Raw genomic sequence first — 115,343 nt, 5'->3', positions numbered from 1 at the left:
GCTACACCTTGCTCGCGCTGATCGTCGAGCACGTGTCGGGCACGGACTACCGGGAGTACATGGCCACACGCCTACTCTCGCGTCCGTCCGGGGAGGTCACCGGTGGGTTCTGGGACGGTGAGCCCGCGGCGCCCGGCCCACGCGCGGTCGGCTACCTCGACGGTGGGCGGACCGATCAGATGGGGGACTTCGACGGGCCGCACTGGGCGGTGGCCGGCAACGGAGATCTGGCGATGACCACCGAGCAGTTGGCGACATGGACGAACGCGCTGTTCACCGGCGGCGTTCTCTCCGCGGAGGCGACCGAGCTGATCGGCACCGCCGTCTTCGATCACGGCGATGGTACGTCTGAGATGCCCGGGTGGGTCGCCTTCGACGAGTCGGCCTTCGGCACTCCGTTCCTGGCCTCGGCGGGTGGCGGCGGAGACGTCGGGCACAACGTCGTCGTCGTATGGGTGCCGGAAACCGAACAGGTCATCACGATCGCGTCGAACACACCGGACATCACGGCCGAGCAGCTGGTTCAGAAGATCGGTCCGTCGCTCATCGCCGGTGAGCCGCTGCCGGAACCGGAAGGTTCCTCCCGTGACACCGGATCACCCGACAGTGACAGCTCAACCGACGGGGATGGCTCGTCCGACGGAGACGGATCAACCGACGAGGACGGCTCGCCCAGCCGAACCGACCCGGCGGACGTCGCCGGTACCTACCGGCTGGAGACCGGCGGATCCTTCTCGGCCCGGGAGCGCGACGACGGGCTGGAGATCTCGGCCATCGGTGCCGACGCTGTCGCCGCCCTGTTCCCGGTGTCCGGCCGTTTCACCGCCGACGACGTCGCGGCGCACGAGCAGGCCGTGCTGTCCCTGCTGGCGGGCGAGACTCAGGAGGGGCGAGAGGAGCTTGAGCTTCTCGAGTCCGATCTGGGCCCGGTCGACGACGTCGAACTCGCCGGGACGATCACCGCCGAGGGCGAACTGCGCACGTACGTCACCGTGGTCACCGGCTCGGAAACGTTCATGCTGTGGTACGCACTCGACGAGCACGGAGGCATCGGCGCGGTCGACGGCCCGGCAGAGCCACCGGCCGTCACGCTGCGTGCCGGCGACGACGGCCGTTTCCGGCCGGACGACCCGACCGGGACCGGGCCGGAGGTGACCGTGGCCTTCGACGGCGGCAGCATGACCATCACCGGCCCTCATGGCACGACGACCGTAGCGGACAACGCCTCCGAACCGACCGACTGACCCGTCGAACGCTGGGAGACTCATGTCATGCGCATCCTGCTGCTGGAGGACGACGCCGACCTCGCCGACGTCGTGGCGCTGGGGCTCCGCAACGAGTCCTATGCCGTCGACGTGGTGGACACCTATGCCGGCGCGGAGGAACTGTTGCGGACCACCTCGTACGACGTCGGCTGCATCGACCTCACCCTGCCCGACGGCGACGGTCTCGACCTGATCCGGCGGCTGGCCGGCGACCCGGACCTGAACCGGCCGCGGCGGACACTCGCGCTGACCGCCCGGGACGCGGTCGAGGACCGGGTGGCCGGCCTGGACGCCGGCGCGGACGACTACCTGGTCAAGCCGTTCAGTTTCGCGGAGCTGGTGGCCAGGATCCGTGCTCTGGGTCGCCGCGGCGACGACCACGGCTCCACGTTGGACGTCGGCGAGCTGACCCTCGACCTCGCCACGCACCGGGCTTGGCGGGCCGGCGTCGAGTTGAAGCTCACCGCGCGCGAGTATTCGCTGCTGCGCTACTTCATGCACCATCCGGGCGAGCTGCTCTCCGCCGAGGACCTGCTGGAACACGTGTGGGATGCGAACGCGGACCCGTTCACCGCATCCGTCCGGGTGATCCTCAGCCGGTTGCGGAAGAAGCTCGGCGAACCGCCCCTGATCACCACGGTCACCGGCGCGGGATACCAGCTGAAGGAGGAGCAGTCGTGAACACCCGGCATGAGGCCACGCCGCCCTCGCAAGCGCCACCGGATCGGTCCTCGTCACGCGGCCCCGCTCGCATCGGCAACGCGTGGGCCTCGCTGCGGGTGCGCCTCGCCGTGCTGGGATTCCTCGCGATCTATCTCCCGGCGCTGCTCCTGTTCGGCGTCATCCTGGCGACCGAGACGGACACGGACGTGCGGGTGGAGAACGGTGTCGAGACCCGGAGCACGTCAAGCGACCGGTCCGCCTCGGTGACCTGGACCGTCGTCGCGCTCGGACCGGTGGCTGCCGGGCTGGCCTGGTGGTGGGCGGGGCGGGCGGTGCGGCCGATCGAGCGGATCCGTGCCGTCGCGGAGGAGATCGAGGAGACCGACCTGAGCCGGCGCATCGGGCTCGAGCGCGGCCCGACGGAGGTCGTCGCGCTCGCCGCCGGCTTCGACGCCATGCTGGACCGCCTCGAACATGCGGCGGAGACTCAGCGACATCTCATCGAGGAGACCAGCCACGAGATCCGCGTCCCGCTCTCCGTGCTGACCACCAACGCCGAGGTGCTGCTCGCACACCCGGATCCCAGCGTCGACGTCTACCGGGAAGGGCTGGAGCGGTCGAGACGTACGGCCGAACGGTTGCGCGCCACCGTCGACGAACTGCTCGTCGACGCACGCGGCAGGGCTCGCACCCTCGACCGGCAACCGGCGGATCTGGTGACGATCGTGCGGGGCGTCGTGGACGATGCCGCCGTGCTGGCGACGGCCCGGGAGATCGACGTCCGGGTGGCCGGGCCGGCCCGGCTCGTCTGCCCCGTCGACGTGGCCACGGTGCGGCGTGCCGTGTCCAACCTCATCGACAACGCGATCCGGCACTCCCCCGGCGGATCCACCGTTCACGTCGACGTCGAGTCCACGGGTGACCAGGCCACCGTCGTCGTCACCGATCACGGCCCCGGCGTGCCCGCCGAGGAGCAGGAGCGGATCTTCCAACGACGGTGGCGGGGACACAACGCCGAACACGGCGCTGCCGCCGGGGACGGCATGGGGCTCGGGCTGCCGATCGCCCGCCAGATCGCGCTCGCCCACGGTGGGAACCTCACGGTCGCTTCGCCCGGGCCGGACGGCGACGGCAGCGTCTTCCGCCTGAGCCTACGCCGCTGAAGCGGGTCAGCAGGGCCGCGGGCGCTGGTCCTCGCGGCTGAAGCACTGCACCTCATCCGCCTCGGTCGCGACCAGCCGGTTCTGTTCGAGCCGCCAGGTCCACACCCGCACCTCGTCCGAGGGCGGGTCGGTGGCGTCGACCCAGCTGATCAGTTCCCCGTCAGCCAGGATCGAGCTGGCGACGCCCGGTGCGATGAACAGGTCGCCTTCGTTGACGAGTTCCGGCGGTGAGCCGTCGGCGGGTTCGGCCTGGACCACGGTGCCGTCGTCCCAGGTGAAGATCTTGAGCCAGCCGGAGTCGCCGCCGCTGAAGGCCAGCACCACGTCGGCGGTGCCGTTCCCGTCCAGGTCCGGGGTCCCGACGATGGTCGGGGCGAGTGTCCGGCCGAGGCGTACTTCGGCCGTGCCGCCCGCGGCGAACTCGACCTGGAGCCGCACGTCGTCGCTGGTCACGCTCACGTCCTCGGGAACGCGGACGCCGTCCTCGGGAACGCCGGCGAGGGCCAGGATGTGCGCGGGAACCAGGATCCGGGTCGCGTCCGCCGCGCCGTCACCGTCGACGTCGGCGTCGGCCCCGTCGTATTCGCCGAGGTCGGGCTCGTCGGGTGACGACGACGGCGACCTGCTGGGAGTCGGGGTGGGGATCGGGCTGGGCGACATCGTCGGGGTCTCGGCGTAGCCGGGTTCGCGGCTCAGCTGGGGCACGCCGACCACGGACGAGAGGCCGAAGCCGGCGGCCGCGACGGCGACGAGGCCACCGGCCACCAGGGCGTTGGCGCGACGGCGGTTGGCGCGGGCCTTGCGGACGATGCCCGGCATCGGGTCGCCGGCCGGCCTGGAGTCGGCGGCGCGGGCGAGGCGGTCGAGCGCCTCGAACATGGGGTCAGGTGTGTTCATCGGAGGTCACTTCTCCGTGTGCCGGATTCTGGAGTCTGGGCCAGGGCGGCGCGCAGGTGCGCCAGGCCCCGGGATGCGTTGCTCTTGACCGTGCCGACCGAGCAGCTCATCGCGTGCGCGGTCTCCGCCTCGGAGAGATCACACCAGTGCCGCAGCACCACCGCGGCCCGTTGTCGCTCCGGCAGCGCCCGCAACGCCGCCAGCAAGACCTGGGATTGGACGACCGCGTCGCTCTCGTCCGGCGTGCCCGCGCGCCAGGGTTCCTCGGGGATCTCGTCGGTGGACCACTCCCGGTTGCGCGAGCGGCGCCACCACGACGTCCTCAGGTTGACCATCACCCGGTACATGTACGCCTCGGGAGAGTCGTACGCGGAGACCTTCCGCCAGCGCGGCAGCACCTTGGCGTAGGCCGACTGCAGCAGGTCTTCGGCCTGGTCGAGGTCCCCGGTCAGCAGGTACGCGAGTCGTCTGAGGCGGGCGCTGCTGGCCCGCACCCAGCTCTCGAAGCTCTCTTCTGCTCCCGGGGCGGCGACGTTGTCCCGCGGGACGGCTGACCGTGCGTTCACGTCTCGAGACACGCAGACATGGTCTCCCGGGTTGCATGCGGCGCGCTTTCTTCTTCGCCCACGACGCACAGGCGCCGATGCGCCATGGCTCGGTATCCCGGACCTCTTGGCACAATCGGTGACGTGCAGATCGCAATGCTGGGCCCGCTCGAGGTCCGTGCCGACGGTGACGTCGCTGTCCAGGTGGGCGGTCTGCGGCTGCGCACGCTGCTGATCGCTCTTGCCCTGGAGCCCGGTCGGGTGATCTCCACGTCGCGACTCGTCGAGGCTATCTGGGCGGACGAGCCGCCGGAGCGGGCGGTGAACGCGGTCCAGGCGCTGGTGTCCAGACTGCGCCGGGTATTGCCGGACTCCGTGATCCAGGTCCACGCGTCCGGGTACCGGCTGGCGATAGAGCCGGATGCGGTGGACGTGGTGCGCTTCGAGCGGATGACCACCGCCGGACGGGCCGCCGCGCGCGCCGGCGAACCCGAGACGGCAGCCCACCTGCTGCGTGAGGCGCTGGATCTGTGGCGTGGCGCTGCGCTGTCGGACGTCGCGGAGAAGGACTACTTCCGGGGCCCAGCGGCACGTCTCGCCGAGATGCGGCTCGCGGCGATCGAGGACCGGGTGGAAGCGGATCTGCGGCTGGGACGCGGTGCAGAGCTCACCACGGAACTGACGACCGTGGTCGCTGAGCATCCGCTGCGGGAACGGTTGGTGGCGTCCCTGATGCGGTCCCTGTGTGCCGCCGGTCGGCCCGCGGAGGCGTTGCAGGCGTATGAAAGCGCACGTCAAGAACTCGCGGACACGCTGGGTACGGATCCTTCGGCGGAACTGTCCACGCTGCATACGGCGATACTCAGAGGCGAGTTGGGGTCCGGGCCGGCGCGGTCGGCGGCCGCCCCGGGGACTCCGTCGTCGGAGGCGGTACCGCCATCGGCATGGACGGTGGACCGGGCGCCGTCGTCGGAGGCGTCCGGGCCGCTGACGTCCGGGCCGCAGACCAACCTGCGAGCCGGCCTGACCAGTTTCATCGGCCGAGACGAGGACGTGGTGGAGGTCGGCAGGCTCGTGGACCGGCATCGGCTGGTTACCCTGACCGGGCCCGGCGGCGCCGGCAAGACCAGGCTGTCGATCGAGTCGGCGCGCACGCTGACCGACCGGATACCTGACGGCACGTGGCTGGTGGAGCTGGCCTCCGTCCGAGACGGCGCCGACGTTCCGCAGGCGATCCTGACCGCCCTAGGGTTGCGCGATCAGGCGATCGCCGGCTGGACGTCGGTCGACGAGCCGGTCGGCCGGCTTGCGTCGGCGCTGCGTCTCCGGCGCACTTTGCTGGTCCTGGACAACTGCGAGCATGTGATCGACGCGGTGGCGTCGCTGGTGGACAGACTGCTGGGCCAGTGCCCGCACCTGCGCATCCTCGCCACCAGCCGGGAGCCACTCAGCATCGCCGGCGAGTCCGTATGGCCGGTGCGGCCGTTCTCGCTGCCGCCCGAGCACGCGACCGCCACCGAGGCCCTGTCCTATCCCGCCGTCCGGCTGCTCGCCGATCGCGGTGCCGCGGCACGCCCCGGGTTCGAGGTGACGGAGCAGACCGCCGCGGCCGTCGTGCGCGTCTGCCGGGCATTGGACGGCATGCCTTTGGCCATCGAGCTCGCGGCGGCACGGCTGCGCACCATGACCGTGGAGCAGCTGGCGAACCGGCTCGATGACCGGTTCCGGCTGCTCACGTCCGGCAGCCGGGTGGCGTCGCGGCAGCACCGGACGCTGCGGGCGGTGGTCGACTGGAGCTGGGAGCTGCTGTCGGACGAAGAACGGGTGCTGTTGCGCAGGCTCGCTCTGTTCACCGGCGGAGCGACGATCGAGTCGGCTGAGCGAGTATGTGCCGGAGACGCCGTCGACGCAGATCGGGTGGTGGAGCTGCTCGTCACGTTGACCGACAAGTCACTGTTAGTCAGCGACGACACCGACGACGCACCGCGCTATCGGATGCTGGAGACGATCCGGACATACTGCCTGGAACGGCTCGACGGGGCCGGCGAGCGCGAGCGGATCCGCCGTGCGCACGCGGACTACTTCATCGAACTCGCCGAGACCGTCGATCCGCACCTACGCCGCGCCGAACAGCTGGCCTGGCGTGACCGCCTCGCAGCGGAACACGACAACCTCACCAGCGCGCTGCGCGAAGCGGTGGCTGTCGGCGACGCCCAGCGGGCCGTGCGGCTCGTCGCCGCGGCCGGCTGGTACTGGTGGGTCAGCGGGCGCAAGGTGGAGGGGCTCGAGATGGCCGAGGCGGCGCTGGAGCTGCCGGGCGAGGTCGCCGACACGGCGCGGGCGGGAGCCTGCGCGGTCGCCGCGGTCTTCTCCACCGCGGGAATCGGCGATGAACGCACCGCACAGAAATGGCTCGACCAGGTAGCGGATCTCGACCTGTCGGCGCAGGACGGCAGTCCGTTGCTGCGGTTCTTGCGGCCGCTGGGCGAGATGGCCCGTGCTGCGGCCGACGGAGCCCCCGCTGGGGAATACATCGTGGATGACCTGCTCACCGATACCGACCCATGGGTGCGGGCGATGGCCCGGCTCAACCGCGCCCGGCTGCAATACAACCTCGGACACGACATGGTCGGGGCGACCACCGACGCCGAGATGGCGTTAGCGGAGTTCCGCAGCATCGGGGAACGTTGGGGACTGTCGTTCGCCCTGACCACCCTGGCCGATCTGGTCGTCCTCAACGGTGATCTTGCCGCGGCCCTGGCCTATTACGAGGAGGCCATCGACGTCGTCATCGAGATGGGGATGGTCGAAGATGTGCTGTTCATGCGCGGAAAGCAAATCCTGCTGCGCTGGCTGATCGGGGACGTTCGGGGCAGTGCCGAGGCAGAGGCCGAGGCCGATCGGGAAGCGCGGCAGATCACCTGGCCGGACGGACTCGCCGGGCTGGCGCTCGCCAAGGCCGAGCTGGCTCGATGGAAAGGGGACGTAGCCACAGCGCGGAAACTGCTCGCCGAGACCGAGGCAGCGTTGCGTGACTTCGACGTCCATGCGGTGTTCCAGGCGATGATTCTCGATCTGACCGCCCACCTCGACGCCGCCGAAGGAGAACACGAGACTGCGCGCGCCCGCCGTAGCGAGGCACTCGCCCTCGCGGTGCAGTCCACGCACGCACCGACCGTGGGCCAGGTGCTGGTCGGCATCGCGGACCAGGCGTTGCGGATGGAGTCCCCGTCAGAGGCCGCCGCGATGCTGGCGGCAGCCGACGCGATCCGTGGTGCGCCTGATCGGTTCGCCCCCGACGCCGCACGGATCGAGGGACGGGCCCGCGCCGCCCTCGGGGACGAGGGATATGCCGAGGCGGCGCGGCGGGGCCATGAGGTCACTCTTGCGACCGTCCGCGACCTGGCCGCGCCCATCCTCGACGCGTGAGGGCTTGCGTCCGCGAGGAAGAGAGACAACCCCGGCCCCGCCCGCGGCCAGATCGTCGCGGAGCTCCTCACAGGCCGACGCCCGTGCCTACCCTGGCCGGGGTTGTCTCTCTTCCTCGCTCTTCTGTAACTTCGCTCCCCTCACGCTCGGGGCGGATGCCCTATCCCGTTCGGGTGCGTCTTGCGGTTGCGTCAACGGGAGGGGTCGCGGTTGTAGAGCTTCTTGGCCCAGAGGTAACCGAGCAGGGCGATGCCGGCGCACCAGGCGGCGGAGATGGCGGCGTCGTTGCCGATATGCGTCCCCGTCAAGAGTCCGCGCAGCGTCTCGATGATCGGGGTGAACGGCTGGTACTCGGCAAACCAGCGCAGGCCGGCCGGCATCGACTCGGTGGGCACGAACCCGCTGCCGAGGAAGGGCAGGAAGATCAGCGGCAAGGGCATGTTGCTCGCGGCCTCCACCGTGTCGCTCACCAGGCCGAGGGCCACGGTCAGCCAGGTCAGCGCGAAGGCGACCATCGCGACGACGCCGGCCACCGCCAGCCATTCGACCACGCTCGCGCTCGGCCGGAAGCCGAGGAGCACGGCGACGCCGACGACGACGGCCACGCTCAGCAGGGTTTGGATCATCGCGGCGAGCACATGCCCGGTCAGGACCGACGCCCGGGAGATCGCCATGGTGCGGAACCGGGCGATGATGCCCTCGGTCATGTCCATCGCCGCGGAGATCGCGGTGCCCTGTGCGGTCGCGGCCACACTCATCAGGATGATCCCGGGCGTGACGTAGTCGAGGTACGCGTCCCTGCCACCGGAGACGCCGGTGAGCCCCTCACCGAGGGTGCCGCCGAACACGTAGACGAACAGCAGCAGGAAGATGATGGGCATCCCGACCAGCTGCACCGACATCGATGGGTAGCGGATGAAATGCCGCAGCCGGCGGCGCAGCATGGTGGCCGAGTCGGTGAGAGCGAGGCTGACAGCGCTCATGATCAGTTCTCCGTTTCGGTACGAGGACGGCCGGTCAGGTTGAGGAAGACGTCGTCGAGGTCGGGCGTGTGAATGGACAGCTCCGCGGTCTCGATCGATTCGCGTTCGAGGCGGTCGAGCATGGCCTTCAGCGATGCGACGTCACCGTCGCTGGGGATCTGCAGGGCCAGCGCCTCGTCGTCGCGGGCGCTTTCGGCGAAGATCTTCGCGGCGATATCGAGCTGTTCCGGATCGGTGAACTGCACGCGGATATGGCCGCCCGGGACGAGCCGCTTGAGTTCGGCCGGCGTGCCCTCCGCGACGATCCCGCCGTTGTCGAGCACCGCGATCCGGTCGGCGAGTTCGTCGGCCTCCTCCAGGTACTGGGTGGTGAGAAAGACGGTGACGCCGCCGGCAACGAGCTGACGGATGATCTCCCACATGGCGCGACGGCTGCGCGGGTCGAGTCCGGTGGTGGGCTCGTCGAGGAAGATGATGCGCGGATCACCGACGAGCGTCATCGCCAGGTCGAGCCGACGTCGCATGCCGCCCGAGTAGGTGCCGGCGATCTTCGTGCCCGCGTCGGCCAGGTCGAACTGCTCGAGCAGCTCGGCGGCGCGCCGGCGCCCCTCGCGACGCCCCAGATGGCGCAGGTCCGCCATCAGGATCAGGTTCTCCTCGCCGGTGAGCAAGCGGTCCACGGCGGAGAACTGACCCGTGACGCCGATCGCTCGGCGCACCGCCTCGGGGTCGCGCACCCGGTCGTGCCCTTCTACTCGGATGTCTCCGCCGTCGGCGGTGATCAATGTGGAGAGGATCTGTACCGCGGTGGTCTTCCCGGCACCGTTCGGTCCGAGCAACGAGAAGATCGTCCCCTCGGCCACCGTCAGGTCGATCCCGTCGAGCACGACCTTGTCGCCGAAGGACTTGCGCAATCCGCGCACGGCGATCGCTTCAGTCATGGGTGTGACTCCCTTCGTATTCGGTAGCCACCACCGTCTCCGGCCGCGTTGACAGCTGATTGATAACGCGCTGACAAGCCCGCTGACACCGGCATTGCCGGCGATCATCGGAGCGATCTTCATGGATGAGACCAGGACCTGACTCAAGTCGCGGGGATCGTGACCGCGATAGCCGGCGCGTGCGTCGCACTCGAGATGCGAGGGCGACATTGACATGACATCGCCACCGGAGAGATTTCGCGTCGACTCACCGACGGCGCGCGACGGTCAACGCCGTCGCCATACTGCATCACCGGTTAGCGTGTCACACAAGTTTATGTGTCTATGTCGCACCTGTGGCACCATTGAACGCGTGAGTCAACAGGGCAGCTTCACACTCGCACCGTCGTCCCTCACCGATGCGTTGTACGAGTCGTTGCGCAAGCGGATCATCAACGGGGAGATTCCGGCCGGCGAGAAGCTCACCGAGCAGCGGATCGCCAACGAGTACAACGTCGCCAGGCCTACCGCCAAGGCGTGCCTGGAGCGGCTCACGGCACTCGGTTTGCTCCGCCGCTCCGCACATAAGACGGCGGTGGTGCCGGAGCTGGACCAGGATGAGATCAGAGACCTGTTCTTCAGTCGGCGCACCGTAGAGAGCGCGGCCGTCTCCGTGCTGGCCGAGAACAAGTCCATTCCGGCCGACGCCGCACAGGCTCAGGCCGCGGTGGAGACCGCCGCCCGGGACAAGGTGTTCGAGAACCAGGTCGAGGCGGACATCGCGTTCCACTCGGCGCTGGTGGCCGGCATCGGCAGCCGCAGGCTGAGCCGCATGCACGAGCTCATCATGGGCGAAGTGCACCTGACGATGGGCCAGTTCCAGGCGCACCGCACGACGAGCCCGAATACCGTGGCCGAGGAGCACGCGGCGATCCTGGAGAGCATCGAGGCCGGAGACCCGGAACAGGCGCGCGAACGTATCGGCCACCATCTCGAGCAAGCCCAGAACCGTCTCCTGGCCCGCCTCGAAGCCAAGTCCTCCGAAACTCCTAAATGATCATGTGAAGTAGGTTTTCTCGCGCTCTACCATGGCTGCAGACCTGTTGGGGCACGAAGAAACCTACTTCACATGATCATTTAGGGCCGGGCTACTTGAGGCCGGTGGTGGCGATGCCGCGGATGAGGTAGCGCTGGGCGAAGACGAAGAAGAGCATCACCGGGATCAGCGACAGCAGGGACATCGCGAACAGCATCCCGATCCCGCTCTGCGTCTCCGAGTCCACCATCGAGCTCAGCGCGACCGGGACCGTGTACATGTCCACCGACGTCAGGTAGATCAGCGGCGTGAAGAAGTCGTTCCAGGTCCAGATGAACGTGAAGATCGTCGTGGTGACCAGCGCCGGCCGCATGAGCGGCAGGATCACGTGCCAGAAGGTGAGAAACGGCCCGGCGCCGTCGATCCACGCGGCCCGGTCCAGGTCACGGGGGATCGTCCGGATGAACTGCACCATCAGGAAGACGAAGAACGCATCCGTGGCCAGGAACTTCGGGATGAGCAGCGGGAAGTACGTGTTCACCCAGCCCAGCTCGGAGAAGAAGATGTACTGCGGGATGACCAACACGTGCATCGGCAGCATCACCGACGCCAGGGTGATCGCGAAGTAGACCTTCCGCGCCTTGAATTGCAGCCGGGCCAGCGCATAGGCGGCGAGGGAGCAGGAGAAGAGATTTCCGACGATGGAGCCGACCGTCACGATCAGCGAGTTGACGAAGAAGACCGAGAACGGCCGGTTCAGCACGTTCCAGCCCTCGGTGAAGTTCTCGAGCGTGACCTCGCTGGGAATCAGGCCGGGCTCGGACAGCACCAGGTTCCCCGGCTTGAACGAGCTCACGCCCATCCAGATCAGCGGATAGATCATCGCGATCATGAACACCCACAAGCCGGCATGTTTGAACACGGCGTTCCGCCGACGGCGCACCACGTGCGACGACGACGGTGGGCGGCTTGCGCGGCGTGCACGGCTTTCGGCGAGCATGGTGGCCATCAGTCGTCTCCGTAGAAGACCCAGTACTTGGACAGGAAGAAGTGGATAGCGGTGACGACGGCGATCGCCAGCATCAGCACCCACGCCAGAGCGGACGCGTAGCCCATGTTGAACGAGTTGAAACCCTGTTGGTACAGGTACAGCGTGTAGAACAGCGTCGAGTCGACCGGACCGCCGGTTCCGCCGCTGATGATGTGCGCCTGGGTGAATGCCTGGAACGATCCGATCGTCTGCAGGATGAGGTTGAAGAAGATGATCGGCGTCAGCAGCGGGATCGTGACGTGAGTGAACTGACGGATCTTCGACGCGCCGTCCACCCGTGCCGCCTCGTACAGGTCCTCCGGGATCTGCCGCAGCCCGGCCAGGAAGATGACCATAGGTGATCCGAACGTCCAGACGTTCAGCACCATCAGGGTGGACAGTGCGGTGGACGGATTCTGCAGCCAGCTCTGCCCCTCGATGCCGAACCAGGCCAGGGCATCGTTGACCAGCCCGTCGTGGCCGAAGATCTCCCGCCACAGGATCGCCACCGCGACACTGCTACCCAGCAGCGACGGCAGATAGAACGCGCCCCGGTAGAACGCCAGCCCGCGCAGCCCACGGTCCAGGATGAGCGCCAGCAGCAGTGCGAATCCAAGCTGCAGGGGCACCGAGATGAAGACGTACCGCGCCGTCACCGAGACCGCCGCCCAGAAGCGGTCGTCGGAGAGCATCCGCTCGAAGTTCGACAGCCCGGTGAACCGCGGGCTGCTCAGCACGTTGTAGTCGGTGAACGCGAGATAGAGCGAGGCGAACAGCGGCACCGACGTCACGAGGCCGAATCCGAGCAGCCACGGGAGCAGGAAGACGTGCGCGGCCCGCCCCTGCCGGCGGAGGTGGAATTTCCGGCCCGAACCCGACGCCGCGGCCCGAGTGCCCGACGACTCCGCCGTCGGATTGCCCGACGACGCCGCGTCGTCCGGGTCCGATGCGGCGCTGGCCGGCGCGGAGGCGTCGCGCACCCCCGCGCCGTGACGTATCCGGCGTGCCATCTTCCCCGGCCTCATTTCTCCTGGTCGATGCCGGCCTGGATCTCCGCGATCATCGCCTCGGACGCCTCCGCGATCCCGCTGCGCTCCAGCGCGATCTCCTCAGCTGCCCTGGACATCACGGTGCGCCAGGTGCTCGTGCCGGCCGGTGCCTCGTACCGCGGGCTCCGCTCGGCGTCGGTCTCCGATTCCACGACGGCGAGCATCTCCTGCTCGTCGTCACTGGCGAACTCGTAGGCTTCCTGGAGCAGCCGTGGGTTCGGCGGCGCGCCCATGGTGAGGCCGACCGTCTTGAGGAAGTCGACGCTGTTGATGTTGAAGCTGACGACGCTGGCCGCCGCCTGCGCTTGCGCGTCGTCGATCCCCTGATAGACGGCCAGCCGCGGGTAGTAGATGAACTTGTGCCCGGCCGCTGCGTCCGGGATGGCCGGCGCGGGCCGCAGCTTGAACGTGGAGTCGGGAAAGACCTGAGCCTCGTCGATGATGTGGTTGGAGCTGCCGAACTTCACCAGAACCCGCTCGCCGACCTCCGCCCAGTCCGGGCCGATCCCGTCCTGTTCGCTAATGGACAGCGCGGCACCCGCCGTACGCAGCCGCTCCCACCACTCGAACCAGCCGGCCAGTGCCTCCGCGTCGAAACCCATCTCGCCGTCCTCGGTCCACAGCTGCTGCCCGTGCTGGCGCAACCAGGCCTCGAAGCTGATGTCGTGATCGGCGTCGTACGGGAGGCCTCGACGTCCATTCGGGTTGTTGTCGTTGTAATCGATCAGGAAGTCCGCCAGATTCTCCCAGGTCCAATCCGCGTCGCCGGGCAGCTCGTACCCGTCCTCCTCCAGGTAGGTCTGGTTGTACCGGACGACCGGAACGAACGAGCCGTGCGGCATCGTGTTGAGTTCGCCGTTGAGCTTGAAGAACTCGATGTCCTGGTCACTGAAGTCGGACAGGTCGAGGGCGTCGAGCCCTTCCAGCGAGCGGTAGAGCCCGTTCTTCTCGTAGGTCATCACCTGGGCGGACGCGATCCAGAAGATGTCCGGCACGTCCCGTGCGGCCATCTGCGTGGTCATACGCTCCTGGAAAGCGGTGTACTCGGCGAACTCGGTCTCAATGGTGATGTCGGGATGCTCTTCCTGAAACAGCTCCAGCGCCGTGGTGTAGTTCTGCTGCCGGATGTTGTTGCCCCACCACGCGTAACGGACGGACGTCGGCCCACCCGGCGCCGAGCCGTCGTCGCTTCCACATGCTGACAGCAACGCCGTGGCACCCAAGGCGCCTGCGCCCGTGGTCTTGAGGAACGTGCGTCGATCCATGGTGCTCATCACAACTCCCTCGTTGGTGGTTGTTTGAGTTCGCCGCCGTTATCGGCGTGGGCCGCGACCACGTATGACGTGCTCGCCAGTGTTTCACTGCGCTAACTTGTAAGTCAATAGTTCGTGAATACTTGTTTGACAAGTTGACCTTCGGTGGCACCCTATGCCCGCCGCCACGAGAGCCGCGCAACCTCCAGCAGCTCGACGCTCGGCATCGTTACCGTGGCAACCAGGCCGCCACCGTCCGCGCCCTCCTGTCCGCCCTCGGCGGCCGCGATCTCGACCTCGGCCCCTGTGTCGGCGACGAGCAATCGCGCGTCGGCACCGCTCACGCCGACGGGCAATCGCACCGCCACCTGGATCGGGCCGACCGAGACGATCTCCCGAATCGGCCCCTTCATCGCCATCGGGTTGGTCAGGTTCACCGCGACGACCGCCAGCTCTCCCGCCCCTTCCCAGACGGCGACGTCGATCAGGCCGGGACCGTCGACCCTGACCCGGTCCGGCGCGGCCGACGCCCAGCGCACGGCGTTCGCGATCAGCCGGCCGTGATCCGGCTGCAGTTCCTCCCAGAACAGCGATCCGACGTTGAACGGCAGATAGACCGACCGACCGCCACCGCCGGGCGGCTCGTGCGCGACGACGGCCGGCAGCGACGGTTCCGCCCGCGCGTACACTTCCTCCATCGGCAGATCCGGGAAGTCCGGCACGAACCTGAACGGGACGACAGTGCCGGGCCGCTCCTCGACGTGGATCAGCTCGGTGCCACCGATGATCCGTGACGCCCCGCCATACCCGTCGCTGATCGGATGGTCGGCCGTGATCGCGATGTAGTTGTTCTTCACCGGGCCACGCGCCGGGCGTTCCAGGTCGACACCGAAGACGTCGGCGAGCCCGAAGTTGGAGCGACGGGCCCCGAGATCATCGCCGAGCGACGAGTGGTGGGCCGCCACCAGGCCTCCCCCGGCGCGGACGAACTCCCTGATGGTCGAGCATTGCTCATCCGTGAGACGCTCCGCGTTGGCCAGCACGAGCACGCGGAACCGCGCGAGCTCCTCATCCGTCAGGTTCTGATCGGACACCAACTCGAACGGGATCCTCGCCTCGACCAACGCATGGTAGAAGCCGTTCTCGTGCGCATACGGCCCGCTTGAACCACTCGACGGCCCGGTCGACGTCGTGGGCTCGAACAGTGCGACGTCGGCCGTGATCCGCATCGACGACAGGTGTGGCTCCAGTTGGGCGTGCAGCCGGAACGCGTCCGCGACGGGCTGCACCCAGCGCGGATCCGACACGGTGCCGTTGAACTTGGTGAACCAGGGAAAGGCGCCATGCGCGAAGCCGTCGACGATCCATGTCGAGACCTCCGCACCCGACGTCACCGAGTCCTTCCACCGATGCTGGTGATGCTCCGGCCCCACGGAGGTGATCAGACCGACCGGCCGGTCGCGGAACATCGCCCGGCTGCGCTTCCCGTTCCGCCCCGCCGACCAGGGCACCTCCACGCCGGACCGGCCCTGCTTGTCGATGAAGAAGATCGGGTAGTGCTTCTCCACCAGTTCCCGGTCGAGGTCCCGGGCGGTGACACCACCGAGGTTCGGGATGAACCGGGCGTGCGGCCGGATGTCCTTGACGGCGTTGTCCCAGATGCCCACCAGCTCGCTCAGCTTGCGGCGGCGCCAGTCGGCATAGGCACGCCAGGCCGGGTCTCGGCCGTCGTGCTCACCCTCGGGAAGACTGAAACCGGTCTCGTCCCGGAAGCTCCGGCGTGCCGCCTCACTGTACGAGATCCCGTGCCCTTGCCATCGGTTGGCGAAGATGGCGTCGACGTCGTAGGTACTGACGATCTCGCGAGCCACTTCGGTGATGAACTCCCGGTTGTACGGCCCGAACGGACACGTCAGCCAGATGTCCGGATAACCCCAGTGTTCGATCGGCGTCCCGTCGGCGGTGAGCGCCAGCCACTCGGGGTGCGCGGCGGCCGCGTCGGCATGGACGGCATGCGGATCGACACGCGCCATGACATGCATGCCGAGCCGGCGAGCCCCTTCGACCAGCGCGCCGAACGGGTCGGTATCACCGAGATAGGCGCTGCGGTAGTGATACGGGATCTTCGTCGGATAGAAGGCGATATAGCCGCCCGCGCTGATACACGCCGCATTCGACCGCGTCCTACGCATCACCTCGATCCAGAACTCGGGATCGAAGTTGACGGGGTCGTTCTCCACCAGCGTGAGCTGGGTCCAACGGGTGGCCGTGAGGTGCCAGTCCGGCGTCCTCAACACCGCACCGCTCGCCGAGATCTCGCCCGCCGTCACATCCAGCGCCATCTGCTCTCCCTTGTTCGGGGCCACCGGCACAGTCCCAAGCCGGGGCGTCGGGTCGCGGAGCGGCCGCTCACACTGTGCGGAGAGTATAGACATATTGTCTGACAAGATTTCAAGACTTACAGGAGATCACCAGAGCATGGCGCCCAGATTGGGGAGTTGACAGCGATCGCCACGTGACCACGAGAGGAGTCTTCACACACCGACGACAAGAGCCGCACGGACGAGAGGAGTCGCCATACGGCGACGACGGACGAGCCCACGGTGGCGGCGAGAGCAGCCACCGTGACGACGGCTCCGCTGCGAGTGACCGCACCTGGCCGGAGACCCTGATCCGCAGGTCGCGGCCGCGCACGTGCGCACGAGGCACAGGTACCCGACGAGGGCATATGTGGTCACGTCCTGCCGATTTCGTCACCGCAGCGCCGGCCGTACCGCGGCGAGAGACGAACGGACCGAGCGATCGGCCTGCGATCGGCCCCGGGGACCGGTCTTCCGGCGACCGGCCCAGGGCGACCGGTCGCCGGACGTTCATTCAGTATGAGCGGCGGGACACCCCGCCGCTCAGCCACACTCGTGGACGTCAGGTGTCGTCCGCGCCCGCCCGCCCGGACAGCTGCTCCACCTGCAGCAGCAAGGCCGAGTGGTCGAGCGAACCGTGCCCCTGCGCACGCAGCGACGCCATCAACCCGGCCACGTGTGCACCGAGCGGGATCGCGACGCCGGCCTCCCGAGCCGCGGCGGTGACGATACCCAGGTCCTTGTGGTGCAGGTCTACCCGGAACCCGGGGTCGAAGCGGCGTTCGAGCATGCCCGCGGCCTTCCGGTCCAGGATGGCGTTCCCGGCCAGTCCACCCGCCAGGACCTCTACCGCGCGCTGGCGGTCCACGCCGTGCGCGTCCAGAAACACGAGCGCCTCCGACACCAGCTCGAGCACACCCGCGACGATCAGCTGATTCGATGCTTTCACCGTCTGTCCCGCACCGGCCGGCCCGACGTGCACCACGGTGGAGCCCATCGCGTCGAGTACCGGCTTGGCCGCACGGAACGCGTCGTCGGCGCCGCCGACCATGATGGACAGCGTCGCGTCGATCGCGCCTTGCTCGCCGCCGCTAACCGGGGCGTCGAGCACGCGGATCCCACGCGCGGACCCTGCGGCGGCGACGTCGCGGGCCACGTCAGGCCGGATGGTGCTCATATCGATCAGCACCGCGCCCGTGGCCAGATGCGCCAGGACTCCGTCCTCGCCGAGCACCACCTGCTCGACGTCCGGCGAGTCCGGAAGAATCGTGATGACCACCTCGGCACCGTCCACCGCCTCGGCCACCGACGCGGCACCGCGGCCGCCGGCCGCCCGGAACGCCTCCACCTTGGCCGGACTCCGGTTGTAGCCGGTGACCTCGTAACCGGCTTTCACCAGATTGGCCGCCATCGGCGCGCCCATCACGCCCAGTCCGATGAATCCGATCGTGGTCATCGCAGGTTCCTTCCGTCGTCGTTTCCGTGTGCGAGCCAGCCCAGCGGGTCAGCGTCGTCGCTGGAGTACTCCAGCGCGATCCAGCCGCCGTACCCACCGGCGGTGATGTCATCGATCCAGGTGCGCAGAGGCAGGTCGCCACTCCCGGGGAAGCCTCGGCCCGGCGCGTCGGCGATCTGCACATGGGCGATGCGGGAGCGGTGCCGTTCGATGGCCGCCGGCACGTCGTCGCCGTTGACGGAAAGGTGGTAGACATCCAGCAGCAGACCCAGGTTCGACGGCCCCGCGCCCGCACCGCCGACCCGTTCGATGACCGCGACGGCGTCGTCCGCGCTCTTCAGCGGATAAGCGTCGGCCCCGCTGACCGGCTCGACCAGTACCGTGCCGCCGATCTCGGCCAGCACGTCGGCGACCTCGCGCAGGTTGCGCTCGGCCAGCGCGTCCTGCTCGTCGGTCCGAACCCCGTCGAGCCGGTTCCCGTAGAGGGTGTTGAACGCCGGGCAACCGAGCTCGTCGCCGATACGAGCCGCGATCCGTGCGCTGGCCAGCAACTCCTTCTCACGCCCGGGCCAGGACGCTATGCCACGGTCACCGGCGGGCATGTCCCCGGCGAACAGGTTCAGCCCGACGAGCCGCAGGCCCGACGCCCGTACGGCCGCGATGAACGAATCCACCTCGGCATCGTCCGGCATGGCCGTGGCGAACGGCCACCAGAACTCGACGGCCTCGATACCGGCCCTCTTGACGGCGGCGAGACGATCCGGAATGGGGCGATCCGCCAGCAGGATCGAGCAGTTGACGGCGTAGCGCGACGTATCCATGAGACTCCTGGAGCGAAATTGGTCCAACCGCTTGGCCAACAGCGAGGCTAGAGGCCTGGATCGGCCCACGTCAACCTTTCCCCACTCACCCCCACCTCCCCATGATCATGAACAGTAACCGTGCTATGTGAACGGTTACTGTTCATGATCATGGGAGGGGTCGGCTGCCTCGACCTCGGCGATCAGGGCGGTCTCGATGGCGCTCATGTGCATCGCCATCATCTGGTGAGCGCGGCGCGCATCGCCCTGCCGGATCGCCCGCAGCACCAGTCGATGATGGTCCAGGTACTGCTCCGCGGCGTGTTCCCGGCTGCGTGAGCGGTGCTTGAGTTCGCTCCACATCTGCTCTTGCGTCAGGTCGAGGAGCATCCGCTGCTGCGCGAGCAGCACGCTGTTGTGCGACGCTTCGGCTACGGCAAGATGAAACGCCCGGTCCGGCTCGGCGGCGTCCTCCCTGGCGGCGGTCAGCCGAGCCTGCTCTTCGACGGTCTCCTCGATCGCCTCCAGGTCGCTCGGGTGGCGCGAGGTCGCCGCGTGTTCCGCGCAGACCGGCTCGATCGCCGCCCGCGCCACGATCAGATCGAGCGGGCTGTGCTCCCCGATGACGGCGGCCTGGGCACGCAACATGGTGGCGCTGGATCCGCTGTGCTCGGTGACGTAGGTGCCGCTGCCAGTCCGGACGTCCAGCACCCCCGCATGCTCGAGAACGCGGATGGCCTCCCGCAGCGACCCACGGCTGACGTGCAGCTGACCTGCGAGGACACGCTCCGCAGGCAAGGAACTACCCGGCGGGAACCGCCCCGACCTGATGCTCGCCAGGATCTGGTCGACGACGGAGGTGTAGACCTTGGACCGCTCGACGGCGCGGAATGCGGCAGCATCTGGTTGAACCACCTGATGCGATCCTCCCTCGCTCTCCTGGCCCGTACGGCATTGGCGCGCGGCTCCACCATACCCTGACCATTCGCCCTGTTTGCGACCAGGACACCAGGCGCTACGCCGTTCAACGCGATCGCCCCGCCGCACCGCGCCTGTGCGCGTCGCCGACATTGACACGGCTCGACGCCCGGCTCTATGCTCGCAAATTGGCAAGGTGGTTTGACCAATATGAAGGCTCGACCTGGTCCCCCAACCCGCCGATCGTCCCGACCCGTCGCTCCAACCCACCGAGGTGCGGACAGACCGTGCGAATCACGTCGCCCCAGACCCCGCAACCGGCCGCTCCCGCTCAACGCCCCTGGTGGCACCGGCCGTTCCGCATGTTCCAGACCAACCTCCGCGAGATCGACGCCGGGCTCGACGTCGAAACCGTCCTCGACACGGTCGAGGCGCACGGCGCCGACACGTGGCTGCTGAACGCCGGAGGGATCCTCTCCTTCTACCCGACCGACCTGGGTTTCCAGACCCGCAACCCCTACCTGGCCCAGCGGCCCAGCGGCGACCTGGTCGGCGATGCCGTCGCAGCCGCGCACGCACGCGGCGTACGGCTGCTGGCCCGGATGGATTTCTCCAAGGTCACCCAGCGCATCGCCGCCGAGCATCCGGAATGGTGCTTCACCTCGGCGACCGGGCACCTGCAGCACTACAACGGCCTGGTGAGCGTCTGCCCCAGCGGGGAGTACTACCAGAGCCGCACCTTCGAGATCCTGGACGAGGTCATCGATCGCTACCCCGTGGACGGCTTCTTCTTCAACTGGTTCGGCTTCAACGAAGTGGACTACAGCCGCACCTACCACGGGCCCTGCCACTGCTCGTCCTGCGCACGCGCGTTCGCCCAGTTCGGTGCAGGTGCCGCCCTGCCCACCGGGCCGGACGCAGCGTCGTACGACCTGTGGCGGCGGTTCGTCGCCGAGACCATCGACACCCTCACCGGCCGCATCCGCGAACACATAGCCGGCCGCCGGCCCGACGCGGGCCTCATCCTCGGGCAATCCGCGGACATCATGTTCCACGAAGCGAACAACGCGATCGGCCGGCAGCTCTGGCCGCATGCGACCGCCGAGGCGGTCAGCGCGTTCCGTTCGCACCGGCCCGAGGTCCCGGTGCTGGTCAACGCCGTCGCCTTCATCGACATGCCGTACCGGATGGCCGGCGAAGAACCCGATCATTTCGCCCAGTACCTGGTCCAGGCGATCTCCCGGGGCGCGAACCCCTCCACCTACATCATGGGCGTGCCTGGCGACATTCCGTACCCGTGCCTGGACATCGCGGGCGAGATCACTCGCTTCCACCGCCGCTGGGACGAGATCTACGCCGACCTGACGCCCGCCGCTCGCACCGCCCTGGTGCAGCCGGATCGACAGCACCAGGACCCCGACCGGTATGCCGAGGCCACGGCCGAGTACCACGGGCTGTATTCGGCCCTGCAGGAACGTCACCTACCGTTCGATGTGATCGCTCGACGGCACATCGACGATATCGCCGGAAGCGGTGGCCTAGACCGATACGCGCTACTGATCCTCCCTGACCTCGGGTCGCTGCCGGTGGACACGGTCGCCACTCTGGACGCGTTCGTCGAACGCGGCGGCGCCGTGCTGTGTACCGGATCGTCCGCCATCACCGACGACGCCGTCCAGCTCGGCTGCCTGCCCGCCACCCGCCGCGAAGCCGTCCACGCCGGGCCCGAACGGCTCTTCGGCGTGTACGTCGCCCCCGAGCCGGCGCAGGCCGGCCCCGAGCCGACGCAGGCCGGCCCCGACGAGAGCCTTCCGACGCCGGCCGGGCATCGGGCCCCCGACGACGGCATACCCGCCGCGTATGCGGCTCCCGTTCTGCCCGTCCACGGGGCATACCACTATCTGGCGTGGGACGACGACGCACGGACCCGGCTCACGTTGCTCGGCCAGGCACCATACGGACCTCCTGAGAAGTGTCACGGTCACCCGTCCCTCCCCCACCCGGGGTACGCGCTCGCGAACCACGGCCGCGGCCGGGCCGCCGTGGTGCCGTGGACGATCGGCCGCACGTACCGTGACCTCGGGCTGACCACGGTGCGGGACACCGTCGTCGATCTCGCGGGCGAGCTGCTCGACGGCTCCGACGATGCGCAGGCGGACCTTCCCGAGCACGTCGAGATGGTGGTGCACCGCTCAGCAGGGCGCCTCGTCGTCCACCTGATCAACCTCAGCGGTGTCCGGAGGAACACCGTCGGGCCGCCGATCCCCGTCGACGGTGGTCGGCTCCGCGTCAAGGCAACCGAGCCCGGCGCCACCGCTCACGCCCTCGTCGCCGATCGCCCCTGCACCGTGAACCCCGTCGACCTCGCCGATGGCGGCAGCGGTGCGGGCGACGAGCTCGTCGTCGATATCCCTGCCTTCGGGCTATTCGAGGTCATCGTTCTCTCCGGGCCAGATCAAGAACGGTGAGCGGAGGCCGGAAGCCGATGACCGCCGCGGGCTCGTCCTGGTGGCCGGCCGGCACGGTGAGGCGGAACGGGAGCGGATCCGCGGCGCCGCAGGCGATGCGCCTGTCGAGTTCGTGCAGTCGGCGCGCGACCGGCCAGATCTGGTGGAGCGAGCGACCGTCGTCGCCGGTGACCTCGATGACGAGTTGCTGGCCCGGGCACGGAACCTGATCTGGCGGCACAGCTGGGCGGCCGGTGTCGATCACGAACTGACCGACGCCCTGTCGGCCACCTCCGTCACGCTGACCTCGTCCGCGGGCAACGGTGCGATACCCCTGGCTGAGCATGCCATGCTGCTCATGCTGATGCTCAACCGAGACGCGCCGCGGTGGCTGCGCGCCCAAGCCGAACACCGGTGGGACCGGTTCGAGCACGGCGAGCTGAACGGCTTGACGTGCGGCATCATCGGCCTCGGTCACTCCGGCAGCGATCTGGCCGCCAAAGCCGCGGCGTTCCACATGCGCGTGCTCGGCGTCAGGCGCCGCGCGCATCTGCCGGTGCCTGGCGTCGACCGCATCTATCCCCCGGATCGCCTGCACGACGTTCTGAACGAATCCGATTTCGTGGTGGTCACGGCACCGTACACCCCTGACACGGCAGGTATGTTCGGCGAGGCCGAGTTCGCCGCGATGTCGGAGACGTCGTGCTTCGTCTGCTTCTCACGCGGCGGCATCGTCGACGACGACGCCCTGCTGACGGCGCTGCGCGAGGGGTGGATCGCCGGGGCCGGCCTGGACGCACACGGGAACGAACCGTTGCCCCCGGACAGCCCGTTCTGGGACCTGCCTCACGTGATCATCACTCCGCACAACGGCGCGACGACGGCGGCGACACGCCAGAGAGGCCTCGATATCTTCGTCGACAACCTGGCACGTTTCACCGACGGCCGCCCCCTGCGCAACGTCGTCGACACACAGGTCGGCTACTGAACGGCACGTTCGGCCACTGACGTCACCGACGGCCGCTGACGTCACGGACGGCACGTGACCGTGACGTCGCCGGTAGCCGCAGAGATCAGCGGTAACCGGTGACGTCGGCGGGCTTGCCGGCGTCCTGCACCACCACCAGATAGCGCCACGCGTCCGGACGGCTGCCATCCACATCGGTGAAGCCGTACGCCTGGGCAAGTTGTCCGCTGGAGAGGGAGTCACCGTTCCACCGGTGCACCTCAGGGTCGGCCGCGAGCGCGGCCACCGCTCGTCCCACGTATGCCGGCGTCTCGGAGATGGCGAAATGTGGGACCTTCTCCACCGCGTCGCGCCAGTTCGCCTCGGTGACGCCGAAATGCTCGAGCATGAGCTCCGATCGCAACCAGCCCGGCGTCAGGGACACCGCCGTGCACCCGTACCCCGCCAGCTCCTTGGACTGCGCGAACGCCATCCGATTGACCGAGACCTTGGCCAGGTCGTAGAAGAAGGAGACGCGGTAGTTGGCCGAGTTGTACTCGAGAGTGCCGTCGGTGATCTCCACCACCAGCCCGCCCGGCCGCTTGACCAGCAACGGCAACGCATAGTGACTGGTGATGATGTGCGTGTCCACTGCCAGCCGTAGGATCCGCAGGCCGTCGTCGAGCGAGTGCTCCCAGAGTTTGTCCTCCCAGCTGAACAGCAGCTCCCCGCCCCAGATGTCGTTGACCAGCACGTCAAGCCGGTTCTGCTCGGACTCGATACGCTCCACCAAGGACCGGACCTGGTCCCGCTCGAGATGGTCGACCTGTACGGCGATGCCCCGCCCGCCCGCCGCCGTGACCAGCTCAGCGGTCTCCTCGATGGTCTCTGGACGGTCCATCTCCGAACGCTGTGCACGTGTGCTCCGCCCGGTGACGTACACGGTCGCGCCGGCGGCCCCCAGCTCGACCGCGATTCCACGGCCGGCACCGCGGGTCCCGCCCGCGACGAGCGCGACCCGGCCGGACAGTTGTTTCGATGTGGCAGTCATGCGTCAACAGTGCCAGCAAACCCTGACAGCCCACGTCAGCATTCCACCGGTGATCACCGACCGCTGCACCGGCTATCGGCGGCCCTGCCAGCGGTCGATGATCACCGGACGGATCAGGCTGCGGCAGCGCGGTTGACGGCGCTGACGACCGCCTTGAGTGAGGCCGTGACGATGTTCGCATCGACACCGACGCCCCAGTACACATCCCCGGCCACCGAACACTCGAGATACGCCGCGGCCCGCGCATCGGCGCCGGCCGTCATGGCGTGTTCGGCGTAGTCCAGCACGCGAACGTCATATCCGACGGTCGACAGTGCGTTCACGAAGGCGTCGATCGGACCGTCGCCGGTACCGGTCAGGGTGCGGCGTTCGCCATCGACGTAGACACCGACCTCGAGCGTGTCGCGCTCGCCGGCCGCCGACGAGGTGTGCACGGAGTTCAGCTTCAGCGGCGCGGTGCGATCCAGGTACTCGGCCGCGAAGATCTCCCCCATCTTCCCGGGATCGACCTCCCCGCCCTCGCCGTCGGTGAACGCCTGTACCACGCCAGAGAACTCGATCTGCAGCCTGCGAGGCAGGTCGAACTGGTGCTCCGTCTTCATCACGTAGGCCACGCCACCCTTGCCGGACTGCGAGTTGACCCGGATCACGGCCTCGTAGTTGCGCCCGACGTCCTTCGGATCGACCGGTAGGTACGGCACCTCCCAGCCGAAGTCGTCCACAGCCGTGCCCGCGTCCTTGGCGGCGCGCTCCAACGCGTCCAGGCCCTTGTTGATCGCATCCTGATGGCTGCCGGAGAACGCGGTGTAGACCAGGTCGCCGCCCCACGGGTGCCGCTCCGGCACCGCCAGCTGGTTGCAGTACTCGACGGTCCGCCGGATCTCGTCGATGTCGCTGAAGTCGATCTGCGGATCGATGCCCTGCGTGAACAGGTTCATGCCCAGCGTGACCAGGCAGACGTTGCCGGTGCGCTCGCCGTTGCCGAACAGGCAGCCCTCGACCCGGTCGGCCCCGGCCATCAGGCCGAGCTCCGCCGCGGCCACGGCGGTGCCGCGGTCGTTATGCGGATGCAGCGACAGGATCATGGATTCGCGGTGCGGAAGGTTCCGGTGCATCCACTCGATCGAGTCCGCGTACACGTTCGGCGTCGCCATCTCCACGGTGGCCGGAAGGTTGACGATCATCTTCCGGTCCGGGGTGGGCTGCAAGACGTCGGCCACGGCGCCACAGATCTCCGCGGCGTATTCCAGTTCGGTGCCGGTGTAAGACTCCGGCGAGTACTCCCAGTAGATCTCGGTGTCCGGGGTGATCGACTCGGCGTACTTCTGCGCGACCCGCGCTCCGTTGGTGGCGATGTCCGTGATGCCGTCGCGGTCCAGACCGAAGACGACCCGGCGCTGCAGGATGGACGTGGAATTGTACAGATGTACGATAGCTTGCTTGGCGCCGCGCAGCGAGTGAAACGTCCGCTCGATCAACGCGTCCCGGCACTGGGTCAGCACCTGGATGGCGACGTCGTCCGGGATGTGCTCGCCCTCGATCAGCTCCCGTACGAAGTCGAAGTCGGTCTGGCTGGCGGCCGGAAACCCGACCTCGATCTGCTTGTAGCCCATCTTGACCAGCAGCTTGAACATGCGCATCTTGCGCTCGGCGTTCATCGGATCGATCAGCGCCTGGTTGCCGTCCCGAAGATCGACGGCGCACCAGGCGGGCGCGGTGTCGATTCGCCGGGTGGGCCAGGTTCGATCCGGCAGCTCGACGGCGATCTGCTGGTGGAACGGCGTGTACCGGTGCACCGGCATGCGGGACGGCTGCTGTACGGGCGGCCAGACTGTGGCGGGGTCAGCGGAATTCATGGTGAAAGGCTCCTGATATGCGGTCGAGACATGCACGACCGGCAGCGCAAACTCACCGCGGCGAGGGAGCCGGTCTAGCGAACCTCACCGCGGCAGCTAAGCAGGAGGCCGAAGCGCCGCACGAGAACGAACCTTACCAGCCTGCCGCGCGGCACGCGACCGGCCAGGCCGGTACACACTCAGCGCCACGTTGATCAACAGCAGTGTGCAGGAGACAGACGGGCCGATCATCAACCCTCCCTGCTCATCGACGGGCAGCGTGGCGCCGGCCTCAGCCGCGACCCGCAGCTCGGGAGTCAGCACGAGCAGCACGAGCGTCGCCATCGCCGCGGTGGTGACGAGCTTCACCGCCACCCACGCGTGCCGGAACAGACCCCAATGCGTTCCCACGGCCAGGCACAGGCCGCTGCCGAGGGATAACAGGCTGAGCGGGACCACCAGCACGGCACCGACGCGCTCCGCGGCCGGGTACGCCGACTCAGGGCGCAGGTCGCCGGTCACCACACCGCTGAGAAGGATGAGCAGTACGGCGGCGCCACCGAACCAACCAACAGATGCCGCGGTGTGCACGAACAACATCAACTTTCGGACGTTACGGGAAAGCCTCATGGTTCGAGGGTGCCGTCGAACAGCGGTACGGTCGTCCGTCAGGCGGCGCAGTCGGCCGTACTCCCGGCGACGTATCCCGGCGCGGTCCTGCCGCTCGGAAGCGGACCGCTCAGAAGCCGACCGCTCAGAAGCCGAGCCGGCCGAGCTTCTTCGGGTCGCGCTGCCAGTCCTTGGCGACCTTGACGTGCAGATCCAGGTAGACCGGCGTGCCGAGCAGCCGTTCGATGTGCTGCCGCGCCTGGGTACCGACCTCACGCAGCCGGGCGCCTTTGCGGCCGATGACGATCGACTTCTGGCTGTCGCGCTCCACATAGATGTTGACGTGCACGTCGAGCAGCGGCCGGTCCTCGGGCCGGTCCTCGCGCGGGATCATCTCCTCGACGACCACGGCGATGGAATGCGGCAGCTCCTCCCGGACCCCTTCCAGCGCCGCCTCCCGGATCAGCTCAGCGACGAGTTTCTCCTCCGGCTCGTCGGTCAGCTCACCCTCCGGGTAGAGCGGCGGACCCGGCGGCATCTGATCCAGTAGCAGACCGGCCAACAGATCCAGTTGGGCGCCGGTCTGCGCCGACACCGGCACCACCTCGGCCCAGTCGATCTCGGCGTCCGCGCCGAGCGCCGCCACCGCGCTGAGCTGCTCCGCGAGCTGCGCCTCAGTGATGGTGTCGATCTTGGTCACCACCGCCACCTTCGGGGTCCGAGCGATCTCCGCGATCGCACCGGCGATGAACCGGTCGCCCGGACCGACGCGCTCGTCCGCGGGGATGCACATCCCGATGACGTCCACCTCGGCCCAGGTGGTGCGGACCAGGTCATTCAACCGCTGACCGAGAAGCGTCCGCGGGCGATGCAGGCCGGGCGTATCGACCAGAACCAGCTGGCCGTCGTCCCGGTGGACGATCCCACGGATCGCGTGCCGCGTCGTCTGCGGACGGCTTGACGTGATCGCCACCTTCTCGCCGACCAGGGCATTCATCAGCGTGGATTTGCCCGCGTTCGGCCGTCCGACGAAGCAGGCGAACCCGGAGCGGTAACCGTCCGGGCCGCCCGCCTCGTCGCTGAAGGCCGTCACCGTCTACCCGGCGTCGTCACTGCTGCCGACGTCGCAGTGCGTGATCGACGGCCGGGTCGCCCAGCTGTGCCAGCCACTCCAGCAGGCCCGGGTACGCCGACGGGTTCAGCGCGACGAGCGGCCGGAGAGCCGGCTCCTTCTGAGCGATGTCGGCCAGCGTCTGCAGCGGCGTGTTCGGATCGGACGCCATCTCCGCGGTGAAGCCGGACGCGGTCCCCTCCGGCTGCGGGGCCTCCGGCACCTGTGCCGGCGTGCCCGTGCCGAGCACCTCGGTGGCCTGGTCGCCGGTGGTGGAAGGCGACTGCGCGGTAGACGGCAGGACCTGCGTCTCCGACTCACCGTCTGTCTGTTCCGGCCCAGCGCCGGTCTCCGGCTCGGTGCCGGGCTCCCCGGTGGTCGCCGCGAAGACCTGGGTCGGGCGGTCCTCCGTGCGCATACCCGGCTGTGCGTCTGCCGCCTCGGCTTGGTCACTCTCGTCGCGACCCGGCTGCTCGCCGGACTCCGCCTGCGTCGCCGTCGAGTCCTCCTCGACCTCGGCGGACGCGGGTTCCACCGCGTCGTGCGGTGCACCCGTCGCCTGCTCGGCCTGCGCCGCCGCCCCGGCGGTCTCGTCGACGCTGGACGTGCGCGGACGTTCCTCTCCGGCCGCGGGCTGCTGCGTGCCCGCCTGCGGCCAAGCCTGAGCCGGCGCGGCACCACCCGACGACGCGGGTCCATACGGGCCGGGCGCACCGGCCGCCGGCCCACCGGCCGGATACCCGGGCCCACCGGGCTGAGCCACGCCCGGGCCGCCGGCCATCGTCTGCTGGCCCGCACCACCATTGAGCGAGGCCTGGCCGAAGGAGAACGCACCGAGTTCGTCGCGGACCGACTTCGGCACCGTCAACGCGATCACCAGAGCCACCGCGAAGACGAAGTACGCGCTAATCACGGTAGCCGATCCGACGGCCACCTGGGCAGCGTCGGAGCTGCCGAGTACCGTCGCCATGACGATACCGATGATGACGAGCGCGCCGGCGACGCCGACCGCCACGGGCCGTCCCGCCCGCGCGTCGGCGGTCAGAGCCTGCCGGGCGACCAGGAACGCCGCCAGAGCGAAAAGGGAGAACACGAGCACGGTGATGTACGCGCCACGTGCATCCTCGTTCTCGATCAGCGTGAACGCGTAGAGAGCGATGGACAGGACCGCGATCACGACGCCGGTCTCCAGTAGCCGCAGGGCCATACCGATCCAGCGCCGCGCCCCGGCCTCGGGGCGGATCAGCGCCGCTACGCTCGGTGCGGCGGCCGCCACCCCGATGGCCGGCCAGAAGAGGAACTCCGGGCCCTGGAATCGCAGCCACCAGCTCTCGCCGATGGTCTCGTCCGCACCGAGTGCCCAGAACGACATCATCAGACCGACCACGCCGAGGACGATGGCGACGTCCCGCCATGCCGCTTGCCCGCGCAGCAGTCCCGCGGCGGCCAGCGCCGGTACTCCCACGAAGAACACGACGCTGAGCAACAGGACGACGATCTCGCTCCACTCGTAGACGTCGCCGAAGTCGATGAGGAAGATGACCGCACTCACGATGCCGCAGAGGACGCCGAGCCCCGCGAGCCCCAGGGTGATGGAGCGCCACAGCATGCCGTCCGTGGTGCTCGCGTCCTGTTCGGAGGCGCGAGCCTGGGCGGCGAGCAGCGCACCGGCGAGACCGATCACGACGCCGACGCCGACGCCGTCCCCCACATCGGTGCCCCGCAACGTGGTGTCACCGAGATAGCCGAGCACCAGGGTCAGCAGCACCACGATCAGGTACGGGGCGTTCGCGAGCAATCGCACGAGCCGCAATTGGGCCGCGCCGAGCGTCGGCGGCAGGACGTTGACGGCACGCAGATACGGCAACGAGAGCGATACCACGGAGAGCAACGTGACCAGGATGACGTACACCTTGCCGGTCGCGTTGTCCTCGAAATCCCACGCCATGCCGAGCGGGATCAACAGCAACAGCAGGGCGAGAGCGTCCCGGACGTAGTCGAAGACGGGGATCGACGCGAACGGGTTCGGGCGCGCCGCCGCCGGCTGCCCGCCGTACGCCCCTGGATACTGCTGCGCGGCCCCTGGTGCCATCGCGCCCGGCTGGCCAGGCACCGGCTGACCGGGCGCCGGCTGCGCCGGAGCCGTGCCGGGCTGCGGTCCGACGGGCTGCTGCGCAGGCGGCTGCTGCGCGGGTCCCTGCGGCCCCGGACCCGGCTGCGGACTCTCCGGCTGACCTCCTCCCGGACCAGCCGCGGCCGGACCGGTGGGTGGCTGCCCGCCGGCCGGCTGTGTGGTCATCGGCTGACCACAATTGGCGCAGTACGGCGTCCCCGTCGCACGCGCGCCGCAGTTTCCACAGAAGTTCATCAGCACATCTCCAGTCCGGTCGAACGCCCTGCCGCTCATGCTCCCGTCGCACAGGACACTGCCGCACGTTAACGCACCACGGCCATCAAGAACAGTGCCCTCGCCGAGGGAAGATCAAACACTCATACCATTCCTAGCTTTACCCGCCGGAAACCCATCGCTCGCCCCATTTCGCGGCGCTCGCTCTCAGGACCGGCGTCACGCCCGCCGGGTGGAGATCGGGGTCCCGTCCGGTGCGGCGACATGCACCGGCGTTCCTGCGCCGCCAAGGTCCGCCACCACGGTCACGTCGACGTCGTCCGGGGCACGCTCGGTGACCACGGCCGCCGCTTCCAGGCCCTGCGCGCCACTCGAGGCCGCAACGACCACCGCGGCCTGCAGCGCGGTCAACGGCAGCGAGGCCAGCCCGACCGACGAGGCCGTATACGTGCGGCCGTCCAGATCCCGCACCGCTGCCCCCTCCGCGGCGCGATTGCGCGCCCGGACGCTGCGCGCCAGCGTGATGATCTTCGCATCTTCCGGGTCGATCGTTCTCTCCGACTCACTCACGGCGCCATACTCTCATCACGGTCGACGACGACTACGTCGGCTCACGCTCCGGACTCTTCGTGCGTGCGCCGGACCTTGACGGTACCGATCCGGTTCCGGCGGCCGGTGGTGTCCTCGGCTTCCAGATGCAACTCCCCCACCTGTATCTGTGCTCCCGAGATCGGTACCCGCCCCAGATGCTTGGCCAGCAGACCGCCGACGGTGTCGACGTCCTCGTCCTGCAACTCGATCCCGAACAGCTCGCCGAGGTCGTCGACGTGCAACCGAGCGCTCACCCGGACTGCCCCGTCGTCGAGAACCTGCACGGTCTCCTCGGCGGTGTCGTACTCGTCGGTGATCTCACCGACGATCTCCTCGATGATGTCCTCGATGGTCACCAGCCCGGCCGTGCCGCCGTATTCGTCCACGGCGATCGCCACGTGCGTCCGCTGGGCCTGCATCTCCCGGAGCAGATCGTCGACCGGTTTGGAGTCGGGCACGAACAGCGCGGGGCGGGTCACCGAATCCACGCGTTCGACGGTCTCGGCATCCCGGTCATCGTGCAGCCTGCGCGCCACGTCCTTGAAGTAGACCATGCCCACGATGTCGTCGAGGCCGCCCTCGCCCACCACAGGGATCCGGCTGAACCCGCTGCGCAGCGCCAACGACTCCACCTGGCGCAAGGTCTTATACGACTCGATGAAGACCACGTCCGTCCGCGGCACCATGACTTCGCGCACCACGGTATCGCCCAGTTCGAAGATCGAGTGGATCATTTCCCGTTCACCGGATTCGATGATCTGCCCCGCTTCGGCCAGGTCGACCATCTCCCGCAGCTCCGCCTCGGTGGCGAACGGCCCCTCCCGGAAGCCCTTCCCCGGGGTGAGCGCGTTCCCCAGCACGATGAGCAGCCTCGGGATGGGGCCCAGCACGCGAGTCAGGGTGAGCAGGGGACCGGACAACACCAGTGCCACCGGCTCAGCGTGCTGACGGCCGAGCGTGCGCGGCGCGACGCCGATCGCGACGAAGGACACCACCAGCATCACCAGCGCCGCGACCAGCACCGTGCCGAACCTGGTGTCGAACTGCTCGACCGCCACCACGGTCACCACCACGACAGCGGTGATCTCCGCCGCGATCCGCAACAACAACGCCGTGTTCAGCGCGGGCGCCGGGTCGATCACCAGCTTCTGCAGCGCCTTCGCACCACGGCGGCCCTGCTTGACCAGGGCGTCGGCACGAACACGGGAGAATGCCGTCAGCGCGGCATCGGCCATGGCGAAGACCCCGGCGACCAGGACGAGCGCGACCGCTGCGACGAGCAGCCACTCAGCTCCGTTCATCCCTAGGCCGTTCGCGCGGATTTCCAGTCGGCGAGGAGCGTGTTCTGCAACCCGAACATCTCTCGCTCCTCCTCCGGCTCGGCATGGTCGTAGCCGAGCAGGTGAAGGATGCCGTGAGTGGTCAACAGGTGCAGCTCATCCTCGGTACTGTGACCGCTTCCCCGAGCCTGTGCGGCGGCCACCTCCGGGCACAGCACCACGTCGCCCAGCAACCCGGAGACCGGTTCGCCTCCTTCCGGCGGCGGCCGCAACTCGTCCATCGGGAAGGACAGCACGTCGGTCGGGCCGGGCTCGTCCATCCACTGCACGTGCAGCTCTTCCATCGTGTCCGTGTCGACCAGCAGGATCGCCATTTCCGCCTCGGGGTGGATCCGCATCCGGTCCAGCACGAACCGGGAGAGATCAGACAGGGCCTTGACGTCGACGTCGCTGCTGGTCTCGTTGTTGACCTCAATGGTCACTGACGTCTCCCGGAAGAACGCTGACGGTCCCGATCGCGCCCGCGGCCACCTTGCCGGGTATTCGTGTGTCCGGCCGCCTGGTCCGCGTCGTACTGGGCGTAGGCATCGACGATGTCGCTGACCAGCCGGTGCCGGACCACGTCGTGGCTGGACAGCCGGCAGAAATGGACGTCATCGACGCCGGCCAGGATGCCTTCGACCACCTTGAGCCCGCTGAACGTGCCGGTCGGCAGGTCGACCTGGGTCACATCGCCGGTGACCACCATCTTCGACCCGAAACCCAGCCTGGTGAGGAACATCTTCATCTGTTCCGGCGACGTATTCTGCGCCTCGTCCAGGATCACGAACGCGTCGTTGAGCGTCCGGCCGCGCATGTACGCCAACGGTGCCACCTCGATGGTGCCCTCGGTCATCAGGCGCGGAATCGACGCGGGATCCATCATGTCGTGCAACGCGTCGTACAGCGGCCGCAGGTACGGGTCGATCTTCTCGCTCAGCGTGCCGGGCAGATAACCCAGCCGCTCGCCCGCCTCGACCGCGGGGCGGGTCAATACGATCCGGTTGACCTGCTTGGCCTGCAGCGCCTGCACCGCCTTGGCCACCGCCAGGTACGTCTTTCCGGTGCCCGCAGGACCGATGCCGAACACGATGGTGTGCTGGTCGATCGCGTCGACGTACCGCTTCTGGTTCAGCGTCTTGGCCCGGATGGTGCGGCCACGGTTGGAGAGGATGTTAGCGGTGAGGACATCGACCGGCCGCTCCGCCGTGCGAGCGCGGAGCATCGCGACCAGGCGCTCGACCGCCTCCGCGTTCAGCCCTTGGCCGGTCCGGACGACGGCGACCATCTCGTCGATGGCACGCTCGGCTTCAGCGATCTCGTCGGATTGGCCGGTCAGCGTGATCTCGTTGCCCCGCACATGAACATCGACCTCGGGGTACGAGTCTTCGACCACGCGGATGAGCTCGTCCCCGGATCCGAGCAAGCTCACCATCGGAATACTCGTTGGGACAACGATCGTGTGCTGGGCCCTGTCCGGGGCCCTGTCTACTTCGGTCATGGGCCGGCCCTCACGGGCCCCGATCACACTACCCTCCGGTCTCGGTTGCGGCCCCGGGCCGCGCCACCCGAGGGCGCTTCCCATTGCCGCATACGACAGCTACTGATGTGCCCATCGTACCCGCGCACGCCGACAACCTGGAGCGGATTTCTCACCCGGGAGGCCACTGCATCGTGCGTCCGCCGAGGACGTGAGCGTGCGTGTGAAAGACCGACTGCCCCGCCTCCGCGCCCGTGTTGAACACCAGCCGAAACGCGCCGAGACCCTCGGCCTCCGCGACCGCGGCGCCCTCGCTCACCACCTCCGCCAACGCCGCGGGATCCGCCGATGCCAGTTCCGGTGCGTCCCGGTAATGTTCCTTCGGAATCACCAGCACATGCGTCGGGGCCTGCGGCGATATGTCACGGAACGCCACGGTCCGCGCGGACTCACGCACCACCGTCGCGGGTATGTCCCCCGCGACGATCTTGCAGAACAGGCAGTCGTCATCGGTCTTCATGGCTGCATCGTAGGGCGCACGCTGCCGAACGTCGAAGGCGACTCGACGGCCCGGCGCGGCGCGTAGTCTCAGCCGCGGCGAAGCGCTTGCGCACAGAGGCGATATCCAGGTAAACCCAAGTCGGCTTGAACGCGTCGGTAGGAGTATGTGGTGGAGGACAGCAACCGCGAGACGGACACCGCGTCGGACCCCGACGCGGCCATCACCGAGCTCTACACGGCGCACTACGCCGGCCTGGTTCGGCTGGCCACGCTCCTTCTCCGGGACGAAGCCGTCGCTGAGGAAGTGGTGCAGGACGCCTTCGTCGCGCTCCATCGTCGATGGCGCAAGTTGCACGATCCACACAAGGCGGTGGCGTATCTCCGGACCTCGGTGGTGCACGGCACCCGCTCCGTGCAGCGGCGCCGCAAAGTGGCCGACCGGCATCCGGAGGACCGACCACCGGATGCTCCCAGCGCGGAGCAGACGGCTCTGGCCGGCGCCGCCGGCGACGCCGTCATCCGGGCACTCCGCGAGCTGCCGCCACGGCAGCGGGAGACGCTCGTCCTGCGGTATTACGGCGGGCTCTCGGAGTCGGAGATCGCAACCGCGATGAAGATCAGCAACGGCGCGGTGAAGAGCCACGCGTCCCGCGGGCTCGCGGCGTTGCGTCCGTTGCTCGCGTCGTGGTCGTGACGGCCGGCGGAAAGGAGGCGAAGACGATGAATGAGATGAACGAGAACTACAGCGATGAGGAGGAGCGGCTCCGGGCCGCACTCCATGCGGAGGCCGAGAAGGTCACCCCGTCCGCGGACGCACTGGCACAGATCCGGCGCCGCACGGCGCGCGTCGCCTGGTGGCGCCGGCCCATCGTCGTGGGTGGCGCGGTCACCGCCGTCGCCACGGCCGCGGCCGTCGTCATCGCGATCAACACGCTCGGAACGGACCAGGGCGATCTGTCCGTGAGCCCCGCCGACTCCCCGACCGATTCCGAATCGACTGTCGAGGACGCCCCTGACGCCACGGACGACACCGATCAGGACGGCGACATGGCCCTGGACGCGCCCGAGGACCAGGCACAGGAGGAGTCTGAGGAGGAGACCGCCCCTGGCGACGGCGCCGATACGGAGGCAGACACTCAGCCACCGTCGGACGACACGGGCGGCGGCGACGACAGTGAGGACAGCTCGGCAACCGAAGAGGATTCAGCCGGGCCGGACGAGGTGTACATGGCCGCCGACGGTTACGCGCTTCCCGTCTATTACGTGGTGGACGGTCGGATCACCCGCGAATGGCAGCGCGTAAACACACCGGAGAACGCGCTCGTGACGGCGGTGCATCAGGCACTGAACGGCCCGTCGTTCGACCCCCGGTACGAGACGCCCTGGGCACCGGTCGAGGTGCTCTCGGTCGAGGTGGTCGATGACGTCATCGAGGTGAACCTGGCATCGCCGGTGGAGCTCGCTGCCGGCGCGGAGGACGCCGAACTGGCCGTGCAACAACTCGTCTACACGGCGACCGCGACGGCCAGCCACCTCATCGATGGCGTCGACGGCGCGCTGCCCGTGCGGGTCCTGGTGGACGGCGAACCGCCGGAGAACCTGTTCGGACGGCTCGATCTCTCCGAACCGGTGACCCGGGACGACCAGGTCGACGTGCGTTACCTGGTCCAGATCGACAACCCCGGATACGGGTCCGACGTGACCAGCCCGGTCACCGTCGAGGGTGTGGCCGCCGTCTTCGAGGCGACCGCGGTGTGGGAACTGCGCCGGGACGGCGAGGTCATCGATTCGGGCAACACGATGACCGAAGAGGCCTTCGTGTTCTCCCCGTACAGCATCGATCTGGGCGACCTGGAGCCGGGCACATACGAGATCACGGTCAGCGAAGACGACGCCTCCGGCGGAGAGGGACGCGACCCGTACTTCGAGACCAAGCAGTTCACCGTCGCCCCCACTCCATGATCATGAACACTTACCGTGCGATATCAACGGTAAATGTTCATGATCATGGTCATGGTCCGAGGTGGGCCCAGCGCGGGGTGCGAGCGAGGACGACTCCGGCGGCGACCGTTCCGGCGGTAGACGTCCGCAACACCGTCGGCCCGAGAAGCGCGGCGATGGCACCCGCCGAGGCGAACCGGGTCAGCTCCGCCGGAGCGATCCCACCCTCCGGGCCGACGACGAGGACGATCTCACCTCGGGCGGGAATGTCGAGCGTGGCGACCGAGTGGTCCGCATCCTCGTGCAGGATCACCGCCAAGGCCGCCCGCTCCAGCCGAGCGGCCACCTCAGATGTCGACGCCAGCTCACTGACCTCTGGGAACCACGGCCGGCGAGACTGCTTGGCCGCCTCACGCGCGGTGGAGCGCCACTTCCGCAGCGCCTTCTCGCCCCGGTCGCCCTTCCAGCGCGTGATACACCGTTCCGCTGCCCACGGCACGATCTCGTCGACGCCGACCTCGGTCAGCGTCTCAACCGCCGTCTCGCCCCGGTCCCCCTTGGCCAGCGCCTGAACGACGACGATCCGCGGCTCCGGCTCCGGCTCGTCGTGCCGTTCTTCGACGTGGCAGGTCAGACCGGTCCGGTCGGCGGCCACGACGACGCACCGCGCGGACTGGCCGGCACCGTCGGTGAGCTGCACTCGCTCACCGACACCGATACGCCGGACGACGGCGGCGTGCCGGCCCTCGTCGCCGTCGAGTGTGACCCGGTCGGAACCGCGCAGCGCCGCGCCGTCGATGAGAAAGACCGGAAGGGACACGGACACCTCGCTCCGCGAAGATCATCGAGGATTCCGGGCGTCATCACACCCCGGATCCTCGATGATCACGAGTGGGGTTCAGCTAGCTCAGGCCGTCCTTGAAGGCGTCCCTGATCCGGCTGAACACGTTGCCGTGCGGTGCGGCCGCGCTCGGTCCCGGCACGTGCTCCTCGCCGCGGATCTTGGCAAGCTCGCGCAGCAGCTCTTCCTGCCGCGAATCGAGCTTGGTCGGGGTGACGACGTCAAGGTGAACCAGCAGGTCTCCGCGCCCGGTGCCGCGCAGCCGCGGAACGCCGCGAGCGGCCAGCTTGATCTTCTCCCCGTGCTGCGCACCGGGACGTACCTCGATGGTCTCCTTGCCGTCCAGCGCTTCCAGCTCGACACTCGTGCCCAGCGCGGCGGCGGTCATCGGCAGCTGCAGCTTGCAGTGCAGGTCGTCACCGTCCCGGGTGAAGACCGGGTGCGGGTTGATCGCGATCTCGACGTAGAGGTCCCCGGCCGGACCGCCGCCCGGTCCGACCTCGCCGTGACCGGCCAGCTGGATCCGGGTTCCGCTGTCCACGCCGGCCGGGATCTTGATGGTGAGCGTCCGCCGGCTGCGCACCCGCCCGTCGCCACCGCACTCGACACACGGATTCGGGTTGACCGTGCCGAAGCCATGGCACTGCGGGCACGGACGAGTCGTCATCACCTGGCCCATGAAGGACCGCTGCACCTGCTTGACCTCGCCCTGACCACCACACGTGTCACAGGTCGCCAGCTGCGCGCCCGCCGCCGTGCCCGCACCGGAGCAGACGGTACAGACGACGGCCGTGTCGACCTGGAGCTCCTTGGTGGCGCCGAAGACCGCCTCGGAAAGGTCGATCTTCAACCGCACCATCGCGTCCTGACCACGGCGCACCCGGCTGCGCGGGCCACGCGTGGCGGTTCCGCCGAAGAACGCATCCATGATGTCGGAGAACGAGAAGCCGGCGCCGAACCCGCCGCCCGCGCCGCCACCGGCACCGAGCGGGTCGCCGCCGAGGTCGTACATCTCCCGCTTCTTCGGGTCGGCCAGCACCTCGTAGGCGCTGGTGACCTGCTTGAAGCGCTCCTGGGTCTCAGGGTCCGGGTTGACGTCCGGGTGAAGCTTGCGAGCCAGCTTCCGGTAGGCCTTCTTGATGTCCTCCGTCGAAGCGTCCCTGGGCACTCCAAGGACCTCGTAGTAATCGGTGGTGGGCACCATTTATCCTCTGAAGATCCTAATTGTTGGCGTCGAGTATCTGACTGACATAACGTGCAACAGCACCGACTGCTGCGATAGTCCCCGGGTAGTCCATCCGTGTGGGGCCCAGCACTCCCATGCTACCCAGAGCATTGTTACCGGGCCCGTAGGCGGTCGTGACGATCGATGTCGCGGACAACCCGGAGGTCGCGTTCTCCTCGCCGATGCGCACGGTCACCGGCGAGGAGCTGCTGGCGTGTCCGAGCAGCTTCAGCAGCACGACATGCTCCTCAAGCGCAGACAGCAGCGGCTCGAGTTCGCGCTCGAATTCGTGCCCGTGTCTGGCCAGGTTGGCGGTACCGGCGACCGCGACCCGCTCCTCTCCCCGCTCGACAAGCGACTCCAACAAGGTCGCGGCGATGCCCGAGACCACCTGCCGGTCCTCCGGAGGGAAATGGCCGGGGATATCGGCCATCTTGGAGGCGACGGAGGCGAAGTCGTGTCCCACGATCATCGCATTCAGCCGGGCCCGCAGGTCCCCCAGCAATGACTCGTCAGGAGCCTGAACCAGTTCCACGACTCGCTGTTCGACCCGGCCGGTGTCGGTGATCAGCACGACCAGCACCCGGCTCCCGCCGAGCGAGACCAGTTCGACATGGCGGACGGTGGAACGGCTGAGCGACGGATACTGCACGACGGCCGCCTGCCGGGTCAGCTGCGCCAGCAGCCGTACCGTGCGGGAGATGACATCGTCCAGGTCCACCGCCCCGTCCAGGAACGAACGGATGGCCCGGCGTTCCGCCATGGACAGCGGTTTCACACTCGACAGACGATCGACGAAGAGCCGATAGCCCTTGTCCGTCGGCACCCGGCCGGCGCTGGTATGCGGCTGGGTGATGTACCCCTCCTCCTCCAGGACCGCCATATCGTTCCGGATCGTGGCCGACGAGACGCCCAGTTGATGCCGGTCAACCAGAGCCTTGGAGCCGACCGGCTCCTGGGTGGCGACGTAGTCCTCAACGATCGCTCGCAGGACGTCCAGCTTGCGCTCATCGATCGGCACACCAACACCTCCCTGAGCAACCACCGCCAACAGACGCCTCGCCCATTGGCACTCGTCTTGTCAAAGTGCCAATTCTACCGGTAAGGCGCCCCCTGGCGCTTCGCACGCCGGGCGCGCCGACGTTCCGGCAACCATCGCACACCCGGCCGGGACCGCGAACGGCGACGTATCGGCCGCCCGCACCGGCGTTCCGCCGTGCCATGATCGACCGTCTAGTAGTAGCGTCCGGTGCGTGCAGAGGTTTTCTGATCGTTACGGACGAGACGTCCTGTCCGCCTCTCCGCATCCGAAGCGACCGAAAAGCGTCGAGACCCCAGCCGAGCCAGGGCTCGTGGTGGAGGACGTGGAGACCGGGTTCTGCGGCGCCGTCGTCGAATGTGACAAGCATGGTGTGACGCTGGAGGACCGGCACGGCAAGCGCCGTGCATTCCCGCTGGGGCCCGGGTTCTGGATCGACGGCAAACCGGTTGCGCTGGTGCGACCCAGGACGTCGGCCCCGGCGGCCCCGACCCGCACCGCGTCGGGTTCCCGGCCGGTGCAGAAGCTGCGCGCCCGCACCGCCCGGGAGAGCCGCGTCTACGTGGAGGGCAAACACGACGCCGAACTGGTCGAGAAGATCTGGGGACATGACCTGCGGGTCGAGGGAGTAGTGGTCGAGGAACTCGGTGGAGCGGACGACCTCGAGGAGATCATCCGCGAGTTCGAGCCGGGACCTGGGCGCCGGCTGGGCGTCCTGCTCGACCACATGGTGGACGGTTCCAAGGAGGCTCGCATCGCCGAGCGCGCCACGGCCGGTGTCGGCACCGACCATGTCCTGATCATCGGCCACCCCTACGTCGACGTCTGGCAGGCGGTGCGCCCGTCGGTGCTGGGTATCGACCGGTGGCCGGACGTCCCTCGCGGTGTGCCGTGGAAGGAAGGCGTGCTCACCGCCCTCGGATGGAAGGTTCAGCCGTACGAGGCATGGCGGAGGATCCTCGGCTCGGTCTCGACCTACACCGATCTGGAGCCTGCCTTCCTCGGCCGGGTGGAGGAGCTGATCGACTTCGTCACGGCGCCCGGGACGAGCTGACGCGCGAACCGGCTTCGTCGCCTGGAGTCGACGTCGGCGTCGTCTGCGATCGACGTCGGCGTCGCCTGCGATCGAGGTCGGCGTCGCCTGCGATCGACGTCGGCGTCGCCTGCCGTCCGAAACCGGCGTCGCCGGTCATCGAAACCGGCATTGCCTGCCATATGGACGCGGATTTCCCAACTGAGTAAGGCGAGGCTACCCTAGCCTCATGCCCGTGACTGTTGATGATCGCGCCGAGCAGGCCCGCGCCGGCCGCGGCGATGCCGAGCACGACGCGACACCGACCGAGCAGGTCGGCCTGCGTTGCGTGGAGCTGACGCTCGGCTACCACGGGACACAGGTGGTCAACGCCGCCTCGGTCCGGCTGCTGCACGGCCAGGTCACGGCGCTCATCGGGCCGAACGGCAGCGGCAAGTCCACCGTACTGCGGGCGCTCGCCCGGCTGCACCGTCCGGACAGCGGTGAGATCACGCTCCGGGACGGCTCGTCCGCGCTGAACCTCACCGCGAAGGAATTCGCCCGCCGCGTGACGCTGCTGGCTCAGAGCCGCCCCACGCCGAACGGGATCTGCGTCCGGGACGTGGTCGAATACGGGCGCCACCCGTACCGTGGCCGCTGGCGCCGCGAGGACCCGGACGGCACCGCCGCCGTCACCTGGGCGATGGAGGTCACCGGCGTGGACGGGATGGCCGACCGCGGCGTCGACGAGCTCTCCGGCGGCGAACTCCAGCGCGTCTGGCTCGCCACGTCGCTCGCGCAGCGGACCGACGTGCTGCTCCTCGACGAACCGACGACCTTTCTCGACCTGCGGTATCAGATCGAGATCCTCGACCTCATCCGCGATCTCGCCGACGAGCACCACGTCGCCGTCGGCGTGGTGCTGCACGATCTCAATCAGGCCGCCACCGTCGCCGACCACGTCGCGCTGCTGCATCACGGCGAGGTCCAGGCCGCCGGTGCACCCGCCGACGTGTTCACCGCTCCCCTGCTCAGCAAGGTCTACGGACTCAGAATCGACGTCCACCCGGACCCGGATACCGGGCACGTCAGCATGAAGCCCGTCGGACGGCACACCCACCGGCTACACGACATGGCCGTGGACACCACCACGTGAGTGGACGCGTGCGCCGGCACGTCTGACCTTCGCCCACGACACACACCCATCACCGATCCCGAGGAATCCCATGACCGCGACCACCGCTGTGAAGCTTCGCCGTGCCCTGTTCCCCGCCCTCGCCGTCGCCGCGCTGACTCTCTCCGCCTGCGGCACCTCGGAGGACACCGACGACGCCGACGGGGGTGGCGACGACACCGCGCAGAACGACGACGCGCAGAACGACGACGCGGACGGCGACGCGCCGGAGGACGCCGGGCCGGTGACCGTCACCGATGCCCGCGGGGAGGAGATCACCCTGGACGAGCCCGCCCAGGACGTGGTCGCGCTGGAGTGGTCCGAAGCCGAGGACCTGGTGATTCTCGGCGTGATGCCGGTCGGCGTCGCGGACGTCGAGGGTTACGGCACGTGGGTGCAGTCGGCACCGCTGGACGACAGCGTCACCGACGTGGGCACCCGCCAGGAGCCCAGCGTCGACTCGATCGTCGGGCTCGACCCCGACCTGGTGATCACCGAAGACCGCGGGAACAACCTCATCGCGCAGCTGGAGGAGTACGTTCCGGTCATGGTGATCGAGGGCGCCGACGCCTCGGACAACATCGGTCAGATGAAGGAGAACTTCACCACCATCGCCACCGCGGTCGGCAAGGACGACGAGGCCGAGCAGATCCTCGCCGACTTCGACGCCACACTGGCGGACGGCCGGCAGCAGCTCGAGGACGCCGGTGTGGCCGGCGAGCAGTTCGCCATGGCTGACGGCTGGATGGAGGGCAGCTCCGTCGCGATCCGGATGTTCGGGCAGGGTTCGCTCGTCTCCGACCTCGCCGAGGAACTGGGACTCGTCAACGCGTGGGACGGCGAGGTCGACGAGGCCTGGGGGCTCGGGCAGACCGACGTGGAAGGGCTGACCGGCCTCGGTGACGTGCACTTCTTCTACTCCTCCTCCGATGAGGAGAACGTGTTCGCCGAGGGACTCGCCGACAACGCCATCTGGAACGACCTGCCCTTCGTCCAGAGCGATCAGGTGTACAAGCTCGACGACGGCACGTGGACGTTCGGCGGTCCTGCCTCCTCCACCCACATCGTCGATCAGTTCGTGGAGATCCTCGGCGGCTGAGCCACCCGCATAGCGAGTGAGGAACGACGGCGCGAGGAGCGACGTGAGCGAGCCACGCCAGCCAGGCGACGTCCTGGACCGCCCGCCGGAGTCCGGCGGCGGCCCAGTGCGGACGGGGCCGGACGGTGCCACCACCGCGCTCGGCTCTCCGGTCCGGCGCCTGCGTATCGCCACCCTGCTCGCGGCAGGCGTCGTCGCGAGCGTCGTGCTGGCTGCCGTGCACGTCACCCAGGGCACGGCCTCGGTCGACGCCTTGGACCTCGTCGCGCTCGTCTTCGGCGGCGGCGACCAGGACGCGCTCAACGTGCTGACCGCCTCGCGGCTTCCCCGCGTGCTCGCCGGCGTGACCGTCGGGCTGGCGCTCGGCGTCGCCGGTGCGTTGCTGCAGTCGCTGGCGCGGAACACCCTGGCGTCCCCGGACACCCTCGGTGTCAACGCGGGCGCGCACTTCGCGGTGGTATTGGCCGCCGTCGCCGGCGTGTCCCTGCCGGCGTTCTCGGCTGGGGCGATCGCGACGCTCGGCGGCCTGCTCGCCGCCGCCCTGGTGCTCGCGCTCTCCGCCGGCGGCGCCAGCGGCCCGACACGGTTGATCCTCGCCGGATCGGCGACGGCGCTGACGTTGCAATCGATGACGGCGCTGCTGATCCTGCTGTTCGAGGAGGAGACCACCGGGCTGTTCGCCTGGGGAGCCGGTTCCCTGGTCCAGGCCGATCTGAACGCGGTGCAGCAGATGGGCCCGGTGGTGCTGGTCGCCATCGCCGCCAGCCTGGCCATCGGTCACCGTCTGGACATCATGGCGCTGGGCGACGACACGGCGTCCGTCCTCGGCATCAACGTCCGCCGTACCCGCCTGATCGTCACATTGCTCGCGGTGGTGCTCGCGGCGGCCGCGGTCACGGTCGCCGGGCCGATCGGGTTCGTCGGGTTGTGCGCGCCGGCGATCGTCCGGCTGCTCGGGCCGTATGTGCCAGGGCTGTACCGGCACCGGGTACTGCTGCCCGCGGCCGGGCTGGCCGGCGTCGTGATCGTGCTCGGCGCCGACGTCGCCGTCCGCGCCATACTGGGCGCGCAGGCCGGGGTGAACATCCCCACCGGTGTGATCACCACGGTGTTCGGCGCCATCGTGCTGATCGCACTGGCCCGCCGGCACCGCGACTCCGGCCCGACCCGCCGTCCGCCGGCCGCGCGCCCCGGTCGCGCGCAGTCGTTGCGCCGGTTCTGGATCGTGCTGACGGCGTGCTCGATCGTGCTGGCGGCGTCGCTGCTGGCGGCGATCCTGCTCGGGGATCGGACGCTGCTGATCGGTGACGTGGTCAACTGGATCAACGACGAGTCCGGCCGGGCCATCACGTTCATCCTCGACTCACGCTTCCCGCGTGTCACCGCGGCGGCGCTGGCCGGCGCGGCGCTAGCGGTGGCCGGGGTCACCGTGCAGGCCGTCTGCCGGAACCCGCTGGCAGAGCCTGGGCTTCTGGGTATCACCGCGGGCGCCGGCGTCGGCGCCGTCACGCTGCTGGCGCTGGTGCCGTCGGCGGGGGTGCTGGCACTGTCGTCCGTGGCCGGCGGCGCGGCCCTGCTGACGTTCGGAATCGTCTATGCACTGGCCTGGCGGGCCGGGCTGAGCTCGGACCGGCTCGTGCTGATCGGGATCGGAATGTGGTCCGGCGGGATGGCCGTGATCACGTTCATCGTCGTGCTGACCGATCCGTGGAACGTGTCGAAGGCGCTGACCTGGCTGTCCGGCTCAACCTACGGGCGCACTATGCCGCAGGTGCTGCCGATCGTCGTGGCCTTGCTGGTGTTGACGCCGCTGGTGATACTGGCGCGCCGGGAGCTGGATCTGCTCTCGCTCGACGACGACACACCCCGAGTGCTCGGGGTCCGGCTGGAGACGACCCGGCTGGTGGCCCTGGGCGGCGCCGCCCTGCTGGCGTCGACCGCGGTCTCGGCCGTCGGCGTGATCGGGTTCGTGGGTTTGGTGGCGCCGCACGCCGCCCGGGCTCTCGTCGGCGCGCGACATTCGCGGGTGATCCCGGTGGCCATCCTGCTCGGCGCGACCCTGGTCAGCCTGGCCGACACGATCGGCCGCTCGGTGATCGCCCCGGCCCAGATCCCCGCGGGCCTGCTGACGGCGCTGATCGGCACGCCCTACTTCGTCTGGCTGCTCTGGCGTTCCCGCGTCTGAGAATCGGCGCAGTCAGGAAGATCTCTCCCGCTGTGGGCACACGGCAGCGAGTCACCTCAATGCTGTTCCAGCGACCGTGAGGTGACTCATGGCACGTCGGCGGCGGTCTGGCCGCACGAGGGTCACGCCGGGAGCAGGCCAGGCCGGGAGCAGGTCAGGCCGGGAGCAGGTCACGGACGACGGCGTCGGCCAGCAGTCGCCCGCGCTGAGTCAGGGCGACACGTCCGCGCTCCAGCGCGGCGCGATCCGCCAGGCCATCATCGACCGCCCGCTGCGCCGCCTTGCGGCCGCCGTCGTCGAGCACGGACACATCGAGGCCCTCGGCGAGCCGCACCTCCAGCAACACCCGCTCCACGCGACGGGTCTCCTCGTCGAGCACCTCCCTGGCGTGCGCCGGGCTGCGGGCGCCGGACAGCCGGGACGCCCACGCCGCCGGATGCTTGACGTTCCACCATCGGGTGCCCGCGACGTGGCTGTGCGCACCCGGTCCGATGCCCCACCAGTCGCCGCCGGTCCAGTAGATGCGGTTGTGCTCGCAGCGCGCGGCCGCCGCCGTCGCCCAGTTCGACACCTCGTACCACTCGAAACCCGCGGCGCTGAACGCGTCGTCGGCCACGATGTACTTGTCGGCGAGGTCATCGTCGTCCGGCATGGGTAGCTCGCCGCGCCTGATCCGTGCCGCCAGCCGGGTCCCCTCCTCCACGATCAGCGCGTAGGCGCTGATGTGGTCCGGCCCGGCTACCAGCGCGGCGTCGATACTCGCCCGCCAGTCGTCCAGGCTCTCTCCCGGCGTCCCGTAGATCAGATCAAGGCTGACGTGCTCGAAGCCGGCGCGTTTGGCCTCGACGACGGCCGCCTCCGGCCGGCCCGGCGTGTGCTCCCGGTCCAGCACCCGCAACACATGCGGACGGGCGCTCTGCATGCCGACGGAGAGGCGAGTGAACCCGGCCTCCCGCAAACCCGTCAGCACCGCGGGCGTCAGCGTCTCCGGGTTCGCCTCGGTGGTGACCTCGGCACCCGGAGCGAGCCCGAATTCGTCGTCGATCGCGCGCAGCACCCGGCCCAGGTCCGCCGGGGGCAGCAGCGTGGGGGTTCCCCCGCCGACGAACACCGTCGAGACCGGGGCCTCCACGTCTCCCACCACCCGACGCGCCAGGCGGAGCTCCGCGATCGCGCCGTCGGACCACGACGCCCGCGACGCGCCGGGAGCTTCCCCGAGCTCATCGGCTGTGTACGTGTTGAAGTCGCAGTATCCGCATCGCGTGGTGCAGAACGGAACGTGCAGGTAGATCCCGAACGGTGGACGGCCGGCGTCTTCGGCGACGCAGCCCTCATTGCTCTGGTCATCCGCGCGATGTCTCACCGTTGCGAAACGCTCAAGGGCAGACGACGGCAGCGAGCCGTCCTCTGGGACGAGGTCCCCGTCGGGCAATGCAGAAGGCACGCCCTATTCTCCCCTGCACGCGTAGTCAAGCGAAACTCGACCGACGGACGGACGCGATTCACGGCCAGTCGGAAGTTTGGTGCATATCGGCTATTGCACCGTGGAAGCTTGGCGTGGTCGGAGCGACCACACGGAAGCTTGGTGCCACTCCAGCTCGCCGCATGCGTGACGAGGCAGAGGAGTTTTCCGTCGTCATGTGAGGCCGCGACGCAACGGCGTACGATGCCCGCGCCGAGGCGGAACCGCCGAAGATCGACCGCCGTCAGACTGGCATGCGCACACGCACACGCTGGTTCGCCACGCTCGCCGCGGTGATCGTCGCGCTCGCGGTCACTGCGGCTGCGATCGCTGTCGCCACTGCGACCTCAGACGATGAGGAACCACCCTGCTCGTGCATCGAGCCGGGTACGTGAGCCGCTCCCTCACCGTCGCGGTCCGACGTCACGGTTGACCCGGTGCGCGAACGCAGCAGCACGATCCGCGCCGCTACCCGCGCAAGTGCCCGCGCCGAGACCGGTGCACGCGTCACGCGAGCCACGACGGCTTCCTCGTCGACCGGAAGCGTCTGAGCGGCACACGACCGCTCAGACGCACGAGCCTGCTCAGCTGTACATGCGGTCCAAGACGTCCATGTAGCGCTTCTCCACGGCCTTGCGCTTCACCTTCATGCTCGGTGTCATGTCGCCGCTCTCGATCGTCAGGTCATGCGGGAGGATCTCGAACTTCTTGATCGTCTCCCACCGGTCGAGCCGGGTGTTGAGCTCGTCGATGTGGCCCTGGATCAGCTCCCGCACCTGGGACGCCTGTGTCAGCTCCGCGTACGAGAGGTGACCGAGATCATGGTGCTTGGCCCAGTCCTGGATCGCCTCCGGGTCCAGCGTGACGAGCGCCGTGCAGTAGTTCCGGCCGTCGCCGTGCACGACGATCTGGCTTGCGTAGGGACTCACGGCCTTGAAGATGACCTCGATCTTCAGTGGCGCGATGTACTTCCCGCCGGACGTCTTGATCAGGTCCTTCTTCCGGTCGGTGATGCGGAGGAACCCGTCCTCCAGCTCACCGATGTCCCCGGTACGCAGCCAGCCGTCCTCGTCGAGAACCTCGGCGGTCAGCTCCGAGAGGCCGTGGTAGCCGCGCATCACCGCGCCGCCGCGCACCAGGACCTCGCCGTCGTCGGCGATCTTCACCTCGGTCCCGGGCAGTGGCGGGCCGACGGTTCCGAAGCGGTTCCGGTCCGGCGTGTTCACGAAGATCGCCGCGCTGGTCTCAGTCAGGCCGTAGCCCTCCAGGATGGTCATTCCGGCGGCGTGGAACCACTCCGCCACATCCTGCGACAGCTTGGCCGAGCCGCTGATGAAGAACCGGATGCGACCGCCGAGGCGAGCCCGGATCTTGGCGAACACCAGCCGGTCGGCCAGGCGGTGCTGGAACGCCAGCAAACCGGCGGGACGCCGGCCCTGCTGCCGCAGCTGCGATACCCGGTGCCCCACGCCGAAGGCCCAGTCGAAGATCTTCTTCTTCGCACCGCCCTCTTCTTCGACGCCGGTGATCACCTTCGCACGGACCTTCTCGAAGATGCGCGGTGCCCCGGCCATGAAGGTCGGCTTCACCACGCCCAGGTTGTCCACGATGCGGTCCAGGTTGCCGTCGACGGCGGTGGCGAAGCCGACCCGCAGCTGGATCGCCTCCAGCGTCTTGCCGAACACGTGAGACAACGGCAGCCACAGATACTGCACGTCGTCCAGGTTGAGGATATTCAGCGCGTCGGCGCCGACGCCCTCGTACACCCAGTTGTCGTTGACCAGCAGCACGCCCTTGGGCCGGCCGCCGGTCCCCGAGGTGTACACCAGGGTGGCCAGGGTTTCGGGACCGACCTCTTCGAGTGCGTCGTCGACGGCGGAGGGCTCCTTCTCCAGCCGTTCACGGCCCAGCTCCTCCAGCTCGGCCATGCTGATCACGGTATCGCCGTCACCCTCACCGTCGATGATGACGACCTTGGTCAACTCGGGCAGATCCGCACGGTGCTCGAGGATCTTCTTCACCTGCTCGTCGTCCTCGGCGATGGCGACCTTGGTGCCCGAGTCGGACAGGATGTGCGCGACATCCTCCGGATTGGTGGACGGGTACACCGTCGTCGTCGCGGCACCGATCGAGTTGATCGCCAGGTCGGCGAGGATCCATTCGATGCGAGTCGATGCGGCGATCGAGACTCGCTGCTCGCGCTCGATGCCGATCGCCAGCAGACCCGCGGCGATGCGCCAGACCCGCTCCTTGGTCTGCCGCCACGTCAGCGAGGACCAGCCGCCACCCGACGGGTAGCGGTACGCCTCCCGATCAGGGGTCCTCTCCACCCGCTCCAGAAACATCCGCCCGATCGACGGCGGACGATCCGCGGGTAGCTGGGGCGACTCCATCGTGCCGGCTGTCATGCGTCCTCCTAGGCCACCGAAAGGTAGGCCAGATCGTTTCGGCCCTGGTGGGGGAAGATTACGACGTCATTCGGTTCAAGAACAGTCTACGTCGCCCAGTTGTGGCCATCTCGCGTCGCCGTCGTGAGTGAGCGACCGCGCAACCCTGCTCTGTGCTGTGCGGACGCACCGTGCAGCCGCAGCATCTCGGCGACGGTGGACGCCCAGGAGAACTGCTCCGCTCGGCGCCGTGCCGCCACCCGCGCTGACGCGCCGGCCCGCAAGACCTCCACAACCGCGTCGGCCATCTCCACGGGGTCCGAGGCCGCTGTACGGCCGGCGTCGCCACGCACCAGCTCCGGCAGCGCACCCGATGCGCTGGCGACTACCGGGGTACCGCTGGCCATGGCTTCCAGGGCGGCCAGCCCGAACGTCTCATACGGGCCGGGGGCGACGACGACGTCGGCGCTCGCCAGCATGGTGGCCAGCCGCTCTCGGTCCGACACGAACCCGGTCATGGTGACCGGAAGGCCGGCCGCCTGCTCGGCCACCATCTCGCGCACGGACCCGTCGCCGCACAGCACGAGGCGCACGTTCACGTCCCGGCGCAGAAGTTCCCGCACCATGGGCACCAGCAGGTCTGGCCGTTTCTCCGGGGACAGCCGCACCGCGACCACGATCACGGCGTCCGCGCCCTGCGCGAGCTGCGAGCGCACTGAGAGGTCACGGCGGCGGGGATGGAACGCCTCCACGTCGATGCCGAGCGGCACATGGGCCAGGTTCCGCACCCCGAGCCGGATGAACTCACCCGCCGCCCACCTCGTGGTACAGACGACCGTGTCGAACGACGCCGCAAGCCGGCGGTTCCACGCGTCCGCCACGCGCCGCGTCGGCATCGCCCGTCCCAGATGAAACCGGAGGATCGCATCCAGCCGCTCGTGGGAGAAGACGACGGAGGGAATGTCCCGGCGACGCGCCCACGGCCCGATGCGCGCCAGGGTGAACCGGTCCGAGACCTCCACCCGATCGGGACTCACGGCCGCGAGCACGTCCTCAACCGCACTCCAATGGGTGATCATCCGGTAACCGCCGGTCAGGGGGACCTGCGGGGCGGCGATCTCCACCAATCGCCCGTACGGCATGGGCGTCGTCCGGTTCCGCTCACCCGGAACCAGCATCACGACGTCGTGGCCGGCCTCGGCATATCCGCGCGCCACATGGTTGAGCATCGTCTTGATGCCGCCGGAATGCGGGGCAACGAAATTTGCGGCCTGAAGGATACGCACGCCCTCACCGTGCTGGGGCAAGTCGATACGCGGCCGACAACGACATGACAACCAGGTGAACACCTTGTCGCGACGACATATATCCCCGAAACGTCGCAGTTGGTCACCGTGGGCGTCTGGCCGAACCTAGCCGTCTGAGCTCGCTTGGGTGTTCTCGCGCGTTTCAGCGGTATTCGATTCCCCGGCCGTCAAGGATGGAGGTGAAGGCATGCGTCGCTTTGATGAAGCGCTCAGGGCCGCTGAAGCCGCCGAAGCGCCCGCCGGCCGACAGATGCGGTTCCATGGAGAAGAACCCGTCGAAGCCGTCCTCGCGTAGCGCGACGATGGTGGTCTCGACCTCGCCGTCGCCCTCCCCGGCGGGGACGACGGTTCCATCGGCCAGGAGCGCGTCCTTGATCTGAATGTAGTCCGTGTACGGCCGGAGCGATTCGTAGCCCTCGGTGTACGGGCGCACGCCGCATTGCACGTAGTTCGCCGCGTCCCACGCCAGGCGCAGCCTCTCCGATCCGACCGACTCGACGATGTCGAGGCAGCGGGCCGGGATGTCGCCGTAGATCTCCTTCTCGTTCTCGTGCACCAGAGTGACGTCGTGTCCCTCGGCCCGGGAGGCCAGTGCGGACATCCGGCGCAGCACCTCATCGCGATAGGCATCCGGCGTGTCATTGGCCGGAATGAAGAACGAGAAGATCCGGATGAACGGGGCGTGCAGCAATTCGGCCACCTGGAGCGCCCGGTCGAACCGCGCCAGGTGGGCGTCGAAGTCGTCGGCGATGCCGATCTTTCCGATCGGTGAGCCGATGGAGGAGGTGGCGATGCCGTACCGGCTCAGCGTCTCGGCGGCCAGCTTCAGCTGATCGTCGTCGAGATCGAGCACGTTGGTCCCCCACGCGCTGCGGAACTCGATGTAAGAGATACCGAGCTCGTTCAGCACGCGGCACTGTTCATCGAGGTCGGCCGAGATCTCGTCAGCGAAGCCGGAGAGCGTCCACACGTTCCATCAGTCCTTTCCTACCGTTGATCATCAACCGTTGAGCCGGCCACGATGCGGCCTAGCCTTGATGATCACGGCGTCATCCGAGTGTGACGGGTTTGCCGCTGCGCGCCGACTCGTAGACACCGAGCACCAGCTCCAGCGCGCGACGGCCGTCGGCGCTGGTGACGGCGGGCGGCCGTCCGCTCTGAACCGCCTCGACGAAGTCCGCGTACTGGGCCGGGTGGTTCATGCCGTCGCCACCGCGATCCTGTTGCCGCACGTCGTCGGCCTCGCGCATGAACCGTCCCCGGAAGCCGTCCGCCGCGGCGTTCGCGTCCGCGCCGGACCGGCCCGGGTCCACGAGCGTGCTCTGGGGCGCCGCATCCCGGTCGGCGAGCGTGAACGTACCGAGCGCGTTGCCGTCGATGACGGCGATGCCGCCGTCGCCGTGGACCGACAGCCGCAGCGGGAGTCCCGGGTTCGCCGACGTGGTCGCGGTGAGCGTGCCGATCGCACCGCTCTCGAACCGGATCACCGCGGCCACGGTGTCCTCGACCTCGAGGCCCGCATGCGCGAGGGTGTCGGCGTATGCGGTCACCGCTACCGGCTTGCCGAGCATCCATACCAGCATGTCGGCCTGGTGCACGCCCTGGTTCATCAGCGCGCCGCCACCGTCCATCGACCACGTGCCCCGCCAACCGGCCGATGCGTAGTACTGATCGGATCGCCACCAGGTGCACTCGGCGATGCCGGACGTCACGGCGCCAAGGGCACCCTCGTGGATCACCCGGTGGACGAAGGACGGCGCCGCCTCGAACCGGCGCTGGCTGATGGTGGTGACGACTCTCCCGGTGCGCTGCTCGGCCTCGATGATCCGATCTGCCGCATCCAATGTGATGTCGAGGGGCTTCTCCACCAGCACGTGCTTGCCGGCTTCGAGCGCCGCGACCGCGATCTCCGCGTGCAGGCCGCTCGGCACGCAGACGGCCACCGCGTCGATCTCATCACGGTCCAGCAGTTCCTGCAGCGTACCGTCGGCGGCGCAACCCTGCTGGGCGGCAAGAGCCGAGGCCTTCTCCCTGTCCACGTCATAGACGCTGACCAGCTGCGACGAATCTCCCAAAGCCGCGATCGCCGCGGCATGAGCACCGGAGATCACACCACAACCTACGATTCCGAAACGCATCCTCACGTCCTTCGCCGATCAGCGCCCGCCGCCGGCTCCGTCCGGGTTGTCCAGTTCTCTGCCATCGTTGCCATTGTCGCCGCGGTCGCACAACCGGCACGCGGCGTCGATTCCATCCCCGCACGGCGACGACCGGCGCGGGAAGCGGTTGCCAAGAGTTGCCCTGGGCCGAGGGCAGGCGCTGTCCCTGCGGTTCGCTGCGAAGCCACGCTCGCGTCGCCGGGCACCGGCACGGGCGGAGGTCACCACGGCGCGGAGGCGTCTGCGTCGTCGTCCGGCAGCTCGATATCGTATGGCCGGATGATCTGCGCCACCCCGCCGTGCCCCGAGCCGGTCTCGCCGCTGGCCAACGACCGCTCGGTGCGCAGCCAGATCTCCTCGAACTGCGCCCGGTCGTAGACGCGGCGAACGGACGTGTTCGACCGCGCGGCGGGGTCGTTGACGATGACGTCACCGTCCTCGGTGAACCCGACCACGACCATCGAGTGCCCGCCCGTACCGTAGTTGGCACCGTCCAGCTCCGAAGCACGGAATGCTAGCGACGACGTAATGACCGGGATCCCCGCGTCGATGAACCGCTCGACGTCGTTCAGCGATCTCAGCCTCGTGACGAACGCGTCGAGCTGCGGGAACGTCGCCGCATACGCAGCGTTGAACGACCAGTTGCCGGTGCCGGCGAGGGCGTGGTCCCACACCGAGCGAGCCGCGTGGGCCACCTGCGGGTCGGTGTAGCCGGCGTCGATCCAGGCCATGTCCTCCCGCGACGGGACCACGCCGAAGTACTCCATGACCATGGTCGTCGCCGCCGGGCTCGACCAGGATGCGCCGCCGCCGTATTCGGGATAGGCGTCGCGATGCACGTTCGTCGATCGCGCCGGCACGTTGAGCTCCTCGCCCCAGGCGAGGCCGCCTTCGCTCGTCTCGACAGACGTCCGGTCGGGGACGTCGGAGGCCATGGCGGCCAGCGTCCATACCCGCGGCATGACCAGGCTGCCCTGCGGACGGTACATGGTCACGCGCAGCTGGTAGGCGTCGAGCAACGGCTCGTCGAGCGAGCGTTCGCCGGCCTCGCCACCACTGTCGAGCTCGGTCTCGGCGCCGGGATCCCGCGGGGCTGCCGTTCCCTGGTCGCGGTCGTCCGGGTTCTCCGGATCACCGTCGGCCTGAGTGCCCACAACCAGGGTGTCCACCAGCACGCTACTGCGACCGTCGCTCTGGCTGTCGACACTGGCGCGCTCGATGCCGCTGTCCCGCGCGTCCCAGTTGCCGAGGTTGTACCAGGGGGTGGTGGATCCGTCCTCGTACGTCCCCTGCACCTCAACGGAGATCCACGAGTCACCGGGCGTGGATGCACCCCACGAGGCGACCACCTCGCTCGCCCCGAACTCGAGCTCGGTGGCCGGCGACGTCCACGTGGCGTATTCCCATTGGTCGGCGCGCCCGCGCGCGTCGGTCTGGACGTCCACGCCGGACGTGGTCCCGGCCACGCCGAGCATCATGATGCCGGTTCTCCGGCCCGGCAGCGCCACGACGCCGGACCGTTCTCCGTCAAGCCAGTCGGAGGTGGTCTCCCACCGGGTGAAGTCGATCTCCGCCGTCGGCTCCTGCGCGCCCGCGGACGGAAGAGGACAGATGAGCAGCGGCGCGACGATCATCGCCGATACGCCGACGAAGCCGGACCGCGCACGCGCCGACATGCGCCGAGGACGTCTCATGTTCCACCCGCATCGATGACCGCTGCTGCCACCTGCCGTCCGCAGGCTACAACACCACCCTAAACCGACGGCCGTGGTACCTGCCGCGACGGCGAGCGGATCGCACCTGTGCGTCACATTCGACACCCGTGGGATGATGGTCTGTGTGCCACGGACCTCTGACACACCCGCGCCGGCTGCCACGCCGCCTGAGCTGATCCGCAACTTCTGCATCATCGCCCACATCGACCACGGCAAGTCGACGCTGGCCGACCGCATGCTGCAGATGACCGGTGTCGTCACCGACCGTCTCATGCGCGCGCAATACCTCGACCGCATGGATATCGAACGCGAGCGCGGCATCACCATCAAGAGCCAGGCGGTCCGGCTGCCGTACACCCCGGCCACCGGCGATGACGCCGGAACCCCGCACATCCTCAATCTCATCGACACCCCCGGCCACGTCGACTTCTCCTACGAGGTCAGCCGCAGCCTGGCGGCCTGCGAGGGGGCCGTCCTGCTGGTCGACGCCGCGCAGGGCATCGAAGCGCAGACCCTGGCCAACCTGTACATGGCGTTGGAGAACGATCTGCAGATCATCCCGGTCCTGAACAAGATCGATCTGCCGGCCGCCCAGCCGGAGAAGTACGCGGCCGAGCTCGCGCATTTGATCGGATGTGACCCCGAGGACGTCCACAAGGTCAGCGGCAAGACCGGCGAGGGCGTGCAGGAGCTGCTCGACCGCATCGTCACCGAGGTGCCACCGCCGACCGGGGTGGCCGACGCGCCGTCGCGGGCGATGATCTTCGACAGCGTCTACGACTCCTATCGCGGCGTCGTCACCTACATTCGGGTGATCGACGGGCAGTTGACTCCGCGCGAACGCATCGTGATGATCTCCACACAGGCCACGCATGAGCTGCTGGAGATCGGTGTGATCTCCCCGGAGATGCAGCCCTGTTCCGGCCTGGGTGTCGGCGAGGTCGGCTACCTGATCACCGGCGTCAAGGACGTCCGCCAGTCGAAGGTCGGCGACACCGTCACCAACGCCGCACGGCCCGCGGACCAGCCGCTCCCCGGGTACCGGGAGCCCAAGCCGATGGTCTTCTCCGGCCTGTACCCGCTGGACGGCTCCGACTACCCGGACCTGCGCGACGCGCTGGACAAGCTCAAGCTGAACGACGCCGCCCTGATCTACGAGCCCGAGACATCCGGTGCGCTGGGGTTCGGGTTCCGGTGCGGCTTCCTGGGCCTGCTGCACTTGGAGATCGTCCGCGAGCGGTTGGAGCGAGAGTTCGGCATCGACCTGATCTCGACCGCCCCGAACGTGATCTACGACGTGGAGATGGAGGACGGCGAGCGGCACATCGTCACCAACCCGAGTGAGTTCCCGACCGGGAAGGTGGCGTCGGTCCGGGAGCCGATGGTCCGGGCGACGGTGCTGGCCCCGAGCGAGTTCGTCGGCGCGATCATGGAGCTGTGCCAGGCCAGGCGCGGGAACATGCTGGGCATGGATTACCTCTCGGAGGACCGGGTCGAGCTGCGCTACACGCTGCCGCTGGCCGAGATCGTCTTCGACTTCTTCGATGCGCTGAAGTCACGCACCCGCGGCTACGCCAGCCTCGACTACGAGCCGACCGACGACGCCGAGTCGGACCTCGTCAAGGTGGACATCCTGCTGCACGGCGACCCGGTCGACGCGTTCAGCGCCATCGTTCACAAGGACAAGGCCTACAGCTACGGCGTGGCCATGGCGGCCAAGCTCAAGGAGCTCATCCCGCGCCAGCAGTTCGAGGTGCCGATCCAGGCGGCGATCGGATCGCGAGTCATCGCCCGCGAGAACATCCGCGCCATCCGCAAGGACGTGCTTGCCAAGTGCTACGGCGGTGACATCACCCGGAAGCGCAAGCTGCTGGAGCGGCAGAAGGAAGGCAAGAAGCGGATGAAGATGGTCGGCCGGGTGGAGGTACCACAAGAGGCCTTCATCGCCGCGTTGTCGTCCGAATCGGCCGGGGGCAAGGCGACCAAGACCCCGCCGAAGTGACCATGCGCCGGCCCACCGGCAACGCGGCCCGTCTCAGGCCATGCCCGGGACCAAGGTAGGCACGACGCGGGCTACATGCGATCACCGCTGTTCATCGGGCCAGGTGGAACCGCGTTATCGGGCCAGCGCTGCGCAATCAGATTGGAGACGCATGCATCGTCTCCGCGCTCGGCGCAGTCGAGCAGCTTCTCCGACCACCGCATGCTGGCGGTGGCGATCTCCTGGTACTCGGCGATCTTCGGCTGTTGCAGCGCTTCATATGCGTCGAGCGCGTCGACAATCGCGTGATGTTGGTCAAGCGCCGACTGCAGCGCCAGCACGTCGTCGAAAGCGAACATCGTTCCCACACCCTGCGAGAAGTGCGTGGTGTGGGCAGCGTCGCCGATGAGCACGACGTTGCGGTGCCGCAGCCGCGTATTGGTGATCGTGCCGAACCTCATCCAGCGCGCAGCATCGCCGCATGCCACCGATCCCTCACCGAGTTCGGTCGCGAAGATCTCACCCAGCCGCCGCGCTGTGTCCTCAGCCGACAGCTCATCGAAGTGGTTGCTGCGGAATCGTGTCTCCGTGCACTCGACGATGAAGGTGCTCCGACCTGCGGAGTATTTGTAAGCCCAGCCAAGCATCGTGCCGTCTTCCGGCAGCATGATCGTCAGCTTCTCGAAAGCCGTGTCCACTCCGAACCAGCCGTACCGGTTGGCGCCGTATCCGATCTCCGGCTTGAAGTCAGTCTCGTAGCGTCGGCGCACGGCGCTGTCCGCGCCATCTGCACCGACCACCAGATCAAAGTCCTCAAGGTATGTATCGCTGAGCGTGGCGCCATCACAGCCGTAGCGGATCTCGACGTCTGCATCAATGCAGCGTTTGGTGAGGGCGTTCACAAACGCGGCACGTGAGAAGCAGATGAGATGGGTACTCGCAGGGTTGGGAAGATCGACAACCGCCGCACCGCCCTTCCAGAAGGCCCGGCCCTGAAGATGTACACCGGAGATCATGGTGCCGAGATCAAGGAAGGAGAGCCCCTCTTCACGGAGCGTGATACCGAATCCAGGCCGCTCGGCAGGCCGGCCACGTTCGACGACGGTGATGTCGTACCGCCGGTCGCTCTCGGCCAGCACGACGGCCAGCGACAGTCCGGCCGCCCCGGCCCCCACGATGAGGACCTTCCGCGGCTTCGACGCGTTGATTGCCACCCGGATCGCCATCCATCAGGATCGAACGGACATTTTGTCGCTTAGGATTGTGGCACGTTGACGCAGCGATGATCACCGATGATCCACGACTTGGGATCACAACCAGCGACCTGGTATCTTAGACCACTGCGTAACGCACGCCTGTGCGCGTGTCTGCGCCAGCGCGCTCCACGCCGCCGCGAGGCTCCCCACCCTTGCGTGTCCCGGGGCAAGCTGCAGACCCTCCTGACCTATCCGACCGACACAAAGGCACACGTTTCGTGGCGAACATCAAGTCCCAGAAGAAGCGCATCCTCACCAACGAGAAGAGGCGGCAGCGCAACAAGGCGGTGAAGTCTTCGCTGAAGACGTCCATCCGTCGCTTCCACGAGGCTGCCGACTCCGGTGACACGGACGCCGCGGCCGCGGCGGCACAGGAGGCCAGCCGCAAGCTCGACAAGGCCGCGTCGAAGGGCGTCATTCACAAGAACCAGGCGGCGAACCGCAAGTCGTCGATCGCCAAGCGCGCCGCCGCTCTGTAACCGTCACACGACACTGTCGCCGACCGAGAGTCGCGACCGTAGGCGCGTCGGGGGCCCGCCCTTCACGCGACGATCGGCCGTCATCGTCGGCATCCAGATCGATATCGGCTGGCCCGGAAACGGCGCCGTCCTCGGCCGAGGACGGCGCCGTTCTGTATCTCCCGTGTCATTTGTCCCCTGGCCGGCCCGGCCCTGCCGTCTCTCACATACGACTTGGCCGGTGTCCCGCGTGATGTAGGGTGCTCGATACATCCGATGTATTCATCGTATCCAGTCGACCGAGGCGGAGAGCACGTGCAGCACGCAGACACATCCTCCACAGCCGGCAACCTATGGTTCACCGAGGACCGGTTCGGCCTGTTCATCCATTTCGGCCTGTACAGCCTGGCGGCGCGCCATGAGTGGGTGATGACCAGGGAGAAGATCTCGGTCGAGGAGTACGAACGATACGCCACCGTCTTCGACCCGGACCTGTTCGACGCGGCGGCGATCGCCAGGCACGCCAAGGAAGCCGGGATGCGCTACGCGGTGCTCACCTCCAAGCATCATGACGGCTTCTGCCTGTGGGACTCGCAGCTGACGGACTACACATCCGCCCAGCACCGCGGACGCGACCTGGTGCGCGAGTTCACCGAGGCGATGCGCGCCGAAGGCCTCAAGGTCGGCCTATACCACTCACTCATCGACTGGCACCACCCGGACTTCACCGTCGACTACCACCACCCACGCCGCGATGACGCCGATGCCGCGACCCTCAACGACCGCCGTGACATGGCCCGATACCGCGAGTACCTGCACGGTCAGGTCCGCGAGCTGCTGACCGGGTACGGGCGGATCGACTACTTGTTCTACGACTTCACCTATGCCGAGCCACGGGACGGATGGGACGGCAAGGGTCCTGCCGACTGGGACGCCGAGACCCTGCTGGCCATGACTCGGAGCCTGCAGCCCGCGATCATCGTCAACGATCGGCTCGGCATCCCCGCTGACCTGGTCACGCCGGAGCAGTACCAGCCGGACGCACCCCTCACCCGCGATGGCGAAGAGGTCATCTGGGAGGCATGCCAGACGCTCAACGGCAGCTGGGGCTACGACCGGGACAACTTCGACTTCAAGAGCCCTGACCTGCTGATTCGAATGCTCGTCGATTCGGTCTCGAAGAACGGCAACGTGCTGCTCAATATCGGTCCGGACGGTCGCGGCGCGGTCACACCACGCGATCGCGCCACACTCGCCGCCATCGGCGACTGGATGCGCCTGCATTCCCGGTCGGTCTACGGCGCCGGCGCCTCGTCCTATCAGGCGGCACCGAACACCGTGCTCACCCAGCGCGGAGACCGGCTCTACGTGCATATCCTGGCCTGGCCGTTCGGCCACCTGCACCTACGCGGCCTGGCCGGAAAGGTGCGCTACGCCCAACTGTTGCATGACGGCTCGCAGGTGCGCCTCGAGGAGATCGACCCGAGGCAGGAGGCGCTGACCACAACGCCCGGTGGCCAGCCGCCCGGGACGCTGACGCTCAGTTTGCCGACGGTGCGTCCGGACGTCGCTGTACCCGTGGTCGAGCTGTTCCTCGCCACGGACGAGTAGCTCACCGCACAGACATCGGATGTTTGCTACGCTCGACACCACAATGGCAGGCGGACGGCGTTAGCTGTCCGGCAGACGAGCGGAGAACCACATGAGCGAGACCATCACCGGGGTGTCGACCCGTGACATCCGGTTCCCCACCTCACGGGAGCTCGATGGCTCGGATGCCATGAACCCCGATCCGGACTACTCCGCCGCCTACGTGGCGATCCGCACCGACGCAGGGGACGACGCCGTCGGCCACGGTTTCGCGTTCACCATCGGCCGCGGCAACGACATCCAGGTCGCCGCCATCCAGGCGCTCGAACCGTTCATCGTGGGTCTTCCCCTGCAGGACACGCTCGAGGATCTCGGCGGGTTGTGGCGCACGCTCGTGCACGACTCGCAGCTGCGCTGGCTGGGTCCGGAGAAGGGCGTCGTCCACATGGCGACCTCAGCGGTCATCAACGCGCTGTGGGACCTCAAGGCCAAGCGCGCCGGAAAGCCGGTCTGGCGGTTGCTCGCCGAGATGTCCCCCGAGCAGATCGTCGACCTGGTCGATTTCCGTTACCTCACCGATGCGCTCACACGCGACGAGGCGCTGGAGATTCTCCGCGCCGCCGAGCCCGGCCGGGCGCAACGCGCGGCGCACCTGCTCGAACACGGTTATCCGGCATACACCACGTCGCCGGGCTGGCTCGGTTACTCGGACGAGAAACTGGCCAGGCTGGCCGAGCAGGCGGTGAAGGACGGATTCACCCAGATCAAGCTCAAGGTCGGCGCCGATCTGCAGGACGACATCCGGCGGGTCAAGCTGGCCCGCGACGTCGTCGGCGACGACATCCGGATCGCGCTCGACGCTAATCAACGCTGGGACGTCCAACCGGCGATCGACTGGATGCGATCGCTCACGTCCTTCGACCCGTGGTGGATCGAGGAACCGACGAGCCCAGACGACATCCTGGGGCACGCGGCCATACGCCGCGCGATCGCTCCGGTCAAGGTCGCCACCGGCGAGCACGGCCAGAACCGCGTGCTCTTCAAGCAGTTGCTGCAGGCCGAAGCGCTCGACATCGTTCAGATCGACGCCGCCAGGGTGGGCGGAGTGAACGAGAACGTGGCGAACCTGCTCCTGGCCGCCAAGTTCGGCGTACCGGTCTGCCCGCATGCCGGCGGCGTGGGCTTGTGCGAACTCGTCCAGCACCTCTCGATGTTCGACTACGTCGCGGTGTCGGGGACGATGGAGAACCGGGTGATCGAGTATGTCGACCATCTCCACCAACACTTCGTCGACCCGGTCCGGATGCGCGATGGCCGCTATCTCGCCCCGACGACGGCCGGCTTCTCCGCCGAGATCCACGCCGGCTCGCTTGCGGAGCATGAGTTCCCCCACGGCCCAGCGTGGACACGGTAACGTACGCGACCGTGCTGGAATGCGGTCGACGCGTGTGGACGCTGCCACCGGCGCGGTGCGCCCGTCACGAGCATCAGGCGGAGGTGAGTTGAGGAGCGTGAAGACTCGGACCATCACGCGCGCCGACCTCGATCTTACGGAGTTCTCATTCGGTGGTGCGCCGCTTGGAAACCTCTATCAGGAGATCAACGACGACGACGCGGCAAGCACACTGGATGCGGCGTGGGAGGCCGGTCTCCGGTATTTCGATACCGCACCCCACTATGGCCTCGGGTTGTCCGAACGACGGTTCGCCGCTGGGCTGTCGGCTCGTCCGCGTTCTGAGTACGTCCTGTCCACCAAGGTGGGTCGACGGCTCATTCCCCGAGAATCGGGGCCGTTGGGACCGGATCCGGACTTCGCCGTGCCCGCAAGCCACAAGCGTGTGTGGGACTTCAGCAGAGACGGAATCCTGCGGACCTTGGAGGCCAGCCTGACACGGCTGGGGACCGACCACGTCGACATCGTGTACCTGCATGACCCGGATGACCACTGGGAAGAAGCCGCGAGTGCCGGATTCGGCACGCTCGATGAGCTGCGCTCCCAGGGCGTGGTGCGCGCAATCGGGGTGGGCATGAATCAATCGGCGATGCTCACGCGCTTCGTACGGGAGACGGACCTGGACGTGGTGATGCTCGCAGGCCGATACACCCTGCTGGAACAGGGCGCATTGGACGATCTGTTGCCGGCCGCGCTGGAACGGAACACCGCGGTCGTCGCGGTCGGGGTGTTCAATTCCGGCCTGCTGTCACAACCACGGCCCGCACCTGGCGCCAAGTACAACTACGCCGACGCCCCGGCCGAACTCGTCCGGCGTGCGAACGATATCGCCGATGTCTGTGAGCGCCACAGGGTGACGCTCCCCGCGGCGGCGTTGCATTTCCCGCTCATGCATCCCGCGGTGGTCAGCGTGGCCATCGGTATGAACAGCGCCGCTCAGGTCGAACGCAACATGGATCTGTACGCGCTGACCATCCCAGCTGACCTCTGGGACGAGCTGCACGAGGTCGGTCTCGTGCGACGGACGGCATGAACGTGAGGTGAGAACGTGACCGTTGTCGACGCCCACCACCACCTGTGGGACCCGGCCGTCCGCCGGTACCCGTTCCTGCAACCCGCGTCGATGGCTCCGATCCGCCGTCGCTACGGTCTCGACGAGCTGCGGCAGCGGTGCGCGGAGTCAGGCATCGACCATACCGTTCTGGTACAGACGGTTGCCGAGGTCGACGAGACCGAAGAATTTCTCCGGACCGCCGACGAGTCGGACGGGCTGATCGCCGGTGTCGTGGGATGGGTCGATCTGACCGACTCCGCGGTAGCGTCGACGATCGCGCGACTGCGGGAGGGCCCGGGTGGCCATCTGATGGTCGGCGTCCGGCATCCGGTACAGGACGAAGAGGACCCCGAATGGCTGCTCAAACCCGATGTTCTGGCCGGTTTGCGCGCGGTGGCCGAGGCCGGCCTGGTCTATGACCTTCTGGTCAGAGCCGATCAGCTGCCGATGGCGACTGCGGCGGTGCGGGCGGTGCCGGAGGGCCGGTACGTTCTCGACCATGCCGCAAAACCACATATAGCGGCAGGAGAACGATATCCGTGGGTTACTCAGATCGCCGAGCTCGCTGCGCTACCCCAAGTGGCGTGCAAGCTCTCAGGTCTGGTGACCGAGGCCGATTGGGAGTCCTGGACGCACCGCGATCTCGAGCCGTACGCGCGGACCGTCTTCGACGTTTTCACCCCAGAGCGCACCATGTTCGGCACGGACTGGCCGGTCTGCGAGGTCGCGGCGGAACACCATCGCGTGGTCGAGACAGCGCGGCACCTGGTCGACTCGTTCGCCACGGGCGCGTCGGAGCGTGTCTTCGGCCAGACAGCCCTGGAGCACTACCGCCTGCGGGTGCGCTGAGCGTGTGCGACGCTCTGCGCCTGCCACCAAGGCTCCCCGGCGGGATCGCCGCCTAGCGCGACACACAGCGGTTCACAGCGCGAGACCGAACATCTTAGGGTGGACAGAATTCGATTGTTCTGATGCACGGAATTCTTACTCTCCGCAATCGTCTAATCACACAGAGTTAGATTTCCACGAGACCCTTGCGGCATTGCTGTACGTGAAGTATTCTAACGCAAAGTAGTTTGTTGCCATAGGCCCGATTCTGGGTTATTGTTCTTTGCGTCCACAGAAAACGGGCCCTGGCCCTAGGCAACTAGATCATCCAGAGTCAGAGTGGTATTGTCACCGTAACGGCGACTAACGCCAGATGGCAGGCTTGGATTCTGTGACCACGGCCTCGGCTGTGACCCTTAGACCCGGTGCGGCTCCGCCCTACCCACCCCGCACCGAGATAAGGGACACGGCGCGCTCGTCCGGGGATGGGCGCGCCGTGTCCCGATTAAGCGGTGGCAGGATCCAACGGGGGGCGGATCCTGCCACCGCTGTTTCGTTTGTTGACGCAGGTGGCGGCATCCGGCCGAAAAGTGGAGAATCTTCCAGACAGCCCGCCTGCTCAGAGTCCTCCAGGGCGCCCATCCGTTCAGCCACACCCAACCGTTACGCGATCATGTCGAACTTTTCGGGCACCATGGACATATGGAGCAGAGCGACCGCACATCGATGACACTTGTTCGCCCGGCCAATGACAGCCCTGAGCGACTGCTCGGATTCCGCGACAGTGCGTCCGGAGCATCAATCGGTTTCTATCGGCCCGCGGACCGTTACGACCTGTGGGAGGCGTATGTCGCGGGAGTCCGGTGGGCCTATCAACAGCACGGCGCGGAAGCCGCACTCAAACTGCCGCCAGTGACCCTGGAATCGATGACTCCGGTATTCGCCGTCATCACGGACGACGACGGCATGGTAATCGGGGGCTGGTACGCCAACGGCCCCCTCACCGCCGTGAGTCAAGCCTTCGCGCCCAGCGAATTCGCAGCGGATCCGATATCAGCGACCCTGATCGCCGAATGGATCGACCGGGCGCTGCAAGAAGGCGCGTTCGAGTTCAAGGGCGTCTGGGCCAACCCCGTTGCGCCGCTGAAGTCCGCCCTAGCGGACCTACTGGCGCGTTCGTTCTTCCACGCCATGCACCTGCTCGGGGTTCGGTATGCGTTCTGTACCGCGGCCATGCATGCGGCACCTCGGTGGATGTCGTCCGGCGGTCGTCCGCTGCCGGGTATCCCGCCCACGACATATCCCGACGAGCGATATTTGACCTCGTTCCTGCACTGGGACATCAAGTCTGCGTTTCGCTTGTCGACATCGGCCCAACGACGACTCTTCGCCGCCGATCTCTGCACCGCCCAGTGGCCGTCGATCACCCTGGGGGTGGCCGCGTGAGTCATCGCGCCGTGGACGCGGAGACTTGGCGTCCCCGACATGTAGACGATCCCAACGAGCTCACGGCACTCCGGAACGATCCCACCATCGACGTGATCGATCGGATCGACCAACAACAGCGCGACCTGAGACGCCTGCTCCCTCCGCCCGCGCAGGAGTTCCTCGACGAGCCAACCCGCTGGTACCACTATCCGTGGCGCAGGTCTGTTGTCCACGTGTTGGGCCCGCGCAGCTTCCAAATGCTGCGTTCGGACCGCAACCGGAACAAGATCACAACCGTCGAACAGCAGCGCTTGCGCCGACTCACCGTGGGCGTCGTCGGGCTCAGTGTCGGCCACGCCATCGCGCATACACTCGCCCTTGAAGGAATCTGTGGCCAGCTACGGCTCGCCGACTTCGATGAGATCGAACTGTCGAATCTGAACCGCATACCTGGCACGGTGTTCGATCTCGGTGTCAACAAGGCTGTCGTTGCGGCTCGCAGGATTGCCGAGCTAGACCCCTACCTCGACGTCACAATCGAACCGCAAGGGCTGGCTCTCGAGTCCATCGACGACTTCATGTCTGGTATGGACATCATCATCGAGGAGTGCGACTCGCTGGACGTCAAGCTCGCGGTCCGATCAGCAGCAAGGCGGCACGGAATTCCCTTGATCATGGAGACTAGCGATCGCGGCCTGTTGGACGTCGAGCGATACGATCTCGAACCGGATCGGCTGCTCTTCCACGGACTTCTCGGCGACTCCAAGCCCGAAGAGCTCATGGGGCTGTCTACCCACGACAAGGTCCCGCACGTCCTGCGTACGCTCGAACCTGACGAACTCTCACCGATCATGGCAGCGTCGATGACCGAGGTCGATGAGACCATCACCACGTGGCCCCAGTTGGGCGGCGATATCAGCCTGGGGGCTGCCAGCGTCGCGACCGCGGTTCGAGCGATCGGTCTGGGCAAACCGTTGCCCTCCGGTCGCGTGCGTGTGGATCTGCCGGCGATTCTCGCCGGCATCACGTCACCGGAGCCGGAGTCGGTGCCGGGCCAATCTGAGGACGTCAGTGCCAATCCGGAACCAGCACCCGCCGAAGCACATGCGGCAGTAGTGCACGCCGCTCGCCTGGCACCGTCGGGTGGTAACACCCAGCCATGGAAATTCCTCGTTAGCGACTCGGCGGTCGACGTCCATCTTGATCCAGACCAGACCTCAACATTGGATGTGGCTTTCCGCGGCAGCTATGTCAGCATCGGTGCATCGCTGTTCAACGCTCAGGTCGCAGCCGCTCGTCATGGAGTGCTGGGCAAGGCTGAGATCTTCCCGGAAGGTTCCAGACAGGCTCCCGTTGCACGGTTGAACTTCGGCAACGGGGAGGAGCCGGAGCTGGCCGCGCTCTACGATTCGATGCTCCAGCGCGTGTCCAACCGGCATTTGACGGAACCTATCCCGCTGCCCGACCACGTGCTGGCCGCACTTCAGCATGCCGCACAAGCCGAGGACGCCGAGGCGATCATCGTCACGGACCGCGCAAGGTTGACCGAACTGGCCGAACTGTTCGGTGAATCGGATCGGATCCGATACCTGACCCCAAAGCTGCACACCGAGCTGATGCGGGAGCTGCGATGGCCCGGCCGAGACAGCCTCGACTGGGGGCTCGACGTCCGCACGCTTGAACTCGACCGTTCGGATCTGGCCAAGCTCAGAGTCGCACGTCGGGAAGACATCATGGCCGTCCTCGCCGAGCAAGACCTTGGGCGAGCGCTGGGTGAATCGAGTCGTGACCGCATAGCCGGCACCTCAGGACTGGTCGTCGTCACCCTCGGGAGAGCTACGCCTGCCGACTATGTACGGGGCGGTATGGCCATCGAGCGACTCTGGATACGCGCGGAACAGCTGGGACTCAGCGTCCAAGTGATGTCGCCGGTCTTCCTCTATGCAGTGGAGGATCACGACTACGACGAACTCTCCGAGAGATATAGTGATCGATTGCGCGAACTTCGGCGTCAGTTCGATCACCTGACAGGAATCGGCGGTCGTCATATCGCGCTGACAATGCGCATCGGATACGCTCCAGGAGTCAGCATGCGAAGCAAACGGTTACCTGCCGATCAGACCGTCAGGGCTGTCTGAGGGGAACACGGAGCCAAGACGTGGGTATGGACCCAGAGACGATCCATCCGCTGCTCAAGTCGCTCGGAGAGGCGACGAGCGCGCTCTCCGCAGACGTGCTCGCCTCCGACGGTAGCGTGCCCGTCGCGTCATGGGGAAGCGCGACGGAAGCCGGCCTTCGGGGCGCGGAGCTGACCACCATGCGGGATGCGATCAGAGAACTGACGAGCAGGGTTTCGGCACCCGATGCGGCCGACGCTTCCGCGCAGACGTCAATCCCCGGTTACGGATTGATCGCGCACCCGCTCAGGACTAGCAACTTCGTCGGCGGCCTCTGCTTGGTGCGTGCGGAACAAGAACCCTGGACGGATAACGACCGGACGATCCTGCAAATGGCAGCCCGTCTCTGCGGTTCGGTGATGGATTCCGGCGACACGGCTCGCGAGCATGAGCGACGGCTTGACTCTCTCGTCTCATATGTTGCATCCGAGCTGATGAGCATCTCCGCTGCTGAACACCCACCGACCATTGCGCGAATCCTGGAAGACCTCGGACGCTTCTTCGACGTTGATGTCTGCTATCTCCGTTACAACGATCCCGAACTCCGTGCGAGTGTGCTCGTCGACCAATGGCCGCGCCGGACCGAGATTCCCGATCCGGACCCACTCGGGGTAGTCCCCTGGGACACAAACGATCCGGTTTTCCGCGGGATCCAGAACCTTCGTGAGCCATACATCGCACGCCCCGGGGAAGAGACGACGAACTACCAAGAGCGTGTGCATGCCGGTTCCGGTGTTCCGGAAGTGTCCATGGCGATGGTGCCGCTGATCACCGAACAGACGACCCGCGGCGTCCTAGGATTCGTACACTTCGGTGACCGGGTATGGCGGCGGTCCGAGGTTCACGCGCTGAAAGCCATCGCATCCCTCCTCACGCAGGTTGACGGGCGCGTCATCGCTGAGGAGCAACTAAGACACCGCGCCTACCACGACGAACTGACCGGGCTCCCCAACCGGCGAGCTTTCGTCGATGACGTCACAGCGATTCTCAAGGAAGACTCCGAAGCGCAGGTGGCGGTCCTGTTCGTGGACATGGACCGGTTGAAAACGGTCAACGATGTGCTCGGGCACGCGATTGGCGACATGTTCATCAAGGCAGTGGCCAAGAAGCTGCGCGAGTCGGTCCGGCCTGACGATCTCGTCGCCCGTCTGGCGGGCGACGAGTTCGTCGTCATGCTTCGCGGTGTGAGCACGTCGGAGAACGCCGAGCATGTGGCACGGCGTCTGCTCGACAACCTCACTCATCCCCTGGACATCGGCGGCCATGTCGTCAGCCGGAGTGCCTGCATCGGCATATCGATCAACGGCGAGACGTCTTCGACTGCCGACGAGATGTTGCGGAACGCCGATGTTGCGCTTCTGGAGGCCAAGAAGCGCGGCGGCGACACGGTCGTCTCGTTCAACGATGACCTGCACTGGCGACTGCTGGACCGTGCGGACCTCGAGTTCCGACTGCGCTCTGCCATCGGTGACGGCGAGATGCGGTTGCATTTCCAACCCGAGTTCGATCTGCGCAGCGGAGACCTTACCGCGCTCGAGGCCTTGGTGCGCTGGGAGCATCCCGAGCGCGGTCTGATCTCCGCAGGCGCGTTCGTCTCGGTCATCGAGGAGATCAACCTCGCCGCTGATCTGGGGCGGTGGGTCCTCGAAGAGGCTTGCCGGCGACTGGCGGATTGGAAGGCCGCGGCAGACGCAAAGCCACCACCAGTGGTGAGAGTCAACATCTCAGCGGGGGAGCTGATCAGTACCGACTTCGTCGGCTTTGTCGGCACCATGCTGAGTAGATATGGTCACGCGCCGAAGGAACTGGGAATCGAGATCACGGAGAGCACCGTCATGCGTGACCTCGAAGACGTACTCGCCACCTTGCGAGGGCTGCGCAGACTAGGCGTGACGATCGCGATCGACGACTTCGGGACCGGCTACAGCTCGCTGTCGCACCTCAAGCAACTGCCTGTCGATGTACTCAAGATCGACCGCAGCTTCGTATCCGGTCTTGCCAACGACAGCGGCGACCGTGCCATCGTCTCGGCGATCGTGCGGCTCGCCGAAGCGTTCGGCCTGACGACCGTGGCCGAAGGCGTCGAGGATCCATCAGCCGTGGCCGCGCTTCTGGAGCTCGGCTGCCATCGGGCACAAGGGTTCCTCATGTCCGAACCGCTTCCTGCGGATGAGATCTCCAGGTGGCTGGCGAGCCCGAGGGACTATCTTGGCAGCAAATGACGTGATGATACGGATGAACCCCTGTGTGATAGTAAACGTACAGGTGCGACCGGTACGCTGTGCTCTGTTCGAATACGATGCCACCGGTCGGCGTGGCCCGGGGCGGACATGGGCATGCGTGTCGATATAACAGACAATGGTGCTTGCGGGGGAGCTGATCTAGGTAGGGCGGTCGTGGGAGCTCGACTATGAACGACAACATGTCTCCGGAAGACAGAGAATTCGCGAAAGCAGTAGGTAGGCGGCTACGTAAGCTCCGCATGAAGCGGCAGCTGTCGATGCAGGCTGTCCAGGACCAGTCCGGCGGAACGATCAGCTCAGCGGTCATCGGCTCGTATGAGCGTGGCGAGCGGGTGCCCTCGGTGGTGCGCCTGGCCCAGATCGCCGACTTCTACGGCGTTCCTGTGGACTCACTGGTGTCTGGCCGGGAAGGCGGACAGCCCGCCGCCAACGGCGACGACGGCAAGGTCGTGCTCGACCTCGACGCGTTACGCAAGGCACCGGAAGAGGCTCAGCACCTCGTGCGCTTCGTCAACGGTGTGCAACAGAAGCGAGGCGACTTCGGCGGCAGCATCCTCACCATCCGTGGCGACGACGTCTGGATGGTCTCGTCGATGTACGAGATCACCCCCGCAGAGCTCCGCGAGAAGATGGCAGCGTGGGGTGTCATCGCCAGCGACGCCTGACAGTGTTCAATCCCACTCCAACTGCTCGATCGCGTCGAGGACGCGATCGACGCCGGGCAGATAGTGCTGTTCATGCATCGGCGGCGGGTACGGGATGTCGAACCCGGTGACGCGGTGAACCGGTGCGGCCAGCGAGTAGAAACATGCACGCTGCACCTGGGCGGCGATCTCGCCCGCGATGCCGGCAAAGCCAGTGGCCTCCGAGATCACCACGCATCGACCTGTGGTGCTGACCGACTTGGTCACCGCCGCCTCGTCGTAGGGGACCAGCGTCCGCAGGTCGATGACCTCGACCTCCTTCCCGTTCTCCGCCGCCGCCTCGGCGGCTTCCAGCGCCACCGGGACGGTCGGCCCGTAGGCCACCAGCGTCACGTCGCTTCCCTCTCGGCGACTCAGCGCATGCCCGAACGGGGCTGTGCGGGCCGGCAGGGCGACCTCGGCCTTGCTCCAGTAGAGCCCTTTCGGCTCCATGAACACGACCGGATCCGGGTCGTCGATCGCCTCGCGCAGCAACGAGTACGCATCATCGACGGTGGCCGGGGTGGCCACCTTCAGCCCGGGGATGTGGGCGTAATGCGACTCCGACGAGTCGCTGTGATGCTCCACTCCCCCGATACCACCGCCATACGGGATGCGGATGACGATCGGGACCGTCACGGACCCGCGGGTGCGGTTGCGCATCTTCGCCACATGTGACGCGACCTGTTCGAAGGCCGGGTACGCGAACGCGTCGAACTGCATCTCGACCACCGGCCGGAAGCCGCGCATGGCCATACCCGTCGCGAAGCCGACGATTCCGCTCTCCGCCAGCGGCGTGTCGAAACACCGCTCCTCGCCGAAATCGGCGGTCAGCCCATCCGTGACCCGGAACACGCCGCCCAGCGCGCCGACGTCTTCGCCGAACACCACCACCGAGTCGTCCGCGCGCATAGCGTCCCGCAGCGCGGCGTTCAACGCCTGGACCATCGACACTGCCATCGTCGCCACCACCGTGTCTGTGTTATTCGACAGGGACCCCGTTCGCCGTGCGTAGCGGACTAGTCGCCGCGCATCACCAGCTCCCGCACGGTCTCCCGTTGCGCCCGCAGCTGCGCGGTCGGCTCAGCCAGCACGTGGGAGAACATCTCCTCCGGCCGCACCGCCGGGTCGGCGCCCATCCGGCTCCGCAGCTCCTCGGCGAACGCCTCGGCTTCGTCCTGGACGCGCCGCACGGCCTGGTCGTCCAGGGCGCCGACCCCGGTCAGGTAGCGCTCGAGCCGGCTGATTGGGTCCCGCGGCACCCACATCGCGGTCTCCGACGGATCCCGGTAGCGACCGGCGTCGTCGGCGTTCGTGTGCGCCTCGATCCGATAGGTATGCGCTTCGATCAGCATCGGCCCATGCCCGGACCGCGCGTGGCTCATCGCCTCGGACAGCACCGCAAGTACCGCCGCGACGTCGTTGCCGTCGATCTGTTCGCTGCGGATGCCGTAACCGATGCCCTTGTAGGCCAGTGACGGCGCGGCCGTCTGGCGGGACAGCGGTACCGAGATCGCGTAGCGGTTGTTCTGGACCAAGAACACCGCCGGCGCGTTGAACACGGCGGCGAAGTTCAGCGCTTCGTGAAAGTCACCCTCGCTGGTGCCGCCGTCACCGATGAACGCCAGCGCGACCGCGTCCTCGCCTCGTCGGCGTGCTGCGTACGCCAGGCCCGCCGCGTGCGGCGCGTGCGTCGCCAATGGCGTGCATTGCGGGGCGATCCGCTCCTTCATCGGGTCGTATCCGCAATGCCAGTCCCCACGCAGGAGGCCGAGCGCGTCGACCGGGTCGACGCCTCGCATCACCAACGACATGGTGTCCCGGTACGTGGGAAACAGCCAGTCCTGCTCGGCCAATGCCAGTACCCCACCGACCTGGCAGGCTTCCTGGCCCTTCGAGGACGGGTACACGGCCAGCCGCCCCTGCCGGGTCAGCGCGGTCGCCTCCGCGTCGAATCGCCGGCCGACGACCATGCGCCGGTACGCCTCGGCCAGCGTCTGCACCGGGGGAAGTTCGTAAACACCGGCGACGTCGCCCGACGTCACGGCGCCGTTCTCATCGATCAACTGGATCGGATCCGGCGAGGGCAGCAGCCCCGCCACCCGGTCCTGTTCGAGGTGGTCGACCGGCAGCTCCATTCCGACGCCCCTTCCGCGCACAGCGGGCGCGGTCCTGCTGGCTGGTAGGCCCGCGGCCCCGCGACCGACTCGTCATCCTGGGTTACAGGAGGATCTGGTCTATATCGTGCGCTCAGCTGCAGATTTTCTCTACATTCGGCGAGAATCCATGACATACGGCTGCAGTTGGCCGCATCAGGGTCCAGAACGTCTTACGCCGAGGACGTATCCGCGGGCTCCCAGGGCCAACCGTCTACCGTCCGACCGAACGGGCCCGGCCGATCTCCACCAAGGCGGTCGTCAGGGCCAGAGTTGCGTCGTTGGCGCCGCCCTTGACCGCGAGATCGGCAGAGGCCACTGCTCGGATCGCACGCCCGAGGCCGTCCGGGGTCCAGCCGCGCAGTTGCCCGCGGAGCACCCGCACCTTCCAAGGCGGGACACCGACATCGCGCGCGATGTCCGCATCCCGGAGCCCGCGCGGTGTACCGGCGAGCCGCGCCAGCGAACGCAGCGACGTCGCCAGCGCGCCGATCACCAAGACCGGATCGGTACCGGTCTGCAGCGCCCAGCGGAGCTGCTCGACCGCCTGAGCGGTGTCGCCTTCGACCGCCCGATCAGCGACGACCCAGCCCTTGACCTCCGCGCGTCCTTCGAAATAGGTCGACACCAATGCCGGTGTCACCACACCGTCCGGTGCGTCGACCGCGAGCTGCGCGGCCCCCGATGCCAGCCCGCGCAGATCTCCACCGACGGCCTCCACGAGCTGCCGAGCGGCGCCCTCGTCGATCTGCCCGCCCGAGCGACGTACCTCGGCCCGGACGAACGCCACCTGATCGTCCGGCTTGGTGAGCTTCTCCGCCTTGACCTCATGCCCGCCGGCCTTACGCAACCGGTCGAGCAGCTTCTTGGATTTCACCCCGCCGGGGTGCACCAACACCAGGTGGATGTCCTCGATCGGGTGCTGTAGGTGGGCCAGCAGCGCCTCGCCCACTGACTCGTCGACATCCTGCATATCGCGGACGACCAGCACACGCCTCGTCGCGAACAGGGACGGACTCGCATACTCGGCCAGCCCACCGACGGTCAGGTCCGAGCCGGTCACCTCGGTGACGTCCGCATCCGCGTCTGCAGCGCGCGCCGCCCGGACAACCGCGCCGACCGCCCGCTCGGACAGCAGGGCTTCCGGGCCGACGACAAGCGTCACCGGTACGAGCGGATCAGAGGTGCGAGAAGGCATGACCAGGACAGCATGCCACATCACCTGGCGACCGTCGCCAGGGCACCACCGGCGGTCCGGATCACCGCGAATGTGCCGTCGTGGTCGGTGCGGCGCACTTCCGCGCCACTGGTCAGCAACCGCTCGAGCACCTCGGGGTCGGGATGGCCGTGGGTGTTGTCCCCGACCCCGATGACGGCGAGTTGCGCGCCGAGTCCGCTCAGCATGCGCGGGTCCTGGTGACGGGAGCCATGGTGAGCCACCTTGAGTATGTCCGTAGTGAGGTCCGGCTCCGCGTGGAGCAGAGCACGCTGTGCCGACGGCTCGATGTCACCGGTCAACAAGACCTCCACCCCGTGCAGATCGGCGGCGAGTACGACGCTGGCGTTGTTCGAATCGGACTCCGACGACGAGGTGATCACCCGACGCGGCCACAGCACGTCCAACGAGATGCCGCCGACGGTCCAGCTGTCACCCACCCGAGGTGGATCGGCCGGGATGCCTGCCGCCGCGAGCCACGTCCCGACTTGCTGAGCGTTCTCGAGCGGCTCATCGAGCGGAGAGACCATCGCCCTGTCCACGCGCCGCCCGGCCAGCACGCCGGGGACACCATCAACGTGGTCGGCATGATAGTGCGTGAGGACCAGCAGCGGAACGTGCTCGACGCCAAGAGAGTCCAAGCACCGCCGGACCAGCAGCGGATCCGGGCCGGCGTCCACCACCACAGCCGACGCCGCGCCCGCGCGCAACACGGTGGCGTCGCCTTGCCCCACGTCGCAGAGGACCATCAGCCAACCCTTCGGCGGCCATCCGGGAGACGGCAACGCCTGCAGCAGGACGATCACCACAACGGCCGCCGCGACCGCCGAGACGACCGGTCTGCGCAGCAGCACCGGCAACAGCGCCAACCCTGACAGCAGCAGGACCACGCCGAGCACCGCCCCGGCTCCCCCGTCCGCCCAGGTGAATTCGGCGCCCGGCTGGCGCGCAAACCACCCGGCGACCGTGGCGATCCACCAACTCGGCAGGCCGGCCGCCCATGCCAGCGCGGCCGCAGCCGGAGGAAAGACCGGGCCGGCCAGCGCAGCTCCGAGTCCGAGCACCATGGCCGGAGCCACGGCCGGTCCGACCGCCATGTTCGCGGGCACCGAGGCCACGCTGAACTCGCCGAACGACGCCAGCAGCATCGGGGTGCAGGCCAGCTGTGCGGCCAGCGGCACCGCCACCGCCAGCGCGAGCGGTCCGGGCAACCAGTCCATCGCCTCCCGCCACCTCGGCACCAGGAGGATGATCCCCGCGGTGGCCGAGACGGACAGCACGAAGCCGACCGAGACCGCCAGCCACGGATCGATGAGGACCAGGACGGCGACGGCGGCGGCCAACGCGGGCAGCGCCCGGCGACGGCCGGCTACCAGCACGCCGGCGACCGCCACCGTGCCCATCACCGCCGCCCGGAGCACGCTGGGCTCGGGCCGAACCAACAGCACGAACCCGGCCACGCTGAGCACAGCGACCACCGGCAGGAGATAGCCTCGCACTCCGATCAGCTTGGCCGCCCCGAGCATGGCCAGCAGGACGATGCCGACGTGCGTACCGGAGACGGCGGTCAGATGCGTCAGTCCGGTGACACGCATCTCTTCCCGTAGCTCGCCGCCGATCATCGACTCGTCGCCGACGACCATGCCCGGGATCAGGCCACGATGGCCTGCTGGAACCACGCGGACGGCCTCACGAAGCCCGGCCCGCAGCGGCTCCACCATCCGTGCCACCGTCCCCGGCCCGCCCATCACCTCCGGCTCGCCGTGGACATCGACGAACGCGCCGAGGTCACCATCGGCCGGAGAGAGCCGGCCCCAGGCAGCCACCCGCTGGCCCGGAAGCAGCTCCAGCCATGATCGGTCCACCACCAGCATCACCGGGGTTCGCACACGGTACGTGCTGCCCCGTCCGAAGATCTGGTCCACCCGGAAACGGACGAGAACATATTCCGCTGCCGGACCTCGTTCGTCCCCGCCGTCCGTGCCGCGCAGTTCCGGGTCGGCCGCGACAACCCCCTCCAGCCGGACGTACGCCTCGATCTCCGCCAGCTCGGCCACCGGCCCGTCGCGGACCTGAGTCGCTCGTGAGGCGCCGGCCACGACACCGACGACGAGGCACAGCGCCACCAGCCCGATCACGAGCCGCCGGGAACGGGCCAACGGCACACCGACAGCCACCGCGACCAGGGCCGCCGCGGCACCCACGAACGCGGCGTGTCGCGTCTCCAACCTCAACCCCAGGATGGTGCCCGCCCACAACGCGGCGGCGATAGGAACCAGCCGCATGTCGACGCGCTCGCCCGGTGGGTCACTCGTGCCGGCGCGCGCCTCGGAGGTCATGGCGCCACCAAGGGCGCGATGTCCTCGAACGTGCTGGGACCGATTCCGGAAACCTCGAGCAGTTCCTCCGCGCTACTGAACCGACCGTTCTGCTCCCGCCAGTCGATGATCCGTTGCGACAATGCCGGGCCGATACCGGGCAACTCCTGCAGCTGTTCCGCGGTCGCCGTGTTGAGGCTGATCGGGCCTGGCTGCTCGGGTGCGGAGCCGTCGGGCCCGAGCCGATCTCCGACCAACCCCGATCCCGCGGCCTCTCCACCCGGCGGCGGATCGACACCGACCAGCACCTGCTCGCCGTCACTGAGCACCCGGGCAAGGTTGAGCGGCGTCAGATCTACGCCGTCGTCGGCTCCGCCGGCCGCCTCGATCGCATCCACGACTCGCGACCCCGCCGGAAGCGTGACCACGCCGGGGTCCGCGACCTTGCCGGCGACGTGCACGACGAGCGTGTCGCGACCGGGCGCCGAACCGGCAGCACCGTCCGCCTGGCCGCCGCCGGCGCTTGCCTCGTGGTCGCCTTCGGCCGGAGGACCGTCTGCCTCCGTAGCGAGCCCGATCCCGTCGTGCCCGTCCAGCGCTCGCCCGTCCGGCTCACTTCCTCCGTTGTCCTCCAGCCCGTCCTCAGCCTGCTGGTGTGAGGGCGCCAACTCGGCGTCGACCGGCTGCACAGTCGGACGCCCCAGCCCGTATACCACCGCGGCGATGGCCAAGCCGACTGCCACCACGATGATGACCACCAGCACCTGCCCCCGGCCGAACTCCACCTGGAACCGCGCCAGGCGCGACGAGAGGCTATCCCACGCGCTGCGCACCACCAGAGGCGTCCGATCGGCCACGGCCGCCGATGTCTCGCCACCGGAGACTCGCCGATCACCGCCCTCCTCCGGCTCCGGGTCCCCTTCCCGTTCACCTTCGTCCTGCTCGGCCGCCTCCGACCACGCGCGCGCCCGGTCCGGCACGCGCGGAACCCAGCCGCCGATAGGACGATCCGAGTCACGCAGCAACGGCTTGCCCTGGCGGGGCAGCATCGCCGACGCCTCGGCGGCCTCCGTCGCAGGCGCGCTTCCGAGATGTGCAAGACGCTCGCGGACGACGTGAGTGAGGTACTCGTCGGCGGAGCGTCGGCGTACAGGCAAAGACATGCGAACGAATGTAGGCAGCAACAGGCGCGCACTTAAAGAGGCATGCGGAATCTGTGGATAACATGTCCATCCAGGACGCACCTGCGATAAACCTGTGGATAGTCCCGGCCGCTCACTCGCGTGACGACACGATCACTTCACACCGCCGAAGCCCGACGAGGATCGACGGCTCCGCATGCGATACGTCACCTGAGCCGGCGACGCGTCACCGAGGGCTGATCACGACGGCGAGCATTCCCGGACCGGCATGTGCGCCGATCACCGCGCCGACCTCGGCCACCACCATCTCTCCCAGCCGCGGCAGGTGGTCGGCCAGCCGGTTCGCCAGCTGTTCCGCACGCACGGCGTTGTCGAGGTGATGCACCGCGATGTCCACATGCGACCGGCCGGCGCGTTCCAGCGTCAGATCCTCCAGCCGCGCCACCGCCCGGGCGCCGGTTCGCACCTTCTCCAGCGGTGCGATACCACCGTTCACCAGGTGCAGCAGCGGCTTGATCGCGAGAGCCGTACCGAACATCGCCGAGGCGGCCCCGATCCGCCCACCGCGGCGCAGATACTCGAGCGTGTCCACGTAGAAGAACACCGACGACGAGGCAGCATGTTCCGTCGCCGACGCGGCGACCCGCTCCGCCGAGTCGCCGCGTTCAGCCGAACGTGCGGCCGCCAGCGCGGCGAATCCCAACCCCATGCCGACCGACCGTGAGTCGACCACCTGAACCGGAATCGGGGCATCCGCTGCGGCAAGCCGTGCGGCGTCCACCGTGCCAGAAAGCCGGCTCGACAGATGCACCGACACCACATGAGTGGCGCCCTCCGCGGACGCTGCCTGGTACGCCCGCCGGAACGCCTCCGGACTGGGCCTCGAGGTGCTCACCTGCTCATGGCGGCGCAGCGCCGCGGCGACCTCGCGCGGACCGACGTCGCCGTCCTCGTTCTTCGCCCTACCGGCGATGACCACCTGCAGCGGCACCACCTCGATGCCGTGCTCGGCCACCAGCTTCGCCGGCAGGTACGCCGTCGAGTCGGTCACGATGCGCACCCGGCCAACGCCCGGCGCGCTCTGAGCTCGCCGAGTCTGCTCCGCCGTCACGTCCATCCGGCCGCCTCCAGAGTCTCCCCGGGTGACCAGAGAAGGTGGGGAGGGAGAGTTTCTCGTCCAGGGTAGACGCGGGCGTCGGCCTGTGAGGAGCCCCGCGACGATCTGGCCGCGGGCGAGGACGGGAAACTCTCCCTCCCCACCGTTACCCGCCCCCTCACACACCCGCGACCCGAGACCAACGAGGCAGCTACGCCGGAACGACGTTGACCAGCTTCGGAGCCCGGACGATCACCTTGCGCACACCCCGGCCGTCCAGCGCCCGCTGCACGGCATCGGACGCCAGAGCCAGCTCCTCCAGCGTGCTGTCATCCGCCGACGGGGATACCTCCAGCCGGTCACGCACCTTCCCCGCGACCTGCACCACGCAGGTCACCGTCTCGGCGATCAGCAGGGCCGGATCGGGCTCCGGGAACGGCGCGAAGGCCAGCGTCTCCGTGTGCCCCAGCCGGGACCACAGCTCCTCCGCGATGTGCGGCGCGATCGGGGCCACCATCTGGACCAGCGGCTCGACCGCCTCGCGCGGCACCGAGTCCAGCTTGGTCAGGTGGTTGTTCAGCTCGATCATCCGGGAGATGGCCGTGTTGAATCGCAGCCCGGCCATGTCCGTGCGGACCGCGTCGATGGTCTGGTGCAGCACCCGGCGCGTCGCGTCGTCGGCGGGTTCGTCCACCGTGACGACCTCGCCTGTCTCCTCGGAGATCACGTTTCGCCACAGCCGCTGCAGGAACCGCTGGGCACCGCTGACCGCCCGGGTATCCCACGGTTTGGACTGCTCCAGCGGACCCATCGACATCTCGTACACCCGGAAGGTGTCCGCGCCGTATGACTCGTACATCTCATCCGGGCTGACCGCGTTCTTCAGGCTCTTGCCGATCTTGCCGTACTCGCGGTGTACCGGCTGACCGTTCCAGAAGAACTGACCCGAGTCGGCCGGCTCCTCCACCACCTCGTCCGCCGGCACGTACTGCCCTCGTGCGTCGGTGAACGCGTAGGCCTGAATGTAGCCCTGGTTGAACAGCTTGTAGTACGGCTCGTCGCTGGAGACGTGCCCCAGGTCGAACAGGACCTTCTGCCAGAACCGGGCATACAGCAGGTGCAGCACCGCATGCTCGACGCCGCCGACGTACAGGTCGACACCGCCCGGGTCGTTCGGGCCTCCGCGTTCCGGCCGCGGACCCATCCAGTAGCGCTCGATCTCCGGGTCCACCAGCTTCTCGTCGTTGGTGGGGTCCAGATACCGCATGTGGTACCAGCAGGACCCGGCCCAGTTGGGCATGGTGTTGGTGTCCCGGCGGTAGCGCTTCGGCCCGTCGCCCAGGTCCATCTCGACGTAGACCCATTCCGGGACCCGCGCCAGCGGCGGCTCCGGCTCGGTGTCCGCCGCGTCCGCGTCGTACGTCTTCGGCGAGTAGTCCGGGACCTCCGGCAGCAGAACCGGCAGCTGCTCCAGCGGGATCGCCACCGGCAGATCGTTCTCGTCGTACACGATCGGGAACGGCTCGCCCCAGTACCGCTGGCGGCTGAACAGCCAGTCGCGAAGCCGATAGGTGACCGTGCCCTCGCCGTATCCGGCGCTCTCCAGCCAGGAGATGATCTTCTCTTTGGCCTCCGCCACGCCCAGGCCGTTCAGCGATACGCCGTCGCCCGCCGAGTTGATCGCCGGACCTTCGCCCACGTACGCCTTGCCGTCGAAGCCCTCCGGCGGCTGGACCGTACGGATGATCGGCAGCCGGAAACGCTCGGCGAACTCCCAGTCCCGCTCATCCTGGCCGGGTACCGCCATGATCGCGCCGGTACCGTAGCCCATCAGCACGTAATCGGCGATGAAGATCGGTATCTGCTCACCATTGGTCGGGTTGGTGGCGAACGACCCGGTGAAGACGCCGGTCTTGTCCTTGCCCTCGACCTGCCGTTCCACCTCGGTCTTGGCGGCCGCCTGCTTCCGGTATGCCGTCACTGCTTCGGCGGGGCTGCCGTACCCGCCGGTCCAGGCGTCCTCCGTCTGTTCCGGCCAGGCGACGGCGGTCAGCTCGTCCACCAGCGGATGCTCCGGAGCCACCACCATGAAGGTGGCGCCGAACAGGGTGTCCGGGCGGGTGGTGAAGACCTCCAGGTCACCGGCGGCGGTGGGGAACCGCACGTTCGCACCGGTGGACCGCCCGATCCAGTTGCGCTGCATCGTCTTGACCTTCTCCGGCCAGTCGATGCGCTCCAGGTCATCCACCAGCCGGTCGGCGTAGGCTGTGATCCGCATCATCCACTGCCGCAGGTTCCGCTTGAACACCGGGTAGTTGCCGCGCTCGCTGCGACCCTCGGCGGTGACCTCCTCGTTGGCCAGGACCGTGCCCAGCCCCGGACACCAGTTCACCGGCGACTCGGAGACGTAGGCCAGGCGGTGGCCGTCGATGATCCGCCGCCGCTCGACCTCCTCCAGGTCGGCCCAGGCACGACCGTCCGGAGTGGCCCTCTCCCCCGACTCGTAGGCCGCCACCAGGTCCGCGATCGGCCGTGCGCGTCCCCGCCCGCCGTCGGCCTCGGTGTCATACCACGACTCGAAGATCTGCAGGAAGATCCACTGCGTCCATTTGATGTAGCCGGGATCGATCGTCGCGAACGTCCGGCGCCCGTCGTGCGCCAGTCCCAGCCGGCGCAGCTGACGCCGCATGGTGGTGATGTTCTCTTCGGTGGTCTTGCGCGGATGCTGCCCGGTCTGCACCGCGTACTGTTCGGCGGGCAGGCCGAACGCGTCGTAGGCCAGGGCGTGCAGAACGTTGTCGCCGCACATCCGGCGGAACCGTCCGGTGACATCGGTGGCGATGTACCCCAGCGGATGACCGACGTGCAGGCCGGCGCCGGACGGGTACGGGAACATGTCCATCAGGAAGAACTTCTTCTTCGAGCTCACGTCCCAGTCCGGCTCGGCCAGTGCACCGGACGGGTTCGGCGTGTGGAACGTGCCCTCCGCGTCCCAGTAATCCTGCCAGCGCTTCTCGATCTCACCGGCCAGCGCGGCGGTGTAGCGGTACGGCACGTCGCCGTCGGCGGACGGGACGGTGGCGCGCTCAGCCGTCGTGCTCATGTCAGATTCACTCATGGCGTGGCTTCCTTCATCGTCTGTTGTCGCTGGGCCGGAGGCCCCGTGTCTCAAGACATGCGCTAGACATAACAAAGCCCCTCAACACGTGAGGGGCCGCCGCGCTGACACGGGCACGTCCACGCACCCGTTCCTGAAGTCAGCGCGGCCTGATAAGGAGCAACAGACCTCGCACGTAGCCTAGGTTAGCGCATCGGCTTCGGGTGACGACACACGTCGGTTCCGTGCTGTCGGCTCCGGCCGCTACCCCGTACCCTCGCACATGTGACGACTGTCGTTCACGCGGCTGACGTGCATCTCAACAGTCCCCTACGACGGCTGGCACAGCACTACCCGGACGAGGACTGGCACCGGCCGACCCGCGACGCGCTGGCTCGCCTGGTCGCGGTGACCATCGATGAGACGGCCGACGTGCTCATCCTCGCCGGCGACATCGCCGACCGCGATTGGTACGACGACGGCGTCGCCCGACTCGTGCTGGAGGCCTCGGCCGCACTGTACGACGCCGGCGTGACCGTCGTGGCCATCGACGGCAACCACGACGCCGCATGCGGCATCCGGCGGGACCTCACGGCGTACGGGCGTCGCCTGCCGCCTAACGTCGTCTGGTTCGACGCCGACGCCGGGCAGACCGCGGTTCTGGACGACGCCGGCCTGGCCGTGCACGGCCGGAGCCTGCCTGCCTCCGTGGTTCCCGACGATCTGACCTCCTCATTTCCGGCGCGTGTGCCAGGGCTGTTCAACATCGGCGTCCAGCACACCAGCCTCGATCACCGGCGGGGATCGAAACCGTGCGCTCCGACGACCGTGGACGCTCTGCTCCGCTTGGAGTACGACTACTGGGCGCTCGGACATGTGCACGCCCGCAGGATCGTCAGCGACGCGCCGTCATGGATCGCGTTCGCCGGCAACACGCAGGGACGTAAGCCGAAGGAAGAGGGGGCGAAGGGTGCCACGGTGTTCACCGTGGAGGGCGGACAGGTGCGGGACATGCGGCACCGGCTCACCGCGACGGTCCGCTGGGCACGGCTGCAGGTGAACCTGCGCGGCGACGACGACAGCGATACCGCTGTCGAGCGGGTACACGCCGAACTCGACGCCGCGGCGACGGAACTGCCGCCCGGGCAGCGACTCGCCGCACGAGTCGAACTCACCGGCCAGAGACCGCATCGCACCGAGCGGCAGCGCGCCGAGGTCGAGGCTGGGGTCCGACGGTGGTCGTCCGAGTCCGGTTATCTCATCGAACAGATCCGATGGCCGGACCGGGCCGGCTAGAAGACCAGGTGCCAGCGGTCCCAGAACTCGACGGTGATGAAGATGGCGATACCGAGCAACCACACGATGGTGATCAGTGAACGGTTCTCCACGACGGCCCGGCGCAAGCCGGCTGGTGCCGGCAGATGCCGCTCGGAGAGCACGTACCCCGTGGTGTAGACGAACGTCGGTATCATCGCGACCCAGACCACCATGCAGTACGGGCACAGCGCCCCGATCACATAGACGCTCTGCGTGAACAGCCAGGTGACCAAGGCCGCGCCGAACGCGGTGCCGCCCCAGAACGCCAGCCACATCCACCGCGGCGGGCGAAGACCGGCGAGCAGCATCACACCGAACGTCATCACCACGGGGAAGGTGGCCACGCCGAGGAACGGGTTCGGGAACCCGAACAGCTCACCTTGCCAGCTTTGCATCACCGTGCCGCAGGTGACGATCGGGTTGAAACTGCACGACGGCGTGTGGCCGGGGTCCTCCAGCAGGAGAATGCGTTCGATGGCCAGCGCCGCGGAGCCGGCGAGCCCGATGATCCCGGCGATGAGGAGCAGCCAGCCCATGGCGCGCGCGGAGGCACGTTGCTCGGGCAGGTTCACCTCGCCGAGCAGCTCATCGTCATCGTCAACGTCGTCGTCGACGGCGTCGTCGCGGTCCAGCAGCTCTTTCTCCTCTGCCTGGCTGTCGGCAGGTATCTGTGTGGTCATCGTTCCACCCTGACGGTCGGTGCGTGGCATTCGCCGCACCCAATAACGTACTCCATACCTCGGAAAGTGCCCGAGTGATCTCCCGAATCGCCAGCCAGTTCCGTGGATCACGTGACCGGTGCGGTGAATTGGCTGGTGTACAGGCGGTGGTAAGCGCCGCGGGCGGCGAGTAGCTCGATTGACGGTGTCAATCCGTTCCTGCATCGCCCGGAACTGCGGCACCATCCCCCTCACCACCAGCAGAACCGCAACCAGCAGCACCGACAGGCCGGCCACGATCACCCAGACAGCGCGACGTCCTGGCACACCGCCAAGACGATCCCGCCCGCGCCCATCACCGGCGCCGGCACCAGGACCATCGCCAGTGAATGGACGAGCCGCTGGGTATGCAGCGCGTCGTGGGCGGTGCGATTGACCAACGACGACACACCGAACCGGACGACGACCTGTGCCGGCAGCGCCACGACGTGGCGGAATACGGCGGCGCGGATGTCCCGGCCGAACGACGCCGACACCCGGGCGCCGTAGTACACGGATCCGACCGCTGCGAACGCCTGCGCGACGGTGCACAGCACCATCCAGCCGCCCGCGGACAGGATGACATCGACGTCGCCTTGGGCAATGCCCCGGTCGACGATGTCGGCGTTCAAGCTCGGCAGATACAGCGCGGCGAGCGTGCTGAGCAGCTGGCAGAGCACGACAGCGGCCAGGATGAGCCGGTAAGGCCGCAGGTACCTGCGCAGCAGACCGATCATGAGATCGCCCGGCGCTGCTCGTCGGCGGCCTGCTCAGCGCGTGCGCGGAACTCGTTGACCGAAAGGCTCCCGTACCCCGGATGCGCCAGCAGACTCAGTCCGTGCCGGATCACGCCCAGCACCGACTCGCAGATCCCGTCGACCAGGGCCGCGTCCCGGTATGACGAACCGGCAGCGGTCCAGACGCACAGGTAACCATCGGACACGAGCGTCAGCCCGAGTGTCCATCTCCATTTCAGCATTCCGGGATCGGTGCCGAGTTCCATCGGCGACAGCCGCACGAATTCCGTCGACGGCCGGGTCCGCTCGGCAGGCGTGACGACGCCGAATTCCTTCTGCTCGGTCAGGGAATTGAAATAATATGGCGGGTCGAGTGGTATTCGGCTACGCGCGCGCATGGCTTCTTTATCCTCGTCGACAGCGATCGGATCGACGGCCGAATGGCGATAGGCCGTCAACGCCCGCCGGTGCACGTCGCACAGAAATCGCCTGATTTCCGTGTCATCAGGCACCGGAATCACGGCCAGCGCCTGCTGGACGACGTTGCCGACCAGATCACGCATACCTGGCAAGAACCGGTTGGACGATGTCAGGCCCACCGGCAGCGTGCCGTCCGGATGCCACCTCGCGAGCTCGATCGCGGCCAGCGCCAGCACCAGCGACGGGGCCGTCGCCGAGTATCGCGCGGCCAGACGTTCGACCGCCCGCATCCGCATATTCGTCCGGAGGATGCCACGCGAGGCCTTAGCCTGATCTCCTTCCCGCCGCCCGCCATCGCCGATCCTGGGCGCCAGCGTCGACATCTCGGCCAGGGTGCGCCGCCAGTACGCGTGCCTGCGTACGCCTCGTGCCGTCGCGGACTCCGCCCGTTCCCGCCGTGCCACCTGCCGGGGCTGTAGCCGAGGTGCCGGCAGCGCGACGGCGTCGGTCCCGCTCAACAGCGCGTAGAGTTCCCGCCCCAGGCACGCCAGACCGAACATGTCGGAGATGACGTGCGGGCAAATGAAGCACAGATGGCGGGGTACGCCGCCGACGTCGACGATGGCCGCGCGCCAGCCAGGATCCGCGGTGAGCGAGAAAGGCCGGTCGAAGAAGTCGAGAATCTCCCGGGGCACGAAGTGCTCGACGTGAGCCCGGGGCGCGTACAGACCACCGCGCCGAGGCGCCCATCCGTCGTCCCCGACGCGCAGGATCGGCAGTACGATCCTGGGCCGGCCCTCGACCACCTGGACGAAGCCGTCCCGGCCCGGGGTCTGCTGGAACCGGGTCCGCAGCGCCTCGTGCCGGTACGCGATGGTCTCCAGTGCTACCCGTACGGCCGGCGCGGCCGTATCGTCCGGAAGGCGCCACACGGCCGTGAGATTGGACGCCTGCGCCAGTTCTGGTCGTACCCGTGTGCTCCAATGCCGGAAGTGGCTCAACTGCCCGTAACACAGCGGTGCGAGAGCAGCCGAACCCGAGTCGCCATTCATCGCACATACCCCCAACAGGCCCGCGTGAATTCTTATCGAGTCCGGAGAGATTCGCGCCGAAAAGCCGCGACGCCGGCGCTGCTGGACACTTCTCGCTCCGGATTGCACCCGGACGGTCAATCGACCATTCTGTGCCGCAAACATATTGCGGTACGCTGCACAACGTCAATGCAGTCTCTTTTCCCGGCCGTGAACATTTCCCGGTTGATATACCGCGATCCCCCACTATTCCGGGAGGCAGATCCATGCGCGCCGAACCGACCTGGCACCGCCCCACATCCATTCACCCGACCGCCAGCGTGGGCGCCGACGTACGGATCGGACGAGGAGCACGCGTCGGTGCGCACGCCGTCGTCGCTCCCGGCGTGCGGATCGGCCCGGAGGCACTGGTGGCTCCGTCCGCAGTCGTGGAATGGGATGTTCCGGCGCTCGCCGTCGTGCACGGATCTCCCGCGCGGGTCAGGTCGTATCGGCATGATCGCTACGTCGACCCGGCGTCGCCATTATGCGAACGGCACGGCGTCGGCGTCGCCCTTGGCGGTGCCGCCACGCCCGGATGGGTGCGCCGGCTCGCCCAGGTCGGGCAGGCCCGCGGCACCCTGACGCACGCTCACGTGGGCGCGGGCTTGCCGTTCACCGTCCGGCGCGTGATGGTCGTCCGGGATGTGCCGGCTGGCGGCCATCGCGGCGACCACGGGCACCGCACACTGCACGAGCTGCTGATCTGTGTCGCCGGAAGCTGCGATGTCCTGCTCGACGACGGTCTGGGCTGCCGCGTCGTCGTCCATCTTGCCGACCCCTCGGTGACCGCCTACGTGGCACCCGCCGTCTGGACGGCGCAGTTCAACCACAGCCCCGACGCCGTCTTGGTGATTCTCGCCTCCGCGCCGTACGACCCGGGGGATTACATCGACGACTACGACGCGTTCGTCGCCTTCGCCCGCACCACCACCTCGTCATGAGACCGCCGCCGCCACGGCCTCGACGATCCTGGCGACGTCGTGATCGGACACACCGGGATGCACCGGAAGCGACAACACCTCCGCGCACGCACGCTCAGTCTGTTCCAGGGCGTCACCGGCCGCACCCGGCGCCGATCGATACCGGCGGAACGACGGCATCCGGTGGACCGGCACCGGATAGTGCACACCGGTCTCGATGCCGGCTGAACACAGCTCCGCACGTACCCGGTCCCGACCGGCGACCCGTACGGTGTACTGCTGGTACACGTGCCGGGCGGCCGGCATCGTGTCCGGCGTGACGACCCCGGCCACCTCCACCAGCGCGGCATCGAGTGCCCGGGCGATACGGCGGCGGCGCCGGACCAGCGACGGCGCACGCCGCAGCTGCACTCGCCCCACCGCGGCGGCGAGATCGCTCATCCGGGCGTTATACCCGACGATCTCGTGGTGATAGCGGCGCTCCATGCCATGGTTGCGCAGCAGCCGGACCCGGCGGGCTTGCTGCTCGTCGGCGCAGACCACCATGCCGCCCTCACCGGTGGTGAGGTTCTTGGTGGCGTGGAAGCTGAACGCGGCGGCGGCCCCGAAGGTCCCCACCGGGGCTGCCTGCCACATCGCCAGGTGAGCCTGGCAGGCATCCTCGTATACGGCGAGGCAGTACCGGTCGGCCACCGCCCGCAGCCTGTCCATCTCGGCGGGATGACCGTAGAGGTGCACCGGCATGATCCCGACGGTGCGGCTGGTGACGGCGGCCTCGACCGCGGCCGGGTCCACGCCGAAGCAGGTGGGTTCGATGTCCGCGAAGACCGGCGTCGCACCAGTGAGCACCACCGCGTTGGCCGTGCCGGCAAACGTGAACGACGGCACAATGATCTCGTCCCCCGGCCCCACCCCGGAGCTGAGCAGGGCGAGGTGGATCGCACTGGTCCCGGAGTTGACCGCGACGCACGGCCGCCCACCCACGCACGCGGAGAACTCCCGCTCGAACGCCGCCACCTCGCGGCCCTGCGCGACCATGCCGCTGGCGAGCACCCGCTCCACCGCTCGATACTCTTCCCGTCCGAGCGCGGGACGGGAGGCAGGGATCACCGACGCCATCGGCACGATCCTCAGGCGGCCGCGAGCATCCGCCGCCGGACGTAGTCCGCCGTCTCACCCAACGTCTTGCCCGGCAGCTCCGCGATGTCTTCATCCGGGATGGCGATGCCGAACCGCTCCTCCAGGTGGACCGCCGTGCTGATGATCAGCACCGAATCGAGCGCGAGCCCGTCCGGGCCGAGCACGGTACGCTCCGAAACCTGATCCCGCGGTACCGGCCAGTCCAGTTCCTCCTCCAGAATCTGCACGATTTGCGCCATGATCTCGTCCGTCGTCTGCATCGAACTCCTCCTCTTCCGGTCTCCACCCACACGCGCTCTGATCTCCACCCACATGCCGTCTTCCGGTGACTGCGGTCGAATCCGGCGACGTCCGCACCGTGAGGTCACGGCCACGGCCCGGTCCCGGCGATCGATTCGGCCGCTTCGGCGAACAGCACGTCCCGCGCCCGGCATACCTCGTCGGCGAGCGGCCGGTCGGCGTGCAACCGGGGCGAGATCCGGATGATCCGGGACGTCCACGCCGACGACGGGCCATGCCCCAGCAGCTGCTGGGCCTGACCGGCCGCGACCGCCACGGCGCCGACGATGCGACCGGCCAGGTCCAGCTGCTCCGCCACCCGCAGTGCCCCGATCAACGCCACCGGCACGATGTCCTGGTTCGACAGGTTGGTGGGGACCGGCGTCGTCGTCGCTGGACCGGATCTCTGCCGGATCTCCGCGAGCATCGCGGAGGCGGCCAGCTGTAGCCCGGCCAGGCCGCTCGTCGCCCCGGGGCGCGCGGCCAACAGCGGCGGAAGGCCACCGTTCGCACCCGGCTCCACCAGCACCGCGATCTGTCGTTCGGCGAGGAAGGCGAGCTGATGCACCAGCACGGCCTGTAGATCCGCCACCAGACCCACGTTGACCGCATGGAAGTTCCCGGCGTGCCACACTGCGTCGGACGCCACCACCGGGTTGTCGGTGCACCCGCGGGCTTCTCGGACCAGCAGTGCCTCGGTGCTGCCCAAGTGGTCGAGGACGCTTCCGATCACCTGTGGGGCGCAGCGCAACGAGTAACGCTCCTGGAGGCTTCGGGCCTCGGCGGCGGTGCGCCGTTCCGTCAGTCCTTGACGGATCCATCCGGCAGCGCGAGCGTGACCGGGGAACCCGCCGCGTGCCGCCACGACCGCCTCGTCGTACGGCTCACCGCTGGCCCCGAGCAGTTCGACGATCCATCCGGTGATCGCGCTCGCGATCCAGGCGAGTCTCCGGATCAGGGCGTGATTCTCCAGCGCCACCGCCAGGCTGGTGCTGCTCCCGTTGACAAACGCGAGCGCGTCCCGCGCCTCCCACTGGACCGGTCGGCGGCGCAGCCGGGCGAGCGCCTGCCGAGCCGGCATCCGCACATGGCCCTGACCGGCCGGCACCCATGCCTCACCTTGACCGGAGAACGCCCGAGCCGCGTGCGCCAACGGCACCAGGTCACCGCTGGCGCTCACGCTGCCTCTGGAAGGGACCACCGGCACGAACCCGACGTTGTAGATCGCCGCAAGCGACCGCCAGCGGTCCGGATGTACCCCGGAATATCCGCGTTTCATCCCTTCGAGCCGGAGCCGGAGCATCAACCGCGTCGATCCGAACGCCAGCTCCGGGCCGTGACCCGCGCAGAGATGGTTGATCAGGTTCAGGCCATGCTCGCCACTGTCGTCATCGGCGGCGAACTCCCCGAGCGGGCCGAAGCCGCGGGTCAGCCCGTACACCGGACATCCGTCCTTGACCGCGCGTTCCAGGGTGACGGCGCTGGCCGCCATCCGTTCCTCATCGGCCGCCGTCAGTTCGACGGTCGCGTGCCGCGTCGCGTCCACGATCTGCACCGCGCTCGCCTCGATCATCGCTGCTCGGACTCCTCTCGGGGGTACGGCCGGACGGCCACCGGCGTCGGATCGATGGGTCGTTCACATCCGGACGCGCTCGCCGTTCCCGGGCCGCGCAACACGCTCAGCGGCGAGAACGACGCCCGGACCAGCGCAAACGCCTCGCCGTAAGGCATGCTCTGCTGGCTGCCCCGAAAGGTGGCGAGCGCCCGCAAGGCCTCCGCCGAGCGCGGCCCGGGGAAGGCGGTGATACGGCTGCGATACGCGTCGAACGCCTCGATCTTGGTCTCGATCGTCTCCGAGATGTCCACCGTCCACGCGGGAGTGAACGTCGGCTCGGCGCCGGGCACGTTCCAGAACGTTTCCGAGATCACCTCATACATCGCCACCACGCGCACGCAACGGGAACTCCGATAGGGCCGGGTGGCCACCACGGCGGCGTCGAACACCGCCCGATGGTCGACGTGCCGGTCGGGGAACGGAACGAACACGATCCGCGGTCGCACACGGTCGATCACCGCCTGGATCGCATGGTTGAGCCGAGCTGTCGAAACTCGCGATATCCCCACGGACGGAATATCCAAGAAGACCGACTCCGCGACACCGAGCAACTCGTGGCACCGGCGGGCTTCCTGCTGAACAACATCCCTGGTCGCCGGAGGGAACAGGGGCGGCAGCTCGGACCCCACGGTCACCACGGTGACCAGGATCCCGCGCCGGCTCAGCAACGCGATGGTCCCGCCGGCACCGAGACATTCGTCGTCCGAGTGCGGTGCGACCACCACGACCTGCCCGTTCACGACGCGCCCAGTGCCGCGGAGCGGTCCGTCAGGGCCACCCGCGCGGCCATATCGGCGCAGATCCGGCGCATGTGTGCTCGCACGCACGCAGGTTCGCCCCAGGGGTCCACAGCGCCGAAGCGGTCGAGATCCACCGGAGGCACCGAGACATGGGAGATCAGCGGGTCGCTCGGCCGGCTGTCCCGCTCGCCGCGGCCGAGCCGCACCTCGGCCGGCTTCTCTGCCCGGGTGAGACCGGTGAACTCGATCGATCGGACCGCTCCCACCCGGTCCATCAGTCGTCGAGCCAGATCCAGCACCCGGATCGGATCCCCCATCTCCGGCACCAGGACATGGCCGCCCTGCCCGGCCAGCGCGGCGTGTATCACCAGCCCCACCGCCTCCTGCACGGTCAGGAAATACCGCATCGCTTCCGGCGCCGTCACCGTGACGGGCCCGCCGGCGGCGATCTGGGTCAGAAACGTGCCCAGCACCGAGCCGCGGCTGCCGAGCACGTTTCCGAACCGGACGCTGAGGTAACGACGCCCGGTCACCAGCGACTGCCGCGCGGTCAGCCCTTCGGAGATGCGCTTCGAGTAGCCGAGTACGGTGACCGGGTCGGCGGCCTTGTCGGTCGAGATGTTGACGAACCGCTCGACACCGACGGCCGCCGCAGCGTCCAGCACGTTGTACGTGCCCAGCACGTTGGTCTTGTACGCCTCGCCCGGATGCCGTTCCAGGGTGGCGACGTGTTTCAAGGCCGCCGCGTGGAAGACCACGTGCGGCCGGCACGCGCGCAACGTCCGCGTCAGCTCGCGAGCATCCCTGATATCCGCCAGCAGCACGTCCGCGCGGTCCAGCCGCGGCCGGCCGTAGGCGGCGAGCTGAGTGGTGAGCAGGGCCGACTCGTCGCGGTCGAGCAGGAACAACGAGGCCGGCGAGATACGGCTGACCTGCCGGCACAGCTCAGACCCGATCGAGCCTCCGGCCCCCACCACCAGCACCCGCCGCCCGGTCAGATGGCGCGCCGCCTGCGCCGACGACGTCCACACGGGCGGCCGGCCGAGCAGATCCTCGGCACGGAGCGTGACGGCCCGCGCCTGGTCACCGGCCGCGGTCACGACGCGGCTTTCGGACCGGCCTGATAAGCCCGTCGCGCTCGTGCCTGAGCGGCCAGCGCCCGCCGATCGGTCTTTCCCGTCCGCCCGGTGGGCAACGCGTCGACCAGATCGATCATCACCGGCACCTTGTATGCGGCGAGGTGGCGCGCGCACCTGGCCCGCAATGCCTGCGCGTCCACCCCGGCGGCGGAGGGCACCACGCTGGCGCAGACCACCTCCCCGGTCAGGTCGTGCTGGACGCCGTAAACCGCGGCGTCCAGCACGCGCTCGTCGTCCCGCAGGACCCGTTCCACCTCGGCCGCATACACGTTATGCCCGCGCACGATGATCAACTCGTTGGAGCGTCCGGCCAGGTACAGGTACCCGTCCTCGTCCAGCCGGCCGTGGTCGGCGGTGCGGAGCCAACCGTCCACCATGGCGTCAGCGGTGGCACCTGGTGCGTTCCAATAGCCGAGCATGACGTTCGGTCCGCGCACCCACACCTCCCCGGTCTCGCCGCGCGGTGCCGGTTCACCGGAACACCGGCGGATCTGTACCCGTACGCCATCGATGGCGGTTCCCACCGAGCCCGGACGGAGTCGCGGCTGATGGTTGTACGTGACGAACGGCGAGGCCTCGGTCAACCCGTAGGCCTGATGGATCGGCCAGCCCATCCGACGCTCCCAGCGATCGTGCAGATCATCCGGCAAGGTGTCACCGGCGGACATCGCATACCGCACGCTCGGCACCAGGTGCCCAGAGACGCCGGCGTCGAGCAGCATCCTGAAGGCCTGCGGCACCGCGAACAGCCGGGTCACGCCGTGCCGGCGGATCAGCCGCAGCGTCTGCTCGCGCTCGAACCGCCCACTGACCACCACCGCTGCACCGGCGTGCAGGCCCGGAGTGAGCACCGCGTTCAGCCCGAAGCAGTGATGCAGCGGCAGGAAGAGCAGCAGTACGTCGTCGTGGTGGAGTCCGAGGTAGCGCACCTTCGACCGCGCGACGAACCGCACGTTACGGTGCGAGAGCAAGGCGCCCTTGGGCCGCCCGGTGGTACCCGACGTGTACAGCAGCAGCGCAGGCCAGGCAGGGTCCAAGTCGAGCGGCCCGGTCAGGGAGCGCTGTGCGGCGCGCAGACTCCCGGCACCGGGGCGAGGCACGGTCCGGCCGCGCTGGATGCGGCGCAGCGGCCCGACCTGGTCGGCGCCCTCGGCCGGGGCCGCATCGGCCACTTCATCGAGAACGACGACGGCGGCGGCACCACTATCCGCGAGTACGTGCCGGATCTCGTCCTCGGAAGCCGTGGGGGCAAGCGGAACCAGCACGTATCCGCGGCGCAGGCAGGCGAGGTACACCGCGATGAAGGTCACGGAATTGGGAAGCATGCACACGACCCGATCTCCGGGACCGACCCCGGCTCCTTCCAGCGCCCGCTCCTCCGCCGTCGCAGCGGCCAGCAACTCGATGTAGCTCCACCGCTCACCGGCCGCCAGCAGCGCGGTGCGGTCGGGATCCTCCATCGCCACGCGCGATACGTCGTCGGCGACGTTCATCTCGTCCACCCGTCCTCGGTGTGCGCTCGGGTGGCAGCCCGGATGCCGGGTCCGGCGCCGGCCCCGGTCACCCGGCCGAACGCCGCCAGCAGGGCGGGTGCGGCGTTTCGCGGGTGATACCGGGCGGCGGTCCGCCGGCCACGTGCCCTCAGTGCCGCGCGCAGCTCGAGGTCGCATTCCATCCGCCGCACCGCATGCTCGATCGCTCCGGCGTCGCCCGGCGGCACCACGAGTGCGTTCACTCCGTCCCGGGCGAATTCCGCCGATCCCGAACCACCCGTCACCACGACCGGCACCCCTGCCGCCATCGCCTCCAACGGCGGCAGGCCGAGGCCGTCGACGCGCGGCGGGTACAGCAGGACATCGCAGGAGCCCAGGATGCGGAATACCTCGTGCCGGGGCGGGTCGACATGCAGTTCACAGTCGAGGCCGACGAAGACCACGGGCGGCTTCGGCGTCACCCAGACGATGCGCAGGTCCACACCGGCGCGGCACACGTTGCGCAGCGCCGGGATCGCCTCGCCTAGTCCCTTGTCCGCCAGCCCGTCCCAGGCCATCAGCAGCACCCGGAACGACGCCCCGCGCCGCCGGGGCGCCGGCCGCGGCCGTCGTACCGCGAACGCGCCGGCGTCCAGGGAGACCGGCACGTACGTGGATCTCCGTCCGAATCGGCAGTGATACACCAGCTGGATGAACCGGGAGCAGGTCAGCAGGTGGTCGGGCAGCCGATGGGCGGCGGCCCGGAACGTGAGCATCCGGGCGTCGAGTTTGCTGTCCTCGTTCAGTGTCGGCTCACCGCCGCAGTACCCGATCACCGGTGCCGTGCCTGCCTGCGCCGCCGGCAGGTAGTCGATCCAGCCACCGACAACCGTGCCGGCCGCCGGCGCACCGGCCAGGTACCGGCAGAGCGTCTCCTGGTCGGCCACCCGCACGACGCGCGCGAACGGCACGGGAGGGACCGGGTCCGGCCCCGGCTCGTCGGCCGCACGCATCAGGAAGACGTGCACCTCGTAGCCCGCCTCGGCCAGCGTCCGAGCCACGTCGGCCTGGACGCGCATGCCGCCGTAGTGCAGTGGGAACGGAATCACGACGTTGACCCGGCGCGACCTTCGAACGGATGGCCGGCACCGGACGTCCACCCCGCCATAGGTGAGTGCCGAACGTTCGAATCGGCGCAGTGCTCGCCGGAACTCTATGCTCATCCCCAGCGGGAATCCGTATCGGTCCACATCCGGTATCCGGTTCATCGATGGCTCCAGACCTCGTCAACCGGCCAGTGCGGACTTGCGGACCAGGTACGGTCCGATGGCGAGCGCATCCAGGCCGGTGGCGAAGAAGGTCCGGATCGCGTCCTGCGGGGTGCAGACCATCGGCTCACCCTTGACGTTGAACGATGTGTTGAGCAGCACCGGCACACCGGTCAGCCGTCCGAACGCGGTCAACACGGCATGCAGCTCCGGACTGGATTCTCGGTGCACCAGCTGCGCTCGTGCGGTCCCGTCGGTGTGCACGACCGCGGGCGCCTCGTCCACCAGCCGCTGGTTCGCCCGGAGCGCAAGGGTCATGAACCGCGAGTCGTGGCCGTGGCCGAAGTAGCGCGGCTCGGCCTCGGCCAATACCGCCGGGCCGAACGGCCGCCAGTCCTCGCGCTGTTTGACGGCCTCGTTGACCCGGTCCCGGATCGTCACGGATCGGGGGTCCGCGAGGATGCTGCGCTGACCGAGAGCTCGCGGCCCCGCCTCCATACGGCCCTGAAAACAGCCGACGATCCACCCGGCGGCCAGGTCCCGTGCCACCGCTTCCGCCAGATCGATGGGCCGGTCGTAATCAAGGTGGCATCCGTCCAGCACCGCTTTGATCTCGTGTTCGCCGAATTCCGGCCCGAGCGCCAGCGTGGTCAGCGGCTCCGGCGCCGCGCCCGTCTCTCGTGCGCAGACTGCCAGCGCCACCCCTGCCGCGGCGCCGCTGTCCGCGCACAGCGGATGAGCGAAGAGACGTTCCACCCCGCTGTCCTCCAGCAGGCGGGCGTTCATGGCGACGTTCAGCCCGACGCCGCCTCCGATGCAGAGGCTGCGGACGCCGGTGCGCTCGACCCCCCAGCGCACCAACCGGCAGGCCGCCTCCTCCAAGGCTCGCTGCACGCTGAATGCCAGGTCCCGGTGCCAGCCGTCCACCTCCGCCCCGGGCGACCTGGGCGGACGTCCGAGCAGATCGACCAGGGCATCGGTGAAGCGCCCGGACCAGGAGTGGGTGCCGTAGTGGATGTACGACGGGTCCAGCCTGAACTCGATGCCGTCCTCGGCGGGAAGCAGTACCTTCCCGACCGCGGCAGCCAGCGCAGCATCGGGTGAGCCGTGCGCGGCCAGCCCCATCACCTGGTATTCGCCGTCGTAGGCGTCAAAGCCGAGGTACTCGGTGAACGCCGCGTAGAACCAGCCCAGGGAGTGCGGCATGCGGATCTCTCGCAGTCGCTCCAGCCTCGCGCCGGAACGCAGCCACAGCACGGTGGTGTGCACGTCGCCGGAACCGTCCACGGTCAGCACCAGCGCCGGGTCGAACGGTGCCTGCATCGAAGCCTGGAAGGCGTGGGTGAAATGGTGCGGAGCCCACGTTATGGGCGGCATGGCTATATCGCCGAAATGCCGCCGCCATTGCCGATGGTGCCGGGCGACCAACGCGCGCCGGGTGAACCGCTCCATTGTGGCGCGCTGCCAGCGCTGGGTCGCGTGATCGACGGGCCATATGCTCGCCAAGTATGCGAAGAATTCGCCCACCGTACCGTCAGTATATTCGTCGACATTCCAGCCGATGCCGACGGCGGCTACGTCGCACAGCGTGACCCCGGCCGAGTCCAAGCAGTATCGCAGCGCCCGGATCGGATACCGCCCATACGCGTGCTTGACCCGTACCAGCCGTTCTTCCTCCGCATATGCGACGACGTGGCCGTCGCGCACCACGGCCGCCGCCGGATCGACGGGACCTTCGGATATCCCGATATAAAAACCTTCGCCTGGCATCTCTCGACCCCTTTTTCTCCGCCCCAGCGCATTCCGCCCCCAAACCGACACGCGCTTTGCCACAGATACGCCCGGTCGACCCCCACAACCGACACGGCCTTGCTGCACATTCGAAATCCGAAAAGAGAATCTCGGAATGGCGATCATTCAACCGAATCGCGACATAGGCGTCAATGTTCATGACCGGCCGGCCGCTACGCGCCGACACAGCGCATCGAATGTCGCGTTCTCGTACACGTCTTCCAGATCGATCTGGACACCTATGCGGTCCCATATCCGGGAGACGAGTGTGAGCGCCGTCAGCGACGCACCGCCGGCCACGAAGAAATCGTCGCCGGCGTGGACCTCCTCGATTCCCAGCAGGTCGCACCAGATCTCCTGCAGTGCCTCTCGATCACCGTCGGCGTGTGCCATTCAGCGCCCCTCGGTCCAGCACTTCTCGGTCATCGTCGCCCGGCTCCGTAACAGCCGGTAGTCGGGTTTGCCGCTCCCCCGGACCGGCAGGTTCGGAATGACGTGCACGCGTACGGCCCGCGGCGCCAGCCGCAGCTCGCTCAGCAGGCCTCGCCGCACCGCCTCGATCTCCGCCGTGGGCGCGGGCTCGACGAAGACGTGCGCCCGTTCGTCCACCGTGCCCACGGCCGCGGCGGGCGTCACCGCGGCGAAGGCCTCTTCGACGGCATCCAGCGAGACCCGGATCCCACCTGGCTTGACGAAACGTCCGGCGCGCCCGGCCAGGTAGAGGAAGCCCTCGCGCAGAACCCCCAGGTCCCCGGTATCGACGGTGCCCCGCATCTCATCGGCGAGGGCCAAGTCGGCGCGGCCGGATGCATACCCCTGCATCGCGCACGGGCCGCGGTACACGATCCGCCCCATCCCGTCTTCTCCTTGTGTGTGCTCGATCGTCACCCGACCGCCGGTCAGCACGCGACCGACAGAATCACCATGAGCGGCGAAGTCCTCCGGCTGCAGCACAGTGATCCGGGCCGTGGCCTCGGTCTGGCCGTACATCTTGTAGAAGCGACGTGCGGTTTCGCTGCACCGGGCATGGAAGCGCCGGGCCAGTGCGGCGCGCAAGCGGCCGCCGGAGACGGTCATCGAACGCAACGACGCAACGTCGTCCCACGGCAGCCGGGACCTGGCGAACCAGTCGAAGTGAGCGGGGACGCCGGCGAATGTGTCACAGCCCGCGGCCGCGAACAGATTCCAGAACCCGATCCCGGTCGCCGGGGCGGCGGTGAGCAGCACCGTCGCCCCGGCCGAGAGATGGCTGTTCAGCACGGACAACCCATAGGTATAGAACAGCGGCAGCGAAGTAGCAGCTCGTGACCGCGTATCGATCCGCAACGCTTCTTGGACGCCGCGGCAGTTCGCCGCGATCGACTTCGCCGAGAGGCGTACCGCGCGTCCGCCGCTCTCCGAGCCTGAGGTCAGCAACACCAGGCTGGTTCCGGGCGCAACCTCCGGGTGAGCCGTGACGTCGTGAGCCACGGCGATGCGGATGCGGTCCGCGCCGACACCGATGCCGGCATCCAGCCGACGGTATGCGCCGGGGAAGTCGTCGGCGACGACGGCCGCGATGTCCGGTTCCGGGCCGATCACGACCTCCGGCGCATACCTGTTCACCAGCGACGCTCGTCGCCCGCGGTCCGCTGCCGCCCCGAACCAGGCCACCGCGTGTCCGCACCGCAACCCGGCAAGGTATCCCAGCACGGTACCCATCTCGCGATCGCCGAGCAGCGCCACCAAGCACTTCCGCTCCGCCGGGAGGAGGAGACCTACGCGGTCCACCAGGCGCACCAGCTCACGGTGGCTTAACGTGCGTCCATCCTCGAGCACCAGCGCGGGTTGCTCGCCAGCATGTAATGCGATCGGATCCACGGTATGCGGCTCCTCTCCACGCACGGGTACCCGTTCCACACAGCTGTCCGTCCCCGCGCGGCTGTCCGTCCGTGCGCGGCAATCCAATCCCGCGCGGTCACCCGGCCCGCACGCCGCGTTCCCGCAGCAGTGCGGCGAGCCGCCGCACGGTACCCTGCTCCACCAGATCCCGGATGTCGATCAGGGCATCGAACCGTCGCTCCAGTTCGGTGACGATCCGCACGGCCACGCCGGAGTCGCCGCCGACGTCCAGGAAATCGTCGTCCACCCCGACCCTTTCCAGCTTCATCACGCGCGCCCACACCTGCGCGACGATGGCCTCCAGGGGGTCGGCGGGCGGGCTGTACAGCAGACCGCCGGCACCGTCACGGACCGCCTCCCGGACGGCGGCGAGATCGCCGTCGCCCATGCTCGCGCCGTTCGTATCAGGTATGCGATCCACCACCAGCACGCCGTCCGGGGCATGGTCCTGGCCCAGTTCCCGCCAGGCGTATTCGCGCAACTGCGGCGCGCCGACGTAGCCGCGAACCTCAACCAGCGCGAGCACGGCCGGCGCTCCACGCACCTCGGTCTGAATGACAACGGCACGGAGCACGTCCGGGTGCCGGCCGAGCACGTCCACCACTTGTGTGCCGTCGATCATCTTCCCGCCCCTCCACACCGTTGAGATGCGACGCCGCCCAGCCGGAAGCGCTGCAGCTTCCCCGCGGCATTGCGCGGAACGTGGTCCACAACGTCGAAGACCTGCGGGGTCTTCGACGGCGGAAGACGGCGACGGCAGTGTGCCCGCAGCGACCGCTCGTCCAGCCGGGCTCCGTCCCGCGGCACCACGTAAGCCCGAAGCGACGCGCCCAGCATCGGGTCGGCCACCGCAATCACGACCACATCCCGGACGCCGCCGTGCGTGAACAGGGCCGCCTCGACCTCGCCCAGGTAGACGTTCTCCCCGCCGACCAGGACCAGGTCGTCCTTCCGCCCAGCCAGGTACAGGTATCCGTCCCGGTCCAACCGGCCCTGGTCGCCGACGGTGCGAAAGCCCCGCGTCACGGCAGCACCCGCCGACGGGCGGCCGGCGGGCCAGGCCGCGGGCACCGCCCGGTCCGGGCCGCGCATATACACCTGGCCGACCTCACCTACCGGGACGTCGCGGAGGTGCTCATCGAGGATCCGGATACGGGTCATCACGCCGCGCCCCACCGTCCCAGGGCGCTCACGCCACTCCGGTCCACGGCACAACGTCGTGCCGATACCCTCAGTGGCGGCATACATCTCGTACAGCCGGTGGGCGCCGACCGCGTCCAGCCACGCCGTCTTGGTGCCAACCGGGCATGGCGCCGCCGTGTGCAGCACCGCACGCAGGCTACGCAACCGGCACGCATCCGCGCCGAGTAGCGGTTCGGCGAGTCTCATGTGCACAGGGGTCAGCTGCGTCCACTCCACCCGGAACTCGTCCACCAGATCAAACAGGAGCTCCGGGGTGAACGCACTCGGTATCACGACGGTGTTGCCGCCCAGCATCGCATCCAGCAGGCAGGTAAACGGCGCCGCGTGGTGCAACGGCCCCATCACCAGCTGCACCTGGCCGGGACGCCATCCGGTCAGCCGCAGCAGGAGCGGAACACCCCGACTGGTGTCCCAGGCGAGGCTCCGCGGGCCCACGACGGGCCGGGGTTGTCCCGTCGACCCACCGGTCATCAAGATCCACCGGCCGGCGCCGGATCTCCCGGCCAGGCTGGTCGTCGCCAGGCTGGTCGTCGCCACGCTGGCCGTTGCCGGGGCGGCCGGCCCGACGAGTTCGTCGAACGCAGCGTCGATCGCGCCGATCTGGCGGTCCAGTTCCGGCTGCGGCGCGTTCGCGTCGATCACCGCGACGGTACAGCCTGTTCGCAGCGCGCCGAGCAGCCGCACCACGCTGTCGATGGTGTTCGTCACCTGCACCGGCATGACCGGGCGGCCTTCTGCCGCACGCTCGATATCGGTTCGTGATCCACGCGGTCGCGTCGGGCGCACCGTACCGGATCGTGTACGCGCATCGAGCTCACTCCAGGTCAGAACGCGACGTTCGCCGCCGCGGGCGTCGACACATACCACCGCGGGAACACGCGGCCGTTCCATCGAAAAGCGCGAAATCCGACGATCGAGAGACTCAACCGCCATCACATACACCTCCCGATGGAGCCAAGGGAACTTCTCATCGACGACGATGAATTCCAGGTGCCCGGTCAGCGTAACGCCAGGCACGGTGAGGTTCAATTGCACCTGACACACTCTGAATATCTCGGCGTGATTGTTCGGTGGCAATATGCTCTGCCGCATGAATTGGCCACCGATCCTGGACCGAGTCGTCAGAACGCCACGCGAGTATTTCTGCCCCATCGGACCGGAAAAGGCGCGTGAGATTCTCTCCTGCAGCCCGGCGGATATCCGGGACCTGGGCCACGTTTACGGCGCAGATCGGACACGGTTCGATGCATTCGACGTGTGGAACATCGGGCTGAATTCCGGCTCCGGCCGGAGTACACCGGAACGAGAGCTGAGATACCTCGGTCACCTGCTGGCGAGTACGGACTGGCTCGATGCGGTGGAATACCGGCTCGCTCTCGAGGCCGGCTGCCCACGCGGGCCGGCGTGTACCAGCCACGACTGGCGACGTCCCCGGCTGGTCGGCACCAGCTGGTCCGACCCCTCATACCTGCCCGGTCGCGTCCGCTGGGCCGCGACCACGCGTCGGCAGGGGATGCATAGCCGCATCCGTCTCCAGCCGATCCTCCACGCGTGGCGCCATACGCTGGCGAGCTACCGGTTCCACTACACACACCCGGGCTTGGCCGCGGACACCGCCGCGACCCGGGCTCGCCGGGTCGGCAACTGCACAGGTCTCTCCGCCGTCCTCGCCGAGGACCTCAACAGCCGTGGTGTCACGGCACGCACCCGCTGTGGTTTCCTCTGGGGCGGTCTGGTCGGGCTGGCACACGAGTGGGTCGAGGCGCGGGACGCGGACGGCCGATGGAAGCCCCTCGATCCGTCGATGGCGGCTCTCGCCGCCACCTTCTTCTCCCCTGAATACCAGCGTTTCTGCTGCGGCTCCATGCTGAATCGCCTGATCCCGGTGGCGTCCGGCCACACCGCGACGGTCCAGCACTGGTGCGAAGGTCGGCTGCTGACCACATATCCCGCTCTGCGTCGGGCCTCCGGTGGGCGGCTGCCACGGCCGAATCCGATGACGAACCCGACGACGAACCCACTCATGCCACGTTGACCGGTAACGATGCCTTCGCCGCAGGCCTTGCGCGGTCAGCCGTCGGGACGGTTGAGCTCCAACTGTTGCGCGAATCTGCTCCACCACGCCGAGCAGTCCCGGGCGAGCACGGAGAGTGTCTCAGCACAATGCGGCGGCACAGACCGCACCAGGGTCTCGTGTTTGGCCGGCAACTTCGCGTGCACCTCCAACCAGCGCAGGAGATCACGGCCGGCGTCGTTCATCCGCAGCGATGGGTCCCGCCGCAGGTTCTCCAATGTATGCAACCGGGTGGTCTCCGATGTCCGCATGCCCGACGTCGCGGCGCGGGGCCGGGGACGTGCTACGGCCCGCGTCCGGCCGGCAGCGGCCGGATCCTCACCCTGGCGCAGCTTGTCCCGGACATCGATCACCGTGGCCGGGGAGAGACCCACCGCGTGTGCCACCGACCGCAGCGAACGACCGGGGTCGCGTTCGAGCAGTTCGCCAGCCAGCCGGCGCGCCTCGGACGCGTCGACCGGACGCGATCGCCCATCCCGGCCACGACGTCTGTTCAACCGCGGATCTTCCGCAGATGAACGCTCCCGCAGGTTTCCCACGGTCTTGTCGGAGAGCCCGCTCACCTTGGCTATCGCTCGATTCGACCAGTCCGGGAAGAGTTCCACGATGCGTCTGGCCGCGGCTTCCCGGTCGGCGAGTGACAGCGGCAGCCCATGTGCGATGTTGGCGCGGACGGCGAGGACGAATGCGGCCGACTCGTCTCCGTGGAACAGCCGGACTCGCACCGTGTGCTCGCCCCTCAGCTGCGCGGCCCGCAGCCGGTGCATGCCGTCCACCACACGCATCGACGGCGCGTGCACCACGATAGGCGGCAATGCGTCCTCGGTCTGCGCGAGCGCACGCGCATGTTCTTCGTTCACCCCGCTCACCCGCGGAGAATCCGCCGGCAGCAGGGCGCTGAGCGGCACCTCGTGTTGACGAGCCGCTATCACCTCATCCGCCGAATCGATCACGTTCCACGCCGCTGCCGCACGACCATCGGCTCCGCCCACGCCATGATCCCCCTTGCTCAATTGGAGAGCCCGTACCCACACAGGCTCACGAAGTGCAGCTGAAAGCACACGCTACCGACACCTCTCGCCATACTCCAAGTGGAGTTGTAGAGTTCTGAGTCAGCACCCGACGGCCGTTTTGCGCCATACCACGGCGCCTGTTCCAATACGCATCCTCGACCGCCGGAAACTGTCAATGAACCGGGCACGCGCGCGGCGAATACCCGCTCGGCCCGTTATCTATTCGCCGCACGCCGATCTGTGCCCGGAGGCGGTCGCGCCGTGAAAGCATATCGGCATTGCGAGCACGCGAGAACTCCGGAATATCCGACGTGCGAAGAGTTGTACGGTGAATACGTCGACACTAACTCTCCTCCTGGTCGTCATCATCCGGTTCTTCGCCGGATTCCGGCCGCAGCCGGACGGTGAATTTGTCATGATCGACCAGGAAAAGGGCACCAGGACCCAGCCCTTCCACCACCTCCGGCGGCAGCTGCACCGTGCCGTCGGCCGCGAGCACGGCAAAGTCTTGCCCATCGCGGCCCTCCGCCCCCACCCGCCCGTCACGGATCGTCACGACCCGCCCGAGCTCGCTGCCGAAGTCCACGTCGTGAGTGACCGCGACGATCGTCGTGTCCCGTTTGGTGTTCACCGCCCGGAGCGCGGCAAGCACGTCGGCCCGGCCCGCTGCGTCGAGCTGACTGGTGGGCTCGTCGACGAGGAGGAGCCCTGGGCTGGCGGCGATTCCCACCGCCAGCGCCGCGCGCTGCCGCTGTCCTGCGGTGAGCCGGCCGGGCTTGGCCCGGCCCAAACCGTGCAGTCCCACCAGGTCGAGGATTTCCTCCGGGTCGTACAGCTCGATCCCTTGAGTAGCGGCCGCCCGCCGCTGCGCGAGCCAGACGTTGCGGTACAGGCTCACGTACGGCAGCAGGTTCCGGGCGGAGCCCTGCAGCACCACCCCGATCTCCGTGCCGCGCAGCCGGCTCAACTCGGCGTCGCTGAGCCGTCCGATGTCGTACGCGCCGACCGTGATCCTGCCGGCAGACGGCCGCATCAGGCCGGCCAGCAGGGCGATCAACGTCGACTTGCCCGATCCGGACGGGCCGACCAGAGCAACCATCTCGCCGCTGTGGATCGTCAGGTCAACGCCGGAGAGCGCCATGACCCGGGAGCCTTCGATTTCGTAGACGTGCAGTACGCGCGCACACACAGCTGCCAGACCCATCAGGATTCCACCTCCTGTAGTTCGCCCTCGGTGCCGCGGCGGGAGCCCGGCCGGCCCCGTGGGCGCTCACCCGCGACGGTCCACGCTCCGGTGGCCGCCGCGACCAGGAGCACCAACGTCAACCAAGCGAGCGGCTCCGCCACGCGATACCATTCCGGCCAGGCCGCGAGCAAGGCCTCATCGACGCCCAGCGGCAACCGGGCCCCGGTAACGAGCCACGCCACTCCGGCGGCCACCAGACCAGCGACGACGCTGGTCGCGACGATGGTGCCGTACAGCCAGCACGCCATCGAGGTCGCGGTTCGGCGGGAGGCGCCCTGGACGCGCAGCGAGCGCAGACCCGGCCGCCACGTGCGACGGTCGACGGCCACCACCGATGCCAGCGCACCTAGGGCAACCAGGACGACCACGCCCGTAGCGAGCAGGTGGAACCGCAACGCCAGCGCGGACCCGGTGGACTCCGCGACGGACCGCACTCCCTCGAGCGTGCGTACGTCGTCAATCGCGAGGCCCGTCTCACGCAGCCGGTCGAGCACCTCGGCCGGCGCATCGGCGGTCAGCCATACCTGCGGTGCGGTCGCCGGCCCGGGCCAGGATGCGCTTCGGATGGCGTACTCAAGATCGATCAACGTTCCCCGGACACCGATGCCGGGTAACGCGGCCACCGTCGACCGCACGTCGATGCGGACGGCACGACCATCGATCCCTGGAACGACCATGCCGTCGGCACCGGGCTCCGCGGCCGGTCGGACGTCCAGCGAGCCGACCCGGCCCGCGGCCCCCGCCGCGTCGGCGATATCCGCGGTTGCCACCGCGGGCAGCGGATACGGCACGTCAAGCGGGCGCAGCACGTATCCGTCCTCGGGCTGTTCGCCGCGGATGCTGACCCGCAGCCCGTCCGCCGTTGTCTCTGCGGTGACCGGCTGCGTGAATTGCTCGCTCTCCTCGGAGCCATGCCACGCCTCGGCTACCAGGCGATCATCCGGGATGACCGGCCGCCCGGCCTGATGCAGCGAGTGCAGCGTCACGTCGTGCAGTACCACGTCCGCCGCCACGACCCGGATGAAGACGAGCCCACCCAGGCGGCAGCCCGCCGCGCAGCCGTCCACGGCGACCTGGTAACGCTGCCGGCCGGCCGTGATCGGCTCGAACCCGGCCACCACGGCGTCCCCGGCCGGCGGCACCAGCAGCAGCGCGGCTGTGACTGCGCCGTCGTCGGTGTACGGCCCGGGGGTGAACTCGGCGGTCAGTTCTCCGTCCAGGACGGTCAGCGGTTCTCGCGGTGGCGGCGGCCGCAGAAGCCGCGCGACCTCGTCCGCGTCGAGTTCGCCGTACTCATCGGACCAGAGGGCCACCTCGCCCAGCCGGGTACTGTCCACCGCCAGCATGGGAGGATCACCCGCAGCCGCCGGTGCGACAACGGCCGCCATGGCGTACTTGCCGGTCGGATCCGCCTCCCGCACAGCGGTGAGCAGTTCGGTCCGACCGGCACGCTCAATATCCAGTACCCGGGCGCTGCCCAGCTCCCGGCGCACCTCGTCCGCTCGGCCTTGTGCCGCCACGTCCACGCTCGCGGCGGCATAACCTAGAGTGCCGGCCGAAACGGCCAGCACCACCATCACCACTATCGTGCCCGGGCGGCGGACCAGATAGAGCGCCGCCACGCCCGGACCGAGTCGTCCACGCCGCTTGGCCCGGCGGCCGGCCGCCCGGAGGATGACCCGGGCGGCACGGGTAACCAGGAGCGCGGTCGCGAGCATCACGATCGCCGGGGCGGCGACCATGACACCCGTCAGTTCGCCGTCGGACATCACCAGATCGGCCGCCACCGCCGCCGCGAGCCCGACGACAAGCGCCTCACCGGTCGCCACCACCGCCCGCCCAGACCGTGGAAGCCGGCGTAACAGCTGCACCACCGATGCGGACAACTCGCGACGCAGAGCCACCAGCACCACCAGCAACGCGCCCACGCCCGCCACGCCGCCGGTGATCAGCTCCTGGATACCGAGCGCCGCGCGTGCCGATCCGGCCGGCGAGACCAGATCGATCAGCGTCGGCGCGGCCACCACGCCCACGGCGATGCCGGCCACGATCGGGAGCAGACTCTCCGCGGCGAACACGACGGCTCGAATACCGCGTGGAGGGCTGCGGAGCGCCACCGCCGCAAGCTCCGGACGCCGGCCGGCGAGACCTTGCCGGACCGCGAGGTACAGCACCAGGTACGTCACGACCACCAGTGGTGTGGCTGCGACCGGCAGCAACGCGCGGGCGTCGTCGCGATGCGTGGCCACGCGCTCCAGCAGCTGCGGCAGTCCGGTAGACAGTTCGGCCGTATCACCCCGGACTTCCGCCAATCGTCGCTGTGCGGCCGCGAGCTGCGCACGCAATGCGGGCACCGCGTCCGGAGTGAGCGCGTCCGGCGGCAGAATCGCGTCCACGTGATACGTAGAGTGTCCGTGCGGCAACGTCTGCAACGCGTTCCGGTTGGTCAGAAACGCGGCCGGGTACACCTCGCCGCCGAACGGCTCCTGCGGGTACCAGTACGGATCGGATGGGTCCGCCGGCTCGACCACCCCCACCACAGCGAACGATGCGGGTGGCCCGTCCGGCTCCCAGCCGCCGGAGTCGTTCTGAATGACGGGCACGAACGACACCGTGTCGCCCGCGGCCACGCCCGCCTCGTCCACCAGACCAGCGGGCACCGCCACTTCCCGGTTGCCGACCGGGCACCGGCCTTGGACGAACACCGTGTGCACGCAGAACCCATCCCGCGCGAGCAGCCGCTGCACCACCGGCGCCTCCGAAGCCGAGCGCTGTACACGGATCTCCACCGTCGTCACGGGCGCCAATGCCATCAGTTCAGCGCGAGCCTGGTCCATGGCGGCAAGGTCTTCCGGTTCGGCCGCTGGGCCGGTCGGCACGGCGTCGTCGTCCCCTGCCGGTTGCCCGGCCCCGGCTCGGAGTGCGGGCAGGGAAACCAGCAACTCCGATCGGGGGGATTCGGCGACCTCGGCTGCGGTGCTCGCCTGGTCGACGGCGGCCGCGAACAGCGGAACCGCGACCGCCGACGCCGTCGCTGCGGCGGAGAGGATCAACAGTGCCGCGGCTTGTCCCCACCGGGCGGCGATCTGCACCACGACAATCGGGATCACGCCGCCTCCCACGGTGTCGCCGCACCGGGCGACGCGGGCCCGCCGACCGAACCGGCACGTGTCCTACGCACCAGCGCGACGTCCACCGACCACGCCGCGGCCCCCAGCACGGCTGCCGCGGTCGCCGCCACAATGAGCGCCGGGATCGGGCGGACGGGCGACGTCGACAGCACCGACCAGCCGTCCACGAACCCGGGCCGCAGCAGCTGTCCTACCGCGGCCGCCGCCAGGCCCGCCACCGAGCCGACGACAACCGCGGCGCCGACGGCCGCGAACAATCCGCCGTGCTCGACGACGCGTCGCTGCTTCACGCTGAGACCCTGGATGCGTAGCGCGGCCCACTCGGCGCGTCGGAACGGCCGCTCGCGGATCGCGTACGCCAGCAGCACGCCCACCAGCAGCACCACACCGATGATTCCGACCACGACAGCAAAGCGGGCGCCCACCGCGCTCCCGGACGCCGCCAATCGGCCCAAGTGGTCGGAGAGCGTCTCCTCTTCGAGCACGGTCAGGCCCGCGGCCTCCAGCTCTTCCAGGATGGCCGGGTGCGCCGATGAGGACACCCATACCTGGAAGCCACCTTGACCCACGGTGGCGGGCTGTTGCCGCTCCGCGTACTCCAGATCGACCACAGCTCCGGTCTCGCCCAGCCGCGGAATCAGCGAGGCGGTCGCCGCTGGCCGTACCGGCACGGGTGGCCCGGACAACGGAGCCAGTCGCGGCTCCGCTACCGACGGTGGGTGCCACCCCGCGGTGACAACCGGCAGCGGCGCCGGGGCGTCGGCGACGAAGACCTGGTCGTTCCGGGACAATGCCGCACTGGAGGCATCCGGTATCCGCAGGCGCAATGCCGGGCCGGCAGCGCTGATCAGCGGGCCCAGGTCTCGCGGGCCGAGGGCGGGGCGCCAGCGCGCCGGATCGGTCGGCGACGCCGACGCAGAACTCTGCTGCTGGTCACCGCCGGAAACCCGGTGGATCTCGACCCACGCACCACTCGGCGGCGGTTCGGAGTCATCGGCCAGCACCTCCACGCCGACCAGGCGGCACCCGGACGCACACTCCGGAGTCCCGGCAGTGTAGGTTTCCGGCGTCTGACGCAATGGGCCGAACACCGCTTGAACCGGTTCCCCGCTCTCCTGCTCCCGCAACGTCACCGAGGCGTAGAGAGCCGTCCGGCTCGGGCTGCGGCCGGCGGCGTCGACCCTGATCCGTTCCGTGCGGAGCACGGTCACGTCGGGTTCCTGAGGGCGGAGCACCGCCGCCAGCTCGTCGACGGCGCCGCCGTACTCGGCGCGCCAGCCGGTGACGACCGCGAGGCGCGTGCTGTCCACCGCGAGGACCGGCGGCATGTCACCAGTCGTGGGCTGTTCTACCACCGCCATGGCCGACGTTCCGTCCGGGTCGGCCATGCGCACGGCGGAGAGCAGGTGTGCGGGGTCGTCGGCGAGCACGCTGACCACCCGATCCGCGCCCGCTTCGAGAGCCGCACGATCGGCCTCGGTGCGCTCGTTCACGTCGTACCCGACGAGCGCGGTGGTGAGGACGGCCACCACGACTCCGGCCAGTGTGAACACGCGACGGGTGCCGGGAAGTCGGGCCAGGTTCGCGGCGACGAGAGCAAGCGCAGGCCGGCCGCCGCGCAACGCCCGCGAAGTCAGCCAGCGCAACACCCGCGGAATGATCCACGACGCCATCACCACCAGCGCCGCCGACGTGAGCGCTGGTGCAAGCAGAGCGAGGCCGTGCGCATCGCTCCCTACCGTCACTGCCTGTCCGACGGCCCCTGCGGCCAGCGCGATCAGTACGATCTCCGCCATCGAACGGAGCCACCTCCGGCGCCGGACTGCTCCCTGATGCAACAGGTCTCGCACCGGCATTCGCAAGGTTCTCAATTGTGCGGCGACCATGGCGAAGAGCCCGCCGGCCAAGGTGGCTCCCACCAGCACCATTGCCAGTAGCGTGGCCATCCGACCGTCGTCCCCGTCGATCCGTCCGCCAAGCACGCGCCCGAGTATCAGGCCGCACGGAACCCCCGCGACCGCACCGGCCGTGAGCGGCGCGACGCCTTGTACCAGCACCACGAACCATCCCCGCCCGGCGGGCGCCCCGTGCAACCGCCACCAGCCCACGTCGGCCTGGGTCTGCAACGCGGCCTCCCGTACCACGACGACGAGGGCGGACCAGGTCAGACCCACCAGGAGGAGCACGCCCACGCCCACGCCGGTGACCACGTTCCGACGCTCACGATCAACCCGTTCGAGAAGCGCATAGAGACCTGCCGCACCGACCTCGAAATCGTGCCGTCTCAGTTCGTCCAGACCGGCGCCGAGATCAGAGTTCAATCGGTCGACGTCCGCGGTCGCCAGTAGCGACGGATCGATCGTGAGGTCATGGGTGTACGTGACGTCCTGGTAGTCCCTCATCGCCGGTGCGGCGACGAACACCGTCGCACGGTCCGGTTCCCGGTTCTCCCCGGCACCGAGCAGGGCCGCATCGGCCCAGTACGGGTCGCGTGGATCCACGGTCGCGTATACCCCGGAGACCGTGACGGGGACCGCCACCGGTCGCACTCCGGAAGCGTCCCGCTCGAAGTGCTCGATGGCGATCTCGTCCCCTGATCCGACATCGACCTCGTCGGCAAGCGCGGCCGGAAGCATCACCTCATCCGGGGCCGATGCGCACTCGCCGATCAGCACTAGCCGACCGCACACGCCTTCGCGGAACGCCACCGTGATCGAGATCGATCCGTCCTCCGTGGGCCTGAGGAGCAGTTCCGCCTCGGCCTTCGCACCGACGACGGATGTGAACCCGGCGGGCGTGAACAGGTCTCGGATCGCCTCCACCGGCGCATCCGGGACCTGGTGCGACGAATCCGGCCGCCACGCCGCCGAGACCAGGCGCTCGGGCGCGGCCGCACGCTCCGCCGTCGCCACACCCACCTGTTGCCGCGCGCTGACGGCGTACCACGGAGCGGCCGCCAGCGCCGTTCCCGCCAGCCACGCGATCGCCAGCAGGATCAGGGCCTGGCCGCGCCGCGCTACAAGCGCGCTGCGGATGACATCCCACATGGACGGCTGTCCTACACATGCCGCTGCCGGGCAGGCCGGGCGCCGCCGGACATCACGACACCATCTCCATTCCGATCAACCGCGTGGATGATCGCCGCGGTCGTGCGGTTCCACCGGTCAATTGGAGCTCCGCATCACAGAACGCCGCTGCCTCCGCGTCGTGGGTGGCCAGTATCACCGCTGCCCCGCGGTTCGCCTCTTCGCGGAAAGTCTCGAGCACCATCCCACGGGACGCGGCATCCAGTTCGCTCAGCACCTCGTCGGCCAGGACAACGCTGCCCTGCAGCGCCAGGCCGCGGGCGATGGCGGTGCGCTGCTGTTGACCGCCGGAGAGCTCTTCCACGACCTGATCCCGCTGCGCGGAGAGGCCCAGTCGTTCGAGCCAGTGCAAGGCGAGCCGGCGTGCCTCGCCCGGCCGGATCTGGTTCGCGATCAGAACCGCTTCGATATTCTCCACCGCGGTCAACGCGGTGAGCAGTCCGTTGTCCTGGGGGATGATCACCACACTTCGACCAGGTCGCCTTTGCCGCGGCCACGCCGGAGCGCCGTCCACCGTCACCGTTCCTTCGCGTGGTGGCAACAACCCCGCCATGGCTCGCAGCAGTGTCGTCTTTCCTGCACCGGACCAACCGGTGACCGCGAGAATCCGGCCTTCCGGCACATCCACACTGACGTCTCGAAGCACCGGCACCGCATTGCCATAGGCAACGGTCAGCCGGTCGACCGATATCGACCCCATGTCCCGCCTCCGCCTTCGTATCGGAACGAACCACTCCCGCTCGGAGCGCGGCCCGCACGGAACGCGTCCACGCCGCTTCCACTCGCTGCAGGCAGACTGATCGGGCCGCGCGGCAGATGTGGTTCGTCGTGAGTGTCCCTCTACGCCCAGACAAGCCTCGCCAGCATGGCGGTTCGGTGTACTCCTCAGGTGTACTCGTCAGGTAGTGCTCGCGTCGTGAACTGGATGCGAGACATGTTCTCCCGCGGGCGTCACAGGGAGAGTGAAGTCGTCATACCCATACCGAACGAGCGGACGATTCCGCAGACGAGAGCGTCGTATTCTGCACGACATGAATGAGTTGGGCGATTGTCGACACACACTGGTACGTGATTGCCGCATATTTCATATGTGCGGGCCACGCCCATGCGAGGTGAACGGAATCCCGCCAGCAAAACGAACGATGGCGTGCATGACTTTCGCATTGTCACACACGCCGAACTCCGCCGCGCCTCCTTCGAAGGCTGATTAACCGATTTGAATTTGGTGTTTCACGACGATAGATCATGGGCAAGTCGGAGTCAAGGGGGCGCGGGTCAAGACCTTGCATCACTCCGCCACGACCAGCGCACGGCATTCATCGGACACCACTCGCGGTCGGGACACCTTGCTGCCGCACGACGGTTTCATCAACGGGCAGCGGTCCTCCGCGGCCGTGCGCGAGACCTGGCGGGCCCGACGTGGCGAATAGATGGATAATCCATGCCCATACACTCGTCCCGAACACGGATATCGCCCGTGGACACGGACTCTTCCTCCGCATCGGATATCCGGCACAGCGTAATCGTGACTTCATCCCCGCGAATGCCACGTCCGGGACAAGTCGACCCTGATTCACTGATATGCAGTCCGGTGGAAACCACCCGTGCCAAGAGAATAGCCAGTATCTCCCGCACCCGGCCGTTCACCGCTACGTCACGTCGTCAGAGCCTCCTCCACGTACACGGGGCGCACGCATCGCCCATCCGATGTCCGGCAACGACCCACCTCGGAGCACGGATGCCGCGAGGTGACGCTATGTCAGGATGAGATGGTGGCGGACCACGACCGAGACGAGTCCGGAAGCCAGCAGCGGCTCAGCGCTGCCCTTCCTGCGCTGGCGGCATTCGGCGCCCTTGCTCTGCTCGTCGTCGCGATCATCGGGCTGGGACGGTTGAGCATCGATCCTCCGGAGTGGAGCGGCGAGCGCGACACCTCGGCCCGGTATCCCCCAGAACCGACCCAGTCACTGCAGCGGCCCACCTTGTTGACGGACCCGGAGGACGGCACCGACGCGGCGCCGGACATACCGTGGGACATCGCACTCCTTGTGTTGGTCGGCCTGCTCGTTGTCCTCGCCGTGATCGTGGCCCGGCGACTGCCGTGGCACCTCCGTCGGCGCCGGACCAGCCGGATCACCGGTGGCATCGTCGACGAGGCTGTGGACAGCACCGACGAGCTGCGCACAGCGGTGCAGAACGCGGGCACGGCCCTGGAAGCGATCGAGACCACCGGGACCGATGCCATCATCGAGGCGTGGCTGGCCCTGGAGGGCGCCGCGGCGTCGTCGGGGGTTCCCCGCCGGCTCTCTCAGACGCCGAGCGAGTTCACCGAGGATCTGCTCCAGCGGCACCACGCCGATCCGGACGCCACCGCCGAGCTGCGCCGGCTCTATCACCGTGCCCGGTTCTCCCCCCATCCGGATATCACCTCCGCCGACGTCGATGCGGCACGTCGCGCGCTCGACGTCATCCTGGGCACGCTGCAGGCACCCGTTTCAGCGGAATCCGTGCAGCAGGACGCGCCAGACGCACAGGACGGGCCGGACACCCGAGACGGCGGCGCCCCGCCGGCGCCGTCGAGCCGCACCCGAGACGGCGGACGGTGAGCGCGATGCGACGGTGGTACATCGGTGCACCGCTGGCCGGCATCGGAAGCGGACTGTTCGCGTTCGTCATCGGTGTGCAGGGTTGGCGCCCGATCTTGATCGGCGTCGTTGTCGCCGGCGCGCTGATCTGGTCCAAACGCTACTGGCCGGAAGGTTCGTACTTCCCGTGGCCACTGCGCGGCCCACGGCTGCACGGCGGAGGATCCCATCAGGTGGCGCGCCTCACGTCGAGCATCTCGCAACGGATCCGGGCACGCACCCCCGACCCGTCGTTACAGTACCGGCTGCGTCGACTGGCCACCGCCCGTCTGCGCAGGCTAGGACTCGCCTGGGACGACCCCCGCGCCGTCCAGCTGCTCGGAAAGGACGTCCACGACGCGCTCGGCAGCGACGAGTTCAATCCGGATCTGCGCAGCATCGAGGTGATCATCGGCGTGATCGAGCGCCTTGACGACGCCGCGGCGCGCTCCGACCTCGGACCCGCCGGTTCCGCGGTCACCAGCACGGCCGCTCGCGTCGCCGGACGAGGCGAGGTGGCACGATGATCTATACCCGGCGCAAGGTCTGGCGGCCCACCCCGGCCTACGCGCGAGCGGTGGGGTTGCCCGTCGTCCTGGGCTGCACGGCGCTCGCCTTCGGCCGCGTCGAACTCCTGCTCCTCGGGGCTCCGCTGCTGCTCGGCGTGTTGCTCGCGCGCGGCCGGTTCAGCCCGCTCGCGCAGGCGTTCGGTGCCGCACCCATCCGGCACGCGCCGCCGTCGGTCGAGGTCAACGGACCGAGACGGCTAGACGCGGGCCGGGCCGCCAAACTCGCCACCACCATCACCCCGTCGGACGCCGAGATCGTGACCGTGCTGCTGCCGCCGGAGATCCAGGACGGTGACGGGGAACGGGTGCTGGTCCAGGCGCCCACCGCGGACGACAACCGGCACATCGTGACCGAGATGGCGATCACCACCTGGGGTACGCACGAGCTCGTCCGTCCACATCATCTCGTGGCGGGCCCGGACGGACTCTGGGTCGTCGGCCCAGTGGAGGCGGCGCCGTTCACCGCGCAGGTGCTGCCGGCGGTCACCGCGCGGCTGCCCTCGGGACCGTTGCCGCCCCGGCCGGCCGGCATGGTCGGTGCGCACCGCACCCGGCGAGCCGGCGAGGGCACCGACCTGCACGACATCACACCGTTCGTTCCCGGAGACCGGCTGCGCAGAGTCGACTGGCGCGTGACGTCCCGGCAGTCCGGACCGGACGAGCAGCTGTTCACGCGGCGGACCCTGGTGGACGCCGACGCCGACGTCATGTGCTGCCTGGACAACCGCTATGACCTGGCAGCGGACGTGACCACCTGGTCGGCCGTGGCCGACGTCGTCCCCGACGGCGAAGGCGACTCGGTCGGGCGTACCAGCATCGACATCGCCGTCGACACCGTCTCCTCGATCGCGGCCACCTACCTCTCCCATGGGGATCGGGTCGGCATGCTCGATCTCTCCATGCCGTCCGGCATGGTCCGACCGGCCAGCGGAAGCCGCCAGCTCATCCGGATCCGCAGCCATCTCGCCCGGCACACGCGACGGCCGGGCGCTGCCGACACGACGCGGCTCGCCCGGCGTGTCCCAGGGTTCCCGCCGGGAGCGATCATCGTTGTGACGTCGGTCTTCCTGGACGAAAGCATGGTTGAGCTCGCGGTCGGGTGGCGCCGGGCCGGGCATCCCGTGCTGGCGGTGGACGTGCTTCCGGACCCGTTGCGGCTGGAACCGAGGAACCGGGCGATGTCGCTGGCTGTGCGGGTCGTCATGGCAGAGCGTGCGGAACGTATGGCCGCGTTGCTCGGGAACGGCGTCGCGGTCACCGGAGCCGACCCAGCCCAGTTGGCTCTCAGACTCGCCCGCCTGGCCCGAGCCCCACGCCGGAGCCGCCACCGATGACGACAGATCCGACACCTCCGGCAGGCTCGGCGGACACACCACGACCCCAGGTCCGGCCGCAGCGCACCACACGGGCCGGACCCGCCACCCAGGCCGGACCCACCCCGCAGAACGAGTCCGCTACACAGACCGGGATTGCCGGGGCCACCAGGGCTGCCGGGGCCGGTCCGGCACCGGGTCAGCTCAGCCGTACACTGCCGTCCTGGCAACTGCGCGGCTGGCTCGCGCTGAGCTGTCTGATCGTGGTCGGATCCATCGCCGCCTGGGCGGGACTGCACCTGTTCATGGTCGCCGTCTTGCTCGCATCCGCGGCATACGCGGCGATGCGGCCCGACTCGCACGCGCCGACTGCGTTTCTGGCGCTGGCTGCCGGCGTCGTCGTCTTCTCCGGAGCCGACCTGTCCGCCTGGATCCTCCCCGCGGTGTTGGGTTTCCACGCGTCGCACGTGCTGGCGGCATTCGCCGCTTTGGCGCCGTGGGACGCCGCCGTCGAATACGTCGCACTGCGGCCGGCGTTGCGCAGGTTCGTCGTCGTGCAGGCCGCGAGCCAGTTCCTGGCGCTACTGGCCTTGCTGGTAGCCGGCTGAGGCGCGCATTACCGCGTCACCGTCGTGGGCTCGTCCGCCGCCGTTTCCGCCTTCCGGGTGCCGAGCGGGATCTCCGGGATCAGCAGCGCCGCAATGAACGCCACCGCCAGGAACGGCAAGGCGGTGAGAAACACGTCGTTCAGTGCCTGTACCCAGGCCGTCGTCATCGCCTCGCGCGGGCCGTCCGGCAACTCCTGAATCGCCTGCACATTGTTCGCCACGTTCGCCTCGTCGACCCCGGTGGGCAACTGCCCTGGGGCGTCGCGCAAGTAGTGCGAGAGCCGGGCATTGAGCACCGCTCCGAAAATGGCCGTACCGAAGGCCCCACCCATCGAGCGGAAGAACGCCACGCTGGACGTACCGACACCCATGTCAGAGCGTGCGACGGAATTCTGCACGATCGTGACCAGGACCTGCAGCGTGAAGCCGAGTCCGAAACCGAAGACAAAGACGTACAGCGCGACCTGCCAGTACGGGGTGTCGGTCCCCAACGTGGACAGCAGCAGCATCGACACGGCAGTGATCGAGGCGCCGAGGATCGGATACGCCTTGTACCGACCGGTGCGGGTCATCAACTGGCCGGAACCGATCGAGCTGGTGAAGATGCCGACCATCGCGGGCAGCAAGGCGAGGCCGGACTCCGTCGGCGACATTCCCTGCACGACCTGCATGTAGATCGGCATGTAGATCAGCCCACCGAACATCGCGACACCCATGATGACGGTGAACAGCACAGCCGGGGTGAATACCCGGTTCCGGAACAGGCGCAACGGCATGATCGGCTCGGCCGCCCGGGACTCCCACCAGATGAACACGGCAGCGATGAGCACCCCGCCGATCAGCAATCCCAGCGAATACGGGTCGCTCCAGCCGTATTCGCCGCCGGCCCACGCGGTGTACAGCAGGATGCAGCTGACCGAGGCCACCACCAGGGCAGCTCCGAGGTAGTCGATCGTGTGGTCACGTCTGACCTTGGGCATCTTCAGCGCCAGCGACGTGACCACCAGTGCCGCCACACCGATCGGAAGGTTGATCCAGAAGATCCAGCGCCAGCCCGGTCCGTCGGTGAACCAGCCGCCCAGCAAGGGCCCCGCCACACTGGCCGAGCCGAACACCACGCCGAAATAGCCCTGGTAACGGCCGCGCTCACGGGGCGGGATCACGTCGCCGACGATCGCGAGGGCCAGGGCCATCAGACCGCCGCCACCCAGACCTTGCACGGCGCGTCCCGCGATTAGCACACCCATGCTGTCCGCGAGTGCAGCGATCGTTGATCCGGCGACGAACGTGACGATCGCGGCCTGGAAGGTTGGACGCCGTCCGTAGAGGTCGGAGATCTTTCCCCACAGCGGGGTCGACGCGGTGGTGGTCAGCAGATATACCGTGACCACCCAGGAGAGATGATTCAGCCCACCCAGCTCGCTGACGATCCGCGGCAGCGCCACCCCGACGATGCTCTGGTCGAGCGCGGCGAGAAACATCCCGGCCATCAGCCCGGCGAGGACGATCAGGATCTGTCTGTGCGAGAGGAAGCCGTCGGTATCAGGCTTCTGTGATTGCACGTTCCTCAGTTAACACCCAGATATGTGCATAGCGCAACTATTTCGGTGTGGGGTGGAACACGCATCTGGCCGCCCACTACCTCAGAACGCCTGACACCTAAGTACACCACGCACGGGAGTGCACTCACCTCTTACTTGAGCTCAATAAGCTACATACTCCTGTTCCTGTGTACGTTTTCTGCTCTCAGCGTACGAATGCCTGTAGATGTCGGCGGGAAGATCGCCTACACTGGTACGCATGTTCGACTCCAGTCACTACAGCAGCCCCGATGGCTCCGGCGAGGCCGCCGGAGCCAGATCCGCCTCGCGCGCATCCGGGAGCGCCGACGGGTTCGCGGGCACGGCCGCGGAAACCTCCGGCCAGAGCGACCGTGGCCGGGGCGACCGTGGCCGGGGCGACCGTGGCCGGGGCGGCCGCGGCCAGGGTGACCGCGGCGACGCCTGGGATGAGCACGGCGCCGACCACGGCGGTTCCGGCCAGGGCGATCACGGCGATGCCGAGGATGCGGACCTGGCCGGCGAGCGCGGTGGCGGTGGTGGTGGGCATCCGGTGTTCGAGGTGCTCGACATCTTGGATGCCGGGTTCGCCCAGGGCCGTGAGGTGGATGCGGCGGGGTTGAACGACGATGATCTGGCGGTGGCGATCCGGCGGGTGCATGCGGTGGCGGCTCGGCAGGCGGAGTTGTTCACCCGGCTGG

90 protein-coding genes and 1 pseudogene (1 of these 91 running past the window's edge) are annotated in these 115,343 nt (G+C 68.3%); 32 read left to right on the top strand and 59 right to left on the bottom strand.

The annotated features are described in order from the left end of the window. The 3 genes in view from G1H10_RS07035 to G1H10_RS07025 are tightly spaced (at most 27 nt apart) and all read left to right on the top strand, a layout consistent with a single transcriptional unit that may run on beyond the window. Positions 1-1,244, top strand: the 3' portion of a protein-coding gene (locus tag G1H10_RS07035) for a serine hydrolase domain-containing protein (RefSeq protein ID WP_163734759.1). 553 nt of this gene lie to the left of the window's left edge; 1,244 of the gene's 1,797 nt are visible here — the last part of the coding sequence; its start codon lies off the left edge, out of view; its stop codon occupies positions 1,242-1,244. A 27-nt stretch (positions 1,245-1,271) separates the two neighbouring features. After that, the gene (locus G1H10_RS07030) at positions 1,272-1,946 is read left to right on the top strand and encodes a response regulator transcription factor (protein WP_163734756.1); all 675 of its coding nucleotides are present in this window, start codon (positions 1,272-1,274) and stop codon (positions 1,944-1,946) included. After that, a complete protein-coding gene (locus G1H10_RS07025) occupies positions 1,943-3,091 on the top strand; it encodes a HAMP domain-containing sensor histidine kinase (protein WP_163734753.1) in 1,149 nt (382 codons plus the stop codon). Before G1H10_RS07030 ends, G1H10_RS07025 begins: the two co-directional genes overlap by 4 nt. A gap of 6 nt (positions 3,092-3,097) precedes the next feature. On the opposite strand, the gene G1H10_RS07020 is transcribed toward G1H10_RS07025, so the two are convergent. Both G1H10_RS07020 and G1H10_RS07015 read right to left on the bottom strand, forming a co-directional pair. Continuing rightward, on the bottom strand, positions 3,098-3,988 hold the full coding sequence (locus G1H10_RS07020; RefSeq protein ID WP_163734750.1) for a hypothetical protein: 891 nt from the start codon (positions 3,986-3,988) through the stop codon (positions 3,098-3,100). Continuing rightward, a complete protein-coding gene (locus G1H10_RS07015) occupies positions 3,985-4,566 on the bottom strand; it encodes a SigE family RNA polymerase sigma factor (RefSeq protein WP_216852987.1) in 582 nt (193 codons plus the stop codon). Before G1H10_RS07015 ends, G1H10_RS07020 begins: the two co-directional genes overlap by 4 nt. 111 nt (positions 4,567-4,677) lie before the next feature. On the opposite strand from G1H10_RS07015, the gene G1H10_RS07010 reads away from it, so the two are divergent. Next, the gene (locus tag G1H10_RS07010; protein ID WP_163734748.1) at positions 4,678-7,962 is read left to right on the top strand and encodes an AfsR/SARP family transcriptional regulator; all 3,285 of its coding nucleotides are present in this window, start codon (positions 4,678-4,680) and stop codon (positions 7,960-7,962) included. A 191-nt stretch (positions 7,963-8,153) separates the two neighbouring features. On the opposite strand, the gene G1H10_RS07005 is transcribed toward G1H10_RS07010, so the two are convergent. After that, positions 8,154-8,945, bottom strand: a complete 792-nt coding sequence (locus G1H10_RS07005) for an ABC transporter permease (RefSeq protein WP_163734745.1) — start codon at positions 8,943-8,945, stop codon at positions 8,154-8,156. Between the two features lie 2 nt (positions 8,946-8,947). Continuing rightward, positions 8,948-9,886 (bottom strand): ATP-binding cassette domain-containing protein, encoded by a 939-nt coding sequence (locus G1H10_RS07000; protein WP_163734742.1) that lies wholly within the window; start codon positions 9,884-9,886, stop codon positions 8,948-8,950. A 352-nt stretch (positions 9,887-10,238) separates the two neighbouring features. Here G1H10_RS07000 and G1H10_RS06995 point away from each other — a divergent pair, with 352 nt between their 5' ends. Continuing rightward, complete coding sequence (locus tag G1H10_RS06995) at positions 10,239-10,922, top strand: GntR family transcriptional regulator (RefSeq protein ID WP_216852986.1); 684 nt, start codon at positions 10,239-10,241, stop codon at positions 10,920-10,922. Between the two features lie 91 nt (positions 10,923-11,013). Here the strand turns inward: G1H10_RS06995 and G1H10_RS06990 are convergent, their stop codons facing one another. The 7 genes from G1H10_RS06990 to G1H10_RS06960 all read right to left on the bottom strand — a co-directional run bounded on the left by G1H10_RS06990 (position 11,014) and on the right by G1H10_RS06960 (position 19,764). Beyond that, positions 11,014-11,901 carry a carbohydrate ABC transporter permease gene (locus G1H10_RS06990; RefSeq protein ID WP_163735340.1) on the bottom strand — a complete coding sequence of 296 codons (888 nt, stop codon included), beginning with the start codon at positions 11,899-11,901 and terminating at the stop codon, positions 11,014-11,016. Between the two features lie 8 nt (positions 11,902-11,909). Next, on the bottom strand, positions 11,910-12,941 hold the full coding sequence (locus G1H10_RS06985) for a carbohydrate ABC transporter permease (protein ID WP_163734739.1): 1,032 nt from the start codon (positions 12,939-12,941) through the stop codon (positions 11,910-11,912). A gap of 11 nt (positions 12,942-12,952) precedes the next feature. Beyond that, a complete protein-coding gene (locus G1H10_RS06980) occupies positions 12,953-14,254 on the bottom strand; it encodes an ABC transporter substrate-binding protein (protein WP_163734711.1) in 1,302 nt (433 codons plus the stop codon). Positions 14,255-14,406: 152 nt separating this feature from the next. Further along, positions 14,407-16,575 (bottom strand): alpha-amylase family protein, encoded by a 2,169-nt coding sequence (locus G1H10_RS06975; RefSeq protein WP_163734709.1) that lies wholly within the window; start codon positions 16,573-16,575, stop codon positions 14,407-14,409. 580 nt (positions 16,576-17,155) lie between these two features. Continuing rightward, positions 17,156-18,049, bottom strand: coding sequence for a 2-hydroxy-3-oxopropionate reductase (locus tag G1H10_RS06970; protein WP_163734707.1), 894 nt, complete (start codon positions 18,047-18,049; stop codon positions 17,156-17,158). After that, positions 18,046-18,870, bottom strand: a complete 825-nt coding sequence (locus tag G1H10_RS06965) for a hydroxypyruvate isomerase family protein (protein ID WP_163734705.1) — start codon at positions 18,868-18,870, stop codon at positions 18,046-18,048. Before G1H10_RS06965 ends, G1H10_RS06970 begins: the two co-directional genes overlap by 4 nt. Positions 18,871-19,005: 135 nt before the next feature. Next, a complete protein-coding gene (locus tag G1H10_RS06960; RefSeq protein WP_163734703.1) occupies positions 19,006-19,764 on the bottom strand; it encodes a FadR/GntR family transcriptional regulator in 759 nt (252 codons plus the stop codon). A 290-nt stretch (positions 19,765-20,054) separates the two neighbouring features. On the opposite strand from G1H10_RS06960, the gene G1H10_RS06955 reads away from it, so the two are divergent. Together G1H10_RS06955 and G1H10_RS06950 are read left to right on the top strand one after the other, a co-directional pair. After that, positions 20,055-22,235, top strand: a complete 2,181-nt coding sequence (locus G1H10_RS06955) for a beta-galactosidase trimerization domain-containing protein (protein ID WP_216852984.1) — start codon at positions 20,055-20,057, stop codon at positions 22,233-22,235. Continuing rightward, complete coding sequence (locus G1H10_RS06950) at positions 22,150-23,202, top strand: D-2-hydroxyacid dehydrogenase (RefSeq protein ID WP_312856544.1); 1,053 nt, start codon at positions 22,150-22,152, stop codon at positions 23,200-23,202. The genes G1H10_RS06955 and G1H10_RS06950 overlap by 86 nt, the downstream gene beginning before the upstream one ends. Positions 23,203-23,287: 85 nt before the next feature. Here the strand turns inward: G1H10_RS06950 and G1H10_RS06945 are convergent, their stop codons facing one another. From G1H10_RS06945 to G1H10_RS06900, 10 genes are all read right to left on the bottom strand, one after another. After that, the gene (locus G1H10_RS06945) at positions 23,288-24,211 is read right to left on the bottom strand and encodes an SDR family oxidoreductase (protein ID WP_163734699.1); all 924 of its coding nucleotides are present in this window, start codon (positions 24,209-24,211) and stop codon (positions 23,288-23,290) included. Positions 24,212-24,324: 113 nt separating this feature from the next. Further along, positions 24,325-26,067, bottom strand: a complete 1,743-nt coding sequence (gene leuA, locus G1H10_RS06940; RefSeq protein WP_216852982.1) for a 2-isopropylmalate synthase — start codon at positions 26,065-26,067, stop codon at positions 24,325-24,327. Between the two features lie 96 nt (positions 26,068-26,163). After that, on the bottom strand, positions 26,164-26,676 hold the full coding sequence (locus tag G1H10_RS06935; protein ID WP_163734697.1) for a DUF2269 domain-containing protein: 513 nt from the start codon (positions 26,674-26,676) through the stop codon (positions 26,164-26,166). A gap of 124 nt (positions 26,677-26,800) precedes the next feature. Further along, on the bottom strand, positions 26,801-27,748 hold the full coding sequence (gene era, locus G1H10_RS06930; RefSeq protein ID WP_163734695.1) for a GTPase Era: 948 nt from the start codon (positions 27,746-27,748) through the stop codon (positions 26,801-26,803). Positions 27,749-27,764: 16 nt separating this feature from the next. Beyond that, entirely contained in the window at positions 27,765-30,065 is a 2,301-nt protein-coding gene (locus G1H10_RS06925) for a DUF7937 domain-containing protein (protein WP_163734693.1), read from the bottom strand. A 267-nt stretch (positions 30,066-30,332) separates the two neighbouring features. Then, positions 30,333-30,683 (bottom strand): cytidine deaminase-like protein, encoded by a 351-nt coding sequence (locus tag G1H10_RS06920; RefSeq protein ID WP_163734691.1) that lies wholly within the window; start codon positions 30,681-30,683, stop codon positions 30,333-30,335. A 41-nt stretch (positions 30,684-30,724) separates the two neighbouring features. Then, complete coding sequence (locus G1H10_RS06915; RefSeq protein WP_163734689.1) at positions 30,725-32,005, bottom strand: hemolysin family protein; 1,281 nt, start codon at positions 32,003-32,005, stop codon at positions 30,725-30,727. 2 nt (positions 32,006-32,007) lie between these two features. Then, on the bottom strand, positions 32,008-32,466 hold the full coding sequence (gene ybeY, locus G1H10_RS06910) for an rRNA maturation RNase YbeY (protein WP_163734687.1): 459 nt from the start codon (positions 32,464-32,466) through the stop codon (positions 32,008-32,010). Further along, the gene (locus G1H10_RS06905; protein WP_163734684.1) at positions 32,463-33,524 is read right to left on the bottom strand and encodes a PhoH family protein; all 1,062 of its coding nucleotides are present in this window, start codon (positions 33,522-33,524) and stop codon (positions 32,463-32,465) included. The genes ybeY and G1H10_RS06905 overlap by 4 nt, the downstream gene beginning before the upstream one ends. Positions 33,525-33,675: 151 nt before the next feature. Beyond that, positions 33,676-34,023, bottom strand: a complete 348-nt coding sequence (locus G1H10_RS06900) for a histidine triad nucleotide-binding protein (RefSeq protein WP_163734681.1) — start codon at positions 34,021-34,023, stop codon at positions 33,676-33,678. A 147-nt stretch (positions 34,024-34,170) separates the two neighbouring features. On the opposite strand from G1H10_RS06900, the gene G1H10_RS06895 reads away from it, so the two are divergent. Both G1H10_RS06895 and G1H10_RS06890 read left to right on the top strand, forming a co-directional pair. Then, the gene (locus G1H10_RS06895) at positions 34,171-34,698 is read left to right on the top strand and encodes a SigE family RNA polymerase sigma factor (protein ID WP_163734679.1); all 528 of its coding nucleotides are present in this window, start codon (positions 34,171-34,173) and stop codon (positions 34,696-34,698) included. 26 nt (positions 34,699-34,724) lie between these two features. Then, the gene (locus G1H10_RS06890) at positions 34,725-35,966 is read left to right on the top strand and encodes a Gmad2 immunoglobulin-like domain-containing protein (protein ID WP_163734675.1); all 1,242 of its coding nucleotides are present in this window, start codon (positions 34,725-34,727) and stop codon (positions 35,964-35,966) included. Between the two features lie 49 nt (positions 35,967-36,015). On the opposite strand, the gene G1H10_RS06885 is transcribed toward G1H10_RS06890, so the two are convergent. From G1H10_RS06885 to hrcA, 3 genes are all read right to left on the bottom strand, one after another. Next, entirely contained in the window at positions 36,016-36,765 is a 750-nt protein-coding gene (locus tag G1H10_RS06885) for a 16S rRNA (uracil(1498)-N(3))-methyltransferase (RefSeq protein ID WP_163735333.1), read from the bottom strand. An 82-nt stretch (positions 36,766-36,847) separates the two neighbouring features. Then, the gene (gene dnaJ / locus G1H10_RS06880) at positions 36,848-37,987 is read right to left on the bottom strand and encodes a molecular chaperone DnaJ (protein WP_216852979.1); all 1,140 of its coding nucleotides are present in this window, start codon (positions 37,985-37,987) and stop codon (positions 36,848-36,850) included. A gap of 19 nt (positions 37,988-38,006) precedes the next feature. Next, positions 38,007-39,032 (bottom strand): heat-inducible transcriptional repressor HrcA, encoded by a 1,026-nt coding sequence (gene hrcA, locus G1H10_RS06875; protein ID WP_216852978.1) that lies wholly within the window; start codon positions 39,030-39,032, stop codon positions 38,007-38,009. Positions 39,033-39,264: 232 nt separating this feature from the next. Between hrcA and G1H10_RS06870 the strand changes: the two genes are divergently transcribed. The 4 genes from G1H10_RS06870 to G1H10_RS06855 all read left to right on the top strand — a co-directional run bounded on the left by G1H10_RS06870 (position 39,265) and on the right by G1H10_RS06855 (position 44,520). Beyond that, positions 39,265-40,104 (top strand): DUF3097 domain-containing protein, encoded by an 840-nt coding sequence (locus G1H10_RS06870; RefSeq protein ID WP_163734669.1) that lies wholly within the window; start codon positions 39,265-39,267, stop codon positions 40,102-40,104. Positions 40,105-40,312: 208 nt separating this feature from the next. Further along, a complete protein-coding gene (locus tag G1H10_RS06865) occupies positions 40,313-41,218 on the top strand; it encodes an ABC transporter ATP-binding protein (protein ID WP_163734666.1) in 906 nt (301 codons plus the stop codon). A 70-nt stretch (positions 41,219-41,288) separates the two neighbouring features. After that, positions 41,289-42,335, top strand: coding sequence for an ABC transporter substrate-binding protein (locus G1H10_RS06860; protein WP_163734663.1), 1,047 nt, complete (start codon positions 41,289-41,291; stop codon positions 42,333-42,335). A 106-nt stretch (positions 42,336-42,441) separates the two neighbouring features. Then, complete coding sequence (locus tag G1H10_RS06855; RefSeq protein WP_163735328.1) at positions 42,442-44,520, top strand: iron ABC transporter permease; 2,079 nt, start codon at positions 42,442-42,444, stop codon at positions 44,518-44,520. A 154-nt stretch (positions 44,521-44,674) separates the two neighbouring features. On the opposite strand, the gene hemW is transcribed toward G1H10_RS06855, so the two are convergent. Further along, complete coding sequence (gene hemW / locus G1H10_RS06850) at positions 44,675-45,964, bottom strand: radical SAM family heme chaperone HemW (protein WP_163734660.1); 1,290 nt, start codon at positions 45,962-45,964, stop codon at positions 44,675-44,677. Between the two features lie 272 nt (positions 45,965-46,236). Between hemW and G1H10_RS06845 the strand changes: the two genes are divergently transcribed. Then, positions 46,237-46,377 (top strand): hypothetical protein, encoded by a 141-nt coding sequence (locus G1H10_RS06845; RefSeq protein ID WP_163734657.1) that lies wholly within the window; start codon positions 46,237-46,239, stop codon positions 46,375-46,377. Positions 46,378-46,566: 189 nt separating this feature from the next. Here G1H10_RS06845 and G1H10_RS06840 read toward each other — a convergent pair whose 3' ends face one another. The 5 genes from G1H10_RS06840 to G1H10_RS06820 all read right to left on the bottom strand — a co-directional run bounded on the left by G1H10_RS06840 (position 46,567) and on the right by G1H10_RS06820 (position 53,511). Continuing rightward, a complete protein-coding gene (locus G1H10_RS06840) occupies positions 46,567-48,390 on the bottom strand; it encodes an AMP-dependent synthetase/ligase (protein ID WP_163734654.1) in 1,824 nt (607 codons plus the stop codon). Positions 48,391-48,476: 86 nt separating this feature from the next. Further along, on the bottom strand, positions 48,477-49,655 hold the full coding sequence (locus tag G1H10_RS06835; protein WP_163734651.1) for a glycosyltransferase: 1,179 nt from the start codon (positions 49,653-49,655) through the stop codon (positions 48,477-48,479). 163 nt (positions 49,656-49,818) lie between these two features. Continuing rightward, positions 49,819-50,646: a sugar phosphate isomerase/epimerase family protein gene (locus G1H10_RS06830; RefSeq protein ID WP_163734649.1), complete on the bottom strand. Its 828-nt coding sequence runs from the start codon at positions 50,644-50,646 to the stop codon at positions 49,819-49,821. Positions 50,647-50,725: 79 nt separating this feature from the next. Further along, a complete protein-coding gene (locus G1H10_RS06825) occupies positions 50,726-51,814 on the bottom strand; it encodes a Gfo/Idh/MocA family protein (protein WP_163734646.1) in 1,089 nt (362 codons plus the stop codon). A 242-nt stretch (positions 51,815-52,056) separates the two neighbouring features. Continuing rightward, entirely contained in the window at positions 52,057-53,511 is a 1,455-nt protein-coding gene (locus G1H10_RS06820) for a C39 family peptidase (RefSeq protein WP_216852976.1), read from the bottom strand. A gap of 154 nt (positions 53,512-53,665) precedes the next feature. Here G1H10_RS06820 and lepA point away from each other — a divergent pair, with 154 nt between their 5' ends. Further along, a complete protein-coding gene (gene lepA, locus G1H10_RS06815) occupies positions 53,666-55,552 on the top strand; it encodes a translation elongation factor 4 (protein WP_163735323.1) in 1,887 nt (628 codons plus the stop codon). Between the two features lie 71 nt (positions 55,553-55,623). On the opposite strand, the gene G1H10_RS06810 is transcribed toward lepA, so the two are convergent. Then, positions 55,624-56,757, bottom strand: a complete 1,134-nt coding sequence (locus G1H10_RS06810) for an FAD-dependent monooxygenase (protein WP_246219258.1) — start codon at positions 56,755-56,757, stop codon at positions 55,624-55,626. A gap of 248 nt (positions 56,758-57,005) precedes the next feature. Here G1H10_RS06810 and rpsT point away from each other — a divergent pair, with 248 nt between their 5' ends. From rpsT to G1H10_RS06765, 9 genes are all read left to right on the top strand, one after another. Then, positions 57,006-57,266: a 30S ribosomal protein S20 gene (gene rpsT, locus G1H10_RS06805; RefSeq protein WP_163734641.1), complete on the top strand. Its 261-nt coding sequence runs from the start codon at positions 57,006-57,008 to the stop codon at positions 57,264-57,266. A 294-nt stretch (positions 57,267-57,560) separates the two neighbouring features. Continuing rightward, positions 57,561-58,856, top strand: a complete 1,296-nt coding sequence (locus tag G1H10_RS06800; RefSeq protein ID WP_216852975.1) for an alpha-L-fucosidase — start codon at positions 57,561-57,563, stop codon at positions 58,854-58,856. A gap of 91 nt (positions 58,857-58,947) precedes the next feature. Then, positions 58,948-60,249: an L-fuconate dehydratase gene (locus G1H10_RS06795; RefSeq protein WP_163734636.1), complete on the top strand. Its 1,302-nt coding sequence runs from the start codon at positions 58,948-58,950 to the stop codon at positions 60,247-60,249. A 97-nt stretch (positions 60,250-60,346) separates the two neighbouring features. Continuing rightward, a complete protein-coding gene (locus G1H10_RS06790; RefSeq protein ID WP_216852974.1) occupies positions 60,347-61,321 on the top strand; it encodes an aldo/keto reductase in 975 nt (324 codons plus the stop codon). A gap of 15 nt (positions 61,322-61,336) precedes the next feature. Further along, complete coding sequence (locus G1H10_RS06785) at positions 61,337-62,191, top strand: amidohydrolase family protein (protein ID WP_163734630.1); 855 nt, start codon at positions 61,337-61,339, stop codon at positions 62,189-62,191. A 681-nt stretch (positions 62,192-62,872) separates the two neighbouring features. Continuing rightward, positions 62,873-63,616, top strand: a complete 744-nt coding sequence (locus tag G1H10_RS06780; protein ID WP_163734627.1) for a hypothetical protein — start codon at positions 62,873-62,875, stop codon at positions 63,614-63,616. Next, complete coding sequence (locus tag G1H10_RS06775) at positions 63,613-65,736, top strand: Rv1355c family protein (RefSeq protein ID WP_376778583.1); 2,124 nt, start codon at positions 63,613-63,615, stop codon at positions 65,734-65,736. The genes G1H10_RS06780 and G1H10_RS06775 overlap by 4 nt, the downstream gene beginning before the upstream one ends. Positions 65,737-65,762: 26 nt before the next feature. Further along, complete coding sequence (locus tag G1H10_RS06770) at positions 65,763-67,997, top strand: putative bifunctional diguanylate cyclase/phosphodiesterase (protein ID WP_246219270.1); 2,235 nt, start codon at positions 65,763-65,765, stop codon at positions 67,995-67,997. Between the two features lie 188 nt (positions 67,998-68,185). Further along, positions 68,186-68,683 carry a transcriptional regulator gene (locus G1H10_RS06765; RefSeq protein ID WP_312856542.1) on the top strand — a complete coding sequence of 166 codons (498 nt, stop codon included), beginning with the start codon at positions 68,186-68,188 and terminating at the stop codon, positions 68,681-68,683. Between the two features lie 6 nt (positions 68,684-68,689). On the opposite strand, the gene G1H10_RS06760 is transcribed toward G1H10_RS06765, so the two are convergent. The 7 genes from G1H10_RS06760 to leuS form a co-directional block, all read right to left on the bottom strand. Then, positions 68,690-69,661 (bottom strand): alpha-ketoacid dehydrogenase subunit beta, encoded by a 972-nt coding sequence (locus G1H10_RS06760; protein WP_174264133.1) that lies wholly within the window; start codon positions 69,659-69,661, stop codon positions 68,690-68,692. A 59-nt stretch (positions 69,662-69,720) separates the two neighbouring features. Beyond that, positions 69,721-70,839 carry a pyruvate dehydrogenase (acetyl-transferring) E1 component subunit alpha gene (gene pdhA / locus G1H10_RS06755; RefSeq protein ID WP_163734613.1) on the bottom strand — a complete coding sequence of 373 codons (1,119 nt, stop codon included), beginning with the start codon at positions 70,837-70,839 and terminating at the stop codon, positions 69,721-69,723. A gap of 232 nt (positions 70,840-71,071) precedes the next feature. Continuing rightward, positions 71,072-72,055, bottom strand: a complete 984-nt coding sequence (gene holA / locus G1H10_RS06750; protein ID WP_163734611.1) for a DNA polymerase III subunit delta — start codon at positions 72,053-72,055, stop codon at positions 71,072-71,074. Positions 72,056-72,075: 20 nt separating this feature from the next. Further along, positions 72,076-74,412 (bottom strand): ComEC/Rec2 family competence protein, encoded by a 2,337-nt coding sequence (locus G1H10_RS06745; RefSeq protein WP_163734607.1) that lies wholly within the window; start codon positions 74,410-74,412, stop codon positions 72,076-72,078. Beyond that, positions 74,409-75,554: a ComEA family DNA-binding protein gene (locus G1H10_RS06740; protein WP_163734604.1), complete on the bottom strand. Its 1,146-nt coding sequence runs from the start codon at positions 75,552-75,554 to the stop codon at positions 74,409-74,411. The genes G1H10_RS06745 and G1H10_RS06740 overlap by 4 nt, the downstream gene beginning before the upstream one ends. 205 nt (positions 75,555-75,759) lie before the next feature. Next, complete coding sequence (locus G1H10_RS06735) at positions 75,760-76,650, bottom strand: DegV family protein (RefSeq protein WP_163734601.1); 891 nt, start codon at positions 76,648-76,650, stop codon at positions 75,760-75,762. A 190-nt stretch (positions 76,651-76,840) separates the two neighbouring features. Beyond that, entirely contained in the window at positions 76,841-79,747 is a 2,907-nt protein-coding gene (gene leuS, locus G1H10_RS06730) for a leucine--tRNA ligase (RefSeq protein WP_281354159.1), read from the bottom strand. Between the two features lie 264 nt (positions 79,748-80,011). Between leuS and G1H10_RS06725 the strand changes: the two genes are divergently transcribed. After that, the gene (locus G1H10_RS06725; protein ID WP_163734599.1) at positions 80,012-81,022 is read left to right on the top strand and encodes a metallophosphoesterase family protein; all 1,011 of its coding nucleotides are present in this window, start codon (positions 80,012-80,014) and stop codon (positions 81,020-81,022) included. On the opposite strand, the gene G1H10_RS06720 is transcribed toward G1H10_RS06725, so the two are convergent. The 3 genes from G1H10_RS06720 to G1H10_RS06710 form a co-directional block, all read right to left on the bottom strand. After that, the gene (locus G1H10_RS06720) at positions 81,019-81,723 is read right to left on the bottom strand and encodes a vitamin K epoxide reductase family protein (protein WP_216852972.1); all 705 of its coding nucleotides are present in this window, start codon (positions 81,721-81,723) and stop codon (positions 81,019-81,021) included. The two genes, G1H10_RS06725 and G1H10_RS06720, sit on opposite strands and share 4 nt — an antisense overlap. Positions 81,724-82,001: 278 nt before the next feature. After that, a complete protein-coding gene (locus G1H10_RS06715; RefSeq protein ID WP_163734596.1) occupies positions 82,002-82,478 on the bottom strand; it encodes an ABC transporter transmembrane domain-containing protein in 477 nt (158 codons plus the stop codon). Beyond that, a complete protein-coding gene (locus tag G1H10_RS06710) occupies positions 82,475-83,950 on the bottom strand; it encodes a condensation domain-containing protein (RefSeq protein WP_163734593.1) in 1,476 nt (491 codons plus the stop codon). The genes G1H10_RS06715 and G1H10_RS06710 overlap by 4 nt, the downstream gene beginning before the upstream one ends. Before the next feature lie 245 nt (positions 83,951-84,195). Between G1H10_RS06710 and G1H10_RS06705 the strand changes: the two genes are divergently transcribed. Next, on the top strand, positions 84,196-84,912 hold the full coding sequence (locus tag G1H10_RS06705) for a WxcM-like domain-containing protein (RefSeq protein ID WP_163735314.1): 717 nt from the start codon (positions 84,196-84,198) through the stop codon (positions 84,910-84,912). On the opposite strand, the gene G1H10_RS06700 is transcribed toward G1H10_RS06705, so the two are convergent. The 12 genes from G1H10_RS06700 to G1H10_RS06645 all read right to left on the bottom strand — a co-directional run bounded on the left by G1H10_RS06700 (position 84,907) and on the right by G1H10_RS06645 (position 98,139). Further along, positions 84,907-86,010 carry a DegT/DnrJ/EryC1/StrS family aminotransferase gene (locus G1H10_RS06700; RefSeq protein WP_163734590.1) on the bottom strand — a complete coding sequence of 368 codons (1,104 nt, stop codon included), beginning with the start codon at positions 86,008-86,010 and terminating at the stop codon, positions 84,907-84,909. The genes G1H10_RS06705 and G1H10_RS06700 overlap by 6 nt on opposite strands. A gap of 11 nt (positions 86,011-86,021) precedes the next feature. Then, on the bottom strand, positions 86,022-86,291 hold the full coding sequence (locus G1H10_RS06695) for an acyl carrier protein (protein WP_163734587.1): 270 nt from the start codon (positions 86,289-86,291) through the stop codon (positions 86,022-86,024). Between the two features lie 104 nt (positions 86,292-86,395). Continuing rightward, positions 86,396-87,883 carry an aromatic amino acid ammonia-lyase gene (locus G1H10_RS06690; protein ID WP_163734584.1) on the bottom strand — a complete coding sequence of 496 codons (1,488 nt, stop codon included), beginning with the start codon at positions 87,881-87,883 and terminating at the stop codon, positions 86,396-86,398. Further along, entirely contained in the window at positions 87,880-88,665 is a 786-nt protein-coding gene (locus tag G1H10_RS06685) for a PIG-L deacetylase family protein (protein ID WP_163734581.1), read from the bottom strand. The genes G1H10_RS06690 and G1H10_RS06685 overlap by 4 nt, the downstream gene beginning before the upstream one ends. Continuing rightward, positions 88,662-89,765: a polysaccharide biosynthesis protein gene (locus G1H10_RS06680; protein ID WP_216852971.1), complete on the bottom strand. Its 1,104-nt coding sequence runs from the start codon at positions 89,763-89,765 to the stop codon at positions 88,662-88,664. Before G1H10_RS06680 ends, G1H10_RS06685 begins: the two co-directional genes overlap by 4 nt. Then, a complete protein-coding gene (locus G1H10_RS06675; RefSeq protein WP_246219265.1) occupies positions 89,762-91,297 on the bottom strand; it encodes a class I adenylate-forming enzyme family protein in 1,536 nt (511 codons plus the stop codon). Before G1H10_RS06675 ends, G1H10_RS06680 begins: the two co-directional genes overlap by 4 nt. After that, a complete protein-coding gene (locus G1H10_RS06670; RefSeq protein WP_163734576.1) occupies positions 91,294-92,544 on the bottom strand; it encodes a glycosyltransferase family 4 protein in 1,251 nt (416 codons plus the stop codon). The genes G1H10_RS06675 and G1H10_RS06670 overlap by 4 nt, the downstream gene beginning before the upstream one ends. A gap of 18 nt (positions 92,545-92,562) precedes the next feature. Beyond that, positions 92,563-94,314 carry a carbamoyltransferase family protein gene (locus G1H10_RS06665; RefSeq protein WP_163734573.1) on the bottom strand — a complete coding sequence of 584 codons (1,752 nt, stop codon included), beginning with the start codon at positions 94,312-94,314 and terminating at the stop codon, positions 92,563-92,565. Positions 94,315-94,491: 177 nt separating this feature from the next. Continuing rightward, positions 94,492-94,728: a phosphopantetheine-binding protein gene (locus G1H10_RS06660; RefSeq protein ID WP_163734571.1), complete on the bottom strand. Its 237-nt coding sequence runs from the start codon at positions 94,726-94,728 to the stop codon at positions 94,492-94,494. Then, complete coding sequence (locus tag G1H10_RS06655; RefSeq protein WP_163734568.1) at positions 94,729-96,195, bottom strand: AMP-binding protein; 1,467 nt, start codon at positions 96,193-96,195, stop codon at positions 94,729-94,731. Between the two features lie 97 nt (positions 96,196-96,292). After that, positions 96,293-96,838 carry a phosphopantetheine-binding protein gene (locus G1H10_RS06650; protein ID WP_163734565.1) on the bottom strand — a complete coding sequence of 182 codons (546 nt, stop codon included), beginning with the start codon at positions 96,836-96,838 and terminating at the stop codon, positions 96,293-96,295. Next, entirely contained in the window at positions 96,835-98,139 is a 1,305-nt protein-coding gene (locus G1H10_RS06645) for a class I adenylate-forming enzyme family protein (protein ID WP_163734562.1), read from the bottom strand. Before G1H10_RS06645 ends, G1H10_RS06650 begins: the two co-directional genes overlap by 4 nt. 370 nt (positions 98,140-98,509) lie before the next feature. On the opposite strand from G1H10_RS06645, the gene G1H10_RS06640 reads away from it, so the two are divergent. Beyond that, on the top strand, positions 98,510-99,454 hold the full coding sequence (locus G1H10_RS06640) for a transglutaminase-like domain-containing protein (protein WP_163734559.1): 945 nt from the start codon (positions 98,510-98,512) through the stop codon (positions 99,452-99,454). Positions 99,455-99,489: 35 nt separating this feature from the next. Here G1H10_RS06640 and G1H10_RS06635 read toward each other — a convergent pair whose 3' ends face one another. The 5 genes from G1H10_RS06635 to G1H10_RS06615 all read right to left on the bottom strand — a co-directional run bounded on the left by G1H10_RS06635 (position 99,490) and on the right by G1H10_RS06615 (position 108,669). After that, positions 99,490-100,485: a ParB/RepB/Spo0J family partition protein gene (locus G1H10_RS06635; RefSeq protein ID WP_216852970.1), complete on the bottom strand. Its 996-nt coding sequence runs from the start codon at positions 100,483-100,485 to the stop codon at positions 99,490-99,492. A gap of 364 nt (positions 100,486-100,849) precedes the next feature. Continuing rightward, the gene (locus G1H10_RS06630; RefSeq protein ID WP_174264131.1) at positions 100,850-101,710 is read right to left on the bottom strand and encodes an ABC transporter ATP-binding protein; all 861 of its coding nucleotides are present in this window, start codon (positions 101,708-101,710) and stop codon (positions 100,850-100,852) included. Next, a complete protein-coding gene (locus tag G1H10_RS06625) occupies positions 101,710-104,862 on the bottom strand; it encodes a hypothetical protein (protein ID WP_163734556.1) in 3,153 nt (1,050 codons plus the stop codon). Before G1H10_RS06625 ends, G1H10_RS06630 begins: the two co-directional genes overlap by 1 nt. Then, on the bottom strand, positions 104,859-107,930 hold the full coding sequence (locus G1H10_RS06620; RefSeq protein WP_163734553.1) for a hypothetical protein: 3,072 nt from the start codon (positions 107,928-107,930) through the stop codon (positions 104,859-104,861). Before G1H10_RS06620 ends, G1H10_RS06625 begins: the two co-directional genes overlap by 4 nt. Before the next feature lie 52 nt (positions 107,931-107,982). Beyond that, the gene (locus tag G1H10_RS06615; RefSeq protein WP_163734550.1) at positions 107,983-108,669 is read right to left on the bottom strand and encodes an ABC transporter ATP-binding protein; all 687 of its coding nucleotides are present in this window, start codon (positions 108,667-108,669) and stop codon (positions 107,983-107,985) included. A 1,072-nt stretch (positions 108,670-109,741) separates the two neighbouring features. Here G1H10_RS06615 and G1H10_RS06610 point away from each other — a divergent pair. From G1H10_RS06610 to G1H10_RS06595, 4 genes are read left to right on the top strand one after another with little or no spacing between them, the layout of a single operon-like run. Then, positions 109,742-110,575, top strand: coding sequence for a DUF4129 domain-containing protein (locus tag G1H10_RS06610; RefSeq protein WP_163734547.1), 834 nt, complete (start codon positions 109,742-109,744; stop codon positions 110,573-110,575). Positions 110,576-110,580: 5 nt separating this feature from the next. Further along, positions 110,581-111,120 (top strand): hypothetical protein, encoded by a 540-nt coding sequence (locus G1H10_RS06605; RefSeq protein ID WP_163734543.1) that lies wholly within the window; start codon positions 110,581-110,583, stop codon positions 111,118-111,120. After that, positions 111,117-112,496: a DUF58 domain-containing protein gene (locus G1H10_RS06600; RefSeq protein WP_163734540.1), complete on the top strand. Its 1,380-nt coding sequence runs from the start codon at positions 111,117-111,119 to the stop codon at positions 112,494-112,496. Before G1H10_RS06605 ends, G1H10_RS06600 begins: the two co-directional genes overlap by 4 nt. Then, positions 112,493-113,083, top strand: coding sequence for a hypothetical protein (locus G1H10_RS06595; protein WP_163734537.1), 591 nt, complete (start codon positions 112,493-112,495; stop codon positions 113,081-113,083). The genes G1H10_RS06600 and G1H10_RS06595 overlap by 4 nt, the downstream gene beginning before the upstream one ends. An 8-nt stretch (positions 113,084-113,091) precedes the next feature. Here G1H10_RS06595 and G1H10_RS06590 read toward each other — a convergent pair whose 3' ends face one another. Next, entirely contained in the window at positions 113,092-114,645 is a 1,554-nt protein-coding gene (locus tag G1H10_RS06590; RefSeq protein ID WP_216852969.1) for an MDR family MFS transporter, read from the bottom strand. A gap of 238 nt (positions 114,646-114,883) precedes the next feature. Between G1H10_RS06590 and G1H10_RS06585 the strand changes: the two are divergent. Next, a pseudogene (locus G1H10_RS06585) lies at positions 114,884-115,343 on the top strand (hypothetical protein); the annotation flags it as partial.

The sequence above is a fragment of the Phytoactinopolyspora halotolerans genome (genome assembly GCF_010550675.1).
GTDB classification, from domain to species: Bacteria; Actinomycetota; Actinomycetes; order Jiangellales; family Jiangellaceae; genus Phytoactinopolyspora; species Phytoactinopolyspora halotolerans.
This window is presented reverse-complemented; position numbering and strand designations above follow the sequence as displayed.

Coding starts and splice junctions, on each gene's coding strand:
- G1H10_RS06825 (WP_163734646.1), bottom strand. CDS start 51,814: ATGCGTTTCGGAATCGTAGGTTGTGGTGTGATCTCCGGTGCTCATGCC.
- G1H10_RS06760 (WP_174264133.1), bottom strand. CDS start 69,661: ATGGCAGTGTCGATGGTCCAGGCGTTGAACGCCGCGCTGCGGGACGCT.
- G1H10_RS07000 (WP_163734742.1), bottom strand. CDS start 9,886: ATGACTGAAGCGATCGCCGTGCGCGGATTGCGCAAGTCCTTCGGCGAC.
- G1H10_RS06620 (WP_163734553.1), bottom strand. CDS start 107,930: ATGTGGGATGTCATCCGCAGCGCGCTTGTAGCGCGGCGCGGCCAGGCC.
- G1H10_RS06900 (WP_163734681.1), bottom strand. CDS start 34,023: ATGAAGACCGATGACGACTGCCTGTTCTGCAAGATCGTCGCGGGGGAC.
- G1H10_RS06935 (WP_163734697.1), bottom strand. CDS start 26,676: ATGAGGCTTTCCCGTAACGTCCGAAAGTTGATGTTGTTCGTGCACACC.
- G1H10_RS06715 (WP_163734596.1), bottom strand. CDS start 82,478: ATGATCGGTCTGCTGCGCAGGTACCTGCGGCCTTACCGGCTCATCCTG.
- G1H10_RS06740 (WP_163734604.1), bottom strand. CDS start 75,554: ATGTCTTTGCCTGTACGCCGACGCTCCGCCGACGAGTACCTCACTCAC.
- holA (WP_163734611.1), bottom strand. CDS start 72,055: ATGCCTTCTCGCACCTCTGATCCGCTCGTACCGGTGACGCTTGTCGTC.
- G1H10_RS06860 (WP_163734663.1), top strand. CDS start 41,289: ATGACCGCGACCACCGCTGTGAAGCTTCGCCGTGCCCTGTTCCCCGCC.
- G1H10_RS06705 (WP_163735314.1), top strand. CDS start 84,196: ATGCGCGCCGAACCGACCTGGCACCGCCCCACATCCATTCACCCGACC.
- G1H10_RS06795 (WP_163734636.1), top strand. CDS start 58,948: ATGAGCGAGACCATCACCGGGGTGTCGACCCGTGACATCCGGTTCCCC.
- G1H10_RS06660 (WP_163734571.1), bottom strand. CDS start 94,728: ATGGCACACGCCGACGGTGATCGAGAGGCACTGCAGGAGATCTGGTGC.
- G1H10_RS06905 (WP_163734684.1), bottom strand. CDS start 33,524: ATGACCGAAGTAGACAGGGCCCCGGACAGGGCCCAGCACACGATCGTT.
- G1H10_RS06675 (WP_246219265.1), bottom strand. CDS start 91,297: ATGAACGTCGCCGACGACGTATCGCGCGTGGCGATGGAGGATCCCGAC.
- G1H10_RS06845 (WP_163734657.1), top strand. CDS start 46,237: ATGCGCACACGCACACGCTGGTTCGCCACGCTCGCCGCGGTGATCGTC.
- G1H10_RS06710 (WP_163734593.1), bottom strand. CDS start 83,950: ATGAATGGCGACTCGGGTTCGGCTGCTCTCGCACCGCTGTGTTACGGG.
- G1H10_RS06595 (WP_163734537.1), top strand. CDS start 112,493: ATGACGACAGATCCGACACCTCCGGCAGGCTCGGCGGACACACCACGA.
- G1H10_RS06700 (WP_163734590.1), bottom strand. CDS start 86,010: ATGGCGTCGGTGATCCCTGCCTCCCGTCCCGCGCTCGGACGGGAAGAG.
- lepA (WP_163735323.1), top strand. CDS start 53,666: ATGGTCTGTGTGCCACGGACCTCTGACACACCCGCGCCGGCTGCCACG.
- leuS (WP_281354159.1), bottom strand. CDS start 79,747: ATGAGTGAATCTGACATGAGCACGACGGCTGAGCGCGCCACCGTCCCG.
- G1H10_RS06665 (WP_163734573.1), bottom strand. CDS start 94,314: ATGCCAGGCGAAGGTTTTTATATCGGGATATCCGAAGGTCCCGTCGAT.
- G1H10_RS06640 (WP_163734559.1), top strand. CDS start 98,510: ATGAATTGGCCACCGATCCTGGACCGAGTCGTCAGAACGCCACGCGAG.
- G1H10_RS06690 (WP_163734584.1), bottom strand. CDS start 87,883: ATGATCGAGGCGAGCGCGGTGCAGATCGTGGACGCGACGCGGCACGCG.
- G1H10_RS06945 (WP_163734699.1), bottom strand. CDS start 24,211: ATGACTGCCACATCGAAACAACTGTCCGGCCGGGTCGCGCTCGTCGCG.
- G1H10_RS06990 (WP_163735340.1), bottom strand. CDS start 11,901: ATGCTCGCCGAAAGCCGTGCACGCCGCGCAAGCCGCCCACCGTCGTCG.
- G1H10_RS07005 (WP_163734745.1), bottom strand. CDS start 8,945: ATGAGCGCTGTCAGCCTCGCTCTCACCGACTCGGCCACCATGCTGCGC.
- G1H10_RS06720 (WP_216852972.1), bottom strand. CDS start 81,723: ATGACCACACAGATACCTGCCGACAGCCAGGCAGAGGAGAAAGAGCTG.
- G1H10_RS06820 (WP_216852976.1), bottom strand. CDS start 53,511: ATGTCGGCGCGTGCGCGGTCCGGCTTCGTCGGCGTATCGGCGATGATC.
- G1H10_RS06695 (WP_163734587.1), bottom strand. CDS start 86,291: ATGCAGACGACGGACGAGATCATGGCGCAAATCGTGCAGATTCTGGAG.
- pdhA (WP_163734613.1), bottom strand. CDS start 70,839: ATGGAGCTGCCGGTCGACCACCTCGAACAGGACCGGGTGGCGGGGCTG.
- G1H10_RS06615 (WP_163734550.1), bottom strand. CDS start 108,669: ATGGGGTCGATATCGGTCGACCGGCTGACCGTTGCCTATGGCAATGCG.
- G1H10_RS06985 (WP_163734739.1), bottom strand. CDS start 12,941: ATGGCACGCCGGATACGTCACGGCGCGGGGGTGCGCGACGCCTCCGCG.
- G1H10_RS06890 (WP_163734675.1), top strand. CDS start 34,725: ATGAATGAGATGAACGAGAACTACAGCGATGAGGAGGAGCGGCTCCGG.
- G1H10_RS06600 (WP_163734540.1), top strand. CDS start 111,117: ATGATCTATACCCGGCGCAAGGTCTGGCGGCCCACCCCGGCCTACGCG.
- G1H10_RS06865 (WP_163734666.1), top strand. CDS start 40,313: ATGCCCGTGACTGTTGATGATCGCGCCGAGCAGGCCCGCGCCGGCCGC.
- G1H10_RS06975 (WP_163734709.1), bottom strand. CDS start 16,575: ATGGCGCTGGATGTGACGGCGGGCGAGATCTCGGCGAGCGGTGCGGTG.
- G1H10_RS06670 (WP_163734576.1), bottom strand. CDS start 92,544: ATGAACCGGATACCGGATGTGGACCGATACGGATTCCCGCTGGGGATG.
- G1H10_RS06630 (WP_174264131.1), bottom strand. CDS start 101,710: ATGGGTCTGGCAGCTGTGTGTGCGCGCGTACTGCACGTCTACGAAATC.
- G1H10_RS06925 (WP_163734693.1), bottom strand. CDS start 30,065: ATGACCACACAGCCGGCCGGCGGGCAGCCACCCACCGGTCCGGCCGCG.
- G1H10_RS06770 (WP_246219270.1), top strand. CDS start 65,763: ATGGACCCAGAGACGATCCATCCGCTGCTCAAGTCGCTCGGAGAGGCG.
- leuA (WP_216852982.1), bottom strand. CDS start 26,067: ATGAATTCCGCTGACCCCGCCACAGTCTGGCCGCCCGTACAGCAGCCG.
- G1H10_RS06980 (WP_163734711.1), bottom strand. CDS start 14,254: ATGAGCACCATGGATCGACGCACGTTCCTCAAGACCACGGGCGCAGGC.
- G1H10_RS06780 (WP_163734627.1), top strand. CDS start 62,873: ATGGAGCAGAGCGACCGCACATCGATGACACTTGTTCGCCCGGCCAAT.
- G1H10_RS06810 (WP_246219258.1), bottom strand. CDS start 56,757: ATGGCGATCCGGGTGGCAATCAACGCGTCGAAGCCGCGGAAGGTCCTC.
- G1H10_RS06915 (WP_163734689.1), bottom strand. CDS start 32,005: ATGAACGGAGCTGAGTGGCTGCTCGTCGCAGCGGTCGCGCTCGTCCTG.
- G1H10_RS06605 (WP_163734543.1), top strand. CDS start 110,581: ATGCGACGGTGGTACATCGGTGCACCGCTGGCCGGCATCGGAAGCGGA.
- G1H10_RS06650 (WP_163734565.1), bottom strand. CDS start 96,838: ATGATCGACGGCACACAAGTGGTGGACGTGCTCGGCCGGCACCCGGAC.
- G1H10_RS06645 (WP_163734562.1), bottom strand. CDS start 98,139: ATGCCGGTGCAGGTGACGAACACCATCGACAGCGTGGTGCGGCTGCTC.
- G1H10_RS07020 (WP_163734750.1), bottom strand. CDS start 3,988: ATGAACACACCTGACCCCATGTTCGAGGCGCTCGACCGCCTCGCCCGC.
- G1H10_RS06840 (WP_163734654.1), bottom strand. CDS start 48,390: ATGACAGCCGGCACGATGGAGTCGCCCCAGCTACCCGCGGATCGTCCG.
- G1H10_RS07030 (WP_163734756.1), top strand. CDS start 1,272: ATGCGCATCCTGCTGCTGGAGGACGACGCCGACCTCGCCGACGTCGTG.
- G1H10_RS06735 (WP_163734601.1), bottom strand. CDS start 76,650: ATGGACGTGACGGCGGAGCAGACTCGGCGAGCTCAGAGCGCGCCGGGC.
- G1H10_RS06745 (WP_163734607.1), bottom strand. CDS start 74,412: ATGACCTCCGAGGCGCGCGCCGGCACGAGTGACCCACCGGGCGAGCGC.
- G1H10_RS06970 (WP_163734707.1), bottom strand. CDS start 18,049: ATGACCACGATCGGATTCATCGGACTGGGCGTGATGGGCGCGCCGATG.
- G1H10_RS06765 (WP_312856542.1), top strand. CDS start 68,186: ATGAACGACAACATGTCTCCGGAAGACAGAGAATTCGCGAAAGCAGTA.
- G1H10_RS06965 (WP_163734705.1), bottom strand. CDS start 18,870: ATGGATACGTCGCGCTACGCCGTCAACTGCTCGATCCTGCTGGCGGAT.